This window comes from Shewanella halifaxensis HAW-EB4, assembly GCF_000019185.1.
In the GTDB taxonomy this organism is placed as follows: domain Bacteria; phylum Pseudomonadota; class Gammaproteobacteria; order Enterobacterales; family Shewanellaceae; genus Shewanella; species Shewanella halifaxensis.
This window is the reverse complement of record NC_010334.1, coordinates 3,516,867-3,632,209: the sequence shown is the minus strand read 5'-3', so window position 1 is coordinate 3,632,209 and position 115,343 is coordinate 3,516,867. Positions and strand designations below refer to the sequence as shown.

Genomic DNA, 115,343 nt, shown 5'->3' with positions numbered 1-115,343 from the left:
AGCTCGTCGATGCCGGTAAAAAGCGCATTGTGATTATGGTCACTAAAGAAGCACATTGCTTAGGTGATATATTAATTAAATCCTATTCCGGGGCGCTTAATGTCGAGATTGCCGCTGTTATAGGAAATTACGACACGCTTAAGCCTTTGGTAGAGAAGTTTGATATTCCATTTCACGGCATTAGCCATCAAGAATTGAGTCGCAGCGAGCATGAAGAAGCAATGCAAAAGGCGATCACAGCTTATGATCCCGATTATATTGTGCTGGCAAAGTATATGCGGATTTTGACGCCTGAATTTGTACGTCAATATCAAAGTAAAATGATTAATATTCATCACTCATTCTTACCTGCATTTGTCGGTGCAGCTCCCTATAAGCAAGCATGGGAGCGAGGGGTTAAGATCATAGGGGCAACGGCGCACTTTGTGACGGATTCGCTAGATGAGGGACCCATTATCAAACAAGACGTGATCCCAGTTGATCATAGCTTTAGCGCTGAGGAGTTGGTTCGTTGCGGGCGCGATGTTGAAAAAAGCGTATTGAGTAAAGCACTACATTTAGTGATTAATGAAGAGGTGATTGTTTATGGTAATAAAACGGTGGTGTTTTAGCTTATAAGTTTCTGTTTTAAGCAAAATAAAAGAGGCTTTCGCCTCTGTTATTTTTACTGAAGGGGAACCTATTCATAGTTAACAACATAAAACTCTGCATCCGACTCCGTTAAGGCGATATCTTTAATCGTTACGGTTCCGTGGATGTATGGTGCAATTTTCTTAGCGGTTTTATCGGCACCCGCATTTACAGTAAAGTTATAAAAGCTTTCGCCGTTACAGACTAAGCGCGGGAAAACCCTGCTCTTATTGATACGGTAATCTTTCATCGTCCTATTGAATCTAAATACGTTGTTACTTGCGCCTGCTTTGCAGACAGAGACTAATGTCTCTTCAATTTGAGGTGACATCGCTGCGGTAGCACTAAATGACATTGCTAGCGCGGCTCCGGCTAAAACGTATGTTCTAATCATATCCTGCTCCTTATACCAATCAATATAAAGACTTGGTCGCCCAGCGAGAATTTAGCGGTTATGAGGCAAGGCAACGAGTGAAGAGCATAGTTGAACTACGGTTAAGCTCGTTAACACAGCATCAGAATCGCTAAAACTCGCCATTCTGGAGCGTTTTTGGCTTCCTACTTCTGCGTTGAAAAGCTTTACAATGAAATAACCATTCTTTCAGCTATTCGCCTTGAATTAGTTTGCCAAAAACGCTCTGAGTAGATCAATTTCTTATACTGATTGGCATTACTCACATTGGGGTTCACCATTGAGTAAAGCCCAATGAGTTTGGCGTACCGAAATATTAGCCATAGAGTTGTATCAAAATATTGAAAAGAGCACAGAGTGTGTCTCGGGGTAACAAAGTATGTCAATTGTGAAAAGATAAGAAAAATCCCGCGAGAAGCGGGATTTTTGTATTTGTATCACTATTACTGATAAGTGATTAGTCAACGATACGTAATAGCTCGTTGATCCCCACTTTACCGCGGGTTTTTTCATCGACTTTCTTCACGATGATAGCGGCGTATAGGCTGTAGGTACCACACTTAGAGGGTAAGTTACCCGCAACCACTACCGAACCCGCAGGTACACGGCCATAATGTACTTCACCGGTCTCACGGTCATAAATACGAGTACTTTGGCCGATATAAACGCCCATAGAGATCACACTACCTTCTTCAACGATAACGCCTTCTACCACCTCTGAGCGTGCACCGATGAAGCAGTTATCTTCAATAATGGTTGGGCCTGCTTGTAGTGGCTCTAAAACGCCACCAATGCCAACACCGCCAGATAGGTGAACGTTCTTACCGATTTGAGCACAAGAGCCAACAGTTGCCCAAGTATCAACCATAGTGCCTTCGTCTACATAGGCGCCTAGGTTAACGTAAGATGGCATTAGAACCGTGTTCTTGCCGATGAACGAGCCTTTACGAACCGCTGCTGGTGGTACAACACGGATCGCTTCTTTACGGAAACGAGCTTCGTCATAATCGGCAAACTTCATTGGTACTTTGTCGAAGTATTTGGTTTCTGCGCCATCGATAACTTGGTTATCGAAAATACGGAATGAAAGCAGCACGGCTTTTTTTAACCACTGATGAACATGCCATTGACCGTCAATTTTCTCTGCAACTCTGGCTTCGCCAGTGTCTAGCATGGCAATCACTTTCTCAACATCTGCGCGAACACTTGGTTCAACGGTTGTTGGTGTGATCTCTGCGCGTGCTTCAAAAGCCGCCTCAATACGTTGGCGTAAAGCCTCCATTAACTTCTCCCAATATTTTGTTTAAAAAAATCTATAAAGCACTGGTGAGTGCTTCACGCAATTTAGCTTGTTGCGTGTCATCGAGTTGTTGCCCATCGGCGGTCTGCAATAAAAAGAAATCTTCCGCTCGCTCGCCAATGGTGGTGATCTTTGCTGCAAGTAGGATTATTTCGCAGCGATATAATATTTCGCCGACTCTTGCGAGTAACCCTGGTGAGTCAAGTGCGATGAGCTCCATCATACTTTTACCATGGCTTCGGGTCGCAGGGAAACTCACTTGGGTTGCAACTTTAAAAGGTTTCATCTTTCTTGAAAGATTTCTAAACTTCGGCAACTTAGGCGTTTCATTACTTAGGGCTTTTATTAACGTCTTCTTGATCCCTTGAATACGGGAAAGCTGCGACACCGGTTCGCCATCTTGTTCCAAAATCACGAAAGAGTCCAGCGCATAGTTGTCTTTGGACGTCATGATGCTGGCATCATGAACAGTAATATTTTTATTGTCTAATATCGCCATCACAGTGGCAAACAACTTAGGCTTGTCTTTACCGTAGACAAACAACTCTGTCCCGCCACGGGTCATATGTTTCGAAATAACAACTAAGGTCTCATCTTGCTTGTGTTTGATGATGACCTCGGCATGCCAGGCGATTTGATTAGGCTGGTTACGCAGAAAGTAATCGGCTTTAAAACGTTGCCATAGCGCATCTAAGTCTTTCTCTTTAATGCCGCGACGTAGCAACTCTTTCTTGGCTTTAGCTTGGTGTTCGCGAACACGAGCTCGGATATCGACGGGTTTCTCTTTACCACGGGCAAGTACCCGCTGCGTTGAGAAATAGAGATCTCGTAGCAGCGAGCCTTTCCAGTTATTCCAGGTTCTCTCATTGGTGGCGCAGATATCGGCAACGGTAAGGCAGTAGAGGTAACTTAAATGCACTGCATCACGGACTCGTTCAGCAAAATCGGCAACCACATCGGGGTCGGAAATATCGCGGCGCTGAGCTGTTACCGACATCACTAAATGGTTTTCAACTAACCAACTGACTAAACGGCCATCATGGTCGTTCATGCCGTGTAATTTGCAAAACTCTAGCGCATCAATAGCGCCAAGTTTACTGTGATCGCCACCGCGACCCTTGGCGATATCGTGGAAGATTGCAGCCAGTACCAGTAAGCCTTTCTTAGGCAACTGATTTATTAGCACAGAGCCTAATGGAAACTCCTCTTTCTGTTCCGGCTGAGCAAAGTTCTCGATGTTAAGCAGTAACCTATGGGTATGCTCATCGACGGTATAGGCGTGAAAGAGGTCGAACTGCATCTGCCCTTCAATGGCGCGCCATGCAGGCAAGTAGGCGGACAGTACACCGTGTTTATGCATAAGCGAAAGCGCGACGATGCCACGAGGGTGACGCAATATTTGCATAAACAGTTTACGGCATGACTCGTGGTACATCAGTGGTTGTAGTTGAGCACGTCTAGCGCGACGTAAACTGCGTAATGTGACCGCGTAGATAGCTTGAATATTAGAGTTCTTAGCGACCCACAAAAACAGCTGTAAGATATTTTCTGGCGTATCAAATAAGTCGCTGTGTAAACTTTCAATAAAGATACCGCGTCGTTGAAAGTTGTCATCTATCGGCACGACTTCTAATGCTTTTATGTGGCCTAATGTTGCCCGCTTAAACAGTTGCAACAACATCTGATTCAGCTCCATTACTCGCCTAACCGTGCGGTAATAGTTCTTCATCATCTGCTCAACGGCGAGTTGTGTACCATCTTCATAGCCCATCAACTTGGCAACTTGAGGCTGTAGATCAAACAATAGTCGGTTTTCATCACGGCCTGAGATTAAGTGCAGTGAACAGCGCAGTTGCCATAAAAAGTCTTGCGCTTCTAACAGTTCATCGAGTTCTACAGGGTCTAAAAAACCGTGGTAGACCAGCTCTTCAAATTTTTCGGCATTAAAGTGACGCATGGCCACCCAAGCGACGGTCTGAATATCTCTAAGACCACCTGGGCAGCTTTTTAGATTAGGCTCTAAGTCAAAGGCGTTAGCGCGGCTATGGCGGACCGCTTGCTCATCGCGTTTGGCGACATAAAACTCACTGCTTGGCCAAAAGTCGTCTTGGCGAATATTGCGATAAAGTAGGGTAAAGAGTGCTTGCGGGCCGCAGAGTAATCTAGATTCGAGTAGATTTGTCGCCACAGTAATATCGCTGCGGCCTTGCTCAAGGGTTTGCTCAATACTGCGAACACTATGACCAACCTCAAGCCCAGCGTCCCAGATAAAAGCGATGAAAGCGCTTAATGCTTGTTCGGCATCTTGGGATAGCTCACCTTCGGTGAGAAACAGTAGGTCTACATCTGATTGTGGATGTAGCTCTCCGCGTCCATAGCCCCCGACGGCAATTAATGCGATAGGAAACTGTTCAAGTTTATGGGCGCTCCATTGCTGCTGAAGTAGCTTATCGACGTGTTGACAGCGAGTACTCACTATTGAACGAATATCTGATTTCGCATTAAAGCTATCCAGAATCGTTTGGTTTAAGTCGATTAAAGCGTTTTTGGCAGATTGAGCACTATTCATCAAATCTCTTCTTCGAGAACGGATCCGTTATGCAACGATTATCTATGCAAAAATCGCTAATTTAAAGGGCTTTATCTGGTTTATTCATTAGCTGGGCATTAATCGAGTAACTTGCTTTATTTTGGTGCAATAAAAAGGTGGAACGAGGTGTTAGGGGGCATAAATTGCAAAAGGCGTGTTAATACACGCCTCGTCGATGGTGGAAGGTAAAAAGATTAGTGATTAATCACTCGTGGAAGCTCTTTCTCTTCTTCCCTATGTGTTAACACCTCTACACCGGTTTGTGTCACGAGCAATGTATGTTCCCACTGTGCTGAATTTTTGCCATCAGAGGTGGTTACCGTCCAGTTGTCATGCTTATCTAACACGCTGGTGTGACGACCTGCATTGATCATCGGCTCGATGGTGAAACACATGCCTGGGCGTAATACGGTCTTGTCATTATTTTTGTAGTGCATCACCTGTGGCTCCTCATGGAAGCCTGCACCAATACCGTGGCCACAGTAGTCAGTGACAATTGTGTATTTTTCTAAGCCTGTTTTTTTAGACTTGATAAATTTTTCAATCAAGGTACCAATTTCACCCAACTTCATACCTGGGCGCACTTTTTTTATACTGGTATATAGCGCTTCTTGAGCGATTCGGCATAGGCGCGCATTTTTAGGGCTGACATCGCCGATAAGGAACATTTTGGAAGTGTCGCCGTGGTAGCCATCAACAATGACGGTAATATCGATGTTGATGATATCACCGTCAACCAATGTACGATCACTTGGTATGCCGTGACAGATCACCTCATTAATTGAGGTACAAATCGATTTAGGAAATCCATGATAATCAAGCGGAGCAGAGATGGCTCCATGCTCTTGAGTAAATTTGGCGCAAATATCGTTTAACTCATTAGTTGTCGCGCCAGCTTTGACATGTGGGGCTATCATCTCAAGCACTTGCGCGGCTAGTTTACCTGCGGCGCGCATCTTTTCAATCTCTTCAGCTGTCTTAATTACTATACTCATTCTACTGTCTCTTAGTCTTAAATTTGTCGTCTTTTTATATGACGTCTGTGCCCGAAAAAACGACGTAAATGTTTGTGCTTTTTTTCATATTATGGTATAAAGCGCGCCGTTATGTTTGACTCTTGTCGTTACCACCTTAGGTGGTTCGTCTGAGTTAAGATGACGGCCATTATACATGGCTATTGATAAATACTAAATCACACACATATCGACACGTTCTTCGGGGTGCCCTAAATAGGGTCGAAGATATGGGATATGTGGAGGTCTAACCCCTAATATTTTAAGGTAAATAAAATGACTACAGTTTCAATGCGCGAAATGCTACAAGCCGGTGTTCACTTCGGTCACCAGACTCGTTACTGGAACCCAAAGATGAAGCCATTCATCTTCGGTGCTCGTAATGGTGTGCACATCATCAACCTAGAGCACACTGTGCCTATGTTCAATGAAGCACTTGCTTTCATCAGCAACGTTGCATCAAAGAAAGGTAAAGTTCTTTTTGTTGGTACTAAGCGCGCTGCAAGCGAAGCTATCAAAGAAGCTGCTGTTTCTTGTGATCAGTTCTATGTTGATCACCGTTGGTTAGGTGGTATGTTGACTAACTGGAAAACAGTTCGTCAATCAATCAAGCGTCTTAAAGACCTTGAAAGCCAGTCTGTAGACGGTACTTTCGACAAGCTTACTAAGAAAGAAGCGCTAATGCGTACTCGTGAACTTGATAAGCTAGAGAAGTCTCTTGGTGGTATCAAGAACATGGCTGGTCTACCAGACGTGATTTTCGTAATCGGTGCTGACCACGAGCATATCGCTATTAAAGAAGCTAACAACCTAGGTATTCCTGTTGTTGCTGTTGTTGATACAAACTCTTCTCCAGACGGTATCAACTACATCATTCCTGGTAATGATGATGCTATGCGTTCTATCCGTCTTTACACTGGTTCTGTTGCTGCTGCTGCAAAAGCTGGCCGTGGTCAAGACCTAGCTGTACAAGCTGAGCAAGACGGTTTCGTAGAAGCTGAATAATATCGGTCGATGAATTTTCATCACCCTTATTAACCAAGATACATGATTGGTGAACAGGGGCTCTTTCATTCAATATGATTGGCCCCTGTTTCTTATCTATTGAATTTGAAATTTATCTGTAGAGGATTTAGCAATGGCAATTACTGCTGCCCAAGTTAAAGAACTTCGTGACCGCACTGGCGCTGGCATGATGGACTGTAAAAAAGCACTGACTGAAACTAACGGTGACATCGAGTTAGCAATTGATAACATGCGTAAGAGCGGTGCTGCTAAGGCTGCTAAAAAAGCGGGTAACATCGCTGCTGAAGGTGCAATCCTTATCAAGCAAGGCGAAGGTTACGCTGCTCTACTAGAAGTTAACTGTCAAACTGACTTCGTTGCAAAAGATTCTAACTTCCTAGCATTTGCTAATGAAGTACTAGATGTTGCTGCAGCATCTAAAGTAACTATCGAAGATTTGAAAGCACAGTTCGAAGAAACTCGTGTTGCTCTAGTTACTAAAATCGGTGAAAACATCAACGTACGTCGTATTGAGTACATCGATGGCGCTAACCTAGCACAGTACCGTCACGGCGAGCGTATTGGTGTTGTTGTTGCAGGTGAAGCTGATGAAGAGACGCTAAAGCACATTGCAATGCACGTTGCTGCTTCTAAGCCTGAATACGTTAACCCTTCAGATGTTCCTGCGGAAGTTGTAGAGAAAGAAAAAGCTCTTCAAATCGAAATCGCTATGAACGAAGGTAAGCCAGCTGAAATCGCTGAGAAGATGGTTATCGGTCGTATGAAGAAGTTCACTGGTGAGGTTTCTCTTACTGGTCAAGCTTTCATCATGGAACCAAAGAAAACTGTTGGCGACATTCTTAAAGAGAAAGGCGCTTCAGTAACTAACTTCATTCGTTTAGAAGTTGGTGAAGGTATCGAAAGAAAAGAAGAAGATTTTGCTGCTGAAGTAGCTGCACAAATCGCTGCTACTAATAAGGCTTAATCTCCTTATTTAGCAAACATAAGACCGTAGCAATTGCTGCGGTCTTATCGTATATACTCAACTGGTTTTTTGTTTGGCTAGATTCAGCCCAACCAAATTGGTTAAGTGTACAACCCCTATCGCCATAATCAGGACTAATAAATATGAGTACCAATCCTAAACCTGCATTTCGTCGTGTTCTTTTAAAACTAAGTGGTGAAGCCCTAATGGGCGAAGAAGGCTTCGGCATTGATCCTAAAGTGCTTGATCGTATGGGGCAGGAGATCAAAGAGCTAGTAGAGCTAGGTATTCAAGTGGGTGTTGTCATTGGCGGTGGTAACTTGTTCCGTGGTGAAGGTCTGGCTAATGCGGGTATGAACCGTGTAGTGGGCGATCACATGGGCATGTTGGCAACAGTGATGAACGGCTTAGCAATGCGTGATTCGTTGCACCGTGCATATGTTAATGCACGTTTAATGTCAGCCATTCCGCTTAAAGGCGTGTGTGATGATTATAACTGGGCTGAAGCAATTAGTTTGCTAAAATCAGGCCGTGTTGTTATTTTTGCTGCAGGTACAGGTAACCCATTCTGTACGACTGACTCTGCTGCGTGTTTACGTGGTATCGAGATTGAAGCGGAAGTAGTGATTAAAGGCACCAAAGTTGACGGCGTTTATTCAGATGATCCAGTTAAAAATCCAGAAGCCGTCAAGTATGATGTTATGGGGTACAATGAAGTACTCGAAAAAGAATTGAAAGTAATGGATTTGGCTGCATTCACTATGGCCAGAGACCATAATATGCCATTGCTTGTATTTAACATGAATAAACCAGGTGCACTGCGCCGTGTTATCATGGGCGAGCAAGAAGGCACAATGATTAAAGCTGTTTAAGCTATATTTAGTGACTTAAAAGGACATATAACGTGATAAACGAAATTAAAAGCGATGCGCAAACTCGCATGGACAAGTGTGTTGAGTCGACAAAAACTCAAATGGCTAAAGTTCGTACCGGCCGTGCACACCCAAGCTTATTGGATACCATCCAAGTACCTTACTACGGTTCGCTGACTCCACTTAAGCAAGTTGCAAGTGTATCTATTGGCGATGCGCGCACATTAACGGTATCAGTATTTGACCGTACTATGATTGCAGCTGTTGAAAAGGCAATCATGAGCTCAGACCTTGGTCTGAACCCAATGTCAGCGGGTGCGACAATTCGCATTCCATTACCTGCATTGACAGAAGAGCGTCGTAAAGATCTTATCAAGGTTGTTCGTGCTGAAGCCGAGAACGGCCGTATTGCGATTCGTAACGTTCGCCGTGATGCTAACTCAAACGTTAAAGAGTTAGAGAAAGAAAAAGAGTGTACGGAAGATGACGTTCGCCGTAGTGAAGATGATGTGCAGAAGCTAACTGATGCGCACATTAAGCTAGTCGATGACGTTTTAGCTGCAAAAGAAAAGGAACTGATGGAGTTCTAAATAGCACTCCTCAGCATAGGGGAGTGTTGACTATTTAGGTTGATTTATAATTAAGCTATATGTGTGTTTCTTGGTTTTTCGTGAGATATCACGAACTTTTCACGTCACACATTAAGCTTCACAGCTCACGCCTTAATAATAAAAGCGGTGAGCTCGGACAAAAATTAAACTCGAATGGACAACATGCCCTAGAGTTCAGACGCCGTGTAGAGTTATACTACACGGCGTTTGTCTATTTTTAAGGGTTGTAATAGATGTCAATCGATTCCCAGTCTGACACTGAAGTGACAGAGACCTTACCAAGCGAAATATCCGACTTGGTAAAACAGTCGATCCCCAAACATGTTGCTATCATTATGGATGGCAATGGACGTTGGGCACAGGCTCAGGGAAAGCCGCGAGTTCTCGGCCATAAAGCTGGGGTCAAGGCCGTTAGGCGAGCAGTCAGTACGGCCCGTAACTTAGGGGTTGAATCATTAACCTTGTTTGCGTTTTCTAGTGAAAACTGGCGCAGACCTGACAAAGAAGTCAGCTTGTTAATGGAGCTATTTTTTACCGTGCTGCAGCGCGAACTTAAGTTGCTGCACAAGAATGGGGTTCGCCTCAATATTATCGGTGATATCAGTCGATTTTCTCCGCGGTTGCAAAAGCAAATTGCAGCGGCAGAAGAGAAAACGGCGGACAATAAAGATTTAGTGCTTAATGTGGCGGCTAACTATGGTGGACGCTGGGACATTTTGCAGGCAGCACAAAAAATGGCTGTTAAGGTCGAATCTGGTGAAATGAGCAGCACTCAGTTTACCGAAGAGGCCCTAAGTGAGCATTTGTGCATGCAAAATCAAGCCGAAGTTGATTTAATGATCCGCACTGGTGGTGACTATCGTATTAGCAACTTTGTCTTGTGGCAAGCCGCTTATGCCGAGTTAGTCTTTACTGACACTTTGTGGCCGGATTTTAATGAGGATGCGTTTAAAGACGCGATTGCTATTTTTGCTAATCGTCAGCGTCGATTCGGTTTGACAGGAACTCAAATCGATACCATCCGCTCTTTGTAATAATTAGTGAGGGAAGTTTTTTGCTAAAACAACGAATAATAACAGCAATATGGTTAATCCCCTTAGTTTTTGGTGCCATCTTCGGTTTACCGACTGAGTATTTTTCTTGGGCACTATTGGGAGTATTTTTAATCGCCGCTAAGGAGTGGGGGCGCATTATCGATAGTCGCTGTCAGATGACTCAGTGGAGTTTCACAGTGACTATTGGTGTTTTGCTAGCGGCCCTGAATATCTTGGTTCCAGCCGACGAGATTTGGTTACGAGGTATGATGCACCCGATATTTCTTGGGGTGATCCTTATCGGTGGCTTCTGGTGGTTTATCTCCTTTATCATGGTGTTGTCTTTCCCTAAAAGCGCTCGCTTCTGGGAAAATAGCCACATGTTAAAATCTATGTTTGGCCAGTTAACGCTGATCCCATGTTTCGTTTCGCTCGTCTCGCTTAAGGCTCTGAGTACTCAAGCTTCACCTTATTACGGTGGCACCTTAGTATTGTTAGTGATGCTAGTCGTCTGGGCTACCGATTCTGGCGCCTATTTTGTAGGCAAGCGATTTGGTAAGCGTAAGTTGATGCCAAATGTTAGCCCTGCTAAAACTATCGAAGGTCTGCTTGGCGGCCTGTTGACGACCATGATAGTGGTAGCGGGTATTATGTATTTCTCTCCTGAGCAGGAGCTCGGTTTAGTTATCGCAGTAACCCTGTTTACGGCATTAGCCTCCGCAGTTGGTGACCTGTCTGAGAGTATGTTTAAGCGAGTCGCAAAAATTAAAGACTCTGGCACTATCCTACCGGGTCACGGTGGCGTATTAGATAGAATCGATAGCCTAACGGCTGCTCTACCTGTATTCACATTAATCTATATAGCTTTTTGGATGTAACTAAATGCAAAACATGGTGATTTTAGGCGCGACGGGCTCTATCGGTGCCAGCACCTTGAGTGTTGTAGCGTGTAATCCAGAGCAATACAAGGTATATGCTCTAGTGGCGAATACCAATGTCGCAAAGATGCTGGAGATCTGTATTGCGCATCAGCCTAAAATTGCCCATATGGTCGATGCACAAGCAGCCCAATCGCTTAAGCAACAACTTCCAAGTCATTTAGATATCGAAGTGACGACGGGTGAAGATGAACTTTTATCACTCGTAAGTAGCAGTGATGTTGATACGGTTATGGCGGCCATTGTTGGCGCAGCGGGCTTACCTTCGACACTCGCCGCCGTTAACGCGGGTAAGCGCGTGTTGTTAGCCAATAAAGAATCGCTGGTTATGTCGGGGCAGCTGTTTATTGAAGCTATGCAAAAATCGGGCGCACAAGTGCTACCCGTCGATAGTGAGCATAACGCTATTTTCCAGTGTTTATCTGAACGCTCTCAACTTGAGATTGGTCGCTGCGATCTAGCTGGTGCAGGGGTTTCTCATATCTTGCTGACAGGTTCTGGTGGCCCATTTTTAACTTCTGATTTGGCAACGCTATCGGCAATGACCCCGGAGCAGGCTTGTAAGCACCCTAATTGGTCAATGGGGCGCAAGATCTCTGTTGATTCGGCGACCATGATGAATAAAGGCCTTGAGTATATTGAGGCGCGTTGGCTGTTTAACGCTAGCTCCGAACAGTTAAAAGTGGTTATTCATCCTCAAAGTGTCATTCACTCCATGGTACAGTATCGCGATGGTTCGGTATTGGCGCAGTTAGGTAATCCTGATATGCGTACACCTATTGCTCATTGTATGGCTTTTCCACAGAGAATTAACTCAGGAGTTGAACCTTTAGACTTTTTTAAAGTCGGACAGTTAAGCTTCTTAGAACCTGATTTTACTCGTTTCCCTTGTTTAGCGTTGGCAATAGAGGCTTGTAAACAAGGGCAAGAAGCGACAACCGTATTAAATGCTGCCAACGAGATCTCCGTACAGGCATTTTTAGATGGCAAGATTCGATTTACCGATATAGCAAGAATAAACGAACAGAGCTTAATGAATACGGCGACGCATCCATTAAACAGTATTGATGATATCTTGGCGTTAGATTTTCAAAGCCGTCAATCTACATTAGACGCCATCACTAAGCTGAATTAGTTCAGAGGAAAGGAATGATCGATTTTTTATGGAACCTAGGTTCCTTTATTGTTGCCTTAGGGATCTTAATTGCAGCCCATGAATACGGGCACTTTTGGGTTGCTCGTCGCTGTGGTGTTAAAGTTGAGCGCTTTTCCATCGGATTTGGCAAAGCCATTTGGCGCAAGACTGGCAAAGACGGTACCGAGTATGTCATCGCGATGATCCCGCTGGGTGGTTATGTCAAAATGCTCGACGAGCGTGTTGATGACGTGCCTGAAGAGTTAAAAGATCAAGCCTTTAACCGTAAATCAGTTTGGCAGCGTATCGCAATTGTCAGCGCAGGCCCGATTGCGAACTTCATCTTTGCGATTATCGCTCTCTACGCAATGTATCTTATTGGTGTTCCAGCCATTAAACCCGTTATTGACTCTACTATTGCAGGTACTCCTGCGGCACAAATTGTCGTCAAAGAGCCAATGCAGATCATGTCAGTTGGTAACCAAAAGGTCAGAGATTGGGAGGAGGTTAACCTTGCCCTTGCCAGTCATATTGGTGACAGCAAGGTCGATTTAACTGTAGCACCACTGTCTCGCCTAGAAGGTACCTCTGGTGATGAGCAAACGTATTCGTTAAATACTCAGAATTGGAACGTTAATCTTGAGAAAGAGCTACCGATTACTGCGATTGGCCTTGGCATGTATCGCCCTGCGATATTACCGACGCTGGCATTAGTCAGTGATGACGGCGCAGCGGGTCTTGCCGGTATCAAGGTGGGTGACACCTTAGTTGCGATTGATGGTGAAAAGTACCAAGATTGGCCGCGTTTCGTCGAAATTATTCAGGGTTCTGCTAATAAGACTGTCACTATTACCATACGTCGTGATGGAGAGCAGTTGGCGATTAAGGTCACACCCAAGTCTCGAGAAAATGCCGAAGGTAAACTTGAAGGCGTGATTGGCGTGGCGCCAACTTCTGAGCCATGGCCTGAAAACATGAAGATACAATTGGAATACGGATTTTTAGATTCTTTTCCGGTTGCAGTCGATAAAACATGGCAACTTGTCTCTGTCAGCATTAAGATGATTGGCAAGTTACTTACCGGTGACGTTTCAGTTAAAAATTTGAGTGGCCCAATTTCTATTGCACAAGGTGCAGGAAATAGCGCTGACGTCGGACTGGTATATTTTTTAGGTTTTCTTGCATTGATTAGCGTGAACTTAGGCATTATTAATTTATTGCCTTTGCCAGTGTTAGATGGGGGACACCTTTTGTATTACTTCGTTGAGGTAATTACAGGCAGGCCTGTACCGGAGAAGGTACAGGAAATTGGATTCAGAATTGGGGCAGCTATGCTGCTGCTGTTGATGAGCGTTGCGCTTTTCAATGACTTTTCCCGACTCTGAGCAAGGACAGACAAATAATTAGAAGTGCTCTATGAGATTGAATAAACTTTTTGCCTCGATGTTATTCGTCGGAGCGTCTTTTTCAGGGAACGGTTGGGCCGAGACATTCCAACCTTTTGAAGTAGCTGATATCCAAGTTGAAGGTTTACAGCGAGTGGCACTCGGTGCGGCTTTGCTTAACTTACCTGTGAAGGTTGGGGATACTGTTGATCAATTAAAATTGCAGCAAGCGATTAAAAGTTTGTATGCATCAACTAACTTCGAAAAAATTGAAGTGCTGCGAGACGGTAATGTGCTCGTGGTTAAAGTGACTGAACGGCCAACTATTAGCTCTGTTACCTTCGAGGGTAACAAAGATATTAAAGATGAGCAGTTACAAGAGAGTCTTGATGGCTCTGGTGTTAAAGTCGGCGAGTCTCTCGACCGTACTATGCTTTCTGGTATCGAAAAAGGCCTACAGGATTTCTATTACGGTGTAGGTAAGTACGGTGCGAAAGTTAAAGCCGAAATTATTAATCTTCCGCGTAATCGAGTTGAGCTAAAGTTCACCTTTACCGAAGGTCTAGCGGCTGAAATTCGTCAGATTAATGTTGTGGGTAACACAGAATTCAGCGATGCTGAGCTTATCGGCATGCTAGAGCTTAAAGATTATGTGGCTTGGTGGGATCTGTTTGGCGAGCGTCGCTATCAGAAACAAAAGCTGCAAGCTGACCTTGAGACGATTAAGACTTACTACCAAAACCGCGGCTACATTCGTTTTGATGTCACCTCTACACAGGTGGCAATGACCCCAGATCGTAAAGGCCTCTACATTACAATTAACGTCGACGAAGGTGAGCAGTACAAAGTCAAAGACGTTAATCTAACCGGTGACTTAATGGGTAAAGAAGAGGTGCTAGAAGCCATCTTACCTTTGAAGGCTGGGGATATGTATAACGGCGGCGATGTGACCTTTACCGAAGAGATGTATGGTAAATATCTAGGTCGATTCGGTTATGCTTACCCTGAAGTAAAAACTTACCCTGAAATTGATGACGAGACTAAAGAAGTTAATCTTAATATCAACATCAACCCAGGTAAGCGCGTCTATGTACGTAACATCAGCTTCACAGGTAACACTGTTACTAAAGACGAAGTGATGCGTCGCCAGTTACGCCAGATGGAAGGCGCTTGGCTTAACTCAGCGCAAGTTGAGTTATCTAAGTCAAACCTTAACCGTCTAGGTTACTTTGAGACTGTCGATACAGAGACCGTACAAGTACCCGGTACCGATGATTTGGTCGATGTGGCATTTAACGTGAAAGAGCAGCCATCAGGCTCGTTTAACGCGGGTGTGGGTTACGGTACTGAATCAGGTCTTAGCTTACAGTTTGGTGTTCAGCAGAGTAACTTCTTAGGTACGGGTAACCAAGCTGGTGTTAATTTAAACACCAATAAATACTCTAAGAACGTCAATATTAACTATACCGATCCATACTTTACCAAAGACGGCGTGAGCCTAGGCGGTAGTATCTATTGGAGCGAGTTCGATGCCGACGAAGCAAACCTTGAAGCCTATAAGAACAGCTCTTATGGTATTTCGCTAAACTCAGGTTTCCCTATTAACGAATACAACCGTATTAACGGCGGTATTGGTTATCGTCATAATGAAATCTCCGAGATTTCGGCTTACGAGCAAGCTGTTCGTTTCTACGACATTTATCGTGATAGCGACGATCCTAATGCGGGTTTAAGTTTCGACAACTTCGAGCTGAGCCTAGGTTGGTCTCGTAGTAACTTGAACCGTGGTACGTTCCCATCGGATGGTTCGTCTCAGCGCCTAAACGGTAAGATGACGGTACCGGGTTCGGATTTGCAGTACTTCAAAGCAGATTTTGATACTAACTTTTACTTCCCGCTTAACCGCAGCCACAGCTTTGTTGTGCTAACCCGTGCGCGTTTAGGTTACGGTAATGGTTATGGTCAGTTTAATGATAATGATCAAATCTTACCGTTCTGGGAAAACTATTACTCAGGTGGTAGTAGCTCACTACGAGGCTTTAAGTCTAACTCTGTGGGCCCACGCTCATTCTACTTGTATCGCGGTAGTGAGCCATGTGCACCTGATCCATCTGGAGAAGGTTGTAGTTTGCCGGGCGATCCTAACCAAATTCAGGTTAGCTCAGGCCGCTCAATTGGTGGTAACGCTATTGCTACCGCAAGTTTAGAGTTAATCGTGCCAACACCATTCTTGGATGAGGCTTATACAAATTCTGTGCGTACAAGTTTCTTTGTGGATGCGGGTAACGTATGGGACACTGAGTTTGACTACGATTCATATCGTTATCTTCCAGTTGAAGAGTTTGATAAACTGCAAGATTATAGCGATCCGAGCCGTATTCGTGCCTCATGGGGCATGAGCGTACAGTGGCTATCGCCGATGGGACCTATGGTATTTAGCCTTGCATGGCCAATTAAAGAATACGAGGATGATGAAACTGAAATCTTCTCGTTTAATATTGGTAAAACTTTCTAAAATCAATTTGAAAAAAATCGGCAAGTTCTGCTGAGATAAAGGAGTTCGTTTTGAATAAGATGTTGAATCGCGCAATGATGGTTTTGGTTCTTTTAGGCGCACCGCTAGCGGCGCATGCAGAAAAGATCGCAGTAGTTGATATGCAAGCAGTTTTTGAGCAGTTGCCACAGCGCGAGCAAGTGAACGAAACATTAAAAGCTGAGTTTGGTGATCGTGTTGCTGCCGTGCAGAAGATGCAAGAAGAGCTTCGTGGTTTGCTAGAAAAGCAACAGCGTGATGCTGCGCTAATGAGCGAGTCTCAGAAAACCGATATGATGCGCAAGATGGAGTCTATGAAAGCTGAGCTTCAATTGAAGGGCAAAGCATTAGATGAAGATATGCGTCGTCGTAACGGTGAAGAGCAGAATAAACTACTACTTGAAGTTCAAAAGACAATTAACTCTATTGCTGAAAAAGAGCAATATGACATGGTGCTTCAACGTGGCGCCGTTATCTATGTTAAGCCAAGCGCTGACATTAGTAACAAAGTGGTTGAAGCTTTAGGTAAAGGCAAGTAAATAGATGAAAAGCTATACTTTAAGAGTATTGGCTGACCATTTAAATGCAGACGTTCAAGGTGATGACTCAGTCGAAATTTCGACTGTAGGCACCTTGGACGGTGCAGGTCTAGGTCAGATCTCTTTCTTGGCAAATTCTAAATATCGCTCGCAGCTGGCTAGTACAGCTGCGTCGGCGATCTTGATGACGCCTAAAGATGCAGAGGGCTTTACTGGCAACGCGATCGTTCTTAACGATCCCTATGTTGGTTTTGCACGCATCGCACAATTTCTCGATACTACCCCAAAGGCTGCCGATAGCATCCACCCATCTGCACAGATAGCGGCTTCTGCTATGCTAGGTGAAGGTGTGGCAATTGCAGCTAACGCGGTGATCGGCGAAAATGTTATTCTAGGTAACAATGTACAGATAGGTGCAGGTAGTGTTGTTGGTCAAGATAGTGTGATTGGTTCAAACACTATGTTGTGGGCGAATGTCACTGTTTACCACAATGTGCATTTAGGCCAAGACTGTATCATTCACTCTGGTGCCGTTTTGGGATCTGATGGCTTTGGATATGCTAACGAGCGTGGGCAGTGGATTAAAATTCCACAGACAGGCGGTGTACGCATTGGTGACCGGGTTGAGATTGGTGCAAACACCACAGTGGACAGAGGTGCTATCTCGCATACTGAAATTCATGATGGTGTGATCATTGATAACCAAGTCCAGATCGCCCATAACGATATTATCGGTGCCAACACGGCTATTGCTGGTTCTACCGTTGTCGCTGGCAGTGTCACCATAGGTAAGCATTGTATTATCGGTGGTAACTGTGCGATATCAGGGCATATCAGTATTACCGATGGCGTTCATGTGACAGGTAGTACCAATATTACTAGCGTGATCAGAGAAGCGGGTGTTTACTCATCTGCGACGGTTGCGATGGATAATAAGTTGTGGCGCAAGAATACCGTTCGTTTTAGACAGTTAGATACGCTATTCCAACGTGTGAAGACATTGGAAAATAACGTAAAGTAAATGAAATACTGCTTTGTGCAGATAAAGGAAAATTTTCGTGTCAAATCAATTGAATACAATGGATATCAAAGAGATCCTAAAATTTTTACCTCATAGGTATCCATTTTTATTGATCGATAGAGTGCTAGATTTCACGCCAGGTGAAACCTTACATGCTATTAAGAACGTCACTATTAATGAACCATTTTTCCAGGGACACTTCCCGGTTCAGCCTGTGATGCCAGGAGTCTTAATTTTAGAAGCAATGGCACAGGCGACTGGTCTATTGGCTTTTAAAACCATGAGTGAAGAGCCTTCTAATGACGCGTTATACTATTTCGCTGGTATCGACAAAGCGCGATTTAAGCGTGTTGTTGAGCCAGGCGACCAACTTCATTTTGAAGTGCAAATGATTAAAGAGCGCCGCGGAATTGGCGTGTTTACTGGCGTTGCTAAAGTGGATGGCGAGATTGTTTGTTCAGCTGAAATCATGTGTGCACGTAGAGAGATTTCTAAGTGATTGATAAATTAGCTTATATCCACCCAGATGCCAAAATAGGCAAAAATGTTACTATTGGTCCATGGACTTATATTGGCGCTGATGTCGAAATTGGTGATGATTGCTGGTTCAGTTCACATGTTGTTGTGAAAGGCCCAACCGTTATTGGTAAAGGCAATAAGTTCTACCAGTTCGCCTCAGTGGGTGAAGATTGCCAAGATAAAAAGTATGCCGGTGAAGCGACTCGCTTGATCATCGGTGACAATAACGTGATCCGTGAATCGGTAACGATCCACCGTGGTACGACTCAGGATAACTGGGAAACGCGTATTGGCTCAAATAACCTGTTCATGGCTTATGTGCATATTGCTCATGACTGTGTGGTTGGTAGCAACGTGATTATGGCAAACAATGCATCGATCGCGGGGCATGTGCATGTTGGCGACTGGGCTATCTTAGGTGGTATGACCGGCGTTCATCAGTTCGTTCATATCGGCGCTCATGCGTTTACCGCAGGTAGCTCATTGATCCTTAACGATGTGCCCCCATTTGTGATGGCGTCGGGCCAACCCGCTATCCCTAGAGGCCTAAATCTCGAAGGTATGAAGCGTAGAGGCTTCTCTAAAGAGTCGCAGCTTTCGGTTCGCCGAGCATATAAGACCTTGTACCGTAGCAGTTTGACTGTGGCCGAAGCCGTAGAGCAGCTGAAAGAGGCTGCTGTGGATGATGAGCAGGTTAAGTCTCTAATCGACTTTGTTGCTTCCTCGCAACGAGGCATCATTCGCTAGTCAAGTTATAGAGCCCGTGTAAAAGCGGGTTCTTTCTTTCCACCTCATCAATGACAGACGCCATTCTATGAGTTCAAACAATCCTCATGTATTTGCAATGGTTGCCGGAGAGATCTCGGGCGACATACTCGGTGCAGGCTTAATTAAAGCACTAAAGACTCGATATCCAGATGCTAAATTTGTCGGAATAGGTGGGCCCCGTATGGAAGCCCTAGGTTTTGAGTCTATCTTCTCTTATGAAGAGCTCGCTGTGATGGGCATCGTTGAGGTCCTATCGCGCTTACCTAGGTTGCTAAAAGTGCGGGCAACATTAATCGATGAGTTGGTTAAGATAAATCCGGACTGTTTTATTGGTATCGATGCACCGGATTTTAATATCGGTTTAGAGTTAAAGCTTAAGAACCGTGGCATTAAAACGGTGCATTACGTTAGCCCATCAGTATGGGCATGGCGACCAAAGCGTATTTTCAAAATAGCCAAGGCTACCGATATGGTGCTGTCACTGCTACCTTTTGAAAAAGCGTTTTATGATAAACATCAAGTGCCTTGCACCTTTGTAGGCCATACCTTGGCCGATGATATTGAACTTGAAAGCGATAAAGCGCAGGCCCGTGAATTACTCGGGCTAGATAAAGAAGCTGAGTACTTGGCGATATTACCGGGTTCTCGAGGGGGGGAGCTTAAGATGTTGGCCGAGCCGTTTGTTAAGGCGGCGAGCCTAATCAAACAGCGCTATCCAGATATCAAATTTGTTACGCCCTTGGTTAATCAAAAGCGTCGCGACCAATTTGAGCAAGCTCTACGCGAGCATGCGCCGGATCTAGAGATCGATTTAGTTGAAGGTCAGTCCCGAGAGGTAATGGCTGCCGCTGACTGCATACTGCTAGCTTCAGGTACTGCAACGCTTGAAGCCATGCTGGTTAAGCGTCCCATGGTAGTGGCTTATCGCGTTAGCCCAATAACGTATCGTATCGCTAAAGGCATGATGCTCACTAAGCGATATTCATTACCAAACCTCCTTGCAGATGATGATGTGGTTGAGGAGCTAATTCAGGCCGACTGTACGCCAGAGAAAATAGCGACAGCCGTTGCAACTCAGCTAGATAATGACTTTAGCCCAATGTATGATCGCTTTATGCAGATGCATAAGAGCCTTCGTTGTGATGCCAGTGCACGTGCTGCAGATGCTGTGATTAAGTTAGTAGAGGATAAAGTCTAATGGCGGTGATTAAAGGTATTACACCAGAGCAGGTGGCTCAAATTTGTATTGGTCACTATGCCGGTGTCGATGAGGTTGGCCGCGGACCTTTGATTGGCAACGTTGTCACTGCGGCAGTGATTCTTGACCCTAATAATCCTATTGAGGGGTTAAATGATTCAAAGAAGCTATCAGAGAAAAAGCGCGAGTTACTGTTTGAACAAATTCAGCAAAAAGCCCTAAGCGTCAGTGTTGGCTCAGCCACCCCAGCAGAAATTGATGAGCTGAATATTTTGCATGCCACTATGCTTGCAATGCAACGAGCTGTTGCTGGTCTTAATATTAAGCCTACGAGTGTGTTAGTTGACGGTAACCGCACACCCGATTTTGGCGTTGAAAGCCATGCAATAATTAAAGGTGACGGCCTTATCGATGCAATTAGTGCTGCCTCCATTATCGCGAAGGTTGTCCGTGACCGTGAAATGGATGCTCTTGCTTTGCAGTATCCAGAGTATGGTTTTGACAAGCATAAAGGTTATCCAACTAAGGCCCATTTTGAAGCGTTAACGCAGCACGGCGTACTACCTGAGCATCGTAAAAGCTTCAGGCCAGTACGAGAGGCATTAGCTTAGCCTCGAAATCATTTTCCGGTGAAAAATTTGCTCGCTATAGCCTCTTTTTTGCCGGAAAATTAACTCATCAGCCTACGAGATTGCAGTTAAACTTGTTTGCAATCACACCATGTTTTACTCTGTAAGATTGACCAGCAGTCTTCATCTATCAAAAAGAAAGATACTCCATATTATGTCTGATCCACGTTTTGTTCACTTGCGCGTCCACAGCGACTTTTCAATGTCTGATGGACTGTCTAAAGTTAAGCCCATTATTGCTAAAGTGGCTGAACTTGGGATGCCAGCGGTTGCGTTAACTGATCAGACAAATATGTGTGGTTTGGTAAAGTTTTACGAGGCTTGTCATGGAAACGGCGTTAAGCCGATTATTGGCACCGACTTTTGGGTCAAAGTCCCGGGATTCGATGAGTTTTGCTCTATTACCGCGTTAGCGATGGACAATAAAGGCTATTCAAACCTGACGTTATTGATTAGTGACGCTTACCTGCGTGGCAATATCAACGATAAAGCGGTTATCGATCAAGAATGGTTAGTTAAATATAACGAAGGTTTGATTATCCTCTCTGGTGCTAAAGATGGCGACGTGGGCCGTGCACTGCTTAAAGAAAACCAAAACCAAGTCGACTCACTAATCGATTTTTACAAGAGCAATTTCCCAGACCGGTATTATTTAGAACTGCTACGAACAGGCCGTCCTGACGAAGAGCGCTATCTGCATATGGCAGTCGCACTCGCTGAGCAAAAAGACCTGCCTGTAGTCGCCACCAATCAGGTGGTGTTTAACAAGCCTGAGCAGTTTGATGCACACGAAATTCGAGTGGCAATTTATGACGGCTTTACCCTAGCCGATCCGCGTAGACCGAAAAAATATAGCGACCAACAGTACTTCAAAAGCAGCGAAGAAATGTGTGAGCTATTTGAAGATATTCCAGAGGCTATTCAAAATACGGTCGAAATTGCTAAGCGCTGTAATGCGACGGTGCGATTGCATGAGTACTTCTTGCCTAACTTCCCAACGGGCGACTTGACCATTGAAGACTTCTTGGTTGATGTATCAGAAAAGGGTTTAGAGGAGCGACTGGAGTTTCTTTTTCCCGATCCTGAAGTTAGAGCTGAGAAACGCCCTGAATACGATGAGCGTCTCGATATCGAGCTTAAGGTGATTAACCAGATGGGCTTCCCGGGTTACTTCCTTATCGTAATGGAGTTTATTCAGTGGGGTAAAGATAACGATATCCCAATTGGACCCGGTCGTGGTTCTGGTGCGGGTTCACTGGTGGCTTATGCACTTAAAATCACCGATTTGGACCCACTGGAATATGATCTACTATTCGAGCGATTTCTAAACCCTGAGCGTGTCTCTATGCCCGACTTCGACGTCGACTTTTGTATGGATCGACGAGATGAAGTGATTGACCACGTCGCCGAGCTGTATGGCCGTGACGCGGTATCGCAGATCATTACGTTTGGTACCATGGCGGCAAAAGCGGTAATTCGAGACGTTGGCCGTGTACTCGGACATCCATATGGTTTCGTTGACCGCATTTCGAAGATGATCCCCGCAGAACCCGGCATGACTCTGGCTAAAGCATTTGAGGTCGAGCCAGGTCTGCAAGAGTCATACGACGGTGATGAGGAAGTCAAAGATCTTATCGATATGTGTCGTATTCTTGAGGGAGTGACGCGTAACGCCGGTAAACACGCCGGTGGTGTGGTTATTGCCCCGACTAAAATCACCGACTTTTCGCCAATTTACTGCGATACCGAAGGTTTAAACCCGGTAACTCAGTTCGATAAAAACGACGTTGAAACCGCGGGCCTAGTGAAGTTCGATTTCTTGGGTCTAAGAACGCTCACCATTATCGACTGGGCGCTGCAGATGGTGAACAGCGTTAAAGAGAAAAATGGTGAAGAGCCAGTTCGTATCGAGTCGATTTCGTTGACCGATCCTAAGTGCTTTAAATTACTGCAACGATATGAAACAACGGCGGTATTCCAGCTGGAATCTCGCGGTATGAAGGACTTGATTAAGCGCCTTCAGCCAGATTGCTTCGAAGATATGATTGCTCTGGTAGCACTGTTTAGACCGGGCCCGCTGCAGTCAGGCATGGTTGACAACTTTATCGAGCGTAAGCACGGCCGTGAAGAGGTGTCATACCCTGATGCTGAATATCAGCATGAATCGTTACAAGAGCTGTTATCACCGACATACGGCATCATTCTCTATCAGGAGCAGGTGATGCAGATTGCTCAGGTGCTTGCGGGCTATACCTTGGGCGGCGCCGATATGCTTCGTCGTGCTATGGGTAAGAAAAAACCTGAAGAGATGGCCAAGCAGCGTGGTACGTTCGAAGAGGGCGCGATTGCAAACGGCGTCGATGGTCCACTGTCGATGAAAATCTTCGACTTAGTAGAAAAATTCGCGGGTTATGGTTTTAACAAATCGCACTCCGCTGCATACGCCTTAGTATCGTATCAAACGCTTTGGCTCAAGACCCATTATCCGGCGCAGTTTATGGCGGCGGTAATGTCGGCGGATATGGATAACACCGATAAAATTGTGACTCTGGTCGATGAGTGTGAGCGTATGGGGATGCCGCTGATTCCACCTGATGTGAACAAAGGCTTATTTAGATTTACCGTCGATGAAGACCTGAATATCGTTTACGGTATCGGTGCGGTTAAAGGCGTCGGTGAAGGCCCTGTCGACTCGATTCTTAAAGCCCGAGAAAATGGTCCCTTTAAGGATTTGTTCGATTTCTGCGCCAGAATTGACTTGAAAAAGCTTAATCGCCGCGTCATCGAAAAGCTCATCTGTGCTGGTGCACTGGATAATTTAGGGCCACACCGTGCGGCTATGATTGCGACCTTGCCTGAAGCTATTCGCGCGGCCGATCAGCACGCTAAAGCCGAAGCCATAGGCCAGCATGACATGTTTGGCTTGCTCAATAGCGAGCCCGAAGACAGTAAGCAGAGATTTGTTGAATGTACGCCGTGGCCAGATAAAGTTTGGCTTGAAGGCGAACGTGACACCTTAGGCTTATACCTGACGGGTCACCCTATTAACCAGTATCTGAAAGAGCTTAAGCATTATACTTCTGGTCGATTAAAAGATGTGCACCCGACTGACCGTGGTAAGACTATGAAGGCTGCAGGTCTAGTGGTTGCTACTCGTGTGATGATGACTAAGCGTGGTGCTAAAATGGGCTTAGTGACACTTGATGATAAAAGTGCTCGTCTTGAAGTGATGCTATTTACCGAAGCCTTTGAGAAGTTTAATCACCTGCTTGAGAAAGATCGTATTTTGATTATCGAAGGGGAGGTCAGTTTTGATGATTTCTCTGGTGGCAACCGAATGACCGCGCGTAACATTATTGATATGGGTGAGGCGCGTAGCCATTTTGCCAATGCGGTTGAAATTGACCTGCAAGCAGACAAGGTGAATGATGAATGGTTGACCGAATTTAAGGTTGCGGTTGAGCCTTGGAAAGCAGGCGCCGTGCCTGTGGTGATTAATTACGCCCAGCCGCAGTCGCAAGCGCAGTTTACCTTAGGTGATAACTGGCGGGTTAATCCAACCGATGAGTTGATGTTGGCGCTCGAGTCGTTAACGGGGTCTGGCAAGGTACGGATCGTTTTTTAGCATGAATATTGTCACGCTGATCCAAGCTTGCATACAGCAGCTCCCATCGAAAGTGGCGGCTGCAGTTAAGGTCGATAACTCTCAAGAGCAAAATCAAGCTGCCATAAATAAGCCTAAGCCTAAATTAGTGTTAGCTTATAGTGGCGGCGTTGACTCTGAAATTCTTGCCCATGGTTTAGCCCAGTTTGCCAAAGTCTCTCCCCATTTTGAGTGTTTGTTAGTACATGTACACCATGGTTTAAGTGCTAATGCAGACACTTGGGCTGAACACTGCCTAACTCAAGCGAAGCACTATGATCTTGACTGCACAGTAAAGCGTGTCGAGGTCAAACTGGCTCCTCGGCTGAGTGTTGAAGCACAGGCCCGCAGCGTGCGTTATGAAGCATTATTATCAGAGTTATCTAACAATGATATTTTAATGACGGCGCACCATCAGGATGATCAACTTGAGACTGTTTTATTAGCACTAAAGCGGGGCCTTGGGCCTAAAGGTTTGTCAGCCATGGGCAAAGTGCAGCGCTTTAATCAGCAACACTGGATTATTAGACCGCTGCTCGATTGCAGTAAAGATGAGATTGAAGCTTATGCCAAACGATATGAAATCACTCATATCCAAGATGAAAGTAATTTTGATGATAAATACGATAGAAACTTTCTTCGCTTAGATGTTATCCCTAAACTAAAGCAACGCTGGCCTAGTATCGCAGCGACAACCAGTCGCAGTGCCGAGTTATGCGCACTGCAACAATCGGTACTCGATGAAGAAATAGCCCTGAAGCTCCCCAATATTCAGCTTAGAAAGGGCAATGATTGGGTGCTTGATCTCGAAAGGTTAGCGCAGTACTCCAGTGCTTGGCAGTCGTTATTACTGCGCGGACACATGGATGCACTAGGTTTTGCCCCCCCATCTAAGGTACAAGGGGAGCAGATCTTAGCCCAGCTTCTTGATGCGAAAGCCGATGCTAATGTCGAGATCCGCTTAACTGACGTTATCATTAAGCGTTTTAAGAGCGAAGGCTATTTTTTATTACCGCAAAAAAATGCCCAATACGCAGCGGATAAAAAAGGGTTGTCGAATATTCAACTTAACAAAATTGAAGAGCTGATTAATCGAGTCATTGAGTTACCAACTGGAGATAATTTTTCGACAGAGGCCTGTCAAACTGGGCTTCGTCTTAGGCTGCCATTGTCATCAGAGCAAGTCTCTATCGAATTTGCCCTGCCTGGTAGTACTCGTTGTCACCCCCATAACCGCAGCAAGGGACGTGAGCTTAAAAAGGTATGGCAAGAGTGTGGGCTTGCTCCGTGGAAGCGTGGCACAGTACCGCTGCTTTGTTATGACGGTAAGCTAGTGGCTGCAGTGGGATACTGGATAGAAAAGTCTTATTTGGCGACCGCTGACGATGTCGGGCTTGTTCTACATATACGATAGCACTGACGTCCTGCCGCCTTCGCCTCATATAGCGCATTATCAGCACGCTGGTAAAGACTCTCTTCAGTATCATTATGTCGCCACTGCGCCACACCCATGCTGGTTTTTACTTGATACTTTTCTAAATATTGATGAATTGCGATGGCATCTAAGATCCGTTGACACAAAATACCTGCAGCCTCAACGTTGGCTTGAACTAATATGGTAAATTCATCGCCACCTATACGAAATGCTTGGTCACTGTTTCTGATGGTTGTATTGAGCATCTTTGCAAACTCAACTAAGGCGCTATCGCCTAACTGATGACCAAAGTCATCATTGAGCTGCTTAAAGTTATCTAAATCGAGAGTAATTAATGAAAAACTCTCGTTATTACGCTCGGCCCGAGCAAGCTCTTTTCTTAATGATTCTTGATAGTAATGACGATTACCTAAGTTTGTCAGCGCGTCATACATAGCCTGTAGAGACATCTCTTTATATTGGATAGCGTTAAACAGCGGTTGTAACACAAGCTCTTGCAGCTGGTTTAACTTCTGGGTTTGAGACGGCACTAAAGGCGCTTTTAGATTATAGTTAACGGTGACTTGACCGTCGGATAAGGCTAGCTTTTGCTCAATGGCATAACCATTTTGTTGGCCCCAATGGAATTGATAGCCCTTATAAGCTAGGCGAACACCATAAAGCGGCAAATGTTGCCCCATTATTTTGCCAAAGCAGGCAAATACTGTCCTAGGGTCTAGATGTTGATGCAGTTGTTGGATGATATCAACTAGATCAAGCCCCAATGGTATAGGCATACTATTAGGTTTGCGGTATTTAATAGGGAAAGACTCGGTTGCTAGGCCAAATTCCATTGGTATTTACTCCCTGTGTTCTAACTGTGTTGCGTTAACGCAAAGTTAATGCTCTTACATATAGATTAAGCAAAAATCGTGCCTAATGATAAAGTAATTATATTTGTCTTTATTTGTCATTCAGTTACTCTCTAGTTAAGTGAATGGAAAATATTAGTGTCGGCATTTTGACGAATGTCTTTGGGTTAAGGAGTACACCGCACAGATGGAACATGGCTTTCTCATTCAAATTCTACTGATGCTGGTCATTGCAATTGTTTCAATTGCTATACTCCGACGTGCAGGCTTGCCAGCGATCTTAGCTTACCTGGTGACCGGAGTGATAAGTGGTCCAAGTGGCTTTCACTGGTTTACCCAGCATCAGATGCAGTCAGTTGCCGAACTCGGTGTCGTGTTACTGATGTTTAGTCTAGGACTCGAGTTTTCCTTGCCTAGGCTTTGGGCAATGCGTCGCACCGTATTTGGCTTAGGTAGTGCTCAAGTCGTCGTGACCACCGTTTTAAGCATGGGAATTGCGCTGTTATGTAATCTCAGCGTGACCGAGTCGGTTGTTGTTGGTGCTGCTATCGCACTGTCATCGACTGCCATTGTCCTCAAGTTACTCAATGAGCAAGGCTGGTTAAGGCGCCGACATGGTGAGCTTTCTGTCAGTGTGCTGTTATTTCAAGATATTGCCGTTGTTCCCTTATTAATTTTGCTGCCCATTCTAGCCAGTGATGGCGAGGCGCTATTATGGAACGATGTATTTTTTGCCTTGCTAAAGGGCGTATTGGCGTTTATTGCATTGATGGCTTTTGGTAAGTGGGCTTTGCCTAAGCTGTTTGACGAGGTGGCTCGCTCACGTTCAAATGAGCTATTTGTCCTTTCCACTCTAGTGGTTGCTCTGGTAACTGGCGCCATTACTCAGTGGCTCGGTTTATCGATGGCATTAGGTGCCTTTATGGCGGGTATGCTGCTTGGTGAAAGTCAGTACCGCCGCCAGCTTGAGGCTGACATTCGTCCCTTTCGGGATCTATTGATGGGGCTGTTTTTTATTTCCATCGGTATGTTGTTGGATTTCCAGTTGGTCGCCCAGTACTGGTGGCAAATCATCTTTATCCTTATCGCAGTGATCTTAGGTAAAGCACTGGTGGTGTTCTCTCTGTTGAAGGCTGCTAAAGAGTCTTTTCGTTCCTCGGTAGCCACAGCATTGAGTCTAGCGCAGGTGGGAGAGTTCAGTTTTGTGGTCTTGGCTTTGGCTGTTAACTATCAATTGCTCGACAACAAAACCAGTACCACATTGGTTATGGTTGCCGTGCTATCTATGGCATTAGCCCCCTGGTTGGTAAGGCACAGTGTCGATATAGCCAGAATGCTGCAAGGCTTGAAACCTAAGGCTGATAGCAGTGAGTCGATTAATGTCCAAGTCGATGCTAAAGGCGATCTGGTACTCATCTTAGGCTACGGTCGAGTGGGGCAAACCATTGCAAGGTTCATGAAAACTGAAGCTATTCCATATTTAGTTCTGGATCTCGACCCTAAAAGAGTCTCTGAGGCGAGAACCGCTGGAGAGCCTGTTTATTTTGGTGATGTGTGTAAGAGAAGTATTCTAAAACAAGCAAAGGTGCGTGAAGCAAAGTTGATCGTGATTACTTTTAGCAGTGAGCGAATACTAGAAGAGGTTCTACCCTTATGCCGTCAACTGGCTCCAGAGGCTAAAATCTTGGTTCGTACACGAGATGACTCTGGTATGGAAGAGTTAGAAGAAGCTGGGGCAAGTCAGGTTATTCCCGAAACACTCGAGGGTAGCTTAATGTTAGTGTCTCAAGTTTTGTACCAATGTGGAGTGCCGCTGGCACGGATCCTTAAACGGCTTGAATCTGAGCGGCGAAACCATTATCAATACTTACATGGCTTTTTTTCCGGTGCTGAAACCGACTTTACCTTGGAGCAGCTACACGCAGTCGCTCTACCAAAAGGTGCCAATGCTGTAGGGCTGACCTTGTCACAGATCCCATGGGAAAAATTAAGAGTCGAGCTTAGAGCGGTAAGGCGTGCAGGTGCAGAAGTTGAGGATCCTGAACTCGATTGGCAGATAAAGTCTGGCGATATTCTTATCTTGCTTGGTAAGCCTAGACGCATGGAAAAAGCCGAGATCTTTTTATTGCAAGGCTAAGCCTCTCTGTAACCCTCATTCGGTAAAGTTTCGCTATAGTTAATGGTTGTAAAACAGGTTCAGCCAAACTCTTGATGCTGAATATTCAAGGAGTGCAACCGTGCATTACCTCATTTTTATTCTGTTGGCACCGATCTTATTTTTACAAGGTCGCACAGTTAAGAAGAACACCCCACAGCTGCCCGAAGCAGCAGGGCCTAGGCAAGGTACTGTCGGTAATGGTGCGACATTATCTGTACTTATCTTAGGTGACAGTGCTGCAGCGGGAGTCGGCGTGGCTCACCAGCAGCAGGCATTAGCGGGAGTTGTTGTGAATGAGCTTGCCCAGCACTATCAGGTTGATTGGCGATTAATGGCAAAGTCTGGTCACAATACCCTGCAAGCCATTGACATGTTGCAACAGGAACTCGTCCAACAGCAAGAGATGCGTTTTGAGGCGGTTGTGGTATCGCTAGGTGTAAATGACGTACTGAGCCCTTTAACCGTTAATAAGTGGATAGGTCAGCAACAAACTTTGGTTGAGTTAGTCACCAGAAAACTAGGTTGTCGGCGTTTGATATTGACGCGGGTGCCACCTATGGGGGATTTCCCGGTGTTACCGCAGCCTTTGCGTTGGTTTCTCGGTCAACGTAGCCAAGCATTTAACCGGCAACTGCAGCGCTATGCTTTGCAAGAACCAAGGTTTACTTTGTTGGAGTTTGGCCATCAACTCAATAGTGATGCGATGGCTACTGATGGCTTTCACCCTGGCGCATTAATTTACCAAGATTGGGGGCAGAGCGTTGTAAATGCGCTTTTAGCCGATAATACTAAGTCTAATTAATATTAAAAAATTGTTTTATTTCATCAATTTGGCACATGGCGTCCTCATAGCCCAGCTCTATCAAGGCACTGCAATAACTTTGTTCAAATAATAAATAAGAAATAATACTCGATTCTGAGTGCTCGTTGATCCCTAATGCTTTCATCATGGTTTTAATGGCGAATGGCATATCCTGAAAGTAGCGCGACGCCATTGCGCTTAGATCTTCGCTGGGCTTAATCACTAAGGTTTCGATATTTTTAAGCGCTAATTTCTGCTTACTTTCCTCAGGTATTAAAGATAGGGTGTTGTTGATCCGTTCAAGCCTCTCTAGATCGCTATTGAGCGTATCAGAAAAGATAGTATCGAGCAGGTGACCTGCAATAGTGGCGGTCTTTGGGTGATGATCAAGCTCTTTGGGCTGAATTTTGTGAGGACTTTCAAGGTTAATGACCATGATCTTCTCGGCGCCTAAATGAATAGGGCTACTTAAAGGTGCCAGTTGATGTACTGAGCCATCACCATAGTACTCCTGATTTAATCGAATAGAGGGAAATACCATCGGAATAGCGGAACTTGCCAGTAGATGATCGGTATTGAGCCGAGTGCGTATGCCGTGCCGCCGATCTCTTTGCCAGTTATCGACATGGGCATTGGCCTGAAAAAAGGTGACCGAGCGCGAGTTATTGTAGCAAGAGGTGTCGAGGCTAACAGCTTCGAGTGCGCCGCTATTAATATTACGGTCGATTCGCTCGAAGTTGATTAAATCGCTGAGTAATTTTCTTAGGGGGTCACTATTAAATAGGCTGCCAGCACTGCTGGAGGCTCCATCGCTTTGAAGGCCTTTCAGTGCCATCTTACTTAAGTGTATTAATACTCCACCAATGGACGCTTGATAGACTTTACGGGCATGAACATGACGCCATACCCATTCAAGCTTACGTACGCCAAGATGAAAGCAGGAAGCATGGGTCGCAATAGAGGTGGCGTTAATTGCGCCAGCAGAAGTGCCACAGACGATTCTAAAGGGAATACCGTGGTTGCGTGGATAAAACTGTACTATCGCCTTGAGTACCCCAATCTGGTATGCGGCCCTAGCGCCACCACCACCCAGTACTAACGCCGTTTTATTTGGCAATTCGACGCTCCTTATCGTTTGAAAATTAAACACATTCAAAACCAACTGCTTAAATTTAGAATATGTGAGACGGCAAAGATGTTCAAGTTACAAGTTTAAAACTTATACCAATCACTATAAAGATTTGGTCGCTCAGCGAGAGTTTAGCGGGACTGAGACAAGGCAACGAGTGAAGAGCATAGTTATTCTACGTTTAAGCTCGTTAACACAGTATCAGAGCCGCTAAAACTCGCCATTCTGGAGCGTTTTTGGCTGCCTACTTCTGCGTTGAACAACTTCATAAGGGAGCTACCATTCTTTCAGTTATTCGCCTTGAATTAGTTTGCCAAAAAACGTTCTGAGTAGATCAACTTCTTATACTGACTGGTATTACTCAAAAGTATTGTGGTTTTTGCTGTCTCAGCCCCATTTATTACAGGCAAAAAAAAGCCGATGAAGTCATCGGCTTTTATTAATTTAGTGGGCTGTCTGTTAAGAGAGCTAGCGATTAAGCGTGTTGTGCTTTTAAGAACTCAACAATGTCACCTAGTGGGATATCTTGCTTCTCACCTGTGCGACGGTTCTTATATTCGAACATGCCGTTATCGATGTTACGATCGCCAATAACCACAACATGCGGAATACCGATAAGCTCCATATCAGCAAACATCACGCCTGGACGCTCTTTACGGTCGTCGAACATCACTTCGATACCCGCATCGTTTAGGTCTTGATATAGCTGCTCGGCGATATCTTTAACGCGATGTGACTTGTGCATGTTCATTGGTAAAATACCAACGGTGAACGGTGCAATTGCATCAGGCCAGATAATGCCGCGATCGTCATTATTTTGCTCGATTGCAGCGGCAACCATACGGCTAACGCCCACACCATAACAACCCATAAGCAGGGTCTTTGACTTACCATTTTGGTCAAGTACGTTGGCATTCATCGCTTCAGAGTAGTTAGTACCTAACTGGAAGATATGACCGACTTCGATACCGCGAAGAAGTGCGATAACACCTTTACCACATGGGCTAGGCTCACCTTCGATGATGTTACGAAGATCAAATGCTGCAGCCTCTGGAAGATCGCGCTCCCAGTTGATACCGAAATAGTGTTTACCATCTTGGTTTGCACCCGCGCCAAAGTCGCTCATGATGCTAACGCTGTGATCAACAAAGACAGGCATATTTAGGCCAACAGGACCGATAGAGCCAGTGCCTGCACCGATTGCATCACTAATAGCAGCTTCGTCTGCAAACTCAAATGGCGCAAGTACAGCATCTAACTTCTCAGCTTTAACTTCGTTTAGCTCATGGTCGCCACGAATAACGATAGCCACAAGTGGTGCTTCTTCTGTTGCACCCTTAACGATTAATGTCTTAACTGTTTTCTCAATCGCAATACCGTGTTGCTCAACAAGCTCGGCAATGGTCTTAGCATTTGGCGTGTCGACAAGTGTCATTTCGCTTGTTGCGGCTTGACGTGTTTCAGTTGGCAGTGGTGCTTCACATTTCTCAATGTTTGCAGCGTAATCACTTTCCGTTGAGTAAGCGATTAAGTCTTCACCACTGTTAGCTAATACGTGGAATTCGTGTGACATGCTGCCACCGATAGAACCGGTATCAGCCATTACTGGACGGAAGGATAGGCCCAAACGAGTCAAAATATTGTTATAGGCTTGGAACATCGCCTCATAGGTTTCGTCCATCGTCTCTTGATCGATATGGAAAGAGTAAGCATCTTTCATCAAGAATTCACGTGAACGCATTACACCAAAACGTGGACGAACTTCGTCACGGAACTTGGTTTGAATTTGATATAGGTTAAGTGGTAACTGCTTGTATGAGTTAACCTCTTTACGCACAATGTCGGTGATCACTTCTTCGTGAGTTGGGCCAAGAACGAAGTCACGGTTGTGACGGTCTTGGAAACGAAGTAGTTCAGGACCAAACTTTTCAAAACGACCCGTTTCAACCCAAAGATCCGCAGGTTGAACCATAGGCATAAGGATCTCTACAGAGCCCGCTTTGTTCATTTCTTCACGAACAATCGCTTCAATTTTACGTAATACACGTAAACCTGTCGGCAACCAGCTATATAAGCCTGATGCGTTACGACGGATCATACCCGCACGTAACATTAACTGATGACTAACGACTTCTGCATTGGCAGGAGTTTCTTTTTGAGTTGATAGCAGGTACTTGCTTACGCGCATTACCGGAGTCCAAATTTGAGTTGAATGGGCGCTATTTTATCACTTGTAGGGTTTCTGTCACCTATGGATTTTGAGATTAAGTGGAATTTATTGGCTTTGTTTTGTCTCAATGGACTAATGAGTGAAAACGATCTGTATTAACTTACTAAAAATTAAGCAATACAGCGCCGTATAGACTTGCAGTGACGCTTTGCCCTTTATTACTTTAACTACTTTATTTGTGGTTCTTTATACCGTGAATTATAGGAGCGTCGGTAATGACAATGCTTGGGGCTGAGTGGACGGAAAAGTCATCTGTTTCGATTAAGCTAAACTTGAGCATGACATCTGAAACTCGAGTTTAACTTTTCTGGGGCTCATCCTTCTATGGGTCGATGAAAACGCCATTAACTCAACTGTTCATTGGAAGGGATCAAATCATGAAAAAAGTCGCCATCATTCAAGAAGCCCCTTGTGTGCTAGATAAGAAAGCAACGATTCAAAAAGCCGTAGAAATTGTTCATTCGGTATCAGAAAAAGGTGCAGAACTTATTGTTTTTCCTGAGGCATTCATTCCAGGATACCCAGCATGGATATGGCGCTTAAGACCGGGGGCGGACTGGGGCGTATGTGAAGCGTTACATAGGCGTTTGCTACAAAACTCGGTGGATCTGTCATCCGATGATCTTAAGCCGCTACAAGAGGCTGCTAAACAGAGAGCTGTGACCCTAGTTTGCGGATTAAACGAGCGAGATTATGCCAATAGCCAGTCGACCATCTATAACACCGCCATTACTATTGATCACCAAGGGCAAATCGTTAACCATCACCGTAAACTGATGCCGACCAATCCAGAGCGTATGGTTTGGGGCTTTGGCGATGGCCATGGGTTAAACGTGATTACTACGCCAGTTGGAAAAATTGCTAGCCTCATATGCTGGGAAAATTATATGCCTCTGGCGAGGTACGCCCTGTATTCACAGGGGGTTGAAATATATATCGCACCGACCTATGACAGCGGTGATGCTTGGATTAGCACTATGCAGCATATCGCTAGAGAGGGAAAATGTTGGGTACTGTGCTGTGGCGTAGCGCTGCAAAGAAAAGATCTGCCAGAAGATTTTCCTGATCTCGATAGACTCTACCCGGCAGATGAGGATTGGATCAATCCCGGAGATTCGCTCATCGTATCCCCAAGCGGCGAAATCATAGCTGGCCCCATGTCTAAAGAGAAGGGCTATATACTGCTAGATATTGATGTTGAAAAGGCGGCTAGCTCAAAGCGTGCGCTGGATGTTGCAGGGCATTATTCGAGGCCAGATGTTTTTATACTTGAGGTCGATAAGTCTCGCCAGTCACCAGTAAGATTTAAGAATAACAGTTAAGAATGACAGTTAAGTACTCGAGTTAATAAGCGAAACCTTATTCCGTTGTGTTAATTTTGAGTAAGGACGTCTTTATATAGCAACATATAACGGCTATTCCATTAGTGAACTAAATGCTAGATTAAGCTTGGAGAGCAGTAGCTCTAACCTAGGTCGCTTTGTGAGATAAGTTCAGATAATGGCATTGATATTTTTACCCCTGCTTTTGGTGTTGTTTAAATACCGAGAGTTTGGACGTTTTGAGTGGCTTTTTAGCGGGCTTTTCTTGGCCTATGGGTTGGCCTTAATCGGGACCGAGGTGCCGCCAAGTTCGAGGCTTGGTGGGCTTTATTTAGCCATACCATCTATTTCCTATTTCTTCTATCTATTCCCGGAGATACAGACTCAGTATTCAACGGCGGTACTTAGAAGCTTGAGCCTTTTGGGAGTCATCACAGTTTTTGTTGCGTTAATCTTGTTCTTCTACTAGCGTTTTCTTAGGCTGAATAATACTACGAAAACGAAAACGAAAACGAAAACGAAAACGAAAACGAAAACGAAAACGAAAACGAAAACGCAAGCCTGCCTCAGATGAGGATGGCTTGCGTGTGAACGGAGCAGCTATTCCTTGCGCCATTTCTTACTGGCATTTATTACGAGTTAGTTAACTCTTTCAACTAACTCTTTCAATTATCATGGCAATGCCTTGACCAACGCCGACACACATGGTGCACAGGGCGTAACGTCCTTGGGTGCGCTCAAGCTGATTGACAGCGGTGGTCGCAAGCCTTGCACCACTCATCCCCAATGGATGACCTAGTGCGATGGCGCCGCCCTGTGGGTTGATTCTGGGGTCGTCATCTTTTAATCCTAACTCTCGGATGCAGGTCAGCGCCTGCGCTGCAAACGCCTCATTGAATTCTAAAAGATCCATATCATCCAAAGACAGATTTAATCGTTTTAGCAGCTTGTTGGTGGCAGGCACGGGTCCTAGTCCCATAACGCGAGGGGGCACGCCGGCAACAGCCATACCCAAGATCTTAGCCCTAGGTTTAAGCTTGTGTTGCACTACGCCTTCAGCCGAGGCTAATAGCAGCGCCGCAGCGCCATCATTGATGCCGGAGGCATTGCCAGCGGTGATGGCTCCTTTGTCAAATAGTGGTTTTAAGCTACTGAGTTTTTCTAAGCTGCTTAAACGTAGGTGTTCATCTTTGCTGAAAACCGTCGGCTCACCGCGGCGCACAGGGATAGTGACGGGAACGATTTCATTATCGAAAAGACCCGCTTCCTGGGCGCTAGCCGCTTTTTGCTGACTCCATAGCGCAAAGCGATCCTGCGCCTCTCGTGAGATGGCAAAGTCTTGGGCTAAGTTTTCCGCCGTTTGCGGCATCGCCTCGGTGCCATAGTGCTTATCAAACTCTGGGTTGATAAAGCGCCAGCCCATGGTGGTATCGTAAAATTCGGTTGAGCGTGCGAAGGGGCTTGTCGCCTTTGGCATCACAAATGGCGCGCGAGACATGCTCTCGACGCCTCCTGCAATCATCAAGTCGGCCTCGCCAGTGCGGATTGCGCGAGCGGCGTCTCCTAGAGCGTTAAGCCCAGACCCACAAAGACGGTTTACGGTGCAGCCAGGCACTTCAACGGGAAGTCCTGCAAGCAAGCCTGCCATACGCGCAATGTTGCGGTTATCTTCGCCGGACTGGTTGGCGCAGCCAAGCAGCAGGTCATCACATTGTTGCCAGTCGACATCAGGATTTCGCTCAATCAACGCCTTAATCGGCAGGGCTGCGAGATCATCAGCGCGCACTGATGAGAGGCCGCTACCATAGCGTCCAATCGGGGTTCTGATGGCATCGCAGATGTAGACGTCTTTTAAGCAATTGACATCTTTTAAACAATAGCCATCTTTTAAGTAAGAGACATCTTTTAAGCTATCTAAGCTCATACTCGTTCCTATTCTGTTAGTGTTGCTGAAGATTTAAGGGCATCGAACTGCGGCTTTAAGCTGTTAAGGCCTGCAAGTAAGACTTCGGCAAAATGGCTTAACTCTCTGTCTGTCATGACCGTCGATAGGGTGCCGGAGCAGGTGTTAATCATCATAAAGCCGTTATCAAATAGATGATCCACTAGCGCCGTCATCAACTTCGCCTCTTGAGGGGATGCAAAGGCGTCGCGGTAGTTTGCGGGCGGCGTCGACTTCATATGGATACGAAACATTGAGCCTGCGCCCGTGACACAAACAGGCACATTGGCCTGGGTTATCGCATCTGTGATCATGGCTCTGAGCTTATCGCCTTGCGCGTTGAGTTTCGTCACCGCCTCACGGTCAAATAATCTCATGGCACTAAGCCCTGCCACCATAGTGACGGGGTTGGCCGAGAAGGTCCCAGAGTGGGGAAACAACACCTTATCATTTAAGGGATTCATTACATCCATAATATCGCTTTTACCCGCGAGAGCACCGACGGGAAAGCCGCCGCCGATCATCTTGCCCATGGCGGTGAGATCTGGCGTGACGGGGTAGCTATCTTGGGCGCCGCCATAACCGTTACGGAAGGTGATCACCTCATCAAACACCAGTAAAGCGCCGTTCTTTTCAGTCCACTCTCTAAGTACAACCACAAACTCGGTCGATGCAGGAATAAGTCCTACTCGGTGAGGCAACAAGTCGACCAACACGCAGGCTAGCTCATCTTTGTGTTTATCTAAGATGGCGATGGCGCGGGGGACATCGTTAAAGGGGATCACCACCACATCATCGAGCGCCGCTTGGGGCGTACCAAAGGCAACAGGCACACTGTTGGGGGATGACACTTCTCCCCACGTCGCCGGTGATGCGGTTTGGCTAACCTCTGCATAGTCATACAGCCCATGATAGGCACCTTCGACCTTGGCTATCTTGGCGCGTCCAGTATAGGCACGCGATGCTTTTAGGCAGCTCATCACCGCCTCGGTACCGGAGTTGACGAAACGAATTTTGTCAAAGCCAGAGTTGCGACCGCACAGATGCTCGGCGTAGTCGATCTCGACTTCGGTTGCCAAGGTAAAAGCGCTGCCTTTTTGTAGCTGCTCGGTCACCTGTCTCGTTATCTCTGGGTGGGCGTGACCATGGATCAACGCCGCCATATTGTTGGCAAAATCGACCCGCTGTGTGCCCTCGATATCGGTCACTAAGCATCCTGCAGCCGACTCGGCGTAAAGTGGGTTTGGCTTGCGCAGTACCGTGTTTCGGCTACAGCCGCCGGGCATGAGTTTTAGGGCCTTTTGGTAGAGCTTGGCACTGCGGTCAGCCTCTGTCTCAGTCCTTGTCTCTGTGGGATTGCTGTTTTCATCATGTTTTTGTTTAATCGCTGACATCATCTTAATTCCATTTCAGCATTTGTAGACTCTTTCATACTTGAAGCATTACCTAAGTAAGCGCTTAAGGGCGAATAAGCTCACAGGCGGTGCGTTGCTGCACATAGTCAAAATCGACCCCCGGTGCCAGCTCGACAATTTCAAAGCCCCGCTGAGTCACCTTAATCACGGCAAGATCGGTATAGATACGGCTGACAACGCCTTGCCCCGTCAGTGGATAGCTGCAGTTTTCTAAAAGTTTGGCATCGCCCTGCTTAGTGGTGTGCTGAGTGATCACAAAGATGGTTTTCACCCCTGCAACCAGATCCATTGCCCCACCTACGGCAGGAATGGCATCGACCGCTCCGGTTGACCAGTTAGCAAGATCGCCTTTTTGCGAGACCTGCATGGCGCCTAATACGCAGATATCAATATGTTTGCCGCGGATCATGGCAAAGCTGTCAGCATGGTGAAAATAAGCCGCGCCAGCGATTGCCGATACCGGCTTCTTACCTGCATTGATCAGCTCAAAGTCAATGTCATCGTCATCCGGTGTCGGCCCCATGCCCAGTAGACCATTTTCGGTGTGATAGATCACCTCGCGCCCCTTGGGCACATAACGGGCGACTTTTTCAGGAATGCCTATGCCTAAGTTGACATAGGCACCATCGGGAATATCCTGCGCCGCTTTTTGCGCCATCTGCTCGCGGCTCCAGCCGAATGTTTGTTTTTGCTCATGTTTGCTATCGGTTGGTTTGCTATTAGTTACTGGGCTGCTCATGGGTAGCTTACTCCTGCGGCAACAAGCTTTGATTCCTGCGCTGGCTGCTTCACTGTGACGATGCGATCAACAAAAATTCCCGGTGTCACTACGATTTCGGGATCGATAGCACCAGCCTCAACATATTCTTGCGTTTGCACTATGGTGTAGTTGGCGGCCATCGCCATGATGGGGGCAAAGTTTCGTGCGGTCTTGTTGTAGCGCAGATTGCCGAGGCGGTCCGCTTGTAGCGATTTGATCAGGGCAAAGTCGGCCTTAAGCCCTAGCTCCTGCACATGCTCACGGCCATCGAATATTTCATGCTTTTTGCCATCGGCCAGTGGCGTTCCTACCGAGGTGGCTGTGTAAAACGCAGGAATGCCCGCGCCGCCCGCGCGAATGCGCTCGGCCAAGGTGCCTTGAGGTACTAATTCGAGTTCAATTTTGCCTGCACGGTACAGATCGGGAAACACTGTCGAGTTGGCGGTGCGTGGAAATGAGCAGATCATCTTACCCACCTGACCATTTTCAATCAGCGCCGCTAAGCCAACATGACCGCTACCTGTGTTGTTATTGATAACGGTCAGGTTTTTAGCGCCCTGATCGATTAAAGCATGGATAAGCTCAATCGGGCTGCCCGACTCGCCAAATCCGCCAATCATCACGGTGGCACCATCGAAGATATCGGCGACCGCCTGGGCTGGCGTTGCCATCAGTTTGTTTATCATCTTATGCTCCTACCAGTCTTTGCTGTAGTGCATCGGCAAGTTGAGTTTCAATCTCCTTCAGCTCATCTTCGAAGAAGAACTTATCTGTGTCATAAGGGGTTAGGCAATCGATCTTGTTCTCTTTCTCATCATATTTAGCCAAGATAACCCGATCCATCCACTCCATGTTTCTGGCCTCAGTAAACTGCAGTGCAAAGCACTTCTCACCATTGACGATAGAGGTGCCCAAGATTGCTAGCTTACCGGCTGAAATCGTCATTGAGATATGGCGCGACGGACGGTTAATCGAGGCCAATGAGCGATAAATTCGATTGAAAATCTTACTCATATCCGCCAGCGGTGCGGTGTAATAATGGTGCTCGCCTGTAGGACGGGCGCAGTACATAGAGTGGAAACCGATGCAGAGCATGCCAAGAATATTGGATAGATCGATCCAGCTTTGTGATGAGCGCTCAACATCGACGCCGCCCTTATCATCCATAAATAGGCTGATATGGTTCATCATCGGGCTTTGGCTACGAATATTCACTCCATGGTTTTGTAAGCGGCGGATCGCCGCCAGTGTGCTTGGGTTCAGCAGCTCTCTTGGCGTCGAGAAGTGAGCCATCCACGCAAGCTGAACGCCGTTATCACGCATGGTATCGAATAGCTCAAGCATCGGCTGATACTTCTCGGTGAGTACGATTTCCGGTTGGAATGTTAGTGCACGCGTCGCTAATCGCACATTTTTCACATGCAGTAGGCTCGGGTCTTCAATCAATGGCATCACATACTGCTTTAAGCGGCTCATCGGCATATAGCCGCCGTCGCCGCCAGTGATCAGAATATCGGTCACCTCTTTATGACGTCTTAAGTACTCATGCAGCTGGGCGATATCTTTTTGAATAAACATATCTTCATCGCCACGGACCTGTGCATGGCGGAAACAGTAAGTACAAAAGGAGAAGCAGTTTTGGGTGGTCTTATCGAACACTAATTGGCATTGAGGGTACTTGTGCTGACTACCATCGAGAAATTCCAGTACCCCTTCATCGTTAACAAACCAAGGTTTATTAAGTTGCTGATTACCGTCATGGGGATTGGTCTTCTCCATATATTCGATGGCAACTTGAGTACGTGCCTTGGGATCGCTGGCATCGATATAGGCTTGGGTCGTCTCTGCATTAATCATCCCAGGCTGAGGGAATACCAGCTGAAATACCGAGTCAGTCGGGTAATCGTCCCAGTTGATGCTGTTTAACGAGTGGCGGGTGGCGAGGAAGCGATAGACCTCAACAAAAAATTCACGCTCATCGATATGGCCGATGTCGATGCCATTCTTATTAAGGATGGCGCACACTTCACGAAAGCCCGATAGGCCTGAGTAGTGATCTTTATCGGTAAACAGAAAATCACGGCTCTCGAGTAAACCTGAATGCTGTGGGTAGGATGCATGTAAGCGACTCAGCAGTCCCGTTGGCAGTAGCTTCTCACTGTCAATAATCTTAGTGGTTTCATCGCTATAGCCGTAACGAGCCATAGTGCGGTTGCGAGAATCACGGTTAACAACGAGGTGTTTTGTAGGGGCAGATGATGAAGTGACTAAAATCTGCTCAGCAGAGTGTTGAGTGCTCATTATTATTATCCTATCTATTTCGAAGTACGAATTCGGTCAAAATTTAACTCATTGTGTTAACCATATAACTTTTGTGGGTATGGCAAAAATACTATCTTTTTATGTGGGGTATAGATAAAAGCTATAGCTGCCAGTTGAGGTCATAGGTAAGTGTGCGTAGACTAGAAAGCAGGCAAAGCGTAAGTCTTTAACACTTAGCTGCAGCTAAATAGGATGTTTAATGAAACTCAGATCACTGAAATATTTTCAATCAGTCTATGAGCTGGGCAGTATCACTGCCGCGGCAAAGGCCTGTTTTGTGTCTCAGCCCTCTATCACCGCTGCGATTTCACAGCTGGAACAGTTACTTAATATTGAGTTATTTATCCGTCATGCCGGTGGCGTCAGACCCACCTCAGCCGCCGATAAACTTTATCCCCTAGCGCGTTCTATGAGTGACAATGAGCAGTCGATTTTGCACCTGTTTAGCGACGGTCCGGCTCCCATTCCCTTGAAGCTGGGCCTGATGCGCTCCTTAGGCGCCGAGCGCATGAGTTCCTTGCTTAATGACCTATCGAAACGGATTGATAATCTAGAGCTGACCCTAGTCGATCCCGATGAAGCCTGTGATGCCAGGGTGGTGCTATCTCAATCGGTTAACAGCGGTGAAGAGTTCTTACCGATCTGGCAAGACAGATACCAACTGGCGATACCAAAGAGTTGGTCGCTGGCCACCAAACCTGTCATCACGCTTAGCGATCTCGATGGCATCGCGTTTATTAATCGCACCCCCTGTGATGCGCTGGAGAAGTTAAAGCAGGCGATGGCTGCCAAAGGGGTACAGTTTCAGAATCGAGCCAATATCAGAACTGTCGAATATGCGTGGCCATTGGTAAACGCCGGAGTGGGTGTAGCACTACTACCTGACTGGGAGGAGATACGCCATAGTGATGGCTTGGTATTGAGACCTTTCGAAGGGATAGAGCTGATAAAGAAAATAGGGCTGGCATACACGAGTGGCAGGCAGAGCGAGTCGCTTATTACGGCGATTATCTCGGTATGTAAGGCCTGTGCGACTTAGTGATATGTTTTAATTTTAAAGAAAGCCACTACAAGTTAGTGGCTTTTTAAGATAACGACGGCATTGAGTTCAATAGAGAAGAGAGAACTCACTTCACTCTCCTCAGTTATTTCTTGTCTTTTCTCACTATCTTAACGATTGGCCATTAGCTCGAAGTGTCCTTGTCATCAAGCATTTTAACTCCTGGTGGTAATGGATTATTTTTACGCATTACATGGTAAATCCAAAATGGCAGAACAAGGGTAATAGCAAAACTCACAACTAAAATTGTCATGTACTCTGTTGCCGCATCTCCTCCACCGACTTGAGCTGGTGGCACAAATGAGATTGCCAGTGCAACAACGGATATGATTAATCCACTGATCGCAATGAACAGCTTAACGCCTTTTCCTCCAGGAATTTCAAATGCGCGAGGCAGATTCGAATAGCTTAGTACGACCTTAATATAGGCGAGGAAGAAGATAATATAGCCGACAACGTATATCACTACCGTTAGCGATATTGCGGTAAAGAAGGATACGTTGGCACCACCGCCACCAAATGTCAGTACTGCGGCCCATATTGAAACAATCGCGCCCTGCAGTAGCAAAAAGTTAACCGGAACACCTTCACTGTTTGTGGCCGATAGCTTCGCGGGTAGGAGGCCCTTCTTACCCGCTTCTAACATACCCCATGATGGACCAACCACCCATGCTGATACTTCAGCGACCACGCCAAGCGCAATCAACACCGCAATCACTCGAATAGCCCAATCCATGTCGTGGGTAAAGTAGTTAAATAGTCCTTCAAATCCCTGAACAACACCAATTGATAGCCCAAGTTCTTTCTCTGGCACGACTGCGCCGATAGCGACGCCACCAATGGTATTGAGCACAATGGCTAATATCACCAGCATAATAATGGCTAGAGGGTAGTCTCTTTTTACGTTTTTCATTTCATTAGCGTGGGTCGCAGATGCCTCAATACCCGCATAGGCAAGGATAAATGACACAAACACCACTAAGGTATTCAATTGGGTAAAATCGGGTAATAAGGCTTCAGTCGTAATAGGCATATCACTGACGCCACCCGTTACAAAAAATGCAATTGAGAGACTAAATAGAATGCAAGCCGGAATGAGAATACCAAGCAAAAAGCCGACTTTTGAGATCATTGCGGTGTATTTGGTGCCACCAAATTGAGATAAGGTTAGGCCCCAAAAAATAATCATTACCCCGATAAATTTCACCGTACTATTATCGTTGAGGGCAGACCACTCAAATACATAAGATAGTGCACCTAGAATGAAGTAAATCATGGTGACAAAGCCAACGGTGATTTGGAACCACTGGAAAAAGATATTGGCAAATCCCCAGCGTTCACCTAATGCATGCCCAGACCAGGTGAATACGCCGCCTTTATCCCAACCTTCAACTGTTGCCATTTCGGCTGCACATAAGGCTACAGGTAAAAACCAAAAGACGCCGGCGACAACCAAATAGAAAACCAGTGATATGCCCGATGAAGCAAAGGTAGGGTATTCATATACGGTCATAACCATGGTGGCGGTTAGGGCAAAGAAACCAAATAGGCTCATGTGTCTAGCCGTATTTGATGGTGCACTTTGATGTTTCATAAAAGGCTCCCTTGTTAATAAGCGTCGATATTTAAAATAAAAGGTAAGTTTAGATCTTTTTATTTTGAGTAACGGCTATGTGTTGAGCCTGATGTCAGTGGCTACACTGATTGAGGACTGCGTATTCGTTGAGGGCAGAGTATTGGTTGAGGTGGGGGTATTCGGTGTCATAGTTGGAACCTTCATTTGGTCAATGACTTAACAATATTACTATTGAAGATAGAACAAATAGCGGAAAACACCGTTATAAATTGAATATATGTAGAAAAGTGTGTAATAAATTTAAAAAGTAATGAGAGCGTGTCTTTACTTGGATTGACTAGGAGTTGTTAGGTCTTATCTCGTCTGTCACCTATGACTCGTGCAGGGTTTCCGGCCACAATAGCGTAGTCGGCGACATCTTTAGTGACCACGGCTCCCATTCCCACCACGGCGTGATTGCCTATGGTGACACCATCGACGATACCCGCTTGTGCCCCAATCCATACATCTTCACCGATCACTACGCCTTTGGAATTAGATGGCTGTTGATAGATAGGCATATCGGGTGCCATACCGTGATTGAAAGCATAGATGGTGACATTATTGGCGATGCGGGTCTGATTGCCGATATGGATCCCATGGCGGCCGCCATCGAGAGAGCAGCCGTGGTTAATCGCGACTTCATTGCCGAGAGTCATCGGGCCGTGTAGGAAGCTGTCGGCGGCAATCATACATTGATCGCCAATAGTGATATCACGACCCGGCTCAGCAAACAGGTTAGCTTCAGGCGCGATAAAACAGCGCTCACCAATAACGATGGTTTCAACCGCACAAAAGTGAGCTTGTATGCCATCTTGCCAAGGTTTTGCCCATTCTAGGTGTTTCTCTTTTAATGAGAAATAGAGCCATGGCATATAAGACAGACGCTTTTTATGCTGAGTTTGATAATCTGGTTTATCTTGTGCTGGTGGCGGGTTCATTTGGCTTATCTAGCTTTGATTTGGTGACAGAGGAGCGGGTTGCTTATCTGCTTGCACAGTCTTGCCCACTTGCGAGGCTCTAAGCTCTGTCACTTCGATACCAGTATCGGTGATCACCCATAAGATATCTAAGTCGTATAACGCGACTTGATACAACTTAGGGTCGGCTTTAGCTTTTTTATAAGCAGGGCGAGGGTCTTGAGCCAGTACACCTTCAATCAGTTCAGCAAGGCGTGGATAAGCTGGGTTTTGCTGATATTGCTCAAGTTGTTTTTGTGCCTGCCCACTAAAGCTCACATTAGCTAAAACAGGGGCTTCTTGGGCAATGCCGCCTTGGGCATTTTCGATTGAATCAGAAAATGGAATATAGGGTTTTATATCAATAATCGGTGTGCCATCGAGCAAGTCCATGCCTGAAATCTCGAGGCTGACTTTTCCGTTGCGGGTATGTACTGCATGCAGCTTAACGACCGACTGACCGATACCGTTTGGTCTGAAGGTTGAACGCGTGGCGAATACGCCGAGCTTTTCGTTACCACCGAGTCTTGGCGGGCGTACTGTTGTCTTCCAGCCTGCAGCAAGATTTTCATGGAAGCAAAATAGCAGCCATAGATGTGAGTATTGCTCTAAGCCTCTAACGGCATCAATTTGATTAAAAGGCGGGACTAACTCAACAAAGCCGCGGGCGGCACTCACTAAACCTGGCTGTCTGGGAATACCAAACTTCTGTTTATAGGGAGTGCGGCAATAGGCGACGGCTTGAATTTGGTTACTAAAAGACATTAAGGCTACTTATAAAATAGTAAATAATTACTGTTGGTTGTTGGTTGTAACAATCGCTTGGCCAACACAAAGCGCGCGGCTAACACAGTTCTGGCTGGTTTCTTCAATTAACAAACAGTTTTTGATCAGCAGACCATTGGCTTGTTTGTCGGCAGCGGCTCGGCGGGCAAGCGTACGCGCTTCACTGATAGAGGCCGGCGCATCATTTTCTGATACTTGGCAGGTTTCACCTTCTACTAGCCCTTTAATTTCAAACGGCCCTACAGGTTGCACTGCTCCCTCATAAATAGTGACATCCGACGCCTTAAAATAGTCGTTAATGGCATCGCTGTCTAAATTACTGTTAAAGGTGTACTCACCCGCACAGCCGCTAAGTATAAGGATAAAAGCTGATGGTAATAGGTATTTCATGGTGGCGGGCCTGTTTTATTATTGAGGTTTAAATGCCGTTACGACAACTCTAGACGGGACACAGCCATCAATAAAAAAGTGCTCATAAAGAACACTTTTTCACGGTTTAGGCTTAAGTCGCGCTATAAGTTTGAAATTCTAGCGCTTTAGATACTTTTGATAAAGCTGTTGATGACGATTATTAAGATCAATTTTACGGCCATCGATATAGATTGACTCAATACCTGCCTGCATAGGATCTAAGATATCGCCGCTTGCTAGGATAATATTGGCTTTAAACCCTGGGGCTATGGCGCCCATATCATCGATATCCAACACTCTAGCGGCATCTAGGGTGATGCTTTTAAGTGCTTCTTCCTTTGTTAGGCCATAAGCAACGGTTTGCCCGGCTGCAAAAGGCAGGTTACGGCTGTTCCAGTCTGATGAAAACGCTAGTGCAAACGGCACTTGTGCCTGCTTTAACAGTGCTGGAATTTTAAAGGCTAAGTCAATCGGCTCATCGTTGCGTTTGGGCAGCGTCAATGTTTGGTTATAAATCACTTTGGCATTCACTTCTGCTAAAGCATCGGCGACGCGCCACGCATCGTAGCCACCCACAATGACGATGCTAAAGCTGTAAAGCTTACTTAGCGCAATCGCTTCTTCAATCTGCTTTTGTGACTGCGCATGGATAAACAGTTGGGAGTTACCTTCATATAAGGGAGCAAGCGCCTGCCAACGAAGATCTATCTTGTTGACTTTGCCTGCTTTAGAGGCGAGTTGATAGCGTTGGCCATCTGAAAATGCGCTGTAGACGGTATCGACTCTGCGCTTTAGATCCGCTAACTGCTCTTTACGCTTATCAGCTTCTTTCGATAACCAGCGAATGTGGGGCCAGTATAGATGAAACTGCTTATTAGACTTAACTAAGGCGTCTTCAACGGTCCAACTATCCATGGCGACCAAAGCAGACTGGCCTGCCAGACCATCACCTTGTGGCACCACTTGTGCGTGAGTAATACCGTTAACGCGCACCGTTGGAATGATCTCGGAGTCTGGGTTAAATGCGCTAATAGCTTCTAACTGTGGATTGATATAACCCACTTCATAGGCATCATTACTGGGGCGCATCATCTCGACTTCAATCAACCCCATGGTGGTGTCCAGCGCAATTAATCCTGGATACAGGTGTTTACCCTTGGCATCGATGATTTGAGCGCCAACAAGCAGCTGCGTATAGTCCTGGCTCATTGAGGAGTTTAATGGCGTGTTTGATGGGGCATTTGATGAGGTATGTGACAGACTGTTTGTTGCAGGCTCTATTACTTCAGTTTTAGCTGCATCTAAGTCTTGCGCCACGGCGATCACTCTACCATCGGCAATCAGTACGTCGCTGTCTTGCATTACCCCATTCGTGACGGTGTGCACCGTTGCGTTAGTAAACAATATTGCCTGGCTTTGTGCCTTTGCCGGTAGCATGTCATGGGCATTTGCCATTAGGCTTAAAGGCAGAGCAATTAGCACGATAGCTTGTTTTAAAGTGTGATTAAACATGATTACAGTGCTCCTTTAGCCGATTGCTGCCATGCATTGAAATGGGTATCACAATGCCATTCAGGCTCGGTTAACTCCATCGGTGTTTCACCTTGTTTATGGGCATCATCGCTTAACAGTACCTTTTGGATCAGGGCGGCGCGCTCATTGGCAACGTCAAGCTGGGCTATTTTGTCTTGCTCACGGCTAAAGTAGCGGCGGCCGCTAATCCAAGTCGAGTCGACCTTGGCATAAACTGAAAGCGGGGCGTTATCCCACAGTACAATATCGGCTTGCTTACCTTCGACCAGTGAGCCGACCTGTTCTTCAATACCGAGTTGAATCGCGGGGTTGATGGTGATCATCTTCCACGCATCTTCAGCAGACATACCGCAATACATCATAGACTTTGCCGCCTCCTGGTTAAGGCGACGCTGCATCTCATAGTCATCAGAGTTGATACTGGTAAGCACACCTTTGTCTTGCATTAAGCAGGTATTTTGCGGAATGGCGTCATAGACCTCAAACTTGTAGGCCCACCAATCGGAGAAAGTAGAGGCATGTGCGCCATGTTTGGCCATCTCATCGGCGACCTTATAGCCCTCAAGAATGTGAGTGAAGGTGCTGACCTTAAAGTTGTAAGCCTCGGCAAGGCGCAGGAACATTAAGATTTCAGATTGCACATAAGAGTGAATGTGGATATTGCGAGTTTGCTCCAGCACCTCGGCAACTGCCTCTAAGCGGTAGTTATACTGCGGCGCGACTGTGCGTCTGCGCTCGCTTGAACGCATCTTTTTGTAATCGGCTTGAGCTTTTCGGTAGGTAAGGGCTTCATTGAAGGCTTCGCTAAACAGCGACTTTACGCCAATGCGACTCTGTGGAAAGCGGCGGGTGTAATCATCGCCCCAGTTACTCTGCTTAACGTTTTCACCTAAGGCGAATTTGATACTCGCTGGCGCACCGTTAAACTTAAGCGCCTCGGCATTATCGCCCCACTTAAGTTGTATAATTTGTGCTTGGCCACCAATTGGGTTAGCGCTGCCGTGAAGAATTTGAGCGGTAGTCACACCGCCAGCAAGGCCACGGTAAATAGCAATATCATCGGGGTTGATCACATCGCCAATACGCACCTCAGAGGTAATCGCATCGGTCCCTTCATTAGTGCCGCCATTGAGGGCGATATGGGAATGTTCATCGATAATACCGGCAGTAAGGTATTTGCCTGTGGCATCAATAGTGGTGTAGTTAGAAGGTGTTTTAAGGTTTTGACCTATCTGTTCAATTTTGCCACGAGCAATAATCAAATCACTATTAACTAACACGCCGCTCTTATCAGATGTCCAGATAGTGGCATTTTTAATATGCACTTTAGCAAGCTTTGGCTGTTCATTTAAGCCATACGCCACATTGGGGGTGGTCTGCCTAGAGACAAGCTCTACCTCGTTAATATCGCCATTTTCACTGTTATCAGTAGTGGCTATCGGCTCAAGCTTTATTCCGCCAAACGGTATGGTTTGATTATTGCCATCGAGTAACCTGCCTCTTACCCCCTGATTGTCTAACCATAGAGTGAAGCGGCTGATCCCATTAACGCCGGCATCAGACAAGTCGGCACTAAAGGTGAGGCGTCCCAACTGATAATCTAGGTTGGCAAGCTCAATATCATTTTCACCACTAGAGAGCGTGCCGCTCAGGGATGGAGATTGGCTGATATTAAGATCAAAGGTCAATTCTCCTATCTGTAGTTGATAGGGACTATCGAGTAAGGCTCGGTTACGATTGATAACTTGTTGCTCTTCACCCTGTAACCAGATGCTGACGATTTTACCATCATCAAATATATTACCATCGGTGATCACTAAGTCGGCCATAAAGCCAGGCTCTAGCTTACCCGCTAAATGATCTATCCCCGATATTTCTGCCGCATCAGTGGTTAATGCCGCGAGGGCGGATTCTTCAGATAAACCTCTTGCAAGCGCTAATTTCAATCTTGGCCAAAATTTATCGGACTCTATTCCATACTGAGTTAATGCAAATGGAATTTTAGCATTTGCCACCATGGCTAAATTACTTGGAGCACGCTCCCAGTGTCGCAAAGAGGCAAGACTTATCTCTCGCTCACTGTCACCATCAGTTATTTCTGGTGCTGCGGGATAATTAAGCGGTAGAACGAGACTAAAGGGGTAGGACTTTAATTCAGCAAGCCTTGAATATTCATGACCGTTACCAATTAAGCTTCCGCTAAATTCGTGCTCGTTTAATAATTGAGCGGCACGTAGTTGGTTATTGAGGTTTTTAGTATCAAAGATGAAGTGTTGTTTTTTGAGATCCTCTAAACGTTCTAAGGCAATATTAAACTCTAAGCCCTTTCCATCAGCAGAGCGCTTATTTCTATTCTCGTTATACCATTTAGCATCAGAGAAGGTTTGTCTTATTAACGCGATACTACCCATTAATGATTGTGGGTAATCTTGAACGGATGAGCCTTTGTTAAAGGCGATAAACTGACTCGTTTGTGCATTATAAATAACATCGTTAGCCTTCTTATCCGCTAATGATATTGTGACGCCTTGGCCTCTAAATATCCCATCTAAATAACTAGATTGAACACTCGTGAAGCCATTGTTAACCCATTTCTTTGCCTCTTTTTTATCCGGGTAGACATAATTAAACCACTGCATTTGTGAGTGTATTGCGCCATTGCTGGCATTACCACCGATGCGCTTTATTTCATATACTGGACCAGATTGATCTTGGGCTTCTCTTTTGAAGTCGATGGCATATTCTGTAAAGGGATCGATAAAGCCTGAATATATAGTGTGCCCCGACAGATCAATTTCTAATGCTCCCTTGGGGATATCATTATCTTTAATGATCTCTTTAATTTTATTGTTTTTAATCAATAGGGTAGCGTTAGTTAACATTTTGCCAGGAGCTAGCATTAGGTTGGCATGAGTTAATGCTGTGAGTCTTGGGGTGTTATCGGTGAGTTGCTCATTGGCAAGCGCTGCTTGGCTGCATAACAAGCTAAGTAAAGCGATAGGGGCTTTGATTATATGTTTACGCATTATTCTACTTATTATTGTTAGATAAACAGGGAAATGATGAGCATATCCTAACTTATCAATAATGACTAAGCAGTAATTGTAACTTTCAGTGTGAAATTATAACTTAAAAACGAAAAAACCCTGCATGTATAGCAGGGCTTTTAGTTGGTAGACTTGAAATTAGATCAAGAAGTCTTCCATAGTACGGCCGCTTTCAAGCTGGTTTTTAAATACAGTAGGCATACGGCCTTGGCCAGTCCACTGTACCATTTCGCCGTCAACTTCAATTTGATATTTAGCTGGACGAGGAGCGCGCTTCTTAGGAGCGGCTTTAACTGCTGCGCCACCAATATCATCTACAGATAAACCGATTGCTTCCATTTGCTTACGGATCTCTTCGATTTTAGCATTACGCTCAGCCATTGCCTCTTGCTCTTCTGCTTCTTGAGAGGCTTTCTCTTCAATAATTTTTTCTAACTTTACTGACAGTTCTTTTAAATCATTAAGTGATAATTCTTTCACTGCGGCTTTAAAACGACGACCATGCGTCAATATTTCTAGAAAATCGCTCATAATATTTAGATCCAATTAAGAATAAGGTGGGGAATAACGCTGTTGGGATAATGATAGAAACTATTTGGCTGAGGATCAAATATTATTTTTGAATTATTTATATCGTTAATTAAAGTTAATATGAGTAATGGAAGTAATATAAGCGGTTAATAAATGTTTTATGCCTGTTTAATTCAAGCAAATGTGATGTAGTGTCAAGCTGGGTGAACAGGTGTTTGAAACTCGGTTGACGTTAACGTTAACAGCACGTAAAGTGGCTTTAATTTCGGTAATCGTAGTTGGGCATTATATTGCTGCTAGGTTACTTAATTTCGATCATTATAAGAGACGTAAGAAGGAAGCCCTATGAAAGTATTGGTGCCAGTTAAACGTGTCGTCGATGCCAACGTAAAAGTCAGGGTTAATGCTGACAATACAGGCGTTGATACCGCAAACCTAAAAATGGCGATTAACCCTTTTTGTGAGATTGCCGTTGAAGAAGCCGTTCGTTTAAAGGAAGCAGGAAGCGCCTCTGAAATAGTCGTATTAAGCGTTGGACCTAAAGCCTCGCAGGAGCAGCTAAGAACTGCACTTGCATTAGGAGCCGATCGCGCAATCCATATCGAAACCGATGAAGACCTTGTTCCGCTATCAATTGCTAAGCTTATTCATGCTGTACAGCAAAAAGAGCAAGCTCAGTTAGTTATTCTTGGTAAGCAGTCAATTGATGGTGATAACAATCAAACCGGCCAAATGCTCGCCGCTATCGCTAAGATGCCTCAGGCAACATTTGCCTCTGAAGTTAAGTTCGATGGCGATAAACTTGTAGTGACTCGTGAAATTGACGGCGGCCTACAAACCGTTAATTTGTCGTTGCCAGCAGTCGTGACTGCGGACCTTCGTTTAAACGAGCCGCGTTATGCCAAGCTGCCCAACATTATGAAAGCTAAGCGCAAGCCGCTTGAGACGTTTACCCCTGCGGATTTTGACGTCACACTTAAATCTCATCAGACAATTATTAAAGTGACACCACCAGCCCAGCGCAGTGGTGGTGTGATGGTAGCGTCTGTAGAAGAGTTGGTTGAAAAGTTAAAGAATGAAGCGAAGGTGATCTAATGGCAATTTTAGTATTAGCAGAACACGATAACGCCAGTCTAAAACTGGATACCGCTAAGGTCGTTGCATGTGCCGAAGCCATCGGTGGGGATATAGACCTATTAGTTATCGGTCATAACTGTGGTTCAGTGGCAAGCGAAGCTCAAAAACTCAGTGGTGTACGTAATGTCTTAGTGGCAGACGCGCCAGCATACGCGAATCATCTGGCTGATAGTGTATCTGAGTTGATGCTGGAAATTGCATCCGATTACCAACATATTCTTGCCGCAGCTTCAAGCTTTGGTAAAGACGTCTTACCTCGCGTAGCAGCACTTTTAGATGTGTCTCAGCTTTCAGAAGTGATTGAGGTCGTCAGCAGTGACACATTCGTTCGCCCTATATACGCGGGTAACGGTTTAGCGACAGTGCAGAGCTTAGATGATAAAAAAGTGATGACAGTGCGTTCTAGTGCGTTTGATGCAGTAGCAGCAGACGGTAGTGCAGCACTAGTGACGCTTTCGCAAGCGTTTAGCTCACAGGTTGAGTTTGTTGCTCAAAGCCTGACTGAATCAGAGCGTCCTGAGCTGGGTAGTGCATCAGTTGTAGTCGCTGGCGGTCGTGCTTTAGGCAATTGCGAGAACTTCGCTATGTTAGAGCAACTTGCTGACAAGCTTGATGGTGCGGTTGGTGCATCTCGTGCAGCGGTTGATGCAGGCTTTGTAGCAAATGATTTACAAGTGGGTCAAACGGGTAAAATAGTTGCGCCTGACTTATATATTGCCGTCGGTATTTCGGGCGCGATTCAGCACCTTGCTGGTATGAAAGACTCAAAGGTGATTGTGGCCATCAACAAAGATCCTGAAGCGCCGATTTTCCAGATAGCAGATTACGGTCTTGAAGCCGATCTATTTGAAGCGGTACCAGAATTATTAGCCAAGCTTTAATGTAACCCTTAAAGCCAGAACAACGCTTACACAGTGTGGAAATGTTATGCACTGATAGTTGAGTTGTTAATGGCTATAAGTTGCATTTGGTATTATTGGTGATCTGTGTCACGATAAGCGGCTTTAGGGTAGCATCCCTAAAGCCGCTTATGTTTTTATGTCTGTCACGCTTTTTGAGCTAGGCTTAAATTGCGTCCTGAGAAGTAGAGGTGCATTAAATATGAGTATCGATAAGTAGGGTGATGCCGCTGAGCTATCGAGAAAGGATTTAATGCCGAAGTGACATAGCATATCGGGGCTAGTTGCTGGGGCTGTGACCAAATAGGGACAGCACTGCCATAGTATTTCTTATCTGGAAGATAAGAATTTTTATATTAATGACGAACCATTAATATGGCTATGGAGCGCTACTGATAGGACAGGTGTAATCAGATATCTATTGCTATATCCCACCAGTTCAGTCGGCCTCCATTCGTATTTAGCGAAGAAATAAAAAAATGACAATTATAAGCTATGCCGATTCGGCTCTATCGCTGCTGCCTCCGGTAGTTGCAATCGTACTGGCGATGTTAACGCGTCGTGTCTTACTCTCTTTGGGGCTAGGGATTTTATTGGGAGCGCTACTGCTTACCGATTTCTCTGCACTGCAAACGGGTCAATACTTAAGTGATAAGGTATTAAGTCTCGTATGGGATGATGGTGCTTTTAATAGCTGGAATCTTTATATTCTAGGTTTTCTAGTATTGCTCGGCATGATCACTGCGCTGATCACCGTGAGTGGCTCAGCTAGAGCCTTTGCCGATTGGGCTCGTTCTCATATCCGCAATAAACGTGATGCTAAACTGCTGACGATGTTCCTAGGTTGTGTGGTGTTTATTGATGACTACTTCAACAGTTTAGTTGTTGGTAGTGTTGCAAGACCACTGACCGACCGTTACTACATCTCTCGTTGTAAGTTAGCTTACTTGCTGGACTCGACTGCTGCGCCTATCTGCGTGATCTCACCAGTTTCAAGCTGGGGTGCCTATATCATCGCCTTGATTGGTGGCATTTTAACGGCGCACGGTTTTGCCGATACAGGGCATCTGAGCATATTCGTGCAGATGATCCCAATGAACTTCTATGCGATTTTTGCACTCTTGCTGCTACTTTGTGTTGCCTTGATGGGATTAGATGTTGGCCCTATGCGTCAACAAGAGTTAAATGCGCAGAAAGGACATCTTTATGACGAATCTAAAGGTTTACCACCTGGAGCGAATTCAGGCCTACCTGAAGCCGATACTGGCAAGATCATGGGCTTATTCCTACCTATCGCGGTATTAGTGTTTGCGACTTTTTACTTTATGGTTAGCAGCGGCAGCGATGTTCTAACCGCTAAAGGCTTAGAATTTAGCTTGATTGGTGCATTCGAAAATACCGATGTCGGTTCATCGCTGTTCTTCGGTGCGTTAATAGGTTTAGCGGTAACACTTGCTTTAGTCATTTACCAAGGCGTGGCTAAGCCAATGATCGCTAAAGGCCTGTTTGAAGGTGCGAAGTCTATGCTACCTGCCATCTATATCTTGCTGTTTGCATGGACGATTGCGGGTGTAATTGGTCAGCTTGAAACGGGTAAATATATGGCGAGCCTAGCTACAGGCAATATTCCATTTGCTATGCTTCCAGCGGTACTATTTGTGCTAGCGGGTCTAACGGCATTTTCAACCGGCACGAGCTGGGGTACCTTTGGTATCATGTTGCCGATTGCTGCCGATATGGCGATGGGTAGCCACACGGGAATGATGTTACCTATGTTGGCAGCGGTATTGGCTGGTGCGGTATTTGGCGATCACTGCTCGCCAATCTCCGATACTACAATCTTGTCGTCGACGGGTGCCAACTGTCACCATATTGACCACGTGATGACACAGCTACCTTATGCGTTAATCGTTGCGGGTATTAGCTTAGTCGGTTACATCGTACTTGGCTTTACTGAGTCTGTGATGGCTGGTTTGGTTGCCTGTAGCGTGTTGTTTGTGATCAGCATTATAGCACTGCGTATTAAGGCGTGTTCGCCAGACAGCCAGTGTAAGCAATAGCGTAAACAGTTTAGGCCATAATATCGGCAATGATGATTGGAATTTGATGGAGTAATCCATTTGACATAGAAAATCATTCGATAAAAAAATCCGCTCTATTAAGAGCGGATTTTTTGTTTTCAGGTCATGCAATTCAGGCCATGGCTTAGCGCTTTGTACTCATCTCACTGTTCAATGACAGTAATACGGAGCCTATCGCGTTAAGAGCCTAGTCTAAACCACGACGCTTAAGTAGGGCGTCAGTAGTTGGCTCTTGGCCTCTAAAGGCTTTGTAGGCATCCATAGGCGCGACGGTGTTACCTACTTCACGGATTGTTTTTCTAAACTTCATGCCAATCTCACGATCAAGCCCACCTTGTGTTTGTACGTAAGCAAACGCATCGGCTGCTAAAATCTCACTCCACATGTAAGCGTAATAACTTGCCGAATAGCCACCAGGGAAAGCGTGGGCAAAGTAAGTTGATTTATAACGTGGTGGTACCGCTACCAAGTCGACGCCGTGCTTTTTAAGGGCGGCAGCTTCAAAGCTGGCGACATCTTGCAGTGGCGCACCGGCCTTAAGAGTATGCCACTCTAAATCCACAAGCGCTGCAGACATGTACTCTAAGGTGTCGAAGCCCTGGTTAAAGCTACGAGACTTAAGCAGCTTACCGAGTAACTCCTGTGGAATAGGTTCACCCGTTTCATAGTGTTTGGCGTAGTTGGCTAGCACTTTTGGATGGGCCGCCCAATCTTCTTCGAAAGTCGATGGGAACTCGACAAAATCTCGTGATACCGCTGTGCCAGACAGTGTCGGGTAGACAACTTTTGAGAACATACCGTGGGTGCCATGACCCATTTCATGGAACATAGTTGTCACTTCATCGTAACTAACAAAAGTTGGCTCGCCTGCTGGGGCCTTCTTAATATTCATCACGTTAACCACAACCGGTTTGCTATTCAGCAATTCTGATTGAGTTACAAATGAGCTCATCCAAGCGCCGCCGCGTTTGCCTTCACGAGAGAAGTAGTCAGCATAGAAGATTGCCATACTGGTGCCATCTTCATCGAACATCTCGTAAGCTTTTACGTCAGGGTGGTAAACTGGCAGATCGGGACGCGGCGTTAAACTTACGCCGTAGAGTTCTTTTATCGTAAAGAACACGCCATCCTCCAAGACACGGTCAAACTCGAAGTAGGGGCGGGTTGCACTTTCATCTAGGTCGAACTTCTCTTTGCGTACTTGCTCTGCATAGAAGGCCCAGTCCCAAGGTGCTAATTCAAAATCACCACCAGTTTTGTCAATCATCGCTTGAATGTCAGCAGCTTCTTTTTGGGTGTTTTTGACAACAGCAGGCACCATAGAACCAAACATCTTATAAACGGCTTCAGGCGTCTTAGCCATCTGCGGCTCTAGGCGGTACTCAGCCCAGTTATCATAACCGAGTAGTTCTGCTCGCTCGGCGCGAAGCTGGGCTAGGCGCGCAACCAAAGATGCGGTTTCATTCTCACCCTCAAGGCCACGGTTGGCCGAGGCTTGCCAGATCTGCTGACGCAGCTCTCGGTCTTGTAACTGCGAGAGCACAGGTTGGCGAGTCGTGTTAGTGAGATTGAGCTGGTATTTGCCTTCTTGACCATTAGCTTTCGCATCAATTGCGGCGGCCTTAATCGCACTGTCTGATAAGCCTGCAAGTTGCTCTTTAGTATCGACAACGACCGCGATCTCTTTGGTTAGACGCATTAAACGCTGAGCAAATTCATTAGTCAGGGTAGATTGCTCTTCATTAAGCACACGGATCTGCTGTTTTTGATCTTCTGTAAGCTTGGCTCCGGCGCGAACAAAGCGCTTGTAGTAAACTTCGACTAAACGGTTCTCTTCTGGCGATAAACCTAGGTTGGCACGCTGGTTATAGAGTGCCTCTATGCGTGAAAACAAAGCCGGATTGAGGTTGACGTTATCTGAGTGAGCCGCCATTTTTGGGGCCATTTCACCCTGTATTTTACGCAGTTCAGGGTTACTGTTTGAGCCGGTTAAGTTATAGAAAACTTTTGAGGTACGGTTGAGCAGTTCGCCACTTTTTTCCATCGCCACGATGGTATTTTCAAACGTTGCCGCCTGTGGATTGTTAGCTATCGTCAAGATCTCTTGATAATGCTCTTCGATCCCTAGCTCTAACGCGGGTTGAAAGTGTTCATCTTTTATCTGAGTGAAGTCTGGCGCTTCATATTGTAATTTGCTTGCTTGCAGGAATGGATTTTGGCTTTGCACCATCTCTACACTTGAGTTTTGAGTTGGCGTCGTTGATGAGCAGCCGCTCAAGGCTAGGGTTGCGGCAATAGCCGCTGCAACGAGTGTCTTATGCATTGATTTTGACTTCCTTTATTATAATTGTGCTTCTAATCTAATGTTTGCGTATTAAAAGTGTCTTAATTTGAGCTATTTTGTGCATCAATGCAGGGTTTTGTGTGCGTTTTGTAGTGTTTGTCACATAATGTGGCTATGAGTAAATAGATGTTTACACTATGGTTTATACCTCTTTCAATATTTAAAATAGTGAAATTTTGCCGCTTAAATCAAATTCTAAGCCGTACCGACCAAAATTCACTAAAATAGAAGTACTTTGTCAGGTGTAGATTTTTATTACTTTCCCGTTGATAGGTGTCACTGAATGGTGTCTGTAAGGTGATTTTTTATTGTGAATAGTGCTAAACTAGGCGTGAACTCACCTTTAAGGATTTTAGTTTGGCGCAGCTATATTTCTATTACTCAGCCATGAATGCGGGTAAATCAACTTCGTTATTGCAGTCTTCTTATAATTACCGCGAACGCGGTATGCATACCTTAGTCATGACAGCCTCAATAGATGACCGCTATGGTGTGGGTAAAGTGGCTTCTCGTCTTGGTATCGAAACCGAGGCGCAAGTATTTGGTAGTAATGACAATCTTACTCAGATGATCAGCACTAGCCATGCAGACAAGACCTTACACTGTATCTTAATTGATGAATCTCAGTTTTTAAGTAAAGAGCAGGTGAAACAGCTGACCTATGTGGTTGATATCTTAGATATCCCGGTGTTGTGCTATGGCCTTAAAACCGATTTCCAGGGTGAGTTGTTCAGCGGTAGCCACTATTTACTCGCATGGGCAGATAAGCTGGTAGAGCTTAAAACCATCTGTCACTGCGGCCGTAAAGCCAACATGGTGGTACGCCTCGATGGCGATGGCAAACCGATGCGTGAAGGTGAGCAGGTGGCCATTGGCGGTAACGAAAGTTACGAGTCTGTATGCCGAAAGCATTTTAGAGAATTTATCTGGGATTAGGCTTTATCGCCCCTAGAGGATAAGAGAGGCTAACACTGTCAAGGTGTTAGCCTTTTTTAATGCCTATTTACTTGAGATAGGATTATAAGTGGGGCTTTTGCTACAGCGTCTTATTTACAAGAAAGTTGCTCGTTGCTCCTAATTGCCTAACAAGAGCTGTCCAATAAGAGCCGTCTGAACACCACTAAGGAATTAGGATCCTTACTCACTTCCTACAGTATATCGGTGCGGCTCCTTTTATCGTACCTTGAGTATTACTGAGTTTGACAAAAACAGAATAATTAAAAACTTGAACATAATTATAGAGTAAGCGACTTAAGTCTCTGTCGTTATGGTCGCTTTTCAGTATAATCCGCCATATTTTTGGCCCTAAGGCCTGTTGTTGACCTAATTGTAAAAGGACTCTCAATGCAGCATAACCGATTGGTCGCACAACATATCGACAAGCTTCGCAAAGATGTTGACGCCGCTACCTCTCAAGATGAGCTTCTCGAAGTCATCACCCAAGTTAAACACCACCCTGGACCGTTAGATTACCGCGATAAGATAACGCACGGCATTAAGTGGTTATTGGTCGCAGCCAGCGTCTTGTGCATCATTCTCATATTCATGCGCCTTGGTTATGACGAGATTGAAATGCTAGCCAAGCTTATTATCGATGACTCTTGTTATTGGCTCCCAGTAGCGCTGAGCACATTGTTAGTCAGTTTTTGCCACGAGCGCGGTTGGCTGCCTGTACCTATGCCTGTTAACTTTGCACTGCTGGTAGCGGCAATGGTTGCTGTTACGCTATATGTACCTGAGTGGCCGAAAATCTATTGGGCGCTGATGTATGGCTTTGGCTATGTGATTAGTGTAGGCGAAATTGACGATCATCAATTTTCGTTGTGGTTTGTGTTGGTTATTGCCAGCTCACTCACTTGGGTGTGGCTGGATTATCGTGCCAATTGGCGTAAACACCTTTCAGATAAAATATTCCTGCGAGACGCGCTATTTAATAATGGCTTAAAAGAAACTAAGCTTGCAGCGGAAGATAAAGCCTGTGCGCTCGAAAAACAGTTTGCAGAGTTTCGTCGTGGTAATGGCACCCGTGATATACAGCAGATGTTTGAGGGGCATTATCAAGGCGAGCAGCACAGCTTTAATTATAAGCTTTATCACTTTCAATATACGGTAAAACGCAGCCAAACTAGCTCAGATGGTAATGGTGGTTATAAAACCAAGACCGTGTATGAAGACCGTCATCGTTACGGCATTTTACTCGACTTTCCTTTTGCTAAAGGCTTATGTATCGATGCCGAGGATGAGGTAAAGCTAAAAGGTTCGGTTTACCAAGAAAAGTATCACACTGAATCGAATGCATTTAATGATATTTTTCGAGTACAGGCCTGCGATAAACTCACCGCGGCACGCTTTTTAACCCCTGCGATGATAGAAACGCTACTCGATCTCAATCGTCACTTTATCTCGCCTATGGTGGAGATCGCCCCTGATGGTCGTTTGTGTATAGCCTCTACCAGTAAGCTAATTATTGAAAATCGTAAACATTCACTGGTAAAACCGGATGAATTTTATAAGGAAATAGCGGGTCATACAGAGCTAAAGCGCGTGCAAAAGCTACTCGAGGCGATACATGAACTAATGCGTCTATCTGATAATAATTTTGTAAGTGATACCCGTTTTGTTAGCGATACACATAAAGCCGCCAATCTCACACAAGTAACGCAAGCAACACCAGTAAAAGATACGGAGATCAACACGCATGCTTGCTCATAATGCTCAAGTGACTCGCAATATTGCCGCGATCCGCACCGATGTCGAAGCAGCAAAGAGCCAAGACGATCTACTCGCATTAGTCCGTAGAGTCGAGCATCACAAGGGGCCGCTCGATTATAGTGATAACTGGTATCGTTTTTTCTGTGCAATTTCGCTGTTCTTTGCTTTACTGCCTATCGCTTTTGAGCTGGGATTAGTGGTACCAGACTTTGTGATGCAAGTTCTCAGCAGTGCACTTCGCTACAGCGTTGTTTGGTATCCGATGTTAGTGCTAGCAACGTTAACGCGTTATTTTGAGGATAAAGGCAAGCGCTTACCAGTACCAGGTCCTATATGGGGCAGAATGCTACTGATGGCAGCTGTTGGCGCCGCACTGCAACTAATTCCGCAGTGGCCATATTGGTATTGGGATTTTTACTTCGATAGCTTGGCCTCATTTTTAGGCTTTTGGTATCCGAGCTCAGGATTTGCAGTGCACAACGGCATGATTGGTGTGTTAATGCTGTTTTGGCTTAGAACCCGAACGAAGTGGCGCAATAAGCTGTCGGATAAAATCTTTTTAAAAGACGCTTTATTTAATAATAATTTGGAAGCCGTCCCATTTGAGGGCAAAAAGCTGGCTAAAGAGCTGGAAGGCAGCTTTAAGGAGTTTGACCGCGGTAATGATCTGCGAGAAATTCAAAGCCTGTATAAGAGCACTTATCAAGGCGATATTCATCAATTTGATTACCAGCTCTATCGTTTTCATTACGTTATAAAGCGCACTGAGACCACCACAGATGCCGATGGTAAAAGCACCACTCGAACGGTGAGAGATAGCTATTATCGCCATGGCGTATTATTAGATTTTCCTTTTGCACAGGAGATGAGTATTAGCAATGATTTTGGTATTAAGCGTCGAGGCGAACGCTATAAAAGCGCTTCTAATGAGTTTAATCGCCAATATCGAGTCCATGCCAAAGAGTTGATGACTGCTGCAAGGTTGCTATCGCCTGCGGTTGAGGAAAAGCTCACTGTATTTGCTAAACAGTTGAAAAAGCCAGTACTAGAATTTGGCCAGCAAGAAAGGCTGTGTTTAGCGGTGAGTGATGACCTGTTAGCGATTAAGCGGGTACACGGTTTAGATAACCCTAAAGCCTTTGCTGAAGAATTAGCAGGCCATACCGAGTTAAAGTTGATGAGCAAAGTGCTTGAATTAGTGCATGAAATGATGCGCTTTAGCGATAACAATTTTAAGGCTAGTGCTTAGCTTATTTTAAAAAAGACTTTCAAATAAACACATACAAATAAATACTGACTAATAAAGATTTATACAGTTATTCACAGTTAATAAAAGACAGTTAATTAAAATGTAAAAGGAAACCTAAATGGATAGTTCAGTTATTGGCTTAGTGATAGTGGTTGTTATCATTGTTGCCATCATCATGTTGTACAACGGCATTATTGGTAAACATAATGCGGTAGACCGTGCATGGGCATCGGTACTGACGCAAGAGCGTCAAAAGAATAAGATTATTCCTATGGTCGAGCAGTTAGTTGAGCAATATAAACTGCATGAATCAGAAGTACTGACCAAGGTCACAGAACTACGCAGCGCCATTGCAGAAATGAGTTCTGGTGTTGATACCGCAAAGCTAGCTGCAGCGGAGCAGCGCACCCATGAGTTAATGCAGGGCCTTAAAGTGACGGTAGAGGCTTACCCAGAGCTTAAGGCATCAGAGGTGTATCTGAAGTTGATGGCTGAGATCAGCGAGCAGCAAGAGCAGATTGGTGCGGCTATTCGTATTTTCAACGCCAATGTTGAAGATTTCAATAACGCGATTGAAATGTTCCCCGGTTCATTGATCAATAGCATGTTGGTACGTAAACAGAAAATAAGCAGCTTTAGTGACAGCGAAGCACAAGCGGGGTTTGAGTATCAACCTAATTTATAGGCTATTGGTTAACCAATAGATCATTAACCATTAGTTAGGTGATAGCAGTTAATAAGTTGGCAAATAAAACAATATAAAACGGGCATTAGCCCGTTTTTTGTTTCCTTTAATCCATGACACCCACCTAAAATAGCGGTTTTTGATAGTTCCCTTGAATAAATTTTTTATAGGTGAATGTCTATGATGAAACAAGACTTGTAGGGTATTCTCGCCCCTGTCATTAACTAACTTAAAAACAGAATGAAAGACTACGCTAACTTACTTACATCTACATTGTTCGCATCATACATGGTCACTATTTTTACGGCTATTTTTGTTGGAGGTATCGATAGTAGTTTCATTTTATTAATTGGATTATTTGGCTTTTTGGCGTATGGGGTTACACTGAGCATTATTTGGTATTGTATTCATAAGTTCTTGTTTGATTCCGAACGTAGTTTTTCTGCTCATAGTAAAAGCGCCGCACTAAGCACATGTGCTCTGATAGCAATAAATATAATGGTAATTTTATACGCAGAAATAATTGATGGTTGGTTACTTTGGGTGTTTAAACCTTTTATATTAGCAGGAGCTGTATGTACTTTATTTATCTATAAGAGCATTCACCTTCATGACGGGGGACGAACTTTAGAATGAATACTACTGTTTTAATGCTTTTTGACGGCACATTGATAAACAGATATGGAGAACTTGAAGCCCAACATTGACACCCATTGTAAATGGCATGTTTTTGGCCCTCCTACTAAACTTTAGTGAATGCTGAAGTTGGAGGTTATTATGCCGCGAGCAAGAAGTACCTTAATTAGCCTTGAAGACACGCCGTATTATAAGCCCAACATTGACACCCATTGTAAATGGCATGTTTTTGGTCCTCCTACTAAACTTTAGTGAATGCTGAAGTTGGAGGTTATTATGCCGCGAGCAAGAAGTACCTTAATTAGCCTTGAAGACACGCCGTATTATCACTGTTGTAGCCGTGTGGTTAGGCGCGCCTATTTGTGTGGTGATGATAAATATACAGGCAGGAATTACGACCATCGCCGAGGTTGGGTAGAGTCGCAAATACTGAAGTTAACAGGGGTGTTTGCGATCGATGTTGCTGCTTATGCTGTGATGAGTAACCATCTACATGTCGTACTCTATATCGACCTAGAGACTGTGAATAGCTGGACTGATAGGGATGTTGTTGAACAATGGCATAAGCTGTTTAACGGCACTGATTTAACGCAGAAATTCGCTAAAGGTGATGTGATTGAGGAGTGTATGGTTGCATCGTTAAAGCACTCAATAGCAACATACCGCTCACGCCTTAGTGATATCAGCTGGTTTATGCGTTGTTTAAATGAGCCTATTGCAAGGCAAGCTAATTATGAAGATAACTGCACAGGGCATTTTTGGGAAGGACGCTTTAAGTCACAAGCATTACTCGATGAAGCCGCAGTACTTGCCTGTATGGCTTATGTTGAGCTTAATCCCATCAGAGCCAAGGTGGCTAAGACACCTGAAAAATCAGACTATACCAGCTTGCAACTAAGAGTGAAGGCAGCTCTAAAGTGCAAGCAACCTGCCAAGTTATTGCCCTTTATTGGTAATGAGAGAAAACACCAACCAAAAGGCATCAACTTCTCGCTTGAAGATTATTTAACGCTTGTTGATGAAACGGGTCGAATCATTCGAGATGACAAACGAGGTGCAATCTCCGCTAATGCAGAAAAGATACTGAATAGACTCAATATTCCGAGTGCTAACTGGATAAAAATCACCTCTGAATTTGGCAAACTGTTTCATGGGCCTGTAGGCACTCTGCAGGAGTTAACTTACTATTGTGAACATCTAGAGAAGCGACGACGACACTTCGCGCACAGCTGCGAGTATCTTCAGGCAAGCTAAGCCATTCAAGCAACCCGTTCATTTAGTTTATAGAGTCACTCTATGAGCTGATTCTCTTCGTATAAACTCGACCATTTTACAGCTTACCCCTTTATCCATTTGTATTTTTTGTCACCTTTAGCGCCCCACAAAAAGAGTTAGCCGATAATTTACCACCTCTTGAAATCTAGTGGTGAAAGCTAGCATTATCTTGTTGATTTATAATGGGTGGCTTTGTTAGTTCATTCACCTGCAAAGCTGCCGCCTGTCCATTGTAGATATGCCCCCATGGTGAATTGTTCTTGGTGGGGCAATTGCTTACATACCGCGGCGGTGAATCCTTGAAAATAACCGCTGTCATTTTCCATCGCTTCAATAGCATCAGTGCTGCACACTTGCTTGGCGTAGCTTGCGGGCGAGAATAAAATACAGCAAGTCAAAACAGCTTTACTAAATAGAGCGGGTAATCTGAAGCCTAATGGGTAAATAGAACCGTTGTTAGTTGGCATATTGGCTCTCCGCTTGACTGCTGTTTGGATTTGTTTGCGAAGCGGCTTCATGGCTATTGTTGCTCTCTGTTAAAAAGTTCACCCCAGTTTGGTTTATTTGCCAAAATTCAGCTGCGGGTAATTGTTCGGTGATCACTGGGTAGCGGCTGCCGCTATAGTTAAGCTCAGTGCTAAAGCTTATCTCTTCGGTTTGATCATATTCACCGTCTGTACTGTATTGTTGCCCTTGAGTCACCAATTTTAAATCATGGTAGCCATGGCTGGTGGTGGATAACACTTCAACTCTACCCTGTACGCCATAATGCAGGTAACCCCCACCATTACTGCCTGCCGTATCAGTGCCTTCTAGATCGTAATCCAGCGGCAGGTGTTTAAGCACTGGGCGTAGCTTGTCTCCCTCTTGAACAAATAGGCTAAGAAAACGATTGGTTTTGAAAGCGCGGTACTCATACTCTTGCAGCGATGTGTCGTGATTAGCAAGATCTAATACCAATCCAAGTGCTCTCGTATTGTCATTGAGACGATAACTCGCGCTATCAATACTAATACTATCGGAGTGACTTTTAATTGCGCTGCTTTCTTGGATCACGCCAGTATAGCTAGCTTCAACTTTGTTACTGTAGCGATTGACCAAGAGTACTCGCCATAGATTGCTTGAAAAGCCATCTTCGTCAGATTGATAATATTGAAAATAAGACAGTAATGCTTGCTCTTTGTTATGGGGTAATACTCTACAAACAGTATTGTCTGTGGCTAAGCTAAGACCATACTTTCTGGTTACCAGTGCGGCATCAAAATCGAGTACGCTGCTTAACTGATTTAAGCTGCAATCTTGTTGTTGATTATTCTGTTGATAGCTCTCTTGCTCAAGGCTAGCCTCAGCATAGCTATTGGCATTGAAAGCAATGACTGACTGTAATGCTGTAAATATTATCAATGGTTTAATCATTAGTTTCATCAGTATGCTTTAGCCATTTAATTAGTTAGGGAGGGCGCGATAAATAGTGGTTTTATAGCCACGTACCTGCACGCCATTGCGAAGGGGAATGGAGTATTCGGCCGAAGGCCTGCCGCTATAATCGATATACTGCGGCGTAGCATAATAAAACACCCCTTGATACTGAGCGGGGAGATCCTCTTGCTCTAACAGATCATATTGCAGGTTATAACTGCTGATAGGTAGCGTTCTATTACCGTTACTGTTGTCGTTACTATCGTCGTAAGTAATAACTTCGCCAAGCGTATCAGCTAGCGCTTTATTGGCTCTTTGTGCGCCACCATCTTCTACCCAGTTAGCGATTAACTGACCTGCAGAGTTATGTTTAAGCGGCATTAATATCGTGTCTTTGATAATTGGGATGTTGGTGACTAATGCCAGCTTGTCTTGCTCGCGCAGTAAGTTTTGTACCTGCTCTTCGGTCACTTTTTCTATGTGTGGCGCGTTAATGCCATAAACCAAGTGATCACAAGTTTTATCGCTCAAGCCCTGAGCAAGACATGCGGCGCCCCAGTCCGGCATGCTGATCTCGATTAGCGCGGCGCCGTAACCTGCATATCTAGTTTCAGCGCCCTCAAAGTGGCTGCCAAGAATATGGTAACCAACAGCGCGGCGACTGGCTTGCCAACGTTCATCAAAAGACTCACTACGCTTGCCTTCACAAAGCAGCAAAGGGAAGGGGATTCGATTACCTGCACTAGCAGCTTGATACATGGCTTTGCGTTCATTGTCATCGAACTGGCAACTGCCCAGATCCAGCATTAGTTGCTCTATCTCTAGTCGGTTTTGACTGGGTGATAAGCTACAGCCTGCAAGTAAACTGATACTTGCAATAAAGGTTAACGTTGAGGTTATGCCGGGTACATTTTTTAGAATAAACATGTTTACTTTGTTGACCTATTTTCGTCTGAATTGGCAATAAATCGCCTTGCTTGTTCAAGGCTCATGCCTTTATTGCCTGTGATAGCTTGTGCTCTTAAGGCGGCTGATTGTGCAATAATCTGTTGTAATAATTCATCGGTGAGCAGGGTGTATTTTTGGTAGGTGAAACCCAGTATTGATTTATCACCATATAGCGCGAGTTTGTCTCCCGATTGATAACTATCCCAATCCTCTTTTTTAATGCCGCAGATGTAGTCGTTGCCCCAGAAACGATAACCTCCAAGGTATAGACCACCATCGCAGGTGCGGCTGTAATAGCCAAAGCGTTTATCATCGATGGTGGCGACGATGACGGCTTTTTCGGCCAGCAGGGTATGCAGTAGTACTGGCAGCCCCTTGGCTAGTGAAAAATGTAATAGGAGCGGTAGGCCTATCACCATAGACAGGATCACTTTCAAGGGGTGACGGGGTTGATTGTCTAAGTGAGCTCTCAGCCATGAATTCTTCTGCTTTAACCCCCAGAACATACCAACAAGCAAAACCACAGACAGCACCGCTGAAAATAGGCTTATTTGTTCATAAATCTCATCATCGACTAAGGTACTGCTAAACACCGCAACCAGCATCAAAGCCAGCAACAGCATAAAAATATACGCCAGTAGCTTTTGTAACTTAGTGTTTTTTGGCGCGAAGATATTAGTCATGCCGTTCCTTAGCTTTTAGTGAGTCTCTGAGCCTAATGTTTTTATGATAAAAGGATGGGCAGATTTTGCGATAATAGGTAAAGGATCAAAATGGCAAGCGGGGCGTTTGCCCATAGGCCATAACGGATCGCTTTATAATAAACCTTAGAAAATACCAAACTGCCAATCACCAGTCCGCTTATCCAAATTAAGCATTTAAAGATAAATAGTAGACCTGTGCCGACCCCTTCATGGTCGACACGAACGACACCAATCAGAAAGTTAGGGCCGATAAATTGCAGCAATGGGATCGCAATAACAAACATGGCCTTTCCGAGCTGAGTTTGCATCAATGTTGAGATAGCATTTGGCATCTTGTTATTTGACCTTTTTAGTGTTTGTTATCAATGCTGTATTAAATGGCGTGTTAATCAGTTTCAAATAAAATGCTTTCTAGTGGTATGGATGAAGCTAGGGCTAACTTGCTATTGCTTAAATATTGAATGCGGCACCATATCGATAGTCGCTTTATGTTTGCAAGTGTATGAATTATAAAATGTTATAATGACTTTTGTTTTGTGAGGCTTGTCACGTAGTTGTCTTTAAATTGAATACCCTTGGCTGTTATCTATTCACAATGGCGACGCCATTAAGCCGTATCGTAATCAGCAATAGGATATAAATTAAGGCGCTAACATCAATTTGATAGTTGGATGTAGGTTTTATCGAAGAGCAGTTTGCTAATGGCGGATTACACAAATAAGGGTAACGCAAAGGATTGGCTGCTCAATGCATAGCTTGGAGTTTTTAATGCAGCGTTTTTCGAAAATAGTAAGATTTTGTTCCGTGCTTGTTTTTATGTTTGTCTCTACCGCTGCGTTAGCGCTTGATGGGCTCAGCTTTTCTCATGGTGATTGGCAAGTCGTCTGTGATAATACCCATACCTGTCGTGCAGTTGGCTATCATAATTCAGAACTGCAAAGTAAGCAGGGGGAGTACGCTCCCGTTTCAGTGATATTTGAGCGTGCTGCAGGAGCTGATGAGCCGGTGACTGCTAAGGTGAAGTTTGGTCAGATTGCAATGGATGCTACTGACAGCAGTGAAGCGCAAGGTGAAACAGTCTCGCTGAGCATTAATGATACCTACCAGAGCCAATTAAGGCCTGAGCTGCCCGCTTATGAGGAGATGGATCTTAGCTTTAGTGGGGAGCGTGAGTTAACCAAAGATCAGGTTAGCCAATTACTCAATGCACTCACCATGAAAGGTCGGGTCTCTATAACTTTTAAAAGTAGTACTGGCGATGAATGGCATTTATCGACCACGGGTTCGACTGCTGTGTTATTAAAAATGGATGATTACCAAGGTCTGGTTGGTACGCCTTACGGCATTGTAAAAAAAGGCCAGCGTACAGCCAATATTGTGCAGCCTAATCAAGCCCCCGTTATTTCAATACCATTGATTTCAGGAGCTGTGCAGCAACAGCCTGTCACGACAGACGCAGATCGCGCATTAGCAAAGGATCCTGAGTTTGTATCTAGGATACAAGCAGCAGTTAACCTGTCGTGTGACATTGCCCCAGTAGAAGATGGCAAGTTAGACCTTACAGTCGCAAGGCTTAGTGAGCATCAGCTGGTGGTCACTTCACCTTGCTGGTTTGCCGCTTACAACTATGGCGATGGTGTGTGGTTGGTTGATGATAACGCAGAGATTGAACCTAAGTTAATTACCGATAGTGCGACAAATTACGCCGACGGAACCATTCATGAGTTTATGATGGGGCGGGGTGTCGGTGACTGTATTTCGGCGAGGCGTTACATTTGGAATGGCAGCGAGTTTATTTTAGCTAATTCGTACTCGACAGGCTTGTGTCGTGAGATTGCTCCAGGCGGTGCATGGTTTCTGCCCACAACAGTCAGCACTGTGATAGTGGGTGATGACCCTGCAGCGGGAATTGATTGCCGGTCAGAGCATGCCTACAGCACCGAGGGGATGACTAAATGTGCCCTTAGAGAGTTAGCGAGTGTCGAGCTTAAACTCACAGAAGTCATTGAGTCAATTAACGCGCTCGAAAGCGTCACTGCGAATGCTGAGTTAACGGCAGCGTTCAGTCAGGCGCAGGCTTCTTGGTTAACCTATCGTAATGATGTTTGCATGGCTGAGAGGCTGACCTATGCAGAAGGGACGATGGGGCTCCCTGTTTTGATCGGCTGCAAGCTTGAGTTGACCGAAAAGCGTCTTAGAGAGCTTCAGTTAACTAAAGAGTCGCTTATTTACCGTGAACATTAAGCACTCGCTATAACCATTAGCGAATAACCACCAATTTTAGGCTTTAGCTAAACCGTTTTGACAGGAGTTGCCCCTAACTGTGCGCGCACTCTGGGGCAATTTTTGTGGTATTACAGGTGGTTAGCCTATATCTCAACTTTGCATTATCAGTTATCGATTTAGAGTCGATTATCAGCCATGACAGTCGTGCTGGTATCGATTCTCAATATTGTCATATCCAAGGCCTGACACGCTTTTTATAATCGATAAATGTCTGTCCAAATATCGCCTCAAGTGCGCGCTCTTCAGGGCGGATTTGAAAGCGATACATGTAAAGCAGAAAGCCTACAATACCTGCCACGCTCCAAATCGATGTTAAGTAACACGCCCATGCGCAGAGGACTAAAGCCATACCAAGGTACATGGGGTTGCGGCTGAATCGGTAAATGCCTGATGTCACTAGAGACGATGCCGTTTCTGGCTTGAGTGGGTGAACTGTCGTTTCTGCTCGATTAAAGCTAATTACGCCTGCAATCGCACAAAATACACCTAAAGCTAAGAGTAGGGGAATAGCGAGTAACTGAACAAAAGATAGCGAGCTGTCGGCCGCTATGGTCGATGCTGTGCTAGATGTTATTTTAATACTATGAGTTACTTGCGCAACTCCCCACATGAGTGCCGCGAAAATGAGCATGATTATGGGTGGCGGAACTTTATTTTCTAATTTGCTTTTTATGTTGTGCAAGGCTCTATCCTTTGAGTCGCTTCAATGTTAATAAAATAATATGTTATAGGCCATTAATAAACAGCTCCTTAGCTTATAAGCATCATAACGTTGAGCAATAAATATTGATTAAGTAACAAATCCTTCCTACTGGCAATTGTACAGTTGTTTACTCTGTTGAGTTTTGTATTTTGCTACTCGATGTAGATAAAAGAGTTGTTGTGATCACTATTTATAATTGCTGAGTTGTTTGGTTTTTGCTCTATATCGGTACTTCTTATGGGGTATTGGTGGCTAAAGCCTGAATATGTTGAGAATTCTTAGTGATCTAGCTTCAAGAATTCATAGCCGTTAAATCAACTCGTTTACATTTATGTCTCACATTTATAACCAGTAAAGATAGTAATCATTCTCAAGCGCTTTATATCTTAGTGATTTTAATGGTTAATTGGTTTTACCCTTAATTTAAGATGTATCTTTTTTACCTGTTTATATTGTGAGGCAGTAGACGCTTTTAACGAAAACTTGCTGCAAGCCTCAAGTCACTATTAGATATGCATAATCTTGAATTCTGATGTCTGCAGGCAATAAAATACCCCCTTCGATATACAACCGGCCTGTAGTTAATGTCCACAATCAAAACCATAAAGTCAGTGAATTTTATGGCCAAATTAATGGCTAGCAGTTTATTCACTCTGTTCATCAGTGTTTTGCCTGCACAAGCGACTCCATGGGATAAGCTTGACTCAACGCAACTCGAACAAAAATTAACAGAAAAATTTAGTGAAGGTAAATATTCTCCAAAAGGGGCGGACTCTTGCCTTATGTGTCATAAGAAGAATGCCAAAGTCATGGACATTTTTGACGGCGTTCACGGTGATATGAGTAATAGCAAATCGCCTATGGCTGGAGTGCAGTGCGAAGCCTGTCACGGTCCATTAGGTAAGCATAATCGTGGCGGTAAAGAGCCAATGATTAGCTTCAGTCCTGACAGTAAGCTTTCTGCTTCAAGCCAGAATAGTGTGTGTCAGGGGTGCCATAACGATCCTAACCTAATGTCATGGCATAACAGTACTCATAATCTAGAAGAAGTGGCTTGTAGCGATTGTCATGATATTCATGCCGCAAAAGATCCAGCACTTGACCGTCTAACGGTAAATGACACCTGTACCTCATGTCACACCCGCGCTAAAGCAGACATGAACAAGCGCTCATCTCACCCAATGAAGTGGGACCAGATGACCTGTACCGATTGTCACAATCCTCATGGTTCGATGACCGAAAGTGCACTGATTAAGCCAAGCCTTAATGAGACCTGCGCCGAGTGTCACGCCGACAAACGCGGCCCATTCCTGTGGGAGCATGCGCCTGTAATGGAAGACTGCTCAAGCTGTCACACACCGCACGGCAGTGTGAATGACAATTTACTGAAGTCTCGTACTCCTCAGTTGTGTCAGCAATGTCACGCCGATGATGGCCATGCAAGCCGTATGACGAGTCAAGCGGGCCTCGATGCATTCAGTGCTGGTAAGAGTTGCCTAAATTGCCACAGCAAGATCCATGGTTCTAACCATCCTGCTGGCAGCAACTTTGCCCGTTAAGTCTAGGAGTGACTACTATGCGTTCAATTAAATCTTTTTCATTAAATCTGATCACTCTTGCGCTATTAGGCACGTGCAGTAGCGCAATGGCGGCCAACTTCGGTATCCAAAACGCGAACACGGCAAATATCAAAACCGAGAGCTATCAATGTAAGCGTTGTGTCGAGCCTCAAGGTTACACTGGCAGCGTTGGTGTCAGTGTCGGCGCTATCGATGCCGCTGACAACTATGCGATAAACCAGTTTGGTACGGGTAAAGATGGCGCGATTGCAGGTATCAATAGCGACCTTACCTATCAGCAAAATGGTTATAAAGCTAACGTTCAAGCCCACCAATTGGGTATGGATAATGGCTTTGTGAGCATGCAAGCGGGTAAGAGCGGTCATTACAAGCTGGATCTGGATTTTCAGACCATTACTACTAACCAAGGCAGCAATGCGGCCACGAATCTTTGGCAAAACGATGGCATGCTGACACCGAGTGAGCAGACTCGCGTATTGGATCTTGAGCTACAGAGACAGCGCAGCGGCATCGGTTTCGAGTATGACTTTTCAGAGGTGATGGGGCTGGGTCTAAACAGTTACGCCCGTTTTGAACGTGAAGATAAAACTGGTCACCGTAGCGCTAGCTTAACGAGCCCACGTCCAACAAACTTTGCTGAAGCTGTCGATGAAACCACAGATAATTTCAGCGCTGGCGTGGTACTTGATGGCGCTAACTGGTTGTCAGAGCTGAGCTACAACGGCTCACGTTATGACAATAATATGGGCGATTTAAGCCTGCCATATGCCTATGACGTATACAGCGCGACACCAGATAACCAAGCACATCAAGTGTCGCTGTCGGGTCAGTACCGCCTGGACTCTAGTGTATTTAGTGGTCGTGTGGTGACCGGTCGTATGATCCAAGACCAAGACCTTATCCAGATGAGCGGCAACCCAATTCAAAACTGGGACGGCCAGGTTGATACCTTAAGTTCACACCTTGCAGCCAGTACGCGAGTCAGTAATCGCTTACGACTAGGCGCCAGCTATGACTATAGCAAGCGTGATAACCGCTCATCGGCATTTGATTTTGCTCAGTATGAATTCAACTCTATGTCAGGTGCGTTTAAACAAAACACACCGATGGATATCGAGCGTCAGACTTTCAAAACTAACGCTAGCTACCGCATTGCCAGTGGTTACCGCCTACAAGCGGGTTATGACTATAAGCAAGTAGAGCGCAGCTATGGTGAGCGTGAACAGACCCGTGATAACGAGTTTTGGAGCAAGCTAAGCATTCGCGCTATCGATAAGCTGACCCTAGATTTTGGTGTGAGCTATGGCGAGCGCGGTGGCAGTGACTACCAAGCTAATGAGCTCACTAGCGACGAGACTGAGTCGTTAATGCGCAAATACAATCTTGCCGATCGTAAGCGCAGTGAAGTTAACGCAAGAGCGAGCTACATGCCGCTTGAGTGGTTGAGCTTTGATATTAGCACTTACTACGCCAATGATGACTATGATGCCACGGTAATCGGTCTAACTCAGGCAAAAGACTACGGCTATGACATCAATGTTCATGCCCAGCTTTCAGCGCCGCTATCTGTGTATGCCTTTGCGGGCCAGCAGTGGATTGACTCAGATCAAAGCGGTGACCAAGCCTCAGTTTGGCACACAGAGATTAATGATGAGTTTATCAACTTAGGCCTAGGTGCAACTTATTCAGGCTTAATGGATGGCAGATTGATTTTAGGTAGTGATTACCTATTTGCTAATTCATCTAGCAATACTGGTGTCAATGGTTACAACTCTGGCAGCGCCAATATCAACAACTATGGCAGCTATTACTCGTACAACCACAGCGTGAGCTTATACGGGCAATATCTGATCTCAGAGCAAATGGCAGTCAAGTTGGCTTACCAGTTTGAACGTTATTTTGATACCGACAGCGCGATGGTCACTCCCGATAGCATTCCTGGTTTAATCACCTTGGGTGACCTGAACCACAATTACAACGCCCATCAACTGATGTTGACCTTCAGCTACAAGCTGAAATAGGTCGAGTCAGTCACTAATAAGTTTGAGGAAAACAAGATTATGGAACGTAGAAGTTTCTTAAAAATGAGTGCTGCGCTGGGCTGCGCAGCAACAGTTACCGGCTGTAATTCTAGCTCTGACGATGCCAACGTGATCCCACCACAACCGCCTGTTAAAGACGAAGTGGTGAACTGGTCATCTTGCCTAGTTAACTGTGGTTCTAACTGTCCAATTAAAGTCTTTACTAAAGACGGTATCGTGACGCGCGTTGAAACCGATCACGAAGTAGAAGACAACTATGGTCTACACCAAGTTCGTGCTTGTGCTCGTGGCCGTTCACTACGTCAAAGAAACTACGCCGTTGACCGCCTAAAGACACCAATGAAGCGTGTTGGTGAGCGCGGTAAAGCAGAATTTGTACCCATTAGCTGGGACGAAGCAACTAGCATTATTGCTGAAAAGCTATCTGCTGTTTATGCACAAGAGAACGGTGCTAAGTCAGTATTCCGTAGCTATGGTTCAGGTGCTTACTATGGTTTTGCATCAAATGCCTGTTTCAACCGTCTATTTAACCTAAACGGTGGCTGCCTAAATGCTTATGGTAACTACTCTTGGGCGCAGCAGATGGAAGCGGCGAAGCACACCTTCGGTACCGGTAGTACCATGGGTTCTTCAACCATTACTATCGAAGACAGTGATTTCTTCCTAGGCGTGGCGTACAACCCAAGCGAAATCCGCCAGTCAGGTTCGGGCGAAGGTTACGATTACCTACAGGCTCTGCAAAAAAATAACGGCCTAGAAGTGGTGATGATCGATCCTCGCTACACAGACTCTATGCTAGGTAAAGAGTCAAGCTGGTTACCAATCCGTCCAGGCACCGATGCGGCATTTGCTGAAGCGGTAGCTTACCAGATGATCAATCACGCAAACTTTGCGGGACAATCATTACCATTTGTACTTGAGAACTCTGTTGGTTTCACTAAGCAATCAATTGAAGATCAAATTGCTATTTTCGCAGCGAGTGGCGATGCGACTAAGCAAGAATACGCTAAGGTGATGAACTCAGATGAAAACTACCAAGACTACATTCTAGGTCAAGGTATTTACTCTGATGCGAAAACACCTGAGTGGGCAGAGAAAATCTGTGGTATTTCTGCTGACAAAATTCGTTATATCGCCGGCAAGCTAATGACCGCCAAAGCGCCATACATAGTGATTGGCGCAGGTGTTAACCGTCAAGCTAACGGCGAGCAAAGCATGCGTGCGCTTTACATGCTATCAGTGTTAACGGGTAAGTTAGGTACACGCGGCGCATCAAACGGTGAGTTGCCATACATGAGCAGCATGTCTCGCGCAGGTATTCCTACAGGTAGCAACCCAGTTAAAGAAAGCATCTCTTTCTTCACTTGGTCTGAAGCGATTCTAAATGGCGAAACCATGACAGCTCGTAGCCACGGTATTCGCGGTACAGACGGTTTGGATACGCCACTTGGTGCGAATATTAAGTTCATCTTGTCTGCATCAGATAGCTCGCTATTGAATCAGCACGCCGAAATCAACAATACGGCTGAAATCTTCCGCACCGCAGAAGATCTATTCATCGTGTCTTGTGACTGCTGGATGACGCCGGGTGCTAAGTTCGCCGATATCATCCTGCCTGATACTAGCTGGTTAGAATCAAACGATTTAGTTAACGACTCTTATGCTTCAGGCTCTCTAGGTTACCTAACTGCAATGTCTTCGTCTGTTGAGACAATGTGGGATTGTAAGTCTATGTATGAAGCCGCTGCTATGATCGCTGACAAGATGGGCGTTGGCGCTGGCTTTAGAGCAGGCAAGAACGAAGATGAGTGGTTAGAAGAGCTTTATCAAAGTACTAAAGCTAACAGCAACAACATCGATGTGACACCAGCGTTCCCAGCGACTTACAAAGAAGCGCAAGAGATAGGCTTCTTCCGTAAGAACATGAACGACAACCACGTTGCACTGCAAAGTTTTGTTAAAGAAGGTAAAGCCCTTTCGACCCCAAGTGGCAAGATTGAGATTTATTCGGCTGAACTTGCATGGCGCGCGGCTAACTGGGATCAAGAAAGCAGTGCTCAAAACCCAACGGGCGTAAAAGGCGACACCATCACAGCCATTCCACAGTACACTGTAACGTGGCACGGTTATGAAGATGAAGACGCTAAAGCGGAATACCCAATTCAGCTTGCGGGTTACCACACTAAAGGCCGTACTCATTCGAGCTACCACAACGTTCCATGGTTACGTGAAGCGGTAGAAGATGCCGTTTGGGTTAACCCAATGGACGGTGCTAAGCACGGCTTAAGCTCTGGCGACAAGATTGAGATGTACAACGAGTACGGTTCAGTTGAAGTCACTGTACGGATCACGCCACGTGTTGCACCAGGTGTATTTGCACTAGGACAAGGCGCTTGGTACAAGCCTGGTAACAAGCAAGGCAGTACTGGTCACATTGTTGACGAAGGCGGCGCGATTAACTCGCTAACACGCTACCAGCCAAGCCCTGTCGCTAAAGGTAACCCACAGCACACTATTCGTGTTGCCATTAAAAAGATTTAAGAGAGTAGTTAATTATGACTGAAGCAACTCAATACGGTTTTTACGTCGACAGCACTAAGTGTACTGGCTGTAAGGCGTGTCATGTATCTTGTAAAGACCGTCAAGGCAACGAGATCCGTAATAACACTAACCCTGAACAAAATGGCGTACCTGCGCTAAATGGCGTGACTTGGCGCCGCGTGTACGAATATGGCGGTGGACAGTGGACTGAAGGCCAAAACGGCTGTTTTGAGCAAAGCGTATTTGCTTACTACATGTCAATTGGTTGTAACCACTGCTCTGAGCCTGTGTGTGTTAAAGCTTGCCCAACAGGTGCAATGCATAAGCGCCGCGAAGATGGTTTAGTACACGTTGCACAAGATTTATGTATCGGCTGTGAGAGCTGTTCACGTGCTTGCCCATACGATGCGCCGCAAATCGACCGTGAGCGTAAAGTGATGACCAAGTGTGATGGTTGTTTTGAGCGTATCGCTGAAGGCCGTAAGCCTGTGTGTGTTGAGTCTTGTCCGCTACGTGCACTAGACTTTGACACTATGGATAACCTACGCGCTAAGTATGGTAATGGCGATGGCCATATTGCACCATTACCACCAGAGTCTATTACTTCACCAAACCTTATCATTAAGGCTAACGTGAATGGTGGACAAGGCGGCGATATCCTTAACCCAACTGAAGTATAACTTCAGCTAAAGGTTAAGTATTAAGGTCTTTAAATAGTGCAACAGCAGCGGGCTTGATAGCCCGCTTAGCTTGTAAGGTAAATTATGTCTTCAAAAACAGACTCGCTCACGCAATCATCGCTTGCTCAATTAAGCCCTGCTCAGTCATCTTTAAGCAAAATTGATTTTGTTGAGTATCAAGGGTTAGCGCGAATACTGCATCACTGCCTTATTCGTTACCCAGAAGCCGATTTTATTAATGGGCTAAAAGAGTGCGATGTGGCGGGCAGTTGGCCTGAGTTTGAACATCGCCTAGAAAATAGCACTGGGCGCAAATTGCTGGGAGCTTTTCTACAGCAATGGTCGAGTGAGGTGAGCGCGGCGGATGCAGAAAAGGCATTAATTACCTTAAAGCTAGATTACGGCCAACTTTTCTTTGGACCAGGCGAACCGACAGCTGTGCCGCAAGGCTCAGTTTACCTGTGCGAAGAGCAGTTGATTAACGATAGAACTACCGTTGAGTTGATGGACTACTATCGCGCTCACGGTGTTGAGTTGCAACTCGATTACAAGCAACCCATTGACCATATTGGTTTGTTCTTTACTGTACTGGATCAAACCTTTGGTCGCCTGCAATCAGAAGTCGATAACCAAGCTTTGATCCGCTTTACTCAAGTGCTTTTGCAACAACACCTATTGCCTTGGGCAATGCGTTGCTGTCAATTAGCCAATGAGCACGCCAAGACCGATTTTTATCGTGGTATTGCTTTGCTAACCACAGACTTCTTGTTGCAACTGCAGCAAGATTTTCAGGTGTTGCCGCTTGATAAACGACTGTTTCGCTAGTCTAGCTTAGTGCATTGATACGTTCCTAAGTGACCGATAATAGCAAAAAGCCCGCAAATGAAAGTTTGCGGGCTTTTTATTTGCGCAGTCAAAGTGAAAGCTAACCGTGGCTCCCCATATTGCGACTCGACTGACGTTTGTCACTGCGCACTTTTTCTAGCTGAGTATTAACCGTCTGCAGCAGTTGGCACAATTGCAGCGCATCGGTGCTGAGAGCCTGTTCGGGTGTATCGGCTTTGGCATTAACTCGCGACTGACTCCATTGATAGCCAATCGTTAGCACAAGATGCTCCGACTGATTTAATTCACCTTGCTCAATCTCTTTGACGAACAGTAAGCGACTTGCTGCAAATAAGCAGTGCAGGGCAAGCTCTTGCGCTAGCGGCGTTTGTTCGTTGCTGTCCATCGGCGGTAGCCAAACCGGTTCGCCTTCAGCAAATACCAGTGCCGAAATGGTATTGGTGACAGTGGTGAGTGAGGTGGCACCGCCAAACAGCTGTTGCACCTTGTCTGAGCGTTGCAGGGTTAAGGCTAATCGATGTGCAAGAATCGACTTACTCCACTGCTGGCCTAAAGAGCGTCTTAGAGTCATTTAATCAAAATCTCGTATAAACGGCCTCAAAACTGAGGCGAAATCAAGCTAAGCGTTTAGTTTAGCATTATGGGTTATAGCAAGGTGTGCTTAGCGCTGCATAATCGACTTAAGGCACTAAATTTACTAGGTCTGTGGTACATTTCTGCTAAAATCGCCTGCTACTATGATGAATTTTTAAGGTTTAAAATGGATATTCAACGCGTTAACCCATGTGCAAATTGGTCCGATGCTACCGTGTTCAATAACATGGCACACTTTGTTGAAATTGCAGCTGATGTCGACGGCGATATGCAAAGTCAAACTGCGCAGATTTTTGAGCAGGCCGAAGCGACATTAGCCAGTGTAGGCAGTGATAAGTCTCGTCTATTATCGGTCACTATTTACGTTACCGATTTTGCAAACGTGGCGGTATTTAATCAGGCGTGGCAAGCGTGGCTGCCTGAAGGCTGCGCCCCGAGTCGCGCCTGCTTAAAAGTCGAGTTAGCCGATCCTGCATATTTAGTAGAAATAGCCTTTGTGGCGGCGGTTAAGTAAAGTCTTAGTGACTTATTCTAGATGTTGATTCAGTTTAAGCGTTGAGTGGAGCAGAGCATTCACTCAGCCAAGCTTAGACTCAATCTAGCTGCTTGAGCAGTTGCCGCACTCGAGCGCGAGTATCATCTATTTTGCTCACTACCGCTTGAGCGCTGGCTTCATTATCGGCTAGCTGCAGCCAATTGGATTGCCAGCTCAGTTTAAGCTCCTTTGCGGCAACACTGAGCTCAGGCTCAGTTACCATGCTTAAGTTGGCAATCAAATTGACCTTTACCCAGCCTTTACGTGGGTTTCTTAGGCTTAGGTCGTTATCGTAATGGACTGCCTCCACGATTGACTCAAGCTCAGGTAGCTGCAGTAGCAGCTTAAAACTGGCTGAACGCACATTGCTGTTGTACTCGGTGACTTCCGATCCTGACGATATAGCTAAACTTATCTACTTTCGAATTCAACAAATTCACTCGTGACTCACAGGTGCTCCAGCACGTGTCAATGCGCTCTATATCAGCTCATGACTGCAGTCGCTCTCAAGCAATAACCTCATAAACTCACCCGTTCAGGAGGTATCTGATATTTATTCGCGTGCTTATGATTATGTACCAATATTGAGTGAACCTGTGTGGGACAAAAATGGTTTCGTCATTGTACCTTTTTAGCTATTTTTGCATTGCGTGGTGTTAGTATTTTATTTCACTTAATTAGTTAGCGCTGGATTAAATGTCTGTAGGTTGCGGCATCGTGGGGTTATATGCTGCTATTTTTGTTATTGGCCAGATTTTATTTCCCATAATGACAATAAGCCTTTGCAACTAAATGGCTTAGGGTTTATAACGATGAAAGGCAACATTGCATTGAAGATAAAAACTCTTGTGCAAGGTTTGCACAAATTAACAAGTCTACTTATGAACCCCATTAAAAATGGGGGGATTACAACATGTCACGACCACATTTTACTGCATATAACCAAAAACTAAGGATAATACACTATGAAAGCATACCAAGTGCCCTTGATAGCTGGCGTCTGTTTAGGCATGGTAAGCACTGGCGTGGTGGCAAACACCAATCCAGCAGATAATGCTCAATATGAGAAGCGTTTTCCAAAACAGTATCAAAGTTGGGAAAAAACCGCAGAGAGTAAAGAGGCGACAAATTTACTCTCTGCGGATCCTAATTTAGTTATTCTCTGGGCTGGTTATGGATTTGCCAAGGATTATAAAGCTCCAAGAGGTCACCAATATGCTATTACTGATGTGAGGAGTACATTACGAACTGGCGCCCCCATGACGGCAGATGAAGGGCCTATGCCTATGGCCTGTTGGAGTTGTAAGAGCCCTGATGTGCCACGATTGATTGAGGAAGAGGGGGAAACTGGGTACTTCAAAGGTAAATGGGCCAAGGGAGGTCCAGAGATTGTTAATAATATAGGATGTGCAGACTGCCATGAACCTGGCACCTCAAAATTAAGGATCGCACGTCCATTTGCTGAGCGTGCTTTTGCTGCAATTGGAACGCCGTTTGATGAGGCTGAGAAGAGCCAGAAACAAAACATGGTATGTGGGCAGTGCCATGTGGAATATTACTTTGAAAAAACAGCAGAACATCCTAATTGGGTTAAATTCCCTTGGGATGATGGTACGACAGTCGAAGATATGGAAGCTTATTACGATAAGATTAACTTTACAGATTGGACACATCAAATATCAAAAGCGCCAATGTTAAAAGCCCAGCATCCAGGTTATGAGACTACTGCACAGGGAATTCATGGTGAGATGGGAATATCATGTACCGATTGTCATATGCCGCGGGTAACCAATGCAGAGGGTAAAGAATACACTGACCATAATATCGGTAGTCCGTTTGATAAATTTGAATATACCTGCGCAACTTGCCACGAACAGACCAAAGAGCAGTTACAAAGCTTAGTTCAAGCCAATAAAGACAAGATTAATGCACTTAAGCTAAAGGCTGAAGACACTTTGGTGAAAGCTCATTTCGAGGCTGGTGCCGCTTGGAAAGCGGGGGCAACCGAGCAGCAGATGGCTGCAGCGTTAACGGATATCCGTCATGCTCAATGGCGTTGGGACTATGCCATCGCCTCGCACGGCATAGCCGCTCACGCGCCAGAAGAGGGTCTTCGTATTTTAGAAACCTCATTAGTTAAGTCGACAGAAGCTCGTGATAAGTTAGCAAAAATATTAGCAGCTCAAGGTGTTAATACCGCTGTGGTTATTCCAGATATTTCGACCGAAGCGAAAGCACAGGCCGTCTTAGGCATGGATATGAAAAAGATGCGCACCGATAAGGCCACCTTTATCGAGAAAGTCGTGCCAAAGTGGGAAGCGGAATATAAGGTCACTAATGGTGAGTAGATTTTAATTGTTATTACGCTATAAAGTCCGGGAATTTAGCTTCCCGGATTTTTTATGTCATGATTATTCTTTATTTATATACCGCTATCAGTGCACTCAGCACCTAAAAAGTATCATCTAAAGCTAGTTGGTCATTATTTCGTTGCAATGAGTAATGAAAAGATTGCGAGTCTATGCATCTATAGAGAGCAAAGTGGCAGTTCAACTTTCTTCTCTAAATAGTTAGCAATCAGTGTTTACCATTTCAGTTGTCTTAGTCTCAAAATCGTAAAAAATATAGCAATTCATAGATTGGTCGTCAGTGATCCCTTTAGGGTATAAGTAAAATCCTCCCGCCCACCAAACTTGATCAAAGTTATTATCTAAGTCCAACATAGCATTGATCTGTTTAGACTCGGTGTCACGGCAAATAGGTTTATATCGGGAAACCCTTGTTTTGGGCCGACGCAGATTGGTACATTACAGCATCACGAGATTCATCTTCAAAGGAGATAAATTTGAGAGGTCGATGACACTGATAATGCCTAGAATGATGACAACGACTAATTCAATGAGGGTAAACCCGTTAACATGATTACGCATTATTTATGCCTCACTATTCTAATCGAGGATTTAGTCTAAGCGTTTGAGCAGTTGCCGCACTCGGGCGCGGGTATCATCTATTTTGCTCACCACCGCTTGAGCGCTAGCCTCATCATTGGCCAACAGCTCCCAATTTGATTGCCAACTCTGTTTTAGCTCCTCGGCTGCAATACTGAGTTCTGGCTCTGTTATCATGCTTAAGTCGGCAATCAAATTGACCTTTACCCAGCCTTTACGTGGGTTGCCTAGAATAAGATCTTTATCGTAATGAGCGGCATAGACGATAGATTCAAGTTCAGACAGTTGCAGTAACAACTCAAAACTAGCCGAACGTACATTGCTGTTGTACTCGGTGATCTCCATCCGCCAAACGTTATAGCTAAATCCTACTAACGCAAACAACATACTAAACACCGCAGTCAGCTGAAACACGGAAATAGTTTGTTTGCCAGAGATATCAATTTTCAACATAGCCCCCTTAAGCTGATTGGTTCTAATTCACGCTATAGACCCCAATTCTAGCTAACTTGACGCCCACTAACCCAATTCTAACTAAACCAACAGTCACTAACGCTACTGTAATTAATACTAGATAAAGACATTGAGAGTGCGGGTTAAATTTCAAGGAAAATAAGTCTTGCTTGAGCCTCTTTTGCCTGAAGAACAAATAACGCTTATTTGAGCCGTGAATAGCAGTAGTAAATCCCCCTGTTTCAGCCGCCTCAATTATTGAATTTGTTTCAAAATCTCCTTTGAAAATAAAAAGAAAATTTAATTGCGGTAGCTTTTGACAACGTGGTTATAGCGACTACATTTTATATATCTAAATACCCTCACATAATGGATGGATAACCTATGAAATCATACAAAGTTTCCTTGATAGCAGGAGTCTGCATCGGCATTTTAAGTAGTGCTGCGGTGGCAAAAACGAATCCAGCAGATAATGCCCAGTACGAGAAGCGCTTTCCTAAGCAATATCAAAGCTGGGAAAAAACAGCTGAGAGTAAAGAGGTTACCAATGCATTAGCCGCCGATCCTAACTTGGTTATTCTGTGGGCGGGTTACGGGTTTTCCAAAGATTACAACGCCCCTAGAGGGCATCAGTATGCTATTACCGATGTGAGAACCACGCTACGAACTGGTGCGCCGATGAAAGCGGATGATGGTCCAATGCCAATGGCTTGTTGGAGTTGTAAAAGCCCAGATGTACCGCGAGTGATTGAGGAACAGGGGGAAGCTGAGTACTTCAAAGGAAAGTGGGCTAAAGGAGGCCCTGAAATTGTCAATGTGATTGGTTGTGCTGATTGTCATAAGCCAGGAACATCGAAGTTAAGAGTTGCACGTCCATTTGCCGAGCGCGCCTTTGCGGCAATAGGTACACCGTTCGATAAGGCAGAAAAGAGCGAAAAACAAAATATGGTGTGCGGACAGTGTCACGTGGAGTATTACTTTGAAAAAACAGCTGAGCATCCAAATTGGGTTAAATTCCCTTGGGATGATGGCACCTCAGTCGAAGAGATGGAAGCTTACTATGACAAGCTGAAGTTCAAAGACTGGACTCACCAACTATCAAAAGCGCCGATGTTAAAAGCTCAGCATCCAGGTTATGAAACTACAGCATTGGGGATGCATGGTGAGATGGGAATATCATGCACCGATTGCCATATGCCACGGGTAACCAATGCTGAAGGAAAAGAATATACCGATCATAATGTTGGTAATCCATTTGATAAATTTGAGTTTACTTGTGCCACCTGTCACGAACAAACCAAAGAGCAGTTGCAAGGTCTAGTGCAGGCTAATAAAGATAAGGTTAATACCCTTAAGCTTAAGGCGGAGGCTGAGTTAGTGAAGGCTCACTTTGAAGCTGATGCAGCCTGGAAAGCGGGAGCGACAGAGCAGCAAATGGCTGCGGCGTTAACGGACATTCGTCATGCTCAATGGCGCTGGGATTTTGCCATTGCTTCTCATGGTATTGCAGCTCATGCGCCAGAAGAGGGACTGCGTATTTTAGAAACATCATTAGCTAAAACCGCAGAGGCCCGCGCTAAGCTCGCCAAAGTATTGGCAGCTCAAGGTGTTAAAACGGCTGTAGTCATTCCAGATATCTCTACTGAAGCGAAAGCACAGGCTCTTTTAGGCATGGATATGGAAAAAATGCGTGCAGATAAAGCCATCTTTATCGAGAAAGTGGTACCTAAGTGGGAGGCTGAATATAAGGCGACTAATGGCGGTGAGTAGACTTTAAGGATTGTTACTTAAATAAAAATCCGAGAAGTTGGCTTCTCGGATTTTTTATCTCATGATGATACTGAATTTATATATCGTTATCTGTGCGAATATCACTTCAAAGATATCTTCTGAAGCGAGTTGATACTTATTTAGTGGGTAAGAATAATGGAGTTTAATGGGTAATAGTCATGGAGCTGCGACTTCAGCATCGGTGGGTCTATGCGGCACCCACAAAGATGTGTGTTCAATGTTCTTTTTTGAATACCTAGCAATCAGTGTTTACCATTTCAGTTGTCTTAGTATCAAAATCGTAAAAAATATAGCAATTCATCGATTGCTCGTCAGTGATCTCTTTAGGGTATAAGTAAAATCCTCCCGCCCACCAAACCTGATCAAAGTTATTATCTAAGTCCAACATGGCATTGATCTGGTCAGACTCTGTGCCGCGGCGAAATAGATCGATATAGGGGAACCCCTGTATTGGATCGACACAGATTTGCACATTATTGATCTCTACAGATTTAAAAGACGCTAATCGACTATTACTTGAGTTGCAGTCTTTAGCTGAAGCAAAACCTTTGGCTCGAACAAGACTGATTGCACTTTTAACTGAAGCCAGAGTCTGTCGCATCACCGCATCACGTGATTCATCTTCAAATGAGATAAATTTGGGGATAGCAATAACACTGACAATGCCAAGAATGATAATGACAACAACTAATTCAATTAGGGTAAATCCTTCGTCTTTGGTTTTCATCTTGTTCGGTTCTCGATAGATTTTGGCAATACGAACTATGAAAGTAAATTGAGTCATTCCCCTCGCTTTGGTGAGGAAGCTATTGCATAAGTATAGGAATAGCTTCCGATTCTGCAGAAGGTTGATGGTAATTTATTTTTAGATTTATCGAACGGTGCGCTACAATTTGTTTACATTTATGGCGTTGCAGGATGCACTTATGAAACAGAGATACAGATTCATCGTATATAGCCTACTATTTTCAAGCGTTACAGTGTCTGCAGAGGAGCATGACCTTTCAATTAAAGATGTGGGAGGGAAACCAGCTACTCAGCAAACTCAGAAGGCAAACCGAGCCTATGCAGAAACCTTAAACTTCACCGATGTTCGGGCCTTTGAAAACAATGACAAGGGGCTCGTTGCTGAGTTTGACCAAAAAACCGGTGACATAATTCATAATAGCTTTAAATTTATCGATGAAAACTCAGCAGATGCTGCGCCAGCAACAGTCAATCCATCGCTTTGGAGACAAGCGGTATTGAATCAGAAGGCCGAAGGTCTTTATGAAGTTTTACCCGGGAAAATATATCAGATCCGTGGGGCAGATCTTGCGTCACTTTCCTTTATCAGAGGGAAAACAGGTTGGATAGTTTATGACGTGTTGACCACCAAAGAGGCGGCGGCGCAGTCTCTGAAGTTCTTTCAAGAGAATGTTCCACAAGGCGGCGAACTTCCGGTTGTCGCGATGCTCTACTCCCATTCCCATGCCGATCATTTTGGTGGTGCTCGCGCTATCCAAGAAGCTTTTCCTAACGTGAAGGTTTATGGCTCTAAAAATATCACTAAGGAAACGGTCGATGAGAATGTATTAGCGGGTAATGCCATGTCACGTCGTACTGCCTATCAATATGGCGCCACACTGGGTCGTAACGAGCACGGCATCGTTGATGCGGCTTTAGCCAAAGGTCTATCTACGGGGCAAATTACCTATGTTACGCCCGATTATGAACTTAATCTAAAGGCCGATGTGGAGGAGTTAACTATCGATGGCCTAGAGATGGTTTTCCTCGATGCCTCGGGAACCGAAGCACCCTCAGAAATGGTGACTTACATACCTTCAATGAAAGCCTTGTGGACCGGTGAGGTCACCTATCAAGGCATGCATAATGTTTACACTTTACGCGGTGCTAAAGTACGTGACGCCTTAAAATGGTCTAAGAAAATAAATCAAATGATCAATATGTGGGGAGATGAGGTCGAGGTACTGTTCGCATCGCACTCGGCACCTATCTGGTCAACACCGGAAATTGTTAATTATTTAAAAATGCAGCGAGATGCTTATGGCTTTACTCACAACCAAACCTTGAGACTCGCCAATAATGGTTATGTTTTACAGGATCTGGGTGACAAGATATATGAAGTGATGCCTGAGAGTATTCAAAAAGCATGGCATACCAATGGTTACCACGGTACCTACTCGCATAATGCGCGCGCGGTTTACAATATGTATTTAGGCTATTTTGATATGAATCCGGCCAACTTAAACCCGCTACCGATTAAAGCCGAGTCAGCCAAGTTTGTAGAGTATATGGGCGGCGCGAAGGCCATTTTAAACAAAGCGAAAGAAGATTTTGCCGATGGTGATTATCGCTTTGTCGCAACCGTTCTAAATAAAGTGGTACAAGTTGAGCCTGATAACCTTGAGGCAAGAGCGTTGTTGGCAGATGCCTACGAGCAAATGGGCTATCAAGCGGAGGGCGCGGGATGGCGTAACATTTATCTCACCGGTGCACAAGAGTTACGTCTGGGCAAGGTCAGTCCCGGAGCGCCAAAAACGGCTTCTGCGGATATTCTTTCTGAAATGGATCCTGGAATGTTGCTCGATTATATCGCCGTTCAAGTCGATGCGTTAAAAGCCCAGCATACGCCATTTACGATGAATATTATCGTTGATGGTGAAGTCTATTTCGTTGAAATGTCTAATGGCAACTTAAGCAATATTAAAGTTGAGCAAGCTAAAAAGGCTGTCGATGCAACTATCACCTTGAATGACGATGGCTTTACAAAAATATTATTGGGTCAAGCGCGCCTGTCAGATCTGATTGCATCGAAGGAAGCGACCCTTGAAGGCGATGATACGGTGTTGAGTAAGTTGGTTAGCACTTTAGTTAAGTTTGATGAGAAGTTTGAGATCGTGCCATTTAGCGACAAAACGGTAGATTCAAATTTATATCAGTAATTGGAAACTTATGGGTTAAACGGTACCTTAAAACAAGAGTGTCGTTTTTTTAATCCTCTAGCAAGCCTCAAATATTGCTGTAGTAAAGCCGTGCCAGTGTTTGAGGCGTTAGTGATTAAACTGATAAATTCGAATAAGTTTAAGTGCTTTTGCTCATGTAACTACTTAACGTATTGTATCAAAAAATAAAACTGGAGGGTGGGTGGATAAGGTTTTCTTAGATGTTTTAAATTTCATATTCATTTCCGCGGCGATTTATTTCAGCATTGCCTCCATCTGTATTGTGTTTGGTAAGCGTAGCAAACGAAGTTCGACCCAAAACAATTTAGCTTTCGATGAGTTGGCTTCTGATAAGTCGGCAACCGATTATACAAAGCTGCCACAACTAAAAAGCTATCAAACTAGAGATGGCAAGCGATTGCCCTATCGCCATTATGACGCTAAATCAGATAAGGTCGTTGTATTTTTGCATGGCTCAGGCTGGCATAGCCAGTATCTGTTTCCTCTGACTGATTTTTTGAGTTCCGAAGGGCTCGCTCAGGTATATACGCCGGATCTTCGTGGGCATGGACAAGCACCTGAAAGGCGGGGCGATGTCGATTATATAGACCAACTGGAAGATGACTTAGCCGATTTCATTGAACTGATTAAAACGGAACATCCTGACTGTAAGCTGATTGTAGCGGGCCATTCATCGGGAGGCGGGCTGGCGGTGCGCTTTGCGGGAAGTCGATACGGAAAGCGAGTTGATGCTTATGTTTTACTTTCTCCCTACCTTAAATATAACGCCCCAATAATGCGGCCAAATTCAGGCGGCTGGGCAGCGCCTCATACACTTAGAATCGTTGGGCTGACCATGTTAAATAACATCGGCATCCATCAGTTTGATTATGTAATCGCGATTGATTTCAATATGCCACAAGAGTTCCGCAATGGGACGGAAACCTTGTCATACACCCATCGCCTCAATACAGCCTTCGCTCCGCGCAACTATAAGCAAGATCTCTGTGCGATAACGCAGCCATTATTAGTACTCGTCGGTACCGCGGATGAAGCATTTATTGCCGAACAGTTTGAGCCAGTGTTTTCACAGTACACAAGCGCTCAGGTAACACTGCTACCCGATGTGACCCATATGGGAGTGGTTGTAAATCCGGCGGTAAGACCCATTTTGAGGCAGTGGTTTGAAAACTTACACGTATAAGCTTGTTAGAAAAGGCTAGCGCTTAACCTGCGGTTATCCTAATGATATTTCAATTTTAATGGATAGGATCTGCGTTGCTCTAACGTGATTCAAGAACTTCTTTTTGGCTCATACTTTCTTATAAATTCTAAAAGAATCGTTTCCCCTGAAATTCCGACTTTCTCAGCTTTGAAGCATTCGTATATGGCTGTCTCATGATCGGCGATTAATCGGAAAGTGTCGGTTTCTATTCTGGCTTCATCAGCCCAACAGCGGTATTTTTTTTCGTAAGGTTCAACCCAATTGACTAGGGTTTCGACTAGCTCTGCCCATGGTAGATGGCACCATTTTTGGGCATCTTTGCTTCCCTTGTTGATCATCAAAGCGTTATTGCTATCGTACTGGACTTGGTGGCTGTTTAATGTCGGCTCAATAAGATCCGCTGTTAGCGTCTCAACTTGAATTAAGGTCTCCCAAAGTGTTTTTGAGGATGCTGTTAACTGATAATTTTTGTCGAAATAGCTGAAAAAGGAGATGCCATAAATTTCGCCATCGTAAGCCTTACTTATACGCTCTATCATTGTAGTATTTTCCATTTAATCTAGTCGTTTACTCATTGAGTCATAAGGTTATTTTTGCTAGAAAAACCTATGCTTGCAATATAGCGCTGCGGTTTGCTTGACGTCGAAAATGACCAGCCTTGTTGTTCACTAATTTGATGAATTAACTTCAGTCCTAAACCAAATCCATCAGAGTTAGCACCATGGGGCGTGTTATCGCTAAGTATGACGCCATTATTCTCTATGGTCAGCTCTTCTTTGCCAAGAGCTATGTTGATAACACCTTCATCTATATGTTGCATCGCATTGCGGATGAGGTTTGCAGCGACAATTCTGACTAAGATTTGCGGTAATACAACCGCTTGTGCGGCAATCCTGACCTGCAACTCAACATTTTTTCCGTTGAGTAAATAATCATGTTCTTCTACGAGTTCATTGATCAAAGAATCTAATTGAAACTGACAAGCTTTGGGTTGGGCTAATTCTTTACGTGTCAGCCATAATAATGTTTCTGTGAGGTGATGCATGGTATTGCTCGCCCTGATTATACGCTGCAATGGCGGCATATTGCTTGGTGAGATCAGTTGCTCTAATAAAGCTGCATTACTTTTAACCACTGTAATTGGGGTTCTTAGCTCGTGACTGGCGTATTGGAGAAACTGTGACTCGCGCTGATAAACACTATCGACTTCCCGCAAGCTATTGAGGATCTGCTCGGCGAGGCGATCAAGCTCTTGGTATTCAAAAGAGGGAATAGGCTTGTTGAGATCGGTGCTGTTTAACTGCTTGGACCAAGCATTGAGTCTGTAAATAGGTTTCGCTAAGTAACGAAAACAAGCTAAAATGACGATGACTAGAAGCAGGGTAACGATGACCGATACCACCCAGATCTGTTGCAGCTGATCATCTGCAATGTCCCAGTGACTGTGGCTATCAGAGTCTTCATATTGCTGTACGAGGTAGTAAATGCCTTGTTCTTTATGCTCAGCAGTATAGATAAAGAAATCTCGGTGTTTAGCTTTATCGCTTTGGGTTATACCATCGGCATAATAATGTTGGCCAACCTGTAGTTGGTTTTCTGAAAATGTGAGTTTAATACTCTCTGGTAGCGCTTTGTATTGACGAAATAGCTGAGCATCAATAATCGCTAATCCGGGCGCAATGCTATCAAATCCTTGTTGATTAATCAGCTCCTGAGCCTTATGCATACTCACACTAAAAGAAGTATCTAAGGCGCGAAAGTAGTTCTCTCTCGCCCACAGGGTGTAGCTGAGCACGAGTAGCAATAGAATAAAACCAGCGCCCCCGAGTAATAAGGCACTTAAGCTTTGCCGAAGTTTCATCGTGTGTTACTTGGGCGCAGTGCCCAGCCTCTTCCCGTAGAGGTATACAGCATTTCTGCAAGCTGTACCTGAGTTAATGCCCGGCGCAAATAATATATATGTGCTTTAAGCACATTACTGCTTGGCGGCTCGTCGCCCCATAACTTGTTTTCTAATGATTGACGACTGACTATTTCAGGGCTTGCGCGCATCAGTACTTCTAACAGGGTGTAGCAGGCTGGAGTGAGCTCAAGTTTTTGTCCTTGATAGGACACTTGCTGTTGCTCACAATTCATGATTAAGCCCGCGATCTCAAGCCGTTTTACATGGCTACTTTTTCTGCCTGACAAGGCTGTTATACGAGCAATAAGTTCTCGATTATCGAAGGGCTTAGCAAGGTAATCATCACCGCCAGAAGCGAAGCCTTCAAGCTTATTATCTATGCTGGAAAACGCGGTTAAGAAAAGTATCGGTGTATCGATTCCGCTAGCCCTAAGTTGTTTGCATACACTATAGCCGTCAAGTTTAGGCAAGCCGACATCAATCACCAGTACATCATAACTATTGCTGCGGGCTAATGTGAGCCCGGCAATACCATTACTGACGTGATCGGGAAGCATCTGGGCGAGCTCCATTAATTGGAGTAGCGTCTCGGCGAGATCACGGTCATCTTCAATCAATAAAACACGGATCATCTCTGTTCTCCAATCAAAATTTTTAGCTATTGTCGGTCATTCGGCCTAGGAGATTACAGCTTAGTGGCCCAGGGGTAAATATAGAGTAAAGTTATTCAAGAAATAGCTCGGCTAGCATTTGTTTCTTCCTGCGTGTTTACCCTATTTTTACCTTTGCTCATTTAATCTGTCGCCAACAATTTTTAATGCCTAGGTTTTGTCTTAATTGAGATAGAACATTGGCTGTGCCTGTTAGGTATGAGTGAAGATAATATATGGCTAGTGAATTTAAAAAAATTACCCGTTTAGGGCTGTTTGCTGCGGTCTGCTTCTGGACGACTGCCTGTGAGAAAAGTAGCACTGACGAGGCGTTTAATTATCCAAACACCGCCAATATCGCCACCATAACTGCTGAGTTAACTCAAGTCACCTTGTTTGATGAATTGCAAGGTCGAGTACGGCCACTACGTAGCGCTGAAATTCGTCCACAGGTGGAAGGAATTATAACCCAGAGGCTATTTAAGCAAGGAGACACCCTCAAGCAGGGGGATGCACTGTTTCAAATTGACCAAGATATTTTCACTATCGATGTAGAGATAAAACAAGCGGCGCTTGAGCAATCTATGGCGCACTTAGCGTTAATACAAAGCCAAGTTGATCGCTTTACTCAATTAGATCGTACTAAGGCGGTAAGTAAGCAGGCTTTTGAAGAGGTCAGTTTTAACTTACAAATTGCAGCCGCCACAGTGCAGCAAAATCGAGCCCAACTTAAGCATAGTGAGTTACAACTTGAGTATGCGAAAGTGACTGCACCTATCTCTGGGATTATCGGTGAGGCATTAGTGACTGAGGGAAGTTTAGTTAGCCGTACCGAGCCACAGCCATTAGCCATCATTCAGCAGATTGATAAGGTCTATATTGATGTTCGTCAACCCGCATCGAAACTTGGGTTATTGCGACGTTTATTAGCCAATGAACAGAAAAACAGTGAGCAAGGGGTCAAGGTGATTGTGCAGTCGTCTGCAGAGAGTGCAGATGATATCGAAGGACAAATTTTGTTTTCAGGGATCAGCGTTGATGAAAATACCGGTGATCTGATTATTCGTATTATTGCCGATAATGCGCAGCAAAAACTCTTACCTGGAATGTACGTACGAACCCAGATCCCGCGTCAGAAATTGCAAGCAATCACGGTTCCTGAACACGCGGTTCGCCGCAACAGTGCGGGCTTACCGTTTGTCTACATTGTTGTTAACGACAAGTTTGAGCTAAGACCTGTACAACTAGAAGGGCTGCAACAGCGACGATATGTAATTTCGAAAGGAGTTAATCCAAACGATATAGTGGTAGTGACTGGCCAAGATAACCTGCGCGAAGGGGCTGAGTTAGTCCTGTCTGATTGGCAGCAGTAATGTATCAACGGATAGCGTAAGAGGAAGTTTATTGTGTCGTATTTTTTTATTTCTCGACCTGTTTTTGCATGGGTTATTGCTATTTTAATTAGCATCGCTGGAGTGATCGCCATTCCTAAGTTGGCTGTCGAGCGTTTTCCTAGCGTTGCGCCGCCGAGTATTGGTTTGTACTTATCTTACCCTGGCGCGAGTCCACAAACGATTAATGACAGTGTTGTGACCTTGATTGAGCGGGAGATCTCAGGGATTAATGGTCTGCTTTATTTTAGCTCCTCGTCAGATGCTAGCGGAAGCGCCTCAATTACGGTGACCTTTGAAAATGGTACCGATCCTGAGATGGCTCAGGTTGAGATCCAAAACAAGATCAGAGCCATTGAGCCAAGACTACCTTTAGCGGTTCGTCAAATCGGCATCACGGTGGAAACCACTTCTTCAAATAACCTGATGTATTTAGGGCTTATCTCACCGAGTGGCGAATATTCAGAGCAGCAACTGAGTGACTACATGGTGCGAAATATCGTTGAGGAGATAAAGCGCGTGCCCGGTGTGGGACGAGTACAGATGTATGGCGCTGAGTTTGCGATGCGGATCTGGGTCGACCCGGTGGCGTTGACGGGCTATAACTTAACGATGGAAGATGTGACATCAGCCATTGCAGAGCAAAATGTGCAGATTTCTCCCGGTAAAGTCGGTGATTCTCCGACATCTGGCGGCCAAATGACGGTGCACTCTCTAACTGCCCAAGGGCAATTAGAAACCCCAGAGCAGTTTAGAGCCATTGTGCTGCGTTCAAATATTGATGCTGGCATGGTCCAATTAGGAGATGTAGCTAAGGTTGAGCTTGGGGCACAAAATTACCTGTTTAGTAATCGGGAAAATGGTCAGCAGTCGACATCTGCTGCGATTCAGCTATCGCCTGGAGCGAATGCGATTGCGACTTCGCAAGGGATCAGAGACCGATTGGCTGAGCTTAAGCTTGCCATGCCCAGCAATATGGACTATTCGATCACCTCCGATGCGGCTATCTTTGCCAAAATATCCATTCAAAAGGTTGTCGTGACACTGCTCGAAGCAATGGTGTTGGTGTTTTTAGTGATGTACCTGTTTTTGCAAAAAATCCGCTATACCCTTATCCCCGCGATTGTCGCTCCGATTGCGTTGCTGGGTACGTTTGCGGTGATGTGGCTAATGGGCTTTTCCATCAATGTGTTCACTATGTTTGGTATGGTGTTGGCTATCGGTATTATTGTTGACGATGCCATCGTAGTGGTTGAAAACGTTGAACGAGTAATGGCTGAAACAGGCTTGCCACCCAAAGCGGCAACAGAGCAGGCGATGAAAAGCATCTATAGCGCTGTTATTGGGATTACGGCTGTGTTATCTGCGGTATTTATCCCAATGGCATTTGCATCGGGCTCGGTAGGCACAATTTTCCAGCAGTTCTCGCTTGCAATGGCAGTGTCGATTTTATTCTCGGCCTTCTTAGCCTTAACATTGACGCCAGCTTTGTGCGCAACTTTATTAAAGCCTTTGACTGAGCATGACCATAAAAGCGGTGGTTTTTTTGGCTGGTTTAATCGTAACTTCCACAATTTCACCCAAAAAGTGACAGCTGGTGTTGCCCATCTCGTTAAGCGAACGGGCAGAGTGATGGCACTTTACATCGTACTTGTGGTGGCATGTATTTATAGCTTTACTCTAGTGCCGAGCACCTTTTTACCCGAAGAAGATCAAGGCTACTATATGACGTCTATCCAGCTGCCGCCTGATGCGACGGTAGAGCGAACTATGGATGTGGTGAGTAAAATTGAGGCGTTTACTTTAGGTCGAGAGGCCATTGATGCCAGCATGAGTGTTCTTGGTTTCAGTTTTAGTGGTACTGGCCCAGGCTCTGCCTTTGGCATTACGACATTAAAAGACTGGCAGCTACGTGGTGGTAGCTCTACACAACAGGAAGTGGCAGCGTTAAGTGATTATTTAAGTGATTTAACGGAAGGAGAAGTGTTTAGTGTGTTACCCGCTGCGATAGATGGCTTGGGCAACTCATCCAATTTATCTTTTCAATTACAAGACAGTGGTAATGCAGGTTACGAGCGTTTCCAATTGATCCAAAAGGAATTCCTTGAGCAGGCATATGCCAGTGAAAAGCTATCATCTGTGTTCTATGAAGCGCTGCCTGAAACCAGTGGCATACACCTAAATATTGATCGCGCCAAAGCGCGGGCGCTAGGGGTGCCTTTTAACGCGATTAGCGACACAATCTCTACTGCAATGGGCTCTAATTACGTTAATGATTTTCCTAATAATGGCCGCTTGCAACAGGTGATTGTTCAAGTTCAAGCTGAGTCAAGAATGCAACTTGAGGATATATTGCAACTGGCTATCCGCAATGAGCAAGGCGGCACGGTTTATCTCTCTGAATTTGTCACCCCTGTGTGGCAAATGGCGCCGCAACAACTGACCCGATTTAATGGTTTATTAGCCGTTGCGGTGTCGGCGTCTCCTGCACCGGGATACTCTACTGGAGAGGCTATGCAGGAGGTGGAGCGTATTGCTGCTTCACTGCCAACGGCTGCAGGCATCGAATGGACAGGGCTTTCACTGCAAGAAAAACAAGCGGAGTCACAAACAGTATGGTTATTACTGTTTTCAATGCTGGTTATTTTCTTAGTATTGGCGGCGCTGTATGAAAGCTGGTCTATCCCGTTAGCCGTTATTTTGGTGGTGCCATTAGGCATTATTGGTGCTGTGGGCTTCGTGCTATTAAATGGTGTGGCAAACGATGTATTCTTTAAAGTTGGTTTGGTGACTATCATTGGCTTGTCGGCTAAGAATGCCATTCTTATCGTCGAGTTTGCCAAGCAGGCTCAGGCGGAAGGGATCTGCCTCGTCGATTCCGTATTGCAGGCAACTAAGCAAAGGCTTAGACCCATTTTGATGACGTCTTTGGCCTTTAGCTGCGGCATTATTCCACTTTACTTAGCCACAGGCCCAAGCTCTGAAATTCAAAATTCGATTGGTACTGGGGTCCTTGGTGGCATGTTTACCGGCACGGTATTTGCTGTGCTATTTGTACCGGTGTTTTTTGTATTTATTTGTCAATTATTGGAGCGAGTGCGCCCAAAGTTGGGAGTGACACTTAACTAATACTCAGATGGAAAAACGCAGCTTATATTAAGCTGCGTTTTGTGTTTAATCGCTCAATCTACTTGCTTTATCAACTGGCTCTATCAACTTGCTTTATCGAATAGCTTGTCGTTAAAAGCTCATCTCTGGCACATATTCTGGCACTACAAGCTTGCCTGCAGTTTTGGAGATTATCTCCTCTACCGACACCCCCGGTGCACGTTCTAGCAGATGAAAGGCGCCATCTTTGATTTCCATAAAGGCTAAGTCAGTTAACACGCGCTTGATACAGCCATAGCCGGTCAGTGGCAGTTCACACTTTGGCAGTAACTTAGAATTACCTTTCTTGTCGGCGTGCATCATGGTGACGATGATGTTGTCAGCGCCAGCAACTAAGTCCATTGCGCCGCCCATGCCTTTAATCAGCTTGCCCGGGATCATCCACGAGGCGATAGAGCCTTGCTCATCCACTTCAAATGCGCCGAGGACGGTGAGATCCACATGTCCTCCACGGATCATGGCAAAGCTCTCTGCTGATGAGAAAAATGACGCGCCATCAACCGCGGTAACCGTTTGCTTACCAGCGTTAATGAGATCGGCATCGATGGTTTCTTCGGTGGGGAACTCGCCCATGCCCAGCAAGCCATTTTCTGACTGCAGCATCACGTCGATGCCTTCAGGAATATAGTTGGCCACTAAGGTTGGGATACCAATACCTAAGTTGACGTAAAAGCCATCTTGGAGTTCTTGTGCTACACGCTGTGCCAGTTGTTCTCTTGATAATGCCATGGTGCTGCCTCCTTATGCTTTTTCATCAGTTCTTGATTCAGCTCTTGATTTAGAGTCTGGTTTAACTGTGCGTTGCTCGATACGTTTCTCGAACTTACCTTGAATCACACGGTTGACGTAAATGCCGGGTGTATGAATATGATCAGGATCGAGCTCCCCAGGCTGGACGATATGCTCAGCCTCTACCACGGTGATCTTGCCTGCGGTTGCCATCATGGGGTTGAAGTTGGCTGCGGTCTTTCGGAACACTAAGTTACCCATGGTGTCTGCTTTCCATGCACGAACCAGCGCAAAGTCCGCTTTTAGTGCGGGCTCTAACACATAGTGACGGCCATCAATTTCGCGGGTTTCTTTACCCTCGGCTACAGGCGTACCGTAGCCTGTCGCGGTAAAGAAAGCGGGAATGCCCGCACCGCCGGCACGAATTTTCTCGGCCAAGGTACCTTGTGGGGTCAAGATAACGTTAAGCTCACCAGATAACATCTGCTGCTCGAAGGTGGCGTTTTCACCCACGTATGAGGCAATCATGGTATCAATTTGACGGCTCTTTAATAACAGGCCTAAACCAAAGTCATCGACGCCAGCATTATTTGAGATAGCGGTCAGTCCGGTGACACCAGTCTTGACCATTTGCGCAATTAAGCCTTCGGGTATGCCGCATAAGCCAAAGCCGCCGACCATCACTGTCATATTGTTAGTTAGGCCTTTTAAGGCCTCTTCATAACTGGTGACGACCTTATTCAGCCCTTGATTTGGCTCTTTATTTAGTCCTGCCATTATTGTTATCTCCTTATTCTGTCAAATGCTAGGATCTAGGATCTTCTTGCTTTTTATTCGCTGATGGCTCTCTATTCGCTGAGGGCTCTTGCCACTTTAGAGCCCGACTGGCGTCCGAGGGCGTGGCTGATTTTATTGCCCGCATTAACCAGTTTAGTTAAGTCGATACCGGTTTCTATGCCAAGCCCGTGTAGCATATAAACTAAGTCTTCTGTGGCTAAGTTACCCGATGCGCCTTTAGCGTAGGGGCAGCCGCCAAGGCCTGCGACCGATGAGTCAATTACGCTGACACCGGTTTCTAAGCAGGCCAGAATGTTGGCTAAGGCTTGGCCATAGGTATCGTGAAAATGCAGCGCCAGTTTGTCTTTTGGCACCACTTCTGCCACCGCTTCAACCATTCTACGGGCATTAAGTGGTGTGCCAACGCCTATGGTGTCGCCAAGCGAGATCTCATAACAGCCCATTTGGTAAAGTAATTCAGACACCCGAGCCACTTCACTAACGGCTATCTCCCCCTCATAAGGGCAGCCTAAGGTACAAGAGACGTAACCTCGAACCGGGACATTCTTGGCCTTAGCCAGCTCCATTACTGGGATAAAGCGCTCAATCGACTCCTCTATCGAGCAGTTGATATTCTTCTGGCTAAAGCTTTCTGAGGCGGCGCCAAAGATGGCGACTTCATCGGCGCCAGCTTCAAGTGCGAGTTCCAAACCTTTTAAATTTGGAGTGAGCGCACTGTAGGTTACGCCCTTGTGGCGAGTGATGCCCACGAGCACATCGGCTGAATCTGCCATCTGTGGCACCCATTTAGGTGACACAAAGCTGGCGGCTTCAATTCGCTTAACGCCCGCAGTCGCTAAGTCCTCTATCAAGACTATTTTATCTTGGGTCGTGACCGGTTTTTCGTTTTGTAGACCATCACGGGCGCCGACTTCAAAGATACTGACTTGTTGTGGGTAAGAGATTGCCATTTATGCGCTTTCCTCCGCAGCCACAGTTTCTGTTGGCTCAAGCTCTGCAGTCTCAACTTTAGCCTCAACTTCGGCTAGTAACATACCGTCGCTGACGAGTTCACCGGGCTCGAAGAAGAATGCACCGACAACACCGTCAAACGGAGACTCAATGGCGTTTATTACATTAGTCATCTTCATCCGGCTTCTTCCTTTTCAGGGTTTACTTCTGCTTCAACTTCAGCCACGACCTCGGCAAGTAACATACCGTCGCTGACGAGTTCACCGGGCTCGAAGAAGAATGCACTGACAACACCGTCAAAGGGGGACTCTATGGTGTATTCCATCTTCATCGCTTCCATCACCATAATGCCTTGGCCCGCTTTTACCACATCGCCAACGCTGACAAGTTGAGTGACGATAGTGCCGTTCATTGGTGCTTTGAGCTTATCTTCAAGATTGTCTTGCTCTTCAATCTCTTCTGATTCTAGGGCGCGATAGTGGTAGCTTTTTGAGTTGATAAACAGGGTAAAGTCATTGCCGACTTGGCTAACTGGGAGCTTTATTTTATGGCCGTTAGCTTTACTGGCTTGCTCAGCTTGGCTATCGCCCAGCTTGTGTTGAACAATTTCAGCATGCAGGATCTCGTCAATTAGCTCGCCAGAAAGGGTGAGTAAGTTATCACTCAGCTGCAGCTGGTATTGTGGCTTTCCAGCGACTTGCGTCTCGATTAGCTCAAGGTGATTAATCTCATGATTATCATCGAGTAACGCCACTTGATGTTGGCTAGCACTGTTGAGCCTAAAGCCACTCACTTTGCCCCAAGGTGAGTAGGGATCATGGCTGGTCAATGTGTCGTTTTTAGCTTGTTTTTTACGGGCACATAGCTGGTACAGCGCCGCTATCGCCAATGCTGTATCGCGACGAGTCGATGGAGTTGCATTTGATTGTGCGGTTAATAGCGCATCACCATAACGCTCGATAAAATCGGTGCTAAAGTTGGCATCGCTAAAAGCTTGATGCTTAGCAATATTAGCGAGGAATTCGATATTATGTTTAAGGCCACTGATCTGGTAATCATCTAATGCATGCACTAAGCGTTGTAGCGCGCGAGGGCGTGACTCATCCCAAGTGATAAGCTTTGAGATCATCGGGTCGTAAAAGTTACTGATCACATCATTTTCACGCACGCCAGAATCGATACGCACAAATTGGCTCTGCTCAGGCTCGCGCAGAAAATCGAGTTTGCCACTGGCAGGCAGGAAGTCATTGTGTGGATCTTCGGCGTAGATCCGCGCCTCAAAAGCATGGCCTACAATGCGCACTTCATTCTGTTTAAGGGGTAACGGACTACCACTGGCAACCATTAATTGCCATTTGACTAAGTCTTGGCCTGTGACGAGCTCGGTGACGGGATGCTCTACCTGCAGACGGGTATTCATCTCCATAAAGTAGAAGCTGTCATCGGTATCGAGTAAAAACTCAACTGTTCCCGCGCCTTCATAGTTAATCGCCTTAGCTGCGGCAACGGCCGCTTCGCCCATCTTGACTCTGAGGGCATCGCTAAGCCCTGGGGCTGGCGCTTCCTCAACCACCTTTTGATGACGGCGTTGAATTGAGCAATCTCGGTCAGACAGGTAGATGCAGTTGCCATGGCTATCGGCAAAGACTTGGACCTCAACATGGCGCGGCTGGCGCAGGTAGCGCTCCATTAACAGCTTATCGTTACCAAAAGAGCTAATCGCTTCACGCCTCGCAGAGTGAATCGCATCGAGCACCTCATTGTTACTTTCAACGATGCGCATGCCTTTACCACCGCCGCCAAAGGCCGCCTTAATCAGCAGCGGGAAGCCCATCTTGTTGGCTTCACTAACAAGTAGTTCATCGTTCTGAGCATCACCGTGATAGCCGGGGACTAATGGTACATTGGCAGCACCCATGATCTCTTTAGCGGCGCTCTTACTGCCCATCGAGTCAATTGCAGCGGCGCTTGGGCCAACAAAGGCGATATTGGCCTGTTCGCACTTCAATGCAAAATCGGCGTTTTCCGATAGGAAACCATAACCTGGGTGTATCGCCTCTGCGCCTGCTCGTTTGGCGATCTCAATGATCAGCTCGCCTTTAAGGTAAGAGTCAGCTGGCGCGCTGCCACCTAAGTAAAATGCCTCATCGGCCATGGCGACATGGCGAGCATCGATATCGGCATCTGAATATAAAGCAACCGTACGAACGCCCATGACTTTAGCGGTGTTAATGATGCGACAGGCGATTTCACCGCGGTTCGCAATTAGCAATTTAGTGAACATATTATTTGGCTCCTTGCCCGCTGGCGCTCTGGTTATTATTTTTTGTTGCAGCGTTAAAGTCTGTGGTTGCAGGCCATTGTGGTGAACGTTTTTCAAAGAAGGCGTTGAGGCCCTCTTGACCTTCTTCTGACACTCGAATACGGGCGATCCGTTCGCTGGTATAGTCCAAGGTGTTTTGGTCTATCACGCCATCTTCAAGCGATAACAGTAAGGTTTTAACCCAAGTCATGCCCAGTGGACTGTTGCAGAGTAGCGCATCAATCATCGGCTGAGCCGCAGCATCTAAGTCGTCATTCACTTCATGGATGACTTGCAGTTCAAGCGCCTTTTGAACATCGAAGCGTTCAGCTGTGAGCATGTAACGCCGTGCTGCGCGTTGACCCATGGCGCGAGTGACATAGGGGCTAATGACCGCTGGAATGAGCCCAAGTTTGACTTCACTCAAGCAGAAGCTGGCACGCTGATTGGCGATAGCGATATCGCTGCAGCAGATAAGCCCAAGTGCGCCACCAAATGCCGCCCCTTGCACTAATGCAATCGTCGGCTTGGGGAATTTATCCAGCAGTGACATCAGCTTGGCAAGCTCGTTGGCGTCACTGAGATTCTGGCCAAAGTCCATCTTGGCTTGCTTGCGCATCCAGTTGAGATCGGCGCCGGCGCTGAAGTTTTTACCGTTGGCTTTTATCACTAATACTTGGCACTGAACATTGGCACTGAAATGCTCCAGCACCTTAATCATTTCGCTTATCATCACTTCATCGAAGGCGTTATGCTTATCGGCTCGGTCGAGCACCATCTGGGCTACGCCGCCATCGAGCGTGCAGCTCACATATTGTAATTGTTGAGTCAGTCGTTCTGTGTCGGTTGTGATTGAGTTATTCATTGTTGTCGATCCATAGTGTGTTCTAAGTCGATGTTCCTTGCCTTAATAGCCTTAGCCATTACATACGGAATACACCAAACTTCGTCTCCTCAATAGGGGCATTTAGCGCGGCAGAGAGCGCCAAGCCAACAACATCACGGGTTTGAGCCGGGTCGATAATACCGTCGTCCCACAAACGGGCGCTGGCATGATACGGGTGGCCCTCTTTATCGTATTGCTCAACTATCGGTTGACGGAATGCTTGTTCTTCATCATTTGACCATTCAACCCCTTTACGGGCGAGGCCATCGCGCTTAACTGTGGCCAATACGCCAGCGGCTTGCTCGCCGCCCATCACAGAGATGCGGGCGTTAGGCCACATCCACATCATGGTGGGTTCAAATGCGCGGCCACACATACCGTAGTTACCTGCGCCATAACTACCGCCAATAATCACGGTGAACTTAGGGACATTGGCACACGATACTGCGGTCACCATCTTGGCGCCGTGTTTGGCGATGCCTTCATGTTCGTACTTTTTACCCACCATAAAGCCGGTGATATTTTGCAGGAACAGCAGTGGAATTTTGCGCTGGCAGCACAGCTCAATAAAGTGAGCGCCTTTTTGCGCCGATTCTGAGAACAAGATGCCATTATTGGCGACAATACCCACGGGATAGCCATGAATACGGGCAAAGCCACAGACTAAGGTATTACCGTAGTTGGCTTTAAACTCGTCGAAGTCTGAGTCATCGACAAGGCGTGCAATCACCTCTTTGACATCGAATGGCTTTTTAAGATCGGTACCCACAATGCCGTACAGCTCATTGATATCAAATAGGGGAGGTTTTACCGGGCTAAGTTGAGCAGCAATTTGTTTTTGATGATTTAGGCGTGTCACCGCTTTGCGAGCAAGCTCTAGCGCGTGTTCATCGTTTTGCGCCATATGATCGGCTACGCCAGAAATTTTGGTGTGTACTTCGGCGCCGCCAAGCTCTTCGGCTGTCACCTCTTCACCGGTTGCGGCCTTAACGAGTGGCGGCCCCGCTAAGAAGATGGTGCCTTGCTCTTTTACGATAATCGATTCATCGGCCATGGCGGGGACATATGCGCCGCCTGCAGTGCAAAGCCCCATCACCACGGCAATTTGCGGAATGCCTTTGGCAGACATCTGCGCTTGGTTATAGAAGATGCGGCCGAAATGATCTCTATCGGGGAATACTTCGTCTTGGCGAGGCAGGTTAGCGCCGCCAGAATCCACCAGATAGATACAGGGTAGGTGGCAACGACTGGCAATCTCTTGTGCGCGCAGATGCTTTTTAACGGTAACCGGGTAGTAAGTGCCGCCCTTTACCGTGGCATCGTTGGCGATAATCATGCACTCGACGCCACTGACGCGGCCAATACCGGCGATAACGCCTGCAGCAGGCACCACATCTTCATACAGCTCAAAGGCGGCAAACTGGGATATTTCGAGAAAAGGTGAGCCAGGATCCAGCAGCTTTTCGACTCGCTGACGTGGCAGCAACTTGCCCCTTGAAAGATGACGACTGCGCGCGACGTCTCCGCCGCCTTGTTCAATTTGCTGAAGTTTTAATTTTAAGTCTTGAACCACGGTAGCCATGTCATCAAATTTAGCTTTAAACTCATCGCTACGTGCATTAATACGGCTGCTAAGTTGCGTCACAATTTCAATCCTTTTGAAGCTGGAAGAGTGAGGCGGCAAATCGCCGCCTTTATGCTTGGCTATAAACCCGCAAGACGGGCATAGGCTTTACTTTGATTCATTAAATAGCTCGCGGCCAATCAGCATGCGACGAATTTCAGAGGTGCCAGCGCCAATTTCATAGAGTTTGGCATCACGTAGGAGGCGGCCTGTGGCGTATTCGTTGACATAACCGTTACCGCCAAGAAGTTGAATCGCATCGAGAGCCATCTTGGTGGCAAGTTCAGCTGAATAGAGAATGGCGCCGGCTGCATCTTTACGGGTGGTTTCCCCACGGTCACAAGATTTAGCCACGTTGTAGATATAAGATTTGGCAGCGTTCATGCCGGTATACATGTCGGCAAGCTTACCCTGTACTAGCTGGAACTGTCCGATCGATTTACCAAACTGCTCACGCTCGTGAATGTATGGCACAACGATATCCATACAAGCAGTCATTATCCCAAGTGGGCCACCAGACAGCACCACTCGCTCGTAATCGAGGCCACTCATCAACACCTTTACGCCGTTGTTTAGGCCGCCAAGAATGTTCTCTTCTGGTACTTCACAATCTTCAAATACCAGTTCACAGGTGTTAGAACCACGCATGCCTAGCTTGTCTAGCTTCTGAGCGGTGCTGAAGCCTTTAGAGCCGCGCTCAACGATAAATGCGGTAATGCCGTGGGCGCCTTTATCGAGATCAGTCTTGGCATAGATAACATAGGTGTGGGCGTCAGGACCGTTAGTGATCCACATCTTGTTGCCGTTGAGTATGTATCTATCCCCCTCTTTACGGGCGTGTAGTTTCATCGATACTACGTCAGAGCCTGCATTTGGCTCACTCATGGCAAGCGCGCCAATGTGCTCGCCAGTGATAAGCTTGGGTAAATACTTGGCCTTTTGCTCACTGTTGCCGTTACGGTTGATTTGGTTAACACACAGATTAGAGTGAGCGCCATAACTTAAGCCAATTGATGCTGAGGCGCGAGAGATCTCCTCCATGGCAACCACGTGGGCGAGGTAGCCCATTTCAGCGCCGCCATACTCCTCTGAAACTGTGACGCCCAGCAGTCCCATGTCGCCAAGAACCGGCCAAAGCTCATTAGGAAAGGCGTTGTCGAGATCTGTTTTTGCGGCGATAGGGGCGATTTTGTTAGCGGCGAAGCTTTGCACTGCATCGCGTAACATATCGACTTCTTCGCCGAGGCCAAAGTTTAGAGAGGTGTAGAGTTGAGTCATTTGCTTGTGTCCTGTCAATTTTGTTTGTGTTCAAGCTCAGCGATCTTTGCCGTGATACTTGGAAATTCATATGTAATTAATAGCGATAGAAAAGGCCATTATTGGGCGTTATTTTCTAGAGCCTCTAAGCATTGTTGCTCTGCCGAATTCAGCTCCATCAGCACGACCTTGATGTCATCCATCTGTTGCTGTAGTGATACCTTTTTCTCTTCGACTAGCTCGAGCATGGTATGCAGCTGACCACTGCTATTCTTGTCAGCATCATAAAGCTCGAATAAGCGCCTTGTTTCGGCCAGTGAGAAACCTAAACGCTTACCACGCAGAATAAGCTTCAGCCTGACTCTATCTTTAAGGCTGTATACGCGTGTTTGACCACGGCGCTTAGGTTTTAAAAGGCCTTGGTCTTCATAAAAACGAATACTACGAGTAGTGATATCAAACTCTTTAGATAAGTCACTGATTGAGTATGTCGTTTGTGAGAGCGGTTTCTCTACCATCAAATAACACCATAATTGTTTACATTAATTGAACGATATATGAAGTTTACGTAAAGGTAAAGTTTGTACCTGTTGGATGAAGTCGTTTTCATGTCAATCGCGCTTGCCACAGCACTTGTATTAGCAGAGAACGAGGTTGCAGATTACTCATTAGTTTTTCATGTTTATTGTTTATTAACATTGGGTTGAGTTAAACGCTATGTATTTTTTTAGCTCGTTAAATTCCTCCTTAACTTACTCATTCTAAGGTCTAATGGGGATTTTTTAATCGTCAGAGCATAATGCGTTAAAGCATTAAATGGACAAAAGTCGCTCATGAACGATGCGATATGTTATCGAGATCTAGCAAAGTGGAGTCAGTATTGTGAAAAATAAGAATAAGCAATTACATGCCAAATCAATTAACCAACCAGAGGCATTCTGGGCCGAAGCCGCTAGCCAAATCGATTGGTTCTCCCCTTGGAATAATGTACTCGATGACAGTGAAGCGCCGTTTTACCACTGGTTTAAAGGCGGCAAGCTCAACACTTGTTATAACGCGGTGGATAGACATGTTGACGCTGGACGAGGCGATCAGATAGCGCTGCAATATGTGAGTCCCGTTACCGATGTTGAATACGGTATTTCATATCGAGAGCTGCTGGCTCAAGTGAGCCGGCTCGCTGGCTATATGGACTCTATTGGCGTGAAAAAGGGCGATAGGGTTGTTATTTATATGCCTATGGTGCCAGAAACGGCATTTGCCATGCTTGCCTGCGCGCGCATTGGCGCAATTCATTCGGTGGTGTTTGGCGGCTTTGCAGCCAATGAACTCGCGACCCGTATTAATGATGCCAAACCTAAACTTATCCTTTCAGCATCTTGTGGCATCGAGCCGTCAGGCATTATCCCCTACAAACCGCTACTCGATGCGGCGTTAGATCAAGCCACTCATAAAGTCGATCATTGCTTAGTGTTAAACCGAGGCCAGCTTGAAGCTGAGTTATTTCCAGGACGGGATATCGACTGGCAGGCAGCGGTGGCAGCCGCTCCTAATATCGATTGCCAACCACTCGATGCCACTGATCCGCTTTATATCTTGTATACCTCTGGCACCACAGGGCAACCCAAAGGTGTGGTGCGCGACAACGGCGGCCATGCCGTGGCGCTCGCTTGGTCGATGAAGCATATCTATGACATTAATGCGGGGGATGTATTCTGGGCCGCATCGGATGTCGGCTGGGTTGTGGGCCACTCTTATATCGTCTATGGACCATTACTCGTCGGGGCGACAAGTATCTTGTATGAAGGTAAACCGATTGGCACGCCTGATCCCGGCGCATTTTGGCGCACCATTGCAAAATACAGGGTCAAAAGCTTCTTTACTGCCCCAACGGCTATTCGAGCCATCAAGCGTGATGATCCCCATGGTGACTATCTAGAGGGGGTAGACTTAAGCTGTTTAAAGAATGTGTTCTTAGCGGGTGAGCGCTGCGATCCTGACACCTTGCACTGGACCGAAGGCAAGCTTAAAAAGCCTGTGATTGACCACTGGTGGCAGACAGAAACGGGCTGGCCTGTGGCGGCTAACTTGATGGGCTACGCGCCAGTCGAGATCAAGGCGGGCTCTCCTGCATTAGCGGTGCCCGGTTATCAAATCGAAGTGGTTGATGTCATGGGCGATGAAGTCGAGGCCAATGAGTCCGGTAATGTGGTGATTAAACTGCCACTGCCGCCGGGGACGCTAACTACGCTATGGCAAAATGAGCAACGTTATCAAGATAGCTACCTTTCAATGTATCCCGGCTATTACCTAACGGGTGATGCGGGTTATAAAGATGAAGACGGTTACTTGTACATTATGAGTCGTATCGATGACATTATAAATGTGGCTGGGCACCGACTCTCTACTGGCCGCTTTGAAGAGGTGCTTTGTCAACATGAGGCAGTGGCTGAGGCGGCGGTGATCGGTGTTAAAGACGTACTTAAGGGGCAAGTACCACTTGGCTTAGTCGTACTAAAAAAAGGTGTAAGCCTTAATGATGATGACTTAAATCAGCAATTAATGAGTTTAGTGCGTCAAGAGATAGGGCCAGTAGCATCTTTTAGATTGGTGAGTGCGGTGCAGAAATTGCCGAAAACCCGAAGTGGCAAGATCTTACGTGGCACCATGCGCAATATCGCCGACAATCAAAGTTACAATGTGCCGGCGACTATCGAAGATCCCGCTACACTCGATATCGTGCGTAACACCTTAACCCGTATGGGCTATGCAGATGCGCATGTTTAAAGAAGGTCCTAGGAAAAGCAGGTTCTAGGTACGAGGAAAGCTAAGACGATACAAGCAGGAAAATCAAAGCCAGGTTCTAGGAAAAGCAAGTTCTAGAGACGAGGAAATCTGAGACGATACAAGCAGGAAAACCAAAGCTAGGTACTAGGAAAAGCAAGTTCTAGAGACGAGGAAAGCTGAGACGATACAAGCAGGAAAATCAAAGCTACGTTCTAGGAAAAGCAAGTTCTAGAGACGAGGAAATCTGAGACGATACAAGCAGGAAAACCAAAGCTAGGTCCTAGGAAAAGCAAGTTCTAGAGACGAGGAAAGCTAAGACGATACAAGCAGGAAAATCAAAGCTAGGTTCTAGGCAAAGCAAGTTCTAGAGACGAGGAAATCTGAGACGATACAAGCAGGAAAAGCAAAGACAGGTTCTAAGAAAAGCAAGTTATAGGAACGAGGAAAGCTAAGACGATACAAGCTGCAAAAGCAAAGGTTGATATTTAAGCCGCTCCAGCATTGTTAGTGTAGGTCGGCATTTATGCCGTCAGGGGGAGCATGCTTACTAAATGGGACTATTTCTATCAAAGAGCTATTTCTATCAAAGAGGTATTTCTGTCAAAAAGCTATATCGAATTAAAGAGGTATACCGATAGGTATTAGCTTATTGGAGGTAGTGCTCGGCTAACCGTTAACTTGCAAACGCAGAGAAAAAGCTGAAACTTAGGTTTCAGTTTTTTGTTTTTGAACTAAATTTACTGTTTATTATTAACACCAATTATTAATGTTGAGTTGTTAACTCATTTGGCTTTGCCTAGTAATTAAGTTACCAAAGTCTGTATAATCGCTAACAAAATTAAACCCGTCACTCCAATAGGCAGCACCAGCTATTGTTGCCTATATAAAATAATAGACGGGTAATTCTCTGTGACCTACGGAAGAAATCTACATGAAGAACCAATCAAATCTTTACGATATCGGTGTTATTGGCTTGGGCGTAATGGGTAAGAACCTTGCACTTAATATAGCCGACAACCAATATCGCGTCGCTGCATTTGACCTTGATGAACTCAAGGTGCAAGACACTGTTGCACAAGAAGAACTAGAGCGTAAGCGATACCTAAAACAGATAACTGAGCCACGAATAGAAGGCTGTAACAATCTTTCTGAAATGTTATCTAAATTAGAAAAGCCCCGCGTACTGCTTCTATCTGTACCGGCAGGAGCTCCTGTCGACGGTGTTTGTCAGTCTCTAATTGAAGCCGGGATCGAGAATGATGATATCGTGATTGATACAGGTAACAGCTTATGGACGGATACGGTTGAGCGCGAGAAGCGCTACGCCGACAATTTTCTTTTCTTTAGCTGCGCGGTATCAGGTGGTGAAGTCGGTGCGCGTTTTGGTCCATCTCTGATGCCAAGTGGCAGCTTAAAAGCCTGGAATAGAATTGAGCCAATATGGCAAGCAATTGCCGCTAAAGTCGATGCTAAAACAGGTTTGCCTATCGAGCGTTTTGAGCCGGGAAACCCCGTGAAAGAAGGCGAGCCTTGTACCACCTATATTGGTCCTGCGGGTTCTGGTCATTACGTTAAAATGGTACATAACGGTATTGAATATGCTGACATGCAACTTATCTGCGAGGCTTATCAGCTATTAAATCAGGGCTTAGGATTATCACCGAGTGAAGTGGGTGATGTGTTTGAACGGTGGGATCAAGGGATCTTAAACAGCTACTTGATGCAGATCAGCGCCGATGTGCTCAAACAAGCAGACCCATTAACCGGGGCGCCACTGGTCGATATGATCTTGGATAAGGCGGGGCAAAAAGGCACGGGTCTTTGGACTGCGGTAAGCAGTTTACAGATAGGCTGCCCAGCACCCACCATCGCTGAAGCGGTTTATGCCCGCGCAGTCAGTACTCAAAAAGCTCAAAGACAGCAACTTAGCCAACAGTTATCCGGGCCAAGCGAAGCGCTGTTGGCCACGATTAACCGTGGTGAAAAGCAGACATTTATCGCTCAGCTTGAAAATGCGCTCTATTGCGCCAAAGTGTCTTGCTACGCCCAAGGTTTTCAGTTGATGGCTATGCAAGCTAAGGAGCAAGCTTGGCAGTTGGATTTTGCTGAAATCGCTAAAATTTGGCGGGCCGGCTGTATTATCCGCGCCACTTTCTTGCAATCGATCACCAAGGCATATCAGCAAGATAGTGAGCTTGAAAACCTGCTGATGGCAGACTCTTTTGCTAAAGCTTTGTCTGAAAAACAACAAGATTGGAGAGAAGCCGTATCGCAAGCCGTACTGAGTGGTATACCCGCGCCTTGTATCAGTTCGGCTTTAGCTTATTACGACAGTTATCGCTGTGAAACCTTGCCAGCGAGTTTACTACAAGGGCAGCGAGACTTTTTCGGTGCCCATACTTTTGAGCGAACCGACAAGCCAGCGGGTGAGAAGTATCACCTGAACTGGAGTGGAGATCGCAGTTTACATAAGATGTAATTCGGTGTCTTTACTCTGAGCTGTACATACAAAAAAGCCTATCAATCGATAGGCTTTTTTATTGCTCATTAGAGGCTAGCGAATGGCTAGACTAGGTCACGAACAGATAGATATCGCCCAGTAGACCGATACTAAATAATGCGCTGAAAATCATGGTGAGCTTAGCTGTGCGCCCAAGTAATGGGTTTAAGGCTGCCCCAGTGACTTCATTAAAATCATTACTTAAGCTTCTCGCCATGACAAATGCGAGTCCAGCTAAAAGCACCGGTAAACCTGGTAGTGCTCCCATCAGGAAGCCTGCAAAAATGATGGCAAATGGCAGATAGAGAAAGCTTTGATAGAAAATACGCGATTGTGCAAGACCCATACGAACCGCTAAGGTCTTTTTACCTGCCTTAATATCGGTTTCCATATCTCGGGTGTTATTCACTAGCATAATCGCTGCATTTAAAAAGCCGATGGCGCTGCCAAGTAGCCATGCGCTAGTTGCAGTTTCACCCGCTTGCAGAAAGTAACTTCCGACAACAGCCACAAGACCAAAAAATACAAATGCGGCAACTTCACCTAAACCATGAGAGGCCAGTGGGTAAGGACCGCCGCTATAGCCTAAGGCGCCAAGAATCGCTGCCACCGCTAAAAAGGCGATCGGTAGGCCACCGTGGTAGATAAGCAAAGAACCAACGATAAGTGCCAACACTAGGCACAAAATCATTGCGTTACGCACAGCCATTGGGCTAAGCATGCCACTTTGGGTGACACGAACAGGCCCTAAGCGCTCTTCGGTATCGACACCACTTTTAAAGTCGAAATAGTCATTGGCTAGGTTTACGGCAATTTGCAGTAGCAGGGCGCAGAGCATTGAAATAACAGCAATGAAAAAGCTGAACTGTTCCAGTTGCAGTGCGAGTACGTTACCAACCAGCAGTGGTCCAATCGCCGCAGGCAAGGTGCGAGGGCGGATGGCAAGTATCCAAGGATTCATGGTTTATATTTACTTACAGAGGTTTACGTCAAAGAAAGCTGACATAAAGGTAAAAAAAGTTGGCATAGCATAGCAAATTTAACAACTTCTAAAAAGTGGATTTTATATCATCAAAAGTGGTCGGCTTAACACTTTGTTAAGCATTATTATTTTTCACTTTGACTGATTGAAGAACTTTGAACTAGCGCACATCTGTTAGGCAGGAGTGTATGCAATATTATATCTCTAAAGCGGGAGCAAGATGAGAAGTTGTAATTGTCGCTTTAGAAATGAAACTGCTTTCTTAGCAGTCAACGTCTACATTTGTGATAGACAAATCTGTTTAGGGGTCGAAACTATGCGTTTTGAGGGACAAGTCGCAATAGTTACGGGCGCAGCATCGGGTCTTGGTAGAGCCTATGCGATTGCCTTAGCTGAGCGAGGAGCACGAGTCGTTTTGGTTGATAATGAAACGACTCAAACAAAGGATGTTAGCTCCAGCATGACAAACCTAGAGCCTGATTCAGGCCTGCAAGCTTGCGGTGCAGCGATAACGGCGTTAGGAGGTGAGTTCAAGTCTTTTACATTGGATGTCACCAGCATCGATGATATTAACTCAATGGTTGATGATGTGGTAAAAAGTTGGGGTCGTGTCGATATCTTAATTAATAATGCGGGTATTCATAAGTCCTGTGCATTTGAGCAGATGAGTGCCTCGAGTTGGAAGCATAATCTGGATGTGGATCTCAATGGAACCTTCTACATGACTCAAGCCGTGTGGCCTTTTATGAAGCGTCAAAGTTATGGCCGAGTTGTGATGAGTAGTGCAAGCTCCATCTACGGTGATATGTATGAAACCAGCTTTAGCACGAGCAAAATGGCGGTGATGGGACTGGTCAACAGTTTGCACCTTGAGGGCGCAGAACACGGGATCAAGGTTAACAGTATTATTCCCCATGCAGTCACATCGATGACGGCAGAGCATTTAGCCCCAACAGTTCGTCCACTTTTTTCAAAAACAACCGTTACGGCCACCATGTTGTACCTGTGTAGTTCTAAAAGCCCATCGGGTGAACACCTGCTCGCGGCGGCTGGCGGAATTAGCCATGCCGCTCTTGTTGAGTTTTCTCCGGGACGCTTTAAAGCCGAGGAGTGTACCCCTGAAGTGATCACCGAGCGTTGGCCTGAGCTCTACCATGCAAAACCCGTTACCGCTCATCGAAGTGGCGAGGCGCAGGTGCTGGCTTGGGCAAAGGCATCGGCAAATCAGCGCCGTATCGTATTAGAGTAGTGCTAGATTGAGTAGAACTGGCGAGACTAGGGGATCTTGAGTTAAGCTTATGGCCATAATTAGCTGATTTTTAGGTTGCAATGAGCCAAGTATTAGATGATCTTTTAGCGTTACTTTCGTTAGAGCGGATCGAAGTGGGGCTGTTTCGTGGTCAAAGCCAAGATCTAGGTTTTGGTCACGTCTTTGGTGGTCAAGTCATGGGGCAAGCCTTAAGTGCGGCTAAGCAGACTGTCAGTCCTGACCGTAAGGTGCACTCTTTACACTCCTATTTTTTACGTGCCGGCGATGAGAAACTACCTATTGTGTATGATGTTGAAATCATGCGTGATGGTGGCAGCTTCAGTGCAAGAAGAGTTAAAGCCATCCAGAAAGGCCGTCCCATCTTCTATATGACCTGCTCTTTTCAAACTGCTGAAGAAGGCTATGACCATCAAGCCGTGATGCCTGATGTGCCGGGACCCGATGGCCTGCTTAATCAACAAGAGTTAGCGATGACCCTTAGAGATAAAGTGCCGTCTAAAGTGCTAGAAAAGTTTATGGCCGATACGCCAATTGAGATGCGCTTAGTCAACCCAAGTGATCCGATCGCACCGGCAGCTCGGGAGCCTATTCGGCATGTGTGGATCCGCGCTAATGGTAAAGTGCCTGATAATATGTCTGTGCACGATTATTTGCTCGCCTATGCGTCGGACTTTAACTTTTTAGTTACGGCAGCTCAGCCACACGGGGTTTCATTTTTAACACCCGGTATGCGTATGGCCACCATAGATCATGCAATGTGGTTTCACCGCCCATTCGACTTGAGCCAGTGGCTTTTGTATACCATAGACAGTCCCAATGCCAGCGGTGGTCGAGGTTTTGTCAGAGGGCAGTTTTTTAATCAGCAAGGCGAGCTCGTTGCATCAGCGACACAAGAGGGGCTTATTCGGATGATGAAAACATCATAATGCCGCAACTGTTTGTTTATATTTTGTATTTAGGGTTTAAATCATGATCTCATTATTGAAAAAAAGTGTTGTACTGCTCTGTATGTTGGTATTAACAGCTTGTGTTACGGTTGAAGATAAGCCGCCTGTGGTGGTGAATGGTGCGGCGGGTTATCTAGAGAAGTTACCTCTGCCTCAAGGTAGCTCGATTACTATCGCGATTATCGACCTAGATACCCCGGGTGTTATCGTTGCGCAAAAGAGCTTTAATATCGTCAGAGCACCCGTGCCATTTAAGTTTTTATTGCCAGCAGATAGCATTGACGACAGCATCCATTATGGCGTGGTGGCGATGATCCAATATCAAGGGAAGGTGATTTTCCAGACTTATGATCGCTTTCCTGTGATCAATAATAACAAGTATACCACTGAGGTGTTGATGAAAGCGGTGCCAGCCCCTAGATAGCAGTAAAGGTAGCAGTAAAGAATAAATAAGGAGCTAAGGCTCCTTTTTTGTTTATTAAGCCGTTTGAGTTAGGTATTGAGGCGAGTTTTGTATAAGTTAATAACCCTAGCAGTTGAATGTTTAATGCTTTGAAAGAGAGTGACTATTGACCATTAAAATAGACTTTGAACAACAAATAAAGCACTGGCTACTCGAAGATGAGTACCGGTTTAATGCTTTGCGCATTGTCGAGCAGCTAAAGTTAAACGATTGGATGTTAGCGGCAGGTTTTGTCCGCAATTTAGTTTGGGATAAGTTACATGGCCTGCAAACAGCGCTCAATGATATCGACCTTATCTATTTTGACTCGAGTGACCTATCCGCCGAGAGGGATACTGCAATCGAAGCCGAGCTAAATCGAATAGCCCCTATCTACCCATGGTCGGTTAAGAATCAAGCGAGAATGCATCTGCGCAACCAGCATCAAGCATATACATCAAGTCTTGATGCCATGAGTTATTGGCCTGAAAAGCAGACTGCAGTGGCGGTGAGTAGTCGTTTGCTAACATTTAAATCTTTGGCAGCATCAACTGCAATAATAGAACCTGCATCATTGATTTTACATAGTCCGTTTGATCTAGCTTGTCTGTTTGATCTGTCGCTACAACACAATCCTAAAGCAAAGCGTGCGTTGTTTGAGCGGAGAGTGAAGCAAAAGCGATGGTTGCAAAGCTACCCTAAGCTACGAGATAATGGTTAGTGGTGAACTTATGAGCATACAATATTTATTTTGTTGATTTATTGTCTGACACATTAGGGCATTGTTAGAGGGCTATGATAGCGTTTGCGTGTTAGTCGTAGCCGTTGTTCTAAATTTTTCTTGTTGTAAATGGTGGCTTAATCGATGGAACTTTACCTTGATGCGATTAAAGAGATCAAAGAGTTAGCAAACGCAGAGGAGATCCATCGGGTTGATGATGTATCGATATATCTGGAGCGCTTTACAGATCTTGATCTAATCGCCACCGGTATCTACGCCGAGGTGTACGAAGTCCCCGGAGAGCCAGATAAAGTCATCAAGCTGTGTAACAGTAAGATAGATGGTTACTACCTATTTGCCCGCTGGTGCATGCGCCCAGAAAATCAAGATAACCCCCATGTTCCAACTATCCATCGTGAAGATACCGTCGAGTTGAGCAGCGGTCGAGTGGTGCGTTTTTACGTAATGGAGCGTCTTGAAGACATCACCGATGACGGTACAGAGCCCACTCGTCCAAGCCATTTTCATGATGATGACTTTGGCAAACTCTGGGGCACCTTGCGTACCATGACCCTGCCATTTGCCGATCCACAGAAGCCTTTCACCGATGAGGTTTCAAGTGTTGATGAGTTTGTCGAGCAGATCCAAGAGCCACGAGCGCATTTTTATATGAGCTCAGATGAGCGCAAGCCAGTGGTAATTGATGATGAGATTATTGATGAGCATGAAGAGCTGCTAAAAACGCTGTTTAAAGTGCTTAGCTTTATCGATGATCACGGAGTGATGGACTTGCATGGCGGTAACTATATGCTCCGAGGTGACACAATAGTGATTACTGACCCCATCTCTCATAAATACGCCGGTTGATACGTCCCTAACTCGTTATCTAATTCATAAAAAAGGGCTGATTATAAAGCCCTTTTTTATGTCGAACTGGCATTATTTTGACTTTAAAATCTCTGACTTTAAAATCTCTGACTTTAAAATCTCTGACTTTAAAATCTCTGACTTTAAAATCGGCCACAGTAAGCTTTACCGATTAAACTTTCGTCTTTGTTGTCTAAGTACTTATTAATAGATGCTAGCATTTTAAGTTTATCATCTTTAAGTAAGCCTTTAATTGGTAATAAATTAGATGCGTGAGTACCATCAATATATAAGGCTGGTAGCTCAATATGTTCCAGCAACATCTTCATCTCTTTTAGTACTTCATAAGGGTCGAGTAAATTAAACTCCCCCTTGGCAACTTGCCTATATAAAACAGTCCCTTCAATGGCGACAGTGGTTAATGTACCTAGTAGGTAAGGTTTTATCTGGTTGATTAATGTTGCCGTTTCTTTTATGTGAGTCTGTGATATTTCACCACGGCCCCCTATACCAATCATCACCATTGCGACTAGTTTTATGCCTGAAGCAACAATATTACGGCCTGCGACAAGCATCTCTTCGGCGCTAACGCCTTTACGGATCATACTGAGTACTTCATCCGAACCAGATTCAACCCCTAAATAGGTCATAGTGAGTCCGGCTTGTCTTAATTGTGTTAACTCTTCTTCTGTCTTACTCAGTGTACTTTGTGGGCCTGCATAAGTACTGACATGGCTTAAGTTTGGAAATGCAGAGTAAAGCTCTGCCAGTATTTCTAATAGCATGCTGGTGGGCAATGAAATAGCATCCCCATCACTTAAGAATACTTTTTCAATTTTTTG

At 45.5% G+C, this 115,343-nt stretch carries 94 protein-coding genes, 1 pseudogene and 1 riboswitch (2 of these 96 cut by a window edge); of the genes and pseudogenes, 50 read left to right on the top strand and 45 right to left on the bottom strand.

Translation table 11 applies throughout. The annotated features are described in order from the left end of the window. Positions 1-611, top strand: the 3' portion of a protein-coding gene (purU, locus tag SHAL_RS15435) for a formyltetrahydrofolate deformylase (protein ID WP_012278061.1). 223 nt of this gene lie to the left of the window's left edge; 611 of the gene's 834 nt are visible here — the last part of the coding sequence; its start codon lies beyond the left edge, outside the window; the stop codon is at positions 609-611. Between the two features lie 68 nt (positions 612-679). Here the strand turns inward: purU and SHAL_RS15430 are convergent, their stop codons facing one another. From SHAL_RS15430 to map, 4 genes and pseudogenes are all read right to left on the bottom strand, one after another. After that, on the bottom strand, positions 680-1,024 hold the full coding sequence (locus SHAL_RS15430) for a DUF3718 domain-containing protein (RefSeq protein WP_012278060.1): 345 nt from the start codon (positions 1,022-1,024) through the stop codon (positions 680-682). Between the two features lie 475 nt (positions 1,025-1,499). Beyond that, entirely contained in the window at positions 1,500-2,324 is an 825-nt protein-coding gene (dapD, locus tag SHAL_RS15425; protein WP_012278059.1) for a 2,3,4,5-tetrahydropyridine-2,6-dicarboxylate N-succinyltransferase, read from the bottom strand. A gap of 31 nt (positions 2,325-2,355) precedes the next feature. Beyond that, entirely contained in the window at positions 2,356-4,911 is a 2,556-nt protein-coding gene (gene glnD / locus SHAL_RS15420) for a bifunctional uridylyltransferase/uridylyl-removing protein GlnD (protein ID WP_012278058.1), read from the bottom strand. A 215-nt stretch (positions 4,912-5,126) separates the two neighbouring features. After that, a pseudogene (map, locus tag SHAL_RS15415) lies at positions 5,127-5,939 on the bottom strand (type I methionyl aminopeptidase); the annotation flags it as partial. 282 nt (positions 5,940-6,221) lie between these two features. On the opposite strand from map, the gene rpsB reads away from it, so the two are divergent. The 17 genes from rpsB (at position 6,222) to tilS (ending at position 26,174) form a co-directional block, all read left to right on the top strand. Next, the gene (rpsB, locus tag SHAL_RS15410; RefSeq protein ID WP_012278056.1) at positions 6,222-6,950 is read left to right on the top strand and encodes a 30S ribosomal protein S2; all 729 of its coding nucleotides are present in this window, start codon (positions 6,222-6,224) and stop codon (positions 6,948-6,950) included. A 133-nt stretch (positions 6,951-7,083) separates the two neighbouring features. Beyond that, positions 7,084-7,935 carry a translation elongation factor Ts gene (gene tsf, locus SHAL_RS15405; RefSeq protein ID WP_012278055.1) on the top strand — a complete coding sequence of 284 codons (852 nt, stop codon included), beginning with the start codon at positions 7,084-7,086 and terminating at the stop codon, positions 7,933-7,935. Between the two features lie 143 nt (positions 7,936-8,078). Continuing rightward, entirely contained in the window at positions 8,079-8,807 is a 729-nt protein-coding gene (gene pyrH / locus SHAL_RS15400) for a UMP kinase (RefSeq protein WP_012156106.1), read from the top strand. A gap of 32 nt (positions 8,808-8,839) precedes the next feature. Next, the gene (gene frr / locus SHAL_RS15395) at positions 8,840-9,397 is read left to right on the top strand and encodes a ribosome recycling factor (RefSeq protein ID WP_012278054.1); all 558 of its coding nucleotides are present in this window, start codon (positions 8,840-8,842) and stop codon (positions 9,395-9,397) included. A gap of 254 nt (positions 9,398-9,651) precedes the next feature. Next, entirely contained in the window at positions 9,652-10,452 is an 801-nt protein-coding gene (gene uppS / locus SHAL_RS15390) for a polyprenyl diphosphate synthase (protein WP_012278053.1), read from the top strand. Between the two features lie 20 nt (positions 10,453-10,472). Beyond that, complete coding sequence (locus SHAL_RS15385; RefSeq protein ID WP_012278052.1) at positions 10,473-11,330, top strand: phosphatidate cytidylyltransferase; 858 nt, start codon at positions 10,473-10,475, stop codon at positions 11,328-11,330. A 4-nt stretch (positions 11,331-11,334) separates the two neighbouring features. Continuing rightward, positions 11,335-12,525, top strand: coding sequence for a 1-deoxy-D-xylulose-5-phosphate reductoisomerase (gene ispC / locus SHAL_RS15380; RefSeq protein WP_012278051.1), 1,191 nt, complete (start codon positions 11,335-11,337; stop codon positions 12,523-12,525). 14 nt (positions 12,526-12,539) lie between these two features. Then, positions 12,540-13,910, top strand: coding sequence for a sigma E protease regulator RseP (gene rseP / locus SHAL_RS15375; RefSeq protein WP_012278050.1), 1,371 nt, complete (start codon positions 12,540-12,542; stop codon positions 13,908-13,910). A gap of 31 nt (positions 13,911-13,941) precedes the next feature. Beyond that, positions 13,942-16,425 carry an outer membrane protein assembly factor BamA gene (gene bamA, locus SHAL_RS15370; protein ID WP_012278049.1) on the top strand — a complete coding sequence of 828 codons (2,484 nt, stop codon included), beginning with the start codon at positions 13,942-13,944 and terminating at the stop codon, positions 16,423-16,425. A gap of 59 nt (positions 16,426-16,484) precedes the next feature. Continuing rightward, the gene (locus SHAL_RS15365) at positions 16,485-16,982 is read left to right on the top strand and encodes an OmpH/Skp family outer membrane protein (protein ID WP_041416483.1); all 498 of its coding nucleotides are present in this window, start codon (positions 16,485-16,487) and stop codon (positions 16,980-16,982) included. A gap of 4 nt (positions 16,983-16,986) precedes the next feature. After that, the gene (lpxD, locus tag SHAL_RS15360; protein ID WP_012278047.1) at positions 16,987-18,003 is read left to right on the top strand and encodes a UDP-3-O-(3-hydroxymyristoyl)glucosamine N-acyltransferase; all 1,017 of its coding nucleotides are present in this window, start codon (positions 16,987-16,989) and stop codon (positions 18,001-18,003) included. A gap of 37 nt (positions 18,004-18,040) precedes the next feature. Continuing rightward, a complete protein-coding gene (fabZ, locus tag SHAL_RS15355) occupies positions 18,041-18,502 on the top strand; it encodes a 3-hydroxyacyl-ACP dehydratase FabZ (RefSeq protein WP_012278046.1) in 462 nt (153 codons plus the stop codon). Next, positions 18,499-19,269, top strand: coding sequence for an acyl-ACP--UDP-N-acetylglucosamine O-acyltransferase (gene lpxA, locus SHAL_RS15350; RefSeq protein ID WP_012278045.1), 771 nt, complete (start codon positions 18,499-18,501; stop codon positions 19,267-19,269). The genes fabZ and lpxA overlap by 4 nt, the downstream gene beginning before the upstream one ends. Before the next feature lie 67 nt (positions 19,270-19,336). Continuing rightward, positions 19,337-20,488 carry a lipid-A-disaccharide synthase gene (lpxB, locus tag SHAL_RS15345; RefSeq protein WP_012278044.1) on the top strand — a complete coding sequence of 384 codons (1,152 nt, stop codon included), beginning with the start codon at positions 19,337-19,339 and terminating at the stop codon, positions 20,486-20,488. Continuing rightward, entirely contained in the window at positions 20,488-21,099 is a 612-nt protein-coding gene (gene rnhB, locus SHAL_RS15340) for a ribonuclease HII (RefSeq protein WP_012278043.1), read from the top strand. Before lpxB ends, rnhB begins: the two co-directional genes overlap by 1 nt. Before the next feature lie 172 nt (positions 21,100-21,271). Continuing rightward, complete coding sequence (gene dnaE, locus SHAL_RS15335; RefSeq protein ID WP_041416040.1) at positions 21,272-24,742, top strand: DNA polymerase III subunit alpha; 3,471 nt, start codon at positions 21,272-21,274, stop codon at positions 24,740-24,742. Position 24,743: 1 nt separating this feature from the next. After that, positions 24,744-26,174: a tRNA lysidine(34) synthetase TilS gene (tilS, locus tag SHAL_RS15330; protein ID WP_012278041.1), complete on the top strand. Its 1,431-nt coding sequence runs from the start codon at positions 24,744-24,746 to the stop codon at positions 26,172-26,174. On the opposite strand, the gene dgcS is transcribed toward tilS, so the two are convergent. Beyond that, entirely contained in the window at positions 26,126-27,028 is a 903-nt protein-coding gene (dgcS, locus tag SHAL_RS15325) for a diguanylate cyclase DgcS (RefSeq protein WP_012278040.1), read from the bottom strand. The two genes, tilS and dgcS, sit on opposite strands and share 49 nt — an antisense overlap. 205 nt (positions 27,029-27,233) lie before the next feature. On the opposite strand from dgcS, the gene SHAL_RS15320 reads away from it, so the two are divergent. Both SHAL_RS15320 and SHAL_RS15315 read left to right on the top strand, forming a co-directional pair. After that, complete coding sequence (locus SHAL_RS15320; RefSeq protein WP_012278039.1) at positions 27,234-29,183, top strand: monovalent cation:proton antiporter family protein; 1,950 nt, start codon at positions 27,234-27,236, stop codon at positions 29,181-29,183. A 100-nt stretch (positions 29,184-29,283) separates the two neighbouring features. Beyond that, positions 29,284-30,006 (top strand): SGNH/GDSL hydrolase family protein, encoded by a 723-nt coding sequence (locus tag SHAL_RS15315; protein ID WP_012278038.1) that lies wholly within the window; start codon positions 29,284-29,286, stop codon positions 30,004-30,006. Here the strand turns inward: SHAL_RS15315 and SHAL_RS15310 are convergent. Beyond that, complete coding sequence (locus SHAL_RS15310; RefSeq protein WP_012278037.1) at positions 29,999-31,123, bottom strand: patatin-like phospholipase family protein; 1,125 nt, start codon at positions 31,121-31,123, stop codon at positions 29,999-30,001. The genes SHAL_RS15315 and SHAL_RS15310 overlap by 8 nt on opposite strands. Positions 31,124-31,610: 487 nt before the next feature. Continuing rightward, on the bottom strand, positions 31,611-33,323 hold the full coding sequence (locus SHAL_RS15305; protein WP_012278036.1) for a proline--tRNA ligase: 1,713 nt from the start codon (positions 33,321-33,323) through the stop codon (positions 31,611-31,613). 419 nt (positions 33,324-33,742) lie between these two features. On the opposite strand from SHAL_RS15305, the gene SHAL_RS15300 reads away from it, so the two are divergent. Next, complete coding sequence (locus tag SHAL_RS15300) at positions 33,743-34,687, top strand: carbon-nitrogen hydrolase family protein (protein ID WP_012278035.1); 945 nt, start codon at positions 33,743-33,745, stop codon at positions 34,685-34,687. A gap of 652 nt (positions 34,688-35,339) precedes the next feature. On the opposite strand, the gene pcaF is transcribed toward SHAL_RS15300, so the two are convergent. The 5 genes from pcaF to SHAL_RS15275 all read right to left on the bottom strand — a co-directional run bounded on the left by pcaF (position 35,340) and on the right by SHAL_RS15275 (position 41,105). Continuing rightward, positions 35,340-36,611, bottom strand: coding sequence for a 3-oxoadipyl-CoA thiolase (gene pcaF, locus SHAL_RS15295; RefSeq protein WP_012278034.1), 1,272 nt, complete (start codon positions 36,609-36,611; stop codon positions 35,340-35,342). 8 nt (positions 36,612-36,619) lie between these two features. Continuing rightward, positions 36,620-38,026: an aspartate aminotransferase family protein gene (locus SHAL_RS15290; RefSeq protein WP_012278033.1), complete on the bottom strand. Its 1,407-nt coding sequence runs from the start codon at positions 38,024-38,026 to the stop codon at positions 36,620-36,622. A gap of 61 nt (positions 38,027-38,087) precedes the next feature. Further along, positions 38,088-38,783, bottom strand: a complete 696-nt coding sequence (locus SHAL_RS15285; RefSeq protein WP_012278032.1) for a 3-oxoacid CoA-transferase subunit B — start codon at positions 38,781-38,783, stop codon at positions 38,088-38,090. Next, complete coding sequence (locus SHAL_RS15280; protein WP_012278031.1) at positions 38,780-39,490, bottom strand: 3-oxoacid CoA-transferase subunit A; 711 nt, start codon at positions 39,488-39,490, stop codon at positions 38,780-38,782. The genes SHAL_RS15285 and SHAL_RS15280 overlap by 4 nt, the downstream gene beginning before the upstream one ends. 1 nt (position 39,491) lies before the next feature. Further along, positions 39,492-41,105 (bottom strand): hypothetical protein, encoded by a 1,614-nt coding sequence (locus SHAL_RS15275; RefSeq protein ID WP_012278030.1) that lies wholly within the window; start codon positions 41,103-41,105, stop codon positions 39,492-39,494. A 220-nt stretch (positions 41,106-41,325) separates the two neighbouring features. Here SHAL_RS15275 and SHAL_RS15270 point away from each other — a divergent pair, with 220 nt between their 5' ends. Further along, a complete protein-coding gene (locus SHAL_RS15270) occupies positions 41,326-42,165 on the top strand; it encodes a LysR family transcriptional regulator (protein ID WP_012278029.1) in 840 nt (279 codons plus the stop codon). A gap of 145 nt (positions 42,166-42,310) precedes the next feature. Here the strand turns inward: SHAL_RS15270 and SHAL_RS15265 are convergent, their stop codons facing one another. The 7 genes from SHAL_RS15265 to SHAL_RS15235 form a co-directional block, all read right to left on the bottom strand. Continuing rightward, positions 42,311-43,780, bottom strand: a complete 1,470-nt coding sequence (locus SHAL_RS15265) for an amino acid permease (protein ID WP_012278028.1) — start codon at positions 43,778-43,780, stop codon at positions 42,311-42,313. A gap of 329 nt (positions 43,781-44,109) precedes the next feature. Then, positions 44,110-44,742 (bottom strand): acyltransferase, encoded by a 633-nt coding sequence (locus tag SHAL_RS15260; RefSeq protein WP_012278027.1) that lies wholly within the window; start codon positions 44,740-44,742, stop codon positions 44,110-44,112. Positions 44,743-44,751: 9 nt separating this feature from the next. Then, a complete protein-coding gene (tsaA, locus tag SHAL_RS15255; protein WP_012278026.1) occupies positions 44,752-45,525 on the bottom strand; it encodes a tRNA (N6-threonylcarbamoyladenosine(37)-N6)-methyltransferase TrmO in 774 nt (257 codons plus the stop codon). A 27-nt stretch (positions 45,526-45,552) separates the two neighbouring features. After that, a complete protein-coding gene (gene rcsF, locus SHAL_RS15250; RefSeq protein WP_012278025.1) occupies positions 45,553-45,936 on the bottom strand; it encodes an Rcs stress response system protein RcsF in 384 nt (127 codons plus the stop codon). 138 nt (positions 45,937-46,074) lie between these two features. Continuing rightward, positions 46,075-47,469, bottom strand: coding sequence for an amidohydrolase family protein (locus SHAL_RS15245; RefSeq protein WP_012278024.1), 1,395 nt, complete (start codon positions 47,467-47,469; stop codon positions 46,075-46,077). A 2-nt stretch (positions 47,470-47,471) separates the two neighbouring features. Continuing rightward, a complete protein-coding gene (locus SHAL_RS15240) occupies positions 47,472-50,516 on the bottom strand; it encodes an amidohydrolase family protein (protein WP_012278023.1) in 3,045 nt (1,014 codons plus the stop codon). A gap of 159 nt (positions 50,517-50,675) precedes the next feature. Beyond that, positions 50,676-51,068, bottom strand: a complete 393-nt coding sequence (locus tag SHAL_RS15235) for an H-NS histone family protein (protein ID WP_012278022.1) — start codon at positions 51,066-51,068, stop codon at positions 50,676-50,678. A 345-nt stretch (positions 51,069-51,413) separates the two neighbouring features. Here SHAL_RS15235 and SHAL_RS15230 point away from each other — a divergent pair, with 345 nt between their 5' ends. The 3 genes from SHAL_RS15230 (at position 51,414) to SHAL_RS15220 (ending at position 55,164) form a co-directional block, all read left to right on the top strand. Further along, positions 51,414-52,163, top strand: a complete 750-nt coding sequence (locus tag SHAL_RS15230; protein ID WP_012278021.1) for an electron transfer flavoprotein subunit beta/FixA family protein — start codon at positions 51,414-51,416, stop codon at positions 52,161-52,163. Next, positions 52,163-53,086: an electron transfer flavoprotein subunit alpha/FixB family protein gene (locus SHAL_RS15225; protein WP_012278020.1), complete on the top strand. Its 924-nt coding sequence runs from the start codon at positions 52,163-52,165 to the stop codon at positions 53,084-53,086. Before SHAL_RS15230 ends, SHAL_RS15225 begins: the two co-directional genes overlap by 1 nt. 196 nt (positions 53,087-53,282) lie before the next feature. Next, a riboswitch (Lysine riboswitch) is annotated at positions 53,283-53,504 on the top strand. A gap of 79 nt (positions 53,505-53,583) precedes the next feature. Continuing rightward, positions 53,584-55,164, top strand: a complete 1,581-nt coding sequence (locus SHAL_RS15220) for a Na+/H+ antiporter NhaC family protein (RefSeq protein WP_012278019.1) — start codon at positions 53,584-53,586, stop codon at positions 55,162-55,164. Positions 55,165-55,372: 208 nt separating this feature from the next. Here the strand turns inward: SHAL_RS15220 and SHAL_RS15215 are convergent, their stop codons facing one another. Then, positions 55,373-57,508 carry a M3 family metallopeptidase gene (locus tag SHAL_RS15215; RefSeq protein WP_012278018.1) on the bottom strand — a complete coding sequence of 712 codons (2,136 nt, stop codon included), beginning with the start codon at positions 57,506-57,508 and terminating at the stop codon, positions 55,373-55,375. Positions 57,509-57,886: 378 nt separating this feature from the next. On the opposite strand from SHAL_RS15215, the gene SHAL_RS15210 reads away from it, so the two are divergent. The 5 genes from SHAL_RS15210 to SHAL_RS15185 all read left to right on the top strand — a co-directional run bounded on the left by SHAL_RS15210 (position 57,887) and on the right by SHAL_RS15185 (position 64,065). After that, a complete protein-coding gene (locus tag SHAL_RS15210; protein ID WP_012278017.1) occupies positions 57,887-58,465 on the top strand; it encodes a thymidine kinase in 579 nt (192 codons plus the stop codon). A gap of 408 nt (positions 58,466-58,873) precedes the next feature. After that, positions 58,874-60,241, top strand: a complete 1,368-nt coding sequence (locus tag SHAL_RS15205; protein WP_012278016.1) for a DUF3137 domain-containing protein — start codon at positions 58,874-58,876, stop codon at positions 60,239-60,241. Further along, entirely contained in the window at positions 60,228-61,490 is a 1,263-nt protein-coding gene (locus SHAL_RS15200; RefSeq protein ID WP_012278015.1) for a DUF3137 domain-containing protein, read from the top strand. The genes SHAL_RS15205 and SHAL_RS15200 overlap by 14 nt, the downstream gene beginning before the upstream one ends. 118 nt (positions 61,491-61,608) lie before the next feature. Then, positions 61,609-62,175 carry a LemA family protein gene (locus tag SHAL_RS15195; protein WP_012278014.1) on the top strand — a complete coding sequence of 189 codons (567 nt, stop codon included), beginning with the start codon at positions 61,609-61,611 and terminating at the stop codon, positions 62,173-62,175. Between the two features lie 912 nt (positions 62,176-63,087). Continuing rightward, on the top strand, positions 63,088-64,065 hold the full coding sequence (locus tag SHAL_RS15185) for a transposase (protein ID WP_012278012.1): 978 nt from the start codon (positions 63,088-63,090) through the stop codon (positions 64,063-64,065). Between the two features lie 221 nt (positions 64,066-64,286). On the opposite strand, the gene SHAL_RS15180 is transcribed toward SHAL_RS15185, so the two are convergent. Genes SHAL_RS15180 through SHAL_RS15160 form a run of 5 tightly spaced genes read right to left on the bottom strand, consistent with a single transcriptional unit; the run spans position 64,287 to position 67,489 of the window. Then, entirely contained in the window at positions 64,287-64,553 is a 267-nt protein-coding gene (locus SHAL_RS15180) for a hypothetical protein (protein ID WP_012278011.1), read from the bottom strand. After that, positions 64,543-65,511: a PA3715 family protein gene (locus SHAL_RS15175; protein WP_012278010.1), complete on the bottom strand. Its 969-nt coding sequence runs from the start codon at positions 65,509-65,511 to the stop codon at positions 64,543-64,545. The genes SHAL_RS15180 and SHAL_RS15175 overlap by 11 nt, the downstream gene beginning before the upstream one ends. 21 nt (positions 65,512-65,532) lie before the next feature. Further along, positions 65,533-66,432, bottom strand: coding sequence for a hypothetical protein (locus tag SHAL_RS15170; RefSeq protein WP_012278009.1), 900 nt, complete (start codon positions 66,430-66,432; stop codon positions 65,533-65,535). Between the two features lie 2 nt (positions 66,433-66,434). Beyond that, positions 66,435-67,136, bottom strand: coding sequence for a hypothetical protein (locus SHAL_RS15165; RefSeq protein ID WP_012278008.1), 702 nt, complete (start codon positions 67,134-67,136; stop codon positions 66,435-66,437). 41 nt (positions 67,137-67,177) lie between these two features. Further along, positions 67,178-67,489, bottom strand: coding sequence for a hypothetical protein (locus SHAL_RS15160; RefSeq protein WP_012278007.1), 312 nt, complete (start codon positions 67,487-67,489; stop codon positions 67,178-67,180). Between the two features lie 472 nt (positions 67,490-67,961). On the opposite strand from SHAL_RS15160, the gene SHAL_RS15155 reads away from it, so the two are divergent. Beyond that, the gene (locus SHAL_RS15155; RefSeq protein WP_223296200.1) at positions 67,962-69,401 is read left to right on the top strand and encodes a DUF1176 domain-containing protein; all 1,440 of its coding nucleotides are present in this window, start codon (positions 67,962-67,964) and stop codon (positions 69,399-69,401) included. A 211-nt stretch (positions 69,402-69,612) separates the two neighbouring features. Here SHAL_RS15155 and SHAL_RS15150 read toward each other — a convergent pair whose 3' ends face one another. Beyond that, positions 69,613-70,074, bottom strand: coding sequence for a methyltransferase family protein (locus tag SHAL_RS15150; protein ID WP_012278005.1), 462 nt, complete (start codon positions 70,072-70,074; stop codon positions 69,613-69,615). Positions 70,075-70,766: 692 nt separating this feature from the next. Here SHAL_RS15150 and SHAL_RS15145 point away from each other — a divergent pair. From SHAL_RS15145 to SHAL_RS15125, 5 genes are all read left to right on the top strand, one after another. Further along, positions 70,767-71,705: a DmsE family decaheme c-type cytochrome gene (locus SHAL_RS15145; RefSeq protein WP_012278004.1), complete on the top strand. Its 939-nt coding sequence runs from the start codon at positions 70,767-70,769 to the stop codon at positions 71,703-71,705. A gap of 17 nt (positions 71,706-71,722) precedes the next feature. Then, the gene (locus tag SHAL_RS15140) at positions 71,723-73,747 is read left to right on the top strand and encodes an MtrB/PioB family decaheme-associated outer membrane protein (RefSeq protein WP_012278003.1); all 2,025 of its coding nucleotides are present in this window, start codon (positions 71,723-71,725) and stop codon (positions 73,745-73,747) included. Positions 73,748-73,786: 39 nt separating this feature from the next. Continuing rightward, complete coding sequence (locus tag SHAL_RS15135; RefSeq protein WP_012278002.1) at positions 73,787-76,309, top strand: DMSO/selenate family reductase complex A subunit; 2,523 nt, start codon at positions 73,787-73,789, stop codon at positions 76,307-76,309. A gap of 14 nt (positions 76,310-76,323) precedes the next feature. Beyond that, the gene (locus tag SHAL_RS15130) at positions 76,324-76,989 is read left to right on the top strand and encodes a DMSO/selenate family reductase complex B subunit (RefSeq protein WP_012278001.1); all 666 of its coding nucleotides are present in this window, start codon (positions 76,324-76,326) and stop codon (positions 76,987-76,989) included. An 84-nt stretch (positions 76,990-77,073) separates the two neighbouring features. After that, positions 77,074-77,814 (top strand): TorD/DmsD family molecular chaperone, encoded by a 741-nt coding sequence (locus SHAL_RS15125; RefSeq protein ID WP_012278000.1) that lies wholly within the window; start codon positions 77,074-77,076, stop codon positions 77,812-77,814. Between the two features lie 100 nt (positions 77,815-77,914). On the opposite strand, the gene SHAL_RS15120 is transcribed toward SHAL_RS15125, so the two are convergent. Next, positions 77,915-78,406 carry a hypothetical protein gene (locus SHAL_RS15120; RefSeq protein ID WP_012277999.1) on the bottom strand — a complete coding sequence of 164 codons (492 nt, stop codon included), beginning with the start codon at positions 78,404-78,406 and terminating at the stop codon, positions 77,915-77,917. A 189-nt stretch (positions 78,407-78,595) separates the two neighbouring features. Between SHAL_RS15120 and SHAL_RS15115 the strand changes: the two genes are divergently transcribed. Next, positions 78,596-78,943, top strand: a complete 348-nt coding sequence (locus SHAL_RS15115; RefSeq protein ID WP_012277998.1) for a RidA family protein — start codon at positions 78,596-78,598, stop codon at positions 78,941-78,943. A 79-nt stretch (positions 78,944-79,022) separates the two neighbouring features. Here the strand turns inward: SHAL_RS15115 and SHAL_RS15110 are convergent, their stop codons facing one another. After that, positions 79,023-79,328, bottom strand: coding sequence for a hypothetical protein (locus SHAL_RS15110; protein ID WP_012277997.1), 306 nt, complete (start codon positions 79,326-79,328; stop codon positions 79,023-79,025). A 601-nt stretch (positions 79,329-79,929) separates the two neighbouring features. Between SHAL_RS15110 and nrfA (SHAL_RS15105) the strand changes: the two genes are divergently transcribed. Further along, positions 79,930-81,312, top strand: a complete 1,383-nt coding sequence (gene nrfA, locus SHAL_RS15105) for an ammonia-forming cytochrome c nitrite reductase (protein ID WP_012277996.1) — start codon at positions 79,930-79,932, stop codon at positions 81,310-81,312. 459 nt (positions 81,313-81,771) lie between these two features. Here the strand turns inward: nrfA (SHAL_RS15105) and SHAL_RS23675 are convergent, their stop codons facing one another. Together SHAL_RS23675 and SHAL_RS15100 are read right to left on the bottom strand one after the other, a co-directional pair. Continuing rightward, on the bottom strand, positions 81,772-81,894 hold the full coding sequence (locus tag SHAL_RS23675; protein WP_150102100.1) for a prepilin-type N-terminal cleavage/methylation domain-containing protein: 123 nt from the start codon (positions 81,892-81,894) through the stop codon (positions 81,772-81,774). A 30-nt stretch (positions 81,895-81,924) separates the two neighbouring features. Continuing rightward, complete coding sequence (locus SHAL_RS15100) at positions 81,925-82,365, bottom strand: hypothetical protein (RefSeq protein WP_012277995.1); 441 nt, start codon at positions 82,363-82,365, stop codon at positions 81,925-81,927. Between the two features lie 384 nt (positions 82,366-82,749). Between SHAL_RS15100 and nrfA (SHAL_RS15095) the strand changes: the two genes are divergently transcribed. Then, positions 82,750-84,135, top strand: coding sequence for an ammonia-forming cytochrome c nitrite reductase (nrfA, locus tag SHAL_RS15095; RefSeq protein WP_012277994.1), 1,386 nt, complete (start codon positions 82,750-82,752; stop codon positions 84,133-84,135). 256 nt (positions 84,136-84,391) lie between these two features. On the opposite strand, the gene SHAL_RS23580 is transcribed toward nrfA (SHAL_RS15095), so the two are convergent. Next, on the bottom strand, positions 84,392-84,940 hold the full coding sequence (locus tag SHAL_RS23580; RefSeq protein WP_012277993.1) for a prepilin-type N-terminal cleavage/methylation domain-containing protein: 549 nt from the start codon (positions 84,938-84,940) through the stop codon (positions 84,392-84,394). 142 nt (positions 84,941-85,082) lie between these two features. On the opposite strand from SHAL_RS23580, the gene SHAL_RS15085 reads away from it, so the two are divergent. Both SHAL_RS15085 and SHAL_RS15080 read left to right on the top strand, forming a co-directional pair. Further along, positions 85,083-87,101: an alkyl/aryl-sulfatase gene (locus tag SHAL_RS15085; protein WP_012277992.1), complete on the top strand. Its 2,019-nt coding sequence runs from the start codon at positions 85,083-85,085 to the stop codon at positions 87,099-87,101. Between the two features lie 202 nt (positions 87,102-87,303). Further along, positions 87,304-88,305 carry an alpha/beta hydrolase gene (locus SHAL_RS15080; protein WP_012277991.1) on the top strand — a complete coding sequence of 334 codons (1,002 nt, stop codon included), beginning with the start codon at positions 87,304-87,306 and terminating at the stop codon, positions 88,303-88,305. Positions 88,306-88,394: 89 nt separating this feature from the next. Here the strand turns inward: SHAL_RS15080 and SHAL_RS15075 are convergent, their stop codons facing one another. Genes SHAL_RS15075 through SHAL_RS15065 form a run of 3 tightly spaced genes read right to left on the bottom strand, consistent with a single transcriptional unit; the run spans position 88,395 to position 90,861 of the window. Beyond that, the gene (locus tag SHAL_RS15075) at positions 88,395-88,880 is read right to left on the bottom strand and encodes a hypothetical protein (RefSeq protein ID WP_012277990.1); all 486 of its coding nucleotides are present in this window, start codon (positions 88,878-88,880) and stop codon (positions 88,395-88,397) included. A gap of 17 nt (positions 88,881-88,897) precedes the next feature. Next, complete coding sequence (locus tag SHAL_RS15070; protein WP_012277989.1) at positions 88,898-90,187, bottom strand: sensor histidine kinase; 1,290 nt, start codon at positions 90,185-90,187, stop codon at positions 88,898-88,900. Continuing rightward, the gene (locus SHAL_RS15065; protein ID WP_012277988.1) at positions 90,184-90,861 is read right to left on the bottom strand and encodes a response regulator transcription factor; all 678 of its coding nucleotides are present in this window, start codon (positions 90,859-90,861) and stop codon (positions 90,184-90,186) included. Before SHAL_RS15065 ends, SHAL_RS15070 begins: the two co-directional genes overlap by 4 nt. A 254-nt stretch (positions 90,862-91,115) precedes the next feature. Between SHAL_RS15065 and SHAL_RS15060 the strand changes: the two genes are divergently transcribed. Together SHAL_RS15060 and SHAL_RS15055 are read left to right on the top strand one after the other, a co-directional pair. Further along, positions 91,116-92,252 carry an efflux RND transporter periplasmic adaptor subunit gene (locus SHAL_RS15060; protein ID WP_012277987.1) on the top strand — a complete coding sequence of 379 codons (1,137 nt, stop codon included), beginning with the start codon at positions 91,116-91,118 and terminating at the stop codon, positions 92,250-92,252. A gap of 33 nt (positions 92,253-92,285) precedes the next feature. Further along, positions 92,286-95,399 (top strand): multidrug efflux RND transporter permease subunit, encoded by a 3,114-nt coding sequence (locus SHAL_RS15055; RefSeq protein ID WP_012277986.1) that lies wholly within the window; start codon positions 92,286-92,288, stop codon positions 95,397-95,399. Between the two features lie 111 nt (positions 95,400-95,510). Here the strand turns inward: SHAL_RS15055 and SHAL_RS15050 are convergent, their stop codons facing one another. The 9 genes from SHAL_RS15050 to SHAL_RS15010 all read right to left on the bottom strand — a co-directional run bounded on the left by SHAL_RS15050 (position 95,511) and on the right by SHAL_RS15010 (position 104,503). Then, positions 95,511-96,167 (bottom strand): CoA transferase subunit B, encoded by a 657-nt coding sequence (locus tag SHAL_RS15050; RefSeq protein WP_012277985.1) that lies wholly within the window; start codon positions 96,165-96,167, stop codon positions 95,511-95,513. A 12-nt stretch (positions 96,168-96,179) separates the two neighbouring features. Continuing rightward, entirely contained in the window at positions 96,180-96,944 is a 765-nt protein-coding gene (locus tag SHAL_RS15045; RefSeq protein WP_012277984.1) for a CoA transferase subunit A, read from the bottom strand. A 71-nt stretch (positions 96,945-97,015) separates the two neighbouring features. Beyond that, positions 97,016-97,915 (bottom strand): hydroxymethylglutaryl-CoA lyase, encoded by a 900-nt coding sequence (locus SHAL_RS15040; RefSeq protein WP_012277983.1) that lies wholly within the window; start codon positions 97,913-97,915, stop codon positions 97,016-97,018. Beyond that, complete coding sequence (locus SHAL_RS23485) at positions 97,916-98,095, bottom strand: 3-methylcrotonoyl-CoA carboxylase subunit alpha (protein ID WP_012277982.1); 180 nt, start codon at positions 98,093-98,095, stop codon at positions 97,916-97,918. It lies immediately after the preceding gene. After that, positions 98,092-100,200: an acetyl/propionyl/methylcrotonyl-CoA carboxylase subunit alpha gene (locus SHAL_RS15030; RefSeq protein WP_012277981.1), complete on the bottom strand. Its 2,109-nt coding sequence runs from the start codon at positions 100,198-100,200 to the stop codon at positions 98,092-98,094. The genes SHAL_RS23485 and SHAL_RS15030 overlap by 4 nt, the downstream gene beginning before the upstream one ends. A 1-nt stretch (position 100,201) precedes the next feature. Continuing rightward, positions 100,202-101,083: an enoyl-CoA hydratase-related protein gene (locus SHAL_RS15025; RefSeq protein WP_012277980.1), complete on the bottom strand. Its 882-nt coding sequence runs from the start codon at positions 101,081-101,083 to the stop codon at positions 100,202-100,204. A 58-nt stretch (positions 101,084-101,141) separates the two neighbouring features. After that, on the bottom strand, positions 101,142-102,749 hold the full coding sequence (locus SHAL_RS15020; RefSeq protein WP_012277979.1) for a carboxyl transferase domain-containing protein: 1,608 nt from the start codon (positions 102,747-102,749) through the stop codon (positions 101,142-101,144). Positions 102,750-102,836: 87 nt separating this feature from the next. Further along, positions 102,837-104,006, bottom strand: a complete 1,170-nt coding sequence (locus SHAL_RS15015; RefSeq protein ID WP_012277978.1) for an isovaleryl-CoA dehydrogenase — start codon at positions 104,004-104,006, stop codon at positions 102,837-102,839. A 98-nt stretch (positions 104,007-104,104) separates the two neighbouring features. Further along, positions 104,105-104,503: a MerR family transcriptional regulator gene (locus tag SHAL_RS15010; protein ID WP_012277977.1), complete on the bottom strand. Its 399-nt coding sequence runs from the start codon at positions 104,501-104,503 to the stop codon at positions 104,105-104,107. Positions 104,504-104,867: 364 nt separating this feature from the next. Here SHAL_RS15010 and SHAL_RS15005 point away from each other — a divergent pair, with 364 nt between their 5' ends. Then, a complete protein-coding gene (locus SHAL_RS15005; RefSeq protein WP_012277976.1) occupies positions 104,868-106,772 on the top strand; it encodes a propionyl-CoA synthetase in 1,905 nt (634 codons plus the stop codon). A 931-nt stretch (positions 106,773-107,703) separates the two neighbouring features. Further along, entirely contained in the window at positions 107,704-109,251 is a 1,548-nt protein-coding gene (gene gnd / locus SHAL_RS15000; RefSeq protein WP_012277975.1) for an NADP-dependent phosphogluconate dehydrogenase, read from the top strand. 91 nt (positions 109,252-109,342) lie between these two features. On the opposite strand, the gene SHAL_RS14995 is transcribed toward gnd, so the two are convergent. Further along, entirely contained in the window at positions 109,343-110,233 is an 891-nt protein-coding gene (locus tag SHAL_RS14995) for a 1,4-dihydroxy-2-naphthoate polyprenyltransferase (protein WP_012277974.1), read from the bottom strand. A 337-nt stretch (positions 110,234-110,570) separates the two neighbouring features. On the opposite strand from SHAL_RS14995, the gene SHAL_RS14990 reads away from it, so the two are divergent. From SHAL_RS14990 to SHAL_RS14970, 5 genes are all read left to right on the top strand, one after another. Beyond that, a complete protein-coding gene (locus SHAL_RS14990; RefSeq protein WP_012277973.1) occupies positions 110,571-111,503 on the top strand; it encodes an SDR family NAD(P)-dependent oxidoreductase in 933 nt (310 codons plus the stop codon). Positions 111,504-111,583: 80 nt separating this feature from the next. Then, on the top strand, positions 111,584-112,450 hold the full coding sequence (tesB, locus tag SHAL_RS14985; protein ID WP_012277972.1) for an acyl-CoA thioesterase II: 867 nt from the start codon (positions 111,584-111,586) through the stop codon (positions 112,448-112,450). A 43-nt stretch (positions 112,451-112,493) separates the two neighbouring features. Further along, the gene (locus SHAL_RS14980) at positions 112,494-112,895 is read left to right on the top strand and encodes a YbaY family lipoprotein (RefSeq protein ID WP_012277971.1); all 402 of its coding nucleotides are present in this window, start codon (positions 112,494-112,496) and stop codon (positions 112,893-112,895) included. A gap of 145 nt (positions 112,896-113,040) precedes the next feature. Then, positions 113,041-113,634: a nucleotidyltransferase family protein gene (locus SHAL_RS14975; protein ID WP_012277970.1), complete on the top strand. Its 594-nt coding sequence runs from the start codon at positions 113,041-113,043 to the stop codon at positions 113,632-113,634. A 144-nt stretch (positions 113,635-113,778) separates the two neighbouring features. Next, entirely contained in the window at positions 113,779-114,501 is a 723-nt protein-coding gene (locus SHAL_RS14970) for a hypothetical protein (RefSeq protein ID WP_012277969.1), read from the top strand. Between the two features lie 143 nt (positions 114,502-114,644). Here SHAL_RS14970 and SHAL_RS14965 read toward each other — a convergent pair whose 3' ends face one another. After that, positions 114,645-115,343: the 3' portion of a radical SAM protein gene (locus SHAL_RS14965; RefSeq protein ID WP_012277968.1), read on the bottom strand. The gene runs 192 nt beyond the window's last position; the window shows 699 of its 891 coding nt (coding positions 193-891); its start codon lies off the right edge, out of view; it ends in the stop codon at positions 114,645-114,647.

Excerpts from the sequence above, each read along its gene's own strand:
- SHAL_RS15430 (WP_012278060.1), bottom strand. The coding sequence starts at position 1,024 with ATGATTAGAACATACGTTTTAGCCGGAGCCGCGCTAGCAATGTCATTT.
- dapD (WP_012278059.1), bottom strand. The coding sequence starts at position 2,324 with ATGGAGGCTTTACGCCAACGTATTGAGGCGGCTTTTGAAGCACGCGCA.
- glnD (WP_012278058.1), bottom strand. The coding sequence starts at position 4,911 with ATGAATAGTGCTCAATCTGCCAAAAACGCTTTAATCGACTTAAACCAA.
- rpsB (WP_012278056.1), top strand. The coding sequence starts at position 6,222 with ATGACTACAGTTTCAATGCGCGAAATGCTACAAGCCGGTGTTCACTTC.
- tsf (WP_012278055.1), top strand. The coding sequence starts at position 7,084 with ATGGCAATTACTGCTGCCCAAGTTAAAGAACTTCGTGACCGCACTGGC.
- pyrH (WP_012156106.1), top strand. The coding sequence starts at position 8,079 with ATGAGTACCAATCCTAAACCTGCATTTCGTCGTGTTCTTTTAAAACTA.
- uppS (WP_012278053.1), top strand. The coding sequence starts at position 9,652 with ATGTCAATCGATTCCCAGTCTGACACTGAAGTGACAGAGACCTTACCA.
- ispC (WP_012278051.1), top strand. The coding sequence starts at position 11,335 with ATGCAAAACATGGTGATTTTAGGCGCGACGGGCTCTATCGGTGCCAGC.
- rseP (WP_012278050.1), top strand. The coding sequence starts at position 12,540 with ATGATCGATTTTTTATGGAACCTAGGTTCCTTTATTGTTGCCTTAGGG.
- bamA (WP_012278049.1), top strand. The coding sequence starts at position 13,942 with ATGAGATTGAATAAACTTTTTGCCTCGATGTTATTCGTCGGAGCGTCT.
- SHAL_RS15365 (WP_041416483.1), top strand. The coding sequence starts at position 16,485 with ATGTTGAATCGCGCAATGATGGTTTTGGTTCTTTTAGGCGCACCGCTA.
- lpxD (WP_012278047.1), top strand. The coding sequence starts at position 16,987 with ATGAAAAGCTATACTTTAAGAGTATTGGCTGACCATTTAAATGCAGAC.
- lpxB (WP_012278044.1), top strand. The coding sequence starts at position 19,337 with ATGAGTTCAAACAATCCTCATGTATTTGCAATGGTTGCCGGAGAGATC.
- rnhB (WP_012278043.1), top strand. The coding sequence starts at position 20,488 with ATGGCGGTGATTAAAGGTATTACACCAGAGCAGGTGGCTCAAATTTGT.
- dnaE (WP_041416040.1), top strand. The coding sequence starts at position 21,272 with ATGTCTGATCCACGTTTTGTTCACTTGCGCGTCCACAGCGACTTTTCA.
- tilS (WP_012278041.1), top strand. The coding sequence starts at position 24,744 with ATGAATATTGTCACGCTGATCCAAGCTTGCATACAGCAGCTCCCATCG.
- dgcS (WP_012278040.1), bottom strand. The coding sequence starts at position 27,028 with ATGGAATTTGGCCTAGCAACCGAGTCTTTCCCTATTAAATACCGCAAA.
- SHAL_RS15320 (WP_012278039.1), top strand. The coding sequence starts at position 27,234 with ATGGAACATGGCTTTCTCATTCAAATTCTACTGATGCTGGTCATTGCA.
- SHAL_RS15305 (WP_012278036.1), bottom strand. The coding sequence starts at position 33,323 with ATGCGCGTAAGCAAGTACCTGCTATCAACTCAAAAAGAAACTCCTGCC.
- SHAL_RS15300 (WP_012278035.1), top strand. The coding sequence starts at position 33,743 with ATGAAAAAAGTCGCCATCATTCAAGAAGCCCCTTGTGTGCTAGATAAG.
- pcaF (WP_012278034.1), bottom strand. The coding sequence starts at position 36,611 with ATGAGCTTAGATAGCTTAAAAGATGTCTCTTACTTAAAAGATGGCTAT.
- SHAL_RS15290 (WP_012278033.1), bottom strand. The coding sequence starts at position 38,026 with ATGATGTCAGCGATTAAACAAAAACATGATGAAAACAGCAATCCCACA.
- SHAL_RS15285 (WP_012278032.1), bottom strand. The coding sequence starts at position 38,783 with ATGAGCAGCCCAGTAACTAATAGCAAACCAACCGATAGCAAACATGAG.
- SHAL_RS15280 (WP_012278031.1), bottom strand. The coding sequence starts at position 39,490 with ATGATAAACAAACTGATGGCAACGCCAGCCCAGGCGGTCGCCGATATC.
- SHAL_RS15275 (WP_012278030.1), bottom strand. The coding sequence starts at position 41,105 with ATGAGCACTCAACACTCTGCTGAGCAGATTTTAGTCACTTCATCATCT.
- SHAL_RS15270 (WP_012278029.1), top strand. The coding sequence starts at position 41,326 with ATGAAACTCAGATCACTGAAATATTTTCAATCAGTCTATGAGCTGGGC.
- SHAL_RS15265 (WP_012278028.1), bottom strand. The coding sequence starts at position 43,780 with ATGAAACATCAAAGTGCACCATCAAATACGGCTAGACACATGAGCCTA.
- SHAL_RS15260 (WP_012278027.1), bottom strand. The coding sequence starts at position 44,742 with ATGAACCCGCCACCAGCACAAGATAAACCAGATTATCAAACTCAGCAT.
- tsaA (WP_012278026.1), bottom strand. The coding sequence starts at position 45,525 with ATGTCTTTTAGTAACCAAATTCAAGCCGTCGCCTATTGCCGCACTCCC.
- rcsF (WP_012278025.1), bottom strand. The coding sequence starts at position 45,936 with ATGAAATACCTATTACCATCAGCTTTTATCCTTATACTTAGCGGCTGT.
- SHAL_RS15245 (WP_012278024.1), bottom strand. The coding sequence starts at position 47,469 with ATGTTTAATCACACTTTAAAACAAGCTATCGTGCTAATTGCTCTGCCT.
- SHAL_RS15240 (WP_012278023.1), bottom strand. The coding sequence starts at position 50,516 with ATGCGTAAACATATAATCAAAGCCCCTATCGCTTTACTTAGCTTGTTA.
- SHAL_RS15235 (WP_012278022.1), bottom strand. The coding sequence starts at position 51,068 with ATGAGCGATTTTCTAGAAATATTGACGCATGGTCGTCGTTTTAAAGCC.
- SHAL_RS15230 (WP_012278021.1), top strand. The coding sequence starts at position 51,414 with ATGAAAGTATTGGTGCCAGTTAAACGTGTCGTCGATGCCAACGTAAAA.
- SHAL_RS15225 (WP_012278020.1), top strand. The coding sequence starts at position 52,163 with ATGGCAATTTTAGTATTAGCAGAACACGATAACGCCAGTCTAAAACTG.
- SHAL_RS15220 (WP_012278019.1), top strand. The coding sequence starts at position 53,584 with ATGACAATTATAAGCTATGCCGATTCGGCTCTATCGCTGCTGCCTCCG.
- SHAL_RS15215 (WP_012278018.1), bottom strand. The coding sequence starts at position 57,508 with ATGCATAAGACACTCGTTGCAGCGGCTATTGCCGCAACCCTAGCCTTG.
- SHAL_RS15205 (WP_012278016.1), top strand. The coding sequence starts at position 58,874 with ATGCAGCATAACCGATTGGTCGCACAACATATCGACAAGCTTCGCAAA.
- SHAL_RS15200 (WP_012278015.1), top strand. The coding sequence starts at position 60,228 with ATGCTTGCTCATAATGCTCAAGTGACTCGCAATATTGCCGCGATCCGC.
- SHAL_RS15195 (WP_012278014.1), top strand. The coding sequence starts at position 61,609 with ATGGATAGTTCAGTTATTGGCTTAGTGATAGTGGTTGTTATCATTGTT.
- SHAL_RS15185 (WP_012278012.1), top strand. The coding sequence starts at position 63,088 with ATGCCGCGAGCAAGAAGTACCTTAATTAGCCTTGAAGACACGCCGTAT.
- SHAL_RS15180 (WP_012278011.1), bottom strand. The coding sequence starts at position 64,553 with ATGCCAACTAACAACGGTTCTATTTACCCATTAGGCTTCAGATTACCC.
- SHAL_RS15175 (WP_012278010.1), bottom strand. The coding sequence starts at position 65,511 with ATGAAACTAATGATTAAACCATTGATAATATTTACAGCATTACAGTCA.
- SHAL_RS15170 (WP_012278009.1), bottom strand. The coding sequence starts at position 66,432 with ATGTTTATTCTAAAAAATGTACCCGGCATAACCTCAACGTTAACCTTT.
- SHAL_RS15165 (WP_012278008.1), bottom strand. The coding sequence starts at position 67,136 with ATGACTAATATCTTCGCGCCAAAAAACACTAAGTTACAAAAGCTACTG.
- SHAL_RS15160 (WP_012278007.1), bottom strand. The coding sequence starts at position 67,489 with ATGCCAAATGCTATCTCAACATTGATGCAAACTCAGCTCGGAAAGGCC.
- SHAL_RS15150 (WP_012278005.1), bottom strand. The coding sequence starts at position 70,074 with ATGCTCATTTTCGCGGCACTCATGTGGGGAGTTGCGCAAGTAACTCAT.
- SHAL_RS15145 (WP_012278004.1), top strand. The coding sequence starts at position 70,767 with ATGGCCAAATTAATGGCTAGCAGTTTATTCACTCTGTTCATCAGTGTT.
- SHAL_RS15140 (WP_012278003.1), top strand. The coding sequence starts at position 71,723 with ATGCGTTCAATTAAATCTTTTTCATTAAATCTGATCACTCTTGCGCTA.
- SHAL_RS15135 (WP_012278002.1), top strand. The coding sequence starts at position 73,787 with ATGGAACGTAGAAGTTTCTTAAAAATGAGTGCTGCGCTGGGCTGCGCA.
- SHAL_RS15130 (WP_012278001.1), top strand. The coding sequence starts at position 76,324 with ATGACTGAAGCAACTCAATACGGTTTTTACGTCGACAGCACTAAGTGT.
- SHAL_RS15125 (WP_012278000.1), top strand. The coding sequence starts at position 77,074 with ATGTCTTCAAAAACAGACTCGCTCACGCAATCATCGCTTGCTCAATTA.
- SHAL_RS15120 (WP_012277999.1), bottom strand. The coding sequence starts at position 78,406 with ATGACTCTAAGACGCTCTTTAGGCCAGCAGTGGAGTAAGTCGATTCTT.
- SHAL_RS15115 (WP_012277998.1), top strand. The coding sequence starts at position 78,596 with ATGGATATTCAACGCGTTAACCCATGTGCAAATTGGTCCGATGCTACC.
- nrfA (WP_012277996.1), top strand. The coding sequence starts at position 79,930 with ATGAAAGCATACCAAGTGCCCTTGATAGCTGGCGTCTGTTTAGGCATG.
- SHAL_RS23675 (WP_150102100.1), bottom strand. The coding sequence starts at position 81,894 with ATGCGTAATCATGTTAACGGGTTTACCCTCATTGAATTAGTCGTTGTC.
- SHAL_RS15100 (WP_012277995.1), bottom strand. The coding sequence starts at position 82,365 with ATGTTGAAAATTGATATCTCTGGCAAACAAACTATTTCCGTGTTTCAG.
- nrfA (WP_012277994.1), top strand. The coding sequence starts at position 82,750 with ATGAAATCATACAAAGTTTCCTTGATAGCAGGAGTCTGCATCGGCATT.
- SHAL_RS23580 (WP_012277993.1), bottom strand. The coding sequence starts at position 84,940 with ATGACTCAATTTACTTTCATAGTTCGTATTGCCAAAATCTATCGAGAA.
- SHAL_RS15085 (WP_012277992.1), top strand. The coding sequence starts at position 85,083 with ATGAAACAGAGATACAGATTCATCGTATATAGCCTACTATTTTCAAGC.
- SHAL_RS15075 (WP_012277990.1), bottom strand. The coding sequence starts at position 88,880 with ATGGAAAATACTACAATGATAGAGCGTATAAGTAAGGCTTACGATGGC.
- SHAL_RS15070 (WP_012277989.1), bottom strand. The coding sequence starts at position 90,187 with ATGAAACTTCGGCAAAGCTTAAGTGCCTTATTACTCGGGGGCGCTGGT.
- SHAL_RS15065 (WP_012277988.1), bottom strand. The coding sequence starts at position 90,861 with ATGATCCGTGTTTTATTGATTGAAGATGACCGTGATCTCGCCGAGACG.
- SHAL_RS15060 (WP_012277987.1), top strand. The coding sequence starts at position 91,116 with ATGGCTAGTGAATTTAAAAAAATTACCCGTTTAGGGCTGTTTGCTGCG.
- SHAL_RS15050 (WP_012277985.1), bottom strand. The coding sequence starts at position 96,167 with ATGGCATTATCAAGAGAACAACTGGCACAGCGTGTAGCACAAGAACTC.
- SHAL_RS15045 (WP_012277984.1), bottom strand. The coding sequence starts at position 96,944 with ATGGCAGGACTAAATAAAGAGCCAAATCAAGGGCTGAATAAGGTCGTC.
- SHAL_RS15040 (WP_012277983.1), bottom strand. The coding sequence starts at position 97,915 with ATGGCAATCTCTTACCCACAACAAGTCAGTATCTTTGAAGTCGGCGCC.
- SHAL_RS23485 (WP_012277982.1), bottom strand. The coding sequence starts at position 98,095 with ATGAAGATGACTAATGTAATAAACGCCATTGAGTCTCCGTTTGACGGT.
- SHAL_RS15030 (WP_012277981.1), bottom strand. The coding sequence starts at position 100,200 with ATGTTCACTAAATTGCTAATTGCGAACCGCGGTGAAATCGCCTGTCGC.
- SHAL_RS15025 (WP_012277980.1), bottom strand. The coding sequence starts at position 101,083 with ATGAATAACTCAATCACAACCGACACAGAACGACTGACTCAACAATTA.
- SHAL_RS15015 (WP_012277978.1), bottom strand. The coding sequence starts at position 104,006 with ATGACTCAACTCTACACCTCTCTAAACTTTGGCCTCGGCGAAGAAGTC.
- SHAL_RS15010 (WP_012277977.1), bottom strand. The coding sequence starts at position 104,503 with ATGGTAGAGAAACCGCTCTCACAAACGACATACTCAATCAGTGACTTA.
- gnd (WP_012277975.1), top strand. The coding sequence starts at position 107,704 with ATGAAGAACCAATCAAATCTTTACGATATCGGTGTTATTGGCTTGGGC.
- SHAL_RS14995 (WP_012277974.1), bottom strand. The coding sequence starts at position 110,233 with ATGAATCCTTGGATACTTGCCATCCGCCCTCGCACCTTGCCTGCGGCG.
- SHAL_RS14990 (WP_012277973.1), top strand. The coding sequence starts at position 110,571 with ATGCGTTTTGAGGGACAAGTCGCAATAGTTACGGGCGCAGCATCGGGT.
- tesB (WP_012277972.1), top strand. The coding sequence starts at position 111,584 with ATGAGCCAAGTATTAGATGATCTTTTAGCGTTACTTTCGTTAGAGCGG.
- SHAL_RS14980 (WP_012277971.1), top strand. The coding sequence starts at position 112,494 with ATGATCTCATTATTGAAAAAAAGTGTTGTACTGCTCTGTATGTTGGTA.
- SHAL_RS14970 (WP_012277969.1), top strand. The coding sequence starts at position 113,779 with ATGGAACTTTACCTTGATGCGATTAAAGAGATCAAAGAGTTAGCAAAC.